Annotated in this window: 64 protein-coding genes, 1 tRNA gene and 1 pseudogene; 43 read left to right on the forward strand and 23 right to left on the reverse strand. The window is 45.0% G+C overall.

What is annotated here, in order from left to right; translation table 11 throughout:
* Positions 1-154 precede the first annotated feature (154 nt).
* Positions 155-616, reverse strand: coding sequence for a hypothetical protein (locus RIB93_RS31940; protein WP_446379240.1), 462 nt, complete (start codon positions 614-616; stop codon positions 155-157).
* A 21-nt stretch (positions 617-637) separates the two neighbouring features.
* Between RIB93_RS31940 and RIB93_RS31945 the strand changes: the two genes are divergently transcribed.
* From RIB93_RS31945 to RIB93_RS31955, 3 genes are all read left to right on the forward strand, one after another.
* Positions 638-1579, forward strand: coding sequence for a GNAT family N-acetyltransferase (locus RIB93_RS31945; RefSeq protein WP_446379242.1), 942 nt, complete (start codon positions 638-640; stop codon positions 1577-1579).
* 2 nt (positions 1580-1581) lie between these two features.
* On the forward strand, positions 1582-2151 hold the full coding sequence (locus tag RIB93_RS31950; protein WP_446379244.1) for a hypothetical protein: 570 nt from the start codon (positions 1582-1584) through the stop codon (positions 2149-2151).
* A gap of 748 nt (positions 2152-2899) precedes the next feature.
* A complete protein-coding gene (locus RIB93_RS31955; protein WP_446379246.1) occupies positions 2900-3100 on the forward strand; it encodes a hypothetical protein in 201 nt (66 codons plus the stop codon).
* A 222-nt stretch (positions 3101-3322) separates the two neighbouring features.
* Here the strand turns inward: RIB93_RS31955 and RIB93_RS31960 are convergent, their stop codons facing one another.
* Positions 3323-3511 carry a hypothetical protein gene (locus tag RIB93_RS31960; protein ID WP_446379248.1) on the reverse strand — a complete coding sequence of 63 codons (189 nt, stop codon included), beginning with the start codon at positions 3509-3511 and terminating at the stop codon, positions 3323-3325.
* A 209-nt stretch (positions 3512-3720) separates the two neighbouring features.
* On the opposite strand from RIB93_RS31960, the gene RIB93_RS31965 reads away from it, so the two are divergent.
* From RIB93_RS31965 to ctpC, 6 genes and pseudogenes are all read left to right on the forward strand, one after another.
* Positions 3721-3794, forward strand: a tRNA-Ser gene (locus RIB93_RS31965).
* A gap of 426 nt (positions 3795-4220) precedes the next feature.
* Positions 4221-5702 carry a vWA domain-containing protein gene (locus tag RIB93_RS31970; RefSeq protein ID WP_446379250.1) on the forward strand — a complete coding sequence of 494 codons (1482 nt, stop codon included), beginning with the start codon at positions 4221-4223 and terminating at the stop codon, positions 5700-5702.
* A gap of 127 nt (positions 5703-5829) precedes the next feature.
* Positions 5830-5997 (forward strand): annotated as a pseudogene (locus RIB93_RS31975) (restriction endonuclease); the annotation flags it as partial.
* Positions 5998-6263: 266 nt separating this feature from the next.
* Positions 6264-7208, forward strand: coding sequence for an ABC transporter ATP-binding protein (locus RIB93_RS31980; RefSeq protein ID WP_446379252.1), 945 nt, complete (start codon positions 6264-6266; stop codon positions 7206-7208).
* A 185-nt stretch (positions 7209-7393) separates the two neighbouring features.
* The gene (locus tag RIB93_RS31985) at positions 7394-8173 is read left to right on the forward strand and encodes an ABC transporter permease (RefSeq protein WP_446379254.1); all 780 of its coding nucleotides are present in this window, start codon (positions 7394-7396) and stop codon (positions 8171-8173) included.
* A gap of 295 nt (positions 8174-8468) precedes the next feature.
* Positions 8469-9761 (forward strand): carboxyl-terminal processing protease CtpC, encoded by a 1293-nt coding sequence (ctpC, locus tag RIB93_RS31990; RefSeq protein WP_446379256.1) that lies wholly within the window; start codon positions 8469-8471, stop codon positions 9759-9761.
* Positions 9762-9939: 178 nt separating this feature from the next.
* On the opposite strand, the gene RIB93_RS31995 is transcribed toward ctpC, so the two are convergent.
* Complete coding sequence (locus tag RIB93_RS31995; RefSeq protein ID WP_446379258.1) at positions 9940-10119, reverse strand: hypothetical protein; 180 nt, start codon at positions 10117-10119, stop codon at positions 9940-9942.
* Positions 10120-10265: 146 nt separating this feature from the next.
* On the opposite strand from RIB93_RS31995, the gene RIB93_RS32000 reads away from it, so the two are divergent.
* On the forward strand, positions 10266-10526 hold the full coding sequence (locus tag RIB93_RS32000) for a helix-turn-helix domain-containing protein (RefSeq protein ID WP_446379260.1): 261 nt from the start codon (positions 10266-10268) through the stop codon (positions 10524-10526).
* 11 nt (positions 10527-10537) lie between these two features.
* Positions 10538-11866: a site-specific DNA-methyltransferase gene (locus tag RIB93_RS32005; RefSeq protein WP_446379262.1), complete on the forward strand. Its 1329-nt coding sequence runs from the start codon at positions 10538-10540 to the stop codon at positions 11864-11866.
* Here RIB93_RS32005 and RIB93_RS32010 read toward each other — a convergent pair.
* From RIB93_RS32010 to RIB93_RS32020, 3 genes are all read right to left on the reverse strand, one after another.
* Positions 11844-12182 (reverse strand): hypothetical protein, encoded by a 339-nt coding sequence (locus tag RIB93_RS32010; protein WP_446379264.1) that lies wholly within the window; start codon positions 12180-12182, stop codon positions 11844-11846. The genes RIB93_RS32005 and RIB93_RS32010 overlap by 23 nt on opposite strands.
* A gap of 46 nt (positions 12183-12228) precedes the next feature.
* Positions 12229-12699, reverse strand: coding sequence for a hypothetical protein (locus RIB93_RS32015; RefSeq protein WP_446379266.1), 471 nt, complete (start codon positions 12697-12699; stop codon positions 12229-12231).
* Between the two features lie 105 nt (positions 12700-12804).
* A complete protein-coding gene (locus RIB93_RS32020) occupies positions 12805-14865 on the reverse strand; it encodes an elongation factor G (RefSeq protein ID WP_446379268.1) in 2061 nt (686 codons plus the stop codon).
* Between the two features lie 409 nt (positions 14866-15274).
* Here RIB93_RS32020 and RIB93_RS32025 point away from each other — a divergent pair, with 409 nt between their 5' ends.
* Complete coding sequence (locus RIB93_RS32025; protein WP_446379270.1) at positions 15275-16330, forward strand: tetratricopeptide repeat protein; 1056 nt, start codon at positions 15275-15277, stop codon at positions 16328-16330.
* Positions 16331-16456: 126 nt separating this feature from the next.
* Here the strand turns inward: RIB93_RS32025 and RIB93_RS32030 are convergent, their stop codons facing one another.
* The gene (locus RIB93_RS32030; protein WP_446379272.1) at positions 16457-21838 is read right to left on the reverse strand and encodes a tetratricopeptide repeat protein; all 5382 of its coding nucleotides are present in this window, start codon (positions 21836-21838) and stop codon (positions 16457-16459) included.
* 863 nt (positions 21839-22701) lie between these two features.
* Here RIB93_RS32030 and RIB93_RS32035 point away from each other — a divergent pair.
* The 4 genes from RIB93_RS32035 (at position 22702) to RIB93_RS32050 (ending at position 26912) form a co-directional block, all read left to right on the forward strand.
* On the forward strand, positions 22702-23895 hold the full coding sequence (locus RIB93_RS32035; protein ID WP_446379274.1) for a phosphotransferase family protein: 1194 nt from the start codon (positions 22702-22704) through the stop codon (positions 23893-23895).
* 98 nt (positions 23896-23993) lie between these two features.
* Positions 23994-25109 (forward strand): T3SS effector HopA1 family protein, encoded by a 1116-nt coding sequence (locus RIB93_RS32040; RefSeq protein ID WP_446379276.1) that lies wholly within the window; start codon positions 23994-23996, stop codon positions 25107-25109.
* Positions 25106-26122 carry an aldo/keto reductase gene (locus RIB93_RS32045; RefSeq protein WP_446379278.1) on the forward strand — a complete coding sequence of 339 codons (1017 nt, stop codon included), beginning with the start codon at positions 25106-25108 and terminating at the stop codon, positions 26120-26122. The genes RIB93_RS32040 and RIB93_RS32045 overlap by 4 nt, the downstream gene beginning before the upstream one ends.
* A gap of 34 nt (positions 26123-26156) precedes the next feature.
* The gene (locus tag RIB93_RS32050; RefSeq protein ID WP_446379280.1) at positions 26157-26912 is read left to right on the forward strand and encodes a peptidylprolyl isomerase; all 756 of its coding nucleotides are present in this window, start codon (positions 26157-26159) and stop codon (positions 26910-26912) included.
* Between the two features lie 1395 nt (positions 26913-28307).
* Here RIB93_RS32050 and RIB93_RS32055 read toward each other — a convergent pair.
* From RIB93_RS32055 to RIB93_RS32075, 5 genes are all read right to left on the reverse strand, one after another.
* Complete coding sequence (locus RIB93_RS32055; protein ID WP_446379282.1) at positions 28308-29060, reverse strand: peptidylprolyl isomerase; 753 nt, start codon at positions 29058-29060, stop codon at positions 28308-28310.
* A gap of 70 nt (positions 29061-29130) precedes the next feature.
* Positions 29131-30699 carry an HlyD family efflux transporter periplasmic adaptor subunit gene (locus tag RIB93_RS32060; protein WP_446379284.1) on the reverse strand — a complete coding sequence of 523 codons (1569 nt, stop codon included), beginning with the start codon at positions 30697-30699 and terminating at the stop codon, positions 29131-29133.
* A 614-nt stretch (positions 30700-31313) separates the two neighbouring features.
* Complete coding sequence (locus RIB93_RS32065; RefSeq protein WP_446379286.1) at positions 31314-34067, reverse strand: peptidase domain-containing ABC transporter; 2754 nt, start codon at positions 34065-34067, stop codon at positions 31314-31316.
* Positions 34068-34093: 26 nt separating this feature from the next.
* Positions 34094-34666: a helix-turn-helix domain-containing protein gene (locus RIB93_RS32070; protein WP_446379364.1), complete on the reverse strand. Its 573-nt coding sequence runs from the start codon at positions 34664-34666 to the stop codon at positions 34094-34096.
* A gap of 451 nt (positions 34667-35117) precedes the next feature.
* Positions 35118-35498, reverse strand: a complete 381-nt coding sequence (locus tag RIB93_RS32075) for a hypothetical protein (RefSeq protein WP_446379288.1) — start codon at positions 35496-35498, stop codon at positions 35118-35120.
* A gap of 519 nt (positions 35499-36017) precedes the next feature.
* Here RIB93_RS32075 and RIB93_RS32080 point away from each other — a divergent pair.
* The 7 genes from RIB93_RS32080 (at position 36018) to RIB93_RS32110 (ending at position 45683) form a co-directional block, all read left to right on the forward strand.
* Entirely contained in the window at positions 36018-37847 is a 1830-nt protein-coding gene (locus RIB93_RS32080; protein WP_446379290.1) for an XRE family transcriptional regulator, read from the forward strand.
* 7 nt (positions 37848-37854) lie between these two features.
* Positions 37855-39123, forward strand: a complete 1269-nt coding sequence (locus RIB93_RS32085) for a DUF1822 family protein (RefSeq protein ID WP_446379292.1) — start codon at positions 37855-37857, stop codon at positions 39121-39123.
* Entirely contained in the window at positions 39068-41494 is a 2427-nt protein-coding gene (locus RIB93_RS32090) for a CHASE2 domain-containing protein (protein ID WP_446379294.1), read from the forward strand. Before RIB93_RS32085 ends, RIB93_RS32090 begins: the two co-directional genes overlap by 56 nt.
* Positions 41422-42273, forward strand: a complete 852-nt coding sequence (locus tag RIB93_RS32095) for a DUF928 domain-containing protein (protein ID WP_446379296.1) — start codon at positions 41422-41424, stop codon at positions 42271-42273. The genes RIB93_RS32090 and RIB93_RS32095 overlap by 73 nt, the downstream gene beginning before the upstream one ends.
* Before the next feature lie 49 nt (positions 42274-42322).
* A complete protein-coding gene (locus RIB93_RS32100; RefSeq protein WP_446379298.1) occupies positions 42323-43405 on the forward strand; it encodes a mechanosensitive ion channel family protein in 1083 nt (360 codons plus the stop codon).
* 441 nt (positions 43406-43846) lie between these two features.
* Positions 43847-44959 (forward strand): mechanosensitive ion channel family protein, encoded by a 1113-nt coding sequence (locus RIB93_RS32105; RefSeq protein WP_446379300.1) that lies wholly within the window; start codon positions 43847-43849, stop codon positions 44957-44959.
* Positions 44960-45065: 106 nt separating this feature from the next.
* A complete protein-coding gene (locus RIB93_RS32110) occupies positions 45066-45683 on the forward strand; it encodes a DUF2062 domain-containing protein (protein WP_446379302.1) in 618 nt (205 codons plus the stop codon).
* A gap of 217 nt (positions 45684-45900) precedes the next feature.
* Here RIB93_RS32110 and RIB93_RS32115 read toward each other — a convergent pair whose 3' ends face one another.
* On the reverse strand, positions 45901-46764 hold the full coding sequence (locus tag RIB93_RS32115) for a DUF4388 domain-containing protein (RefSeq protein ID WP_446379304.1): 864 nt from the start codon (positions 46762-46764) through the stop codon (positions 45901-45903).
* A gap of 155 nt (positions 46765-46919) precedes the next feature.
* Positions 46920-47279, reverse strand: a complete 360-nt coding sequence (locus tag RIB93_RS32120; RefSeq protein WP_446379306.1) for a response regulator transcription factor — start codon at positions 47277-47279, stop codon at positions 46920-46922.
* A 727-nt stretch (positions 47280-48006) separates the two neighbouring features.
* Here RIB93_RS32120 and RIB93_RS32125 point away from each other — a divergent pair.
* The 6 genes from RIB93_RS32125 to RIB93_RS32150 all read left to right on the forward strand — a co-directional run bounded on the left by RIB93_RS32125 (position 48007) and on the right by RIB93_RS32150 (position 55165).
* Positions 48007-49359: an AAA-like domain-containing protein gene (locus RIB93_RS32125; RefSeq protein ID WP_446379308.1), complete on the forward strand. Its 1353-nt coding sequence runs from the start codon at positions 48007-48009 to the stop codon at positions 49357-49359.
* Positions 49360-49653: 294 nt separating this feature from the next.
* Entirely contained in the window at positions 49654-50373 is a 720-nt protein-coding gene (locus RIB93_RS32130; protein WP_446379310.1) for a PEP-CTERM sorting domain-containing protein, read from the forward strand.
* Between the two features lie 408 nt (positions 50374-50781).
* Complete coding sequence (locus RIB93_RS32135; protein WP_446379312.1) at positions 50782-51432, forward strand: PEP-CTERM sorting domain-containing protein; 651 nt, start codon at positions 50782-50784, stop codon at positions 51430-51432.
* Positions 51433-52072: 640 nt separating this feature from the next.
* The gene (locus RIB93_RS32140) at positions 52073-52774 is read left to right on the forward strand and encodes a PEP-CTERM sorting domain-containing protein (RefSeq protein ID WP_446379314.1); all 702 of its coding nucleotides are present in this window, start codon (positions 52073-52075) and stop codon (positions 52772-52774) included.
* 95 nt (positions 52775-52869) lie between these two features.
* Positions 52870-54108 (forward strand): RNA-guided endonuclease InsQ/TnpB family protein, encoded by a 1239-nt coding sequence (locus tag RIB93_RS32145; protein WP_446379316.1) that lies wholly within the window; start codon positions 52870-52872, stop codon positions 54106-54108.
* A 64-nt stretch (positions 54109-54172) separates the two neighbouring features.
* Positions 54173-55165 (forward strand): GGDEF domain-containing protein, encoded by a 993-nt coding sequence (locus RIB93_RS32150; protein WP_446379318.1) that lies wholly within the window; start codon positions 54173-54175, stop codon positions 55163-55165.
* A gap of 20 nt (positions 55166-55185) precedes the next feature.
* Here RIB93_RS32150 and RIB93_RS32155 read toward each other — a convergent pair whose 3' ends face one another.
* Both RIB93_RS32155 and RIB93_RS32160 read right to left on the reverse strand, forming a co-directional pair.
* Positions 55186-55878 carry an ATP-dependent Zn protease gene (locus tag RIB93_RS32155; RefSeq protein WP_446379320.1) on the reverse strand — a complete coding sequence of 231 codons (693 nt, stop codon included), beginning with the start codon at positions 55876-55878 and terminating at the stop codon, positions 55186-55188.
* A 621-nt stretch (positions 55879-56499) separates the two neighbouring features.
* Positions 56500-58689: a recombinase family protein gene (locus RIB93_RS32160; RefSeq protein ID WP_446379322.1), complete on the reverse strand. Its 2190-nt coding sequence runs from the start codon at positions 58687-58689 to the stop codon at positions 56500-56502.
* A gap of 208 nt (positions 58690-58897) precedes the next feature.
* On the opposite strand from RIB93_RS32160, the gene RIB93_RS32165 reads away from it, so the two are divergent.
* Positions 58898-60247 (forward strand): proton extrusion protein PcxA, encoded by a 1350-nt coding sequence (locus RIB93_RS32165; protein WP_446379324.1) that lies wholly within the window; start codon positions 58898-58900, stop codon positions 60245-60247.
* A 69-nt stretch (positions 60248-60316) separates the two neighbouring features.
* Here the strand turns inward: RIB93_RS32165 and RIB93_RS32170 are convergent, their stop codons facing one another.
* The 4 genes from RIB93_RS32170 to RIB93_RS32185 all read right to left on the reverse strand — a co-directional run bounded on the left by RIB93_RS32170 (position 60317) and on the right by RIB93_RS32185 (position 64831).
* Complete coding sequence (locus RIB93_RS32170; RefSeq protein WP_446379326.1) at positions 60317-61006, reverse strand: DUF4276 family protein; 690 nt, start codon at positions 61004-61006, stop codon at positions 60317-60319.
* A complete protein-coding gene (locus RIB93_RS32175; RefSeq protein ID WP_446379328.1) occupies positions 61006-62103 on the reverse strand; it encodes an AAA family ATPase in 1098 nt (365 codons plus the stop codon). Before RIB93_RS32175 ends, RIB93_RS32170 begins: the two co-directional genes overlap by 1 nt.
* 2 nt (positions 62104-62105) lie before the next feature.
* Positions 62106-62441 carry an antibiotic biosynthesis monooxygenase gene (locus RIB93_RS32180; protein WP_446379330.1) on the reverse strand — a complete coding sequence of 112 codons (336 nt, stop codon included), beginning with the start codon at positions 62439-62441 and terminating at the stop codon, positions 62106-62108.
* A 65-nt stretch (positions 62442-62506) separates the two neighbouring features.
* Positions 62507-64831, reverse strand: coding sequence for a hybrid sensor histidine kinase/response regulator (locus tag RIB93_RS32185; RefSeq protein ID WP_446379332.1), 2325 nt, complete (start codon positions 64829-64831; stop codon positions 62507-62509).
* Between the two features lie 511 nt (positions 64832-65342).
* Between RIB93_RS32185 and cobN the strand changes: the two genes are divergently transcribed.
* The 4 genes from cobN to RIB93_RS32205 all read left to right on the forward strand — a co-directional run bounded on the left by cobN (position 65343) and on the right by RIB93_RS32205 (position 71863).
* Positions 65343-69365, forward strand: a complete 4023-nt coding sequence (cobN, locus tag RIB93_RS32190; RefSeq protein WP_446379334.1) for a cobaltochelatase subunit CobN — start codon at positions 65343-65345, stop codon at positions 69363-69365.
* Between the two features lie 801 nt (positions 69366-70166).
* The gene (locus RIB93_RS32195; protein ID WP_446379336.1) at positions 70167-71126 is read left to right on the forward strand and encodes a GAF domain-containing protein; all 960 of its coding nucleotides are present in this window, start codon (positions 70167-70169) and stop codon (positions 71124-71126) included.
* The gene (locus RIB93_RS32200) at positions 71126-71326 is read left to right on the forward strand and encodes a hypothetical protein (RefSeq protein ID WP_446379338.1); all 201 of its coding nucleotides are present in this window, start codon (positions 71126-71128) and stop codon (positions 71324-71326) included. Before RIB93_RS32195 ends, RIB93_RS32200 begins: the two co-directional genes overlap by 1 nt.
* 249 nt (positions 71327-71575) lie before the next feature.
* Positions 71576-71863 carry a hypothetical protein gene (locus tag RIB93_RS32205; RefSeq protein WP_446379340.1) on the forward strand — a complete coding sequence of 96 codons (288 nt, stop codon included), beginning with the start codon at positions 71576-71578 and terminating at the stop codon, positions 71861-71863.
* A gap of 78 nt (positions 71864-71941) precedes the next feature.
* Here the strand turns inward: RIB93_RS32205 and RIB93_RS32210 are convergent, their stop codons facing one another.
* Complete coding sequence (locus RIB93_RS32210; protein ID WP_446379342.1) at positions 71942-73573, reverse strand: histidine kinase dimerization/phosphoacceptor domain -containing protein; 1632 nt, start codon at positions 73571-73573, stop codon at positions 71942-71944.
* A 540-nt stretch (positions 73574-74113) separates the two neighbouring features.
* On the opposite strand from RIB93_RS32210, the gene mgtE reads away from it, so the two are divergent.
* The 9 genes from mgtE (at position 74114) to RIB93_RS32255 (ending at position 81066) form a co-directional block, all read left to right on the forward strand.
* Positions 74114-75514: a magnesium transporter gene (gene mgtE, locus RIB93_RS32215; RefSeq protein WP_446379344.1), complete on the forward strand. Its 1401-nt coding sequence runs from the start codon at positions 74114-74116 to the stop codon at positions 75512-75514.
* Between the two features lie 86 nt (positions 75515-75600).
* The gene (locus RIB93_RS32220; protein WP_446379346.1) at positions 75601-77211 is read left to right on the forward strand and encodes a WD40 domain-containing protein; all 1611 of its coding nucleotides are present in this window, start codon (positions 75601-75603) and stop codon (positions 77209-77211) included.
* 18 nt (positions 77212-77229) lie between these two features.
* On the forward strand, positions 77230-77382 hold the full coding sequence (locus RIB93_RS32225; RefSeq protein WP_446379348.1) for a hypothetical protein: 153 nt from the start codon (positions 77230-77232) through the stop codon (positions 77380-77382).
* A gap of 10 nt (positions 77383-77392) precedes the next feature.
* Positions 77393-77974, forward strand: a complete 582-nt coding sequence (locus RIB93_RS32230) for a hypothetical protein (RefSeq protein ID WP_446379350.1) — start codon at positions 77393-77395, stop codon at positions 77972-77974.
* A gap of 420 nt (positions 77975-78394) precedes the next feature.
* Entirely contained in the window at positions 78395-78952 is a 558-nt protein-coding gene (locus RIB93_RS32235) for a hypothetical protein (RefSeq protein WP_446379352.1), read from the forward strand.
* A 260-nt stretch (positions 78953-79212) separates the two neighbouring features.
* Positions 79213-79650 (forward strand): hypothetical protein, encoded by a 438-nt coding sequence (locus RIB93_RS32240; RefSeq protein WP_446379365.1) that lies wholly within the window; start codon positions 79213-79215, stop codon positions 79648-79650.
* 105 nt (positions 79651-79755) lie between these two features.
* Positions 79756-80004: an element excision factor XisH family protein gene (locus RIB93_RS32245; RefSeq protein WP_446379354.1), complete on the forward strand. Its 249-nt coding sequence runs from the start codon at positions 79756-79758 to the stop codon at positions 80002-80004.
* A complete protein-coding gene (locus RIB93_RS32250; RefSeq protein WP_446379356.1) occupies positions 79992-80333 on the forward strand; it encodes a XisI protein in 342 nt (113 codons plus the stop codon). Before RIB93_RS32245 ends, RIB93_RS32250 begins: the two co-directional genes overlap by 13 nt.
* A 451-nt stretch (positions 80334-80784) precedes the next feature.
* Positions 80785-81066, forward strand: coding sequence for a UPF0175 family protein (locus RIB93_RS32255; protein ID WP_446379358.1), 282 nt, complete (start codon positions 80785-80787; stop codon positions 81064-81066).
* Between the two features lie 509 nt (positions 81067-81575).
* Here the strand turns inward: RIB93_RS32255 and RIB93_RS32260 are convergent.
* Entirely contained in the window at positions 81576-82076 is a 501-nt protein-coding gene (locus RIB93_RS32260) for a hypothetical protein (protein ID WP_446379360.1), read from the reverse strand.
* Positions 82077-82478: 402 nt separating this feature from the next.
* Positions 82479-83588 (reverse strand): tetratricopeptide repeat protein (locus RIB93_RS32265; protein WP_446379362.1); only part of this gene is annotated, 1110 nt, incomplete at its 5' end.

Consider the following 83588-nt stretch of genomic DNA (forward strand, 5'->3'; position numbering starts at 1 on the left):
AATCTTTATCGAACTTGTGGTTTTTTGTCAATTAGTCAAGGGCAGGCGTGGTTAGGAAAACATTGGCAAAAAATGTTGCTAATTTAACGATTGATAGATTCAAGGCAACTAATTTCAATAAAAAAGAAAACTCAAAAAAAAAGACAACTTTTATCTACTTTACTTTATTACAGCGCTTTGCGCTGTAACTGTTGGGTAAAACTTCGCAATGTTCGCTCGACACATTTCCCGACCAAAGGACGCGATCGCACAGGTCGGACAGCTTGGCATTAAAATCCGTAATGTGACCAATCCGTTCTGCTTCCCCCTGTACCCAACATTGCTGGTCATTCCCAGTCATCTCAAACGCTTGCGCCTTCCGCTGAGCAGGAGAACTCCAAAACGTCTCTGATCCTCGCAGCAATCCCCGCACAATTGTATGACTAATCGGTTCTCTTGCTGCTGTGGCTACAGCTCGAAACAAACCCTTTTCCGGAAGTTTAGTTAACGCTTGATGCTTCAAATTGGGCGACGAGTTCACCCGGTTGGGTGAATCGACAGGATGAAGTGCTATTTCTGCTCCAACTTGTAGTATAAATGTAGTAAATTTCCTATCGAGTTGCTCAAATTGCAGCAACTGACCTATTTGCTTAATTCTATGACAATTCTAACCATGCGCCCCCATAGGGGTGAAGCCGACTTAGACGCGATCGCACGCTTCCTGAAAACCTGTGAAGCCGTTGATTTGCCTAACGAGTACCCCTCAGTATCTGATATATTAATGCAATTTGATGCACCCTCAGTGGATCAGCAACGGGATATTCGCTTGTGGGAAGATGCGGCGGATCAATTAATCGCATTGGCGGGGTTAATGATTCCCCCAGTTGGGGAAACGGTTGATGGTTTTCTCTGGTTTCGTGTCCATCCCACGCAACGGGTTGATTCTCTATACAGGAACATTATCGCTTGGGCAGAAGCACAAATGCAGGAAGTTTGTCAAGAACGTCATCTGGCGGTAAAACTGCTGGCTGGTGCTGGCGCTGAACAAGCTAAACGCATGACTCTTCTGGAAAACTGTGGTTTCCGGATTGAGCGCTACTTTCTCACAATGGTGCGTTCACTGTCTGAACCGATTCCAGAACCCCAGTTACCCGATGGTTTTACCTTGCGCCCGATTCAAGGAGAACAGGATGCTCAAACGTGGGTGGAATTGTTCAACGATACATTTATTGATCACTGGAATTATCACCCAGAAACCGTTGCAGCCTTTAACCATAAGCTGAAAAATCCCGAATTTCGACCCGACTTGTCTGGGGTTGCGATCGCGCCTGATGGGACTTTGGCGGGGTTTTGCGATTGCTATATCCCTAAAGACGGAAATCAGGGCTGGATTAATCCGGTTGGTACTCGGCGCGGTTACCGCAAGCAGGGTGTAGCACGAAGCATGTTACAAGCAGTGATGCAAAAGTTAAAAGTAGAAGGTATGGAAACCGCTATGCTGTATGTCGATGCAGAAAACCCTTCTGGGGCGCGGCGGTTATACGAATCGGTGGGTTTCCAGACAACACACACACAAATCGCTTATATCAAGGATGTTTAAGGATGAGTATTATTACCCGGCGTCCCTACCGTGGGGAAACGGACTTAGACGCGATCGCGAATTTGATTAATACCTGTGAATCCGTTGATCAGCTTGAGGAAGGTACATCTGTCACGGAACTCAAGCAATCTTTTGATGACCCCTTTATCGATAAAGAACGAGATCTCTTTCTTTGGCAAGATGCCGATGATCAGCTTATCGGCTTTAGTCGGCTGTGGATTGTTCCGACTGATACAGTGATTGATGGATTTTTGGGGTTTCGGGTTCATCCGACAGCACGAAGCGGTGATTTGCAGGAACAGATTATCGCTTGGGCGGAGGAACGCTTGCGCCAGGTGAGTCAAGAACGCGGTTTATCAGTAAACGTGCGTTGTGGTTCTCGCGCTGATCAAACTGACCGGATTACTATTTTAGAACGTTGTGGTTTTAAGCGCGATCGCTATTTCTTCACCATGGCGCTGGGCGTTGATGCGAAAAACTTGTCGGGGGCGCTGCGGCTTTATGAATCTGTTGGCTTTAGTACTGTAAAGACTCATATTAGCTTGGTTAAAGAGTCGTCAGCAGTCGGCTGAAAGTTAAGGGTAAGGATTGTCTGTTGATTGGGACAGACTCTTCGCTTCGCTAGTCAGGCGTAGTACGTGTGTAGGGGCGGGTTTTACTATTATCGTTTCTAGCTTTACCCATAAGTAACTAAACCCGCCCCGATCAATGTGTTCCAGATGTTCCACTCACTGCCCGACCAATATGTTCCAGAGGTTCCACCGGAACGTCTCTACAGGCTTCCTCCGCCCCCCTGCACCTCCACAAATGGAACTCCCCGAAAAAAAATTTTGCCCAGTCTGTTGACAAGTCTGTAGCATTTATGTAGTATAAATATATGACAGAGAGATGAGAGGCAAAACTCTCAACCTCAAATGTCCAGTTTTAACCTTGAAAATTGAATAAAACGTCGGGAATTTTCACGAAGGTCAATCAGGATTTTTGTAATCGGAATCGGTTCATTATGTTATTCCTGTATACCCCTCTGGTTCGTCATGTTCTCACGCCTATCGAGTGGGATACTAAGCCGAATCAGCGAAATTCAACCCCATCTATAACGGAGAAAGAACGTTTAGAGTCAAATGATAACAGTCTAAATCAAATGACTGCTCAAATCCGTTATAGCCAAACGGTCTATTCTTTAGAGCGGCGCTTTTTACTCTAAGAACTATCAGTGTTTGTGAACCCAACTCAATGCTGGTCGTTTTAGAAAAATGAGGATGTTCTCTCCAGAGATAGATTGATTAACACCAATCGAATCAAGTTTTAGGAGGTGCCAGCATGGTTCACATTCGCTTTGAAGGTCGTTCCTATGATATTCCAGAAAATCAGCTTGGTATTCAAGTTGGGATGAAGGATTCGGTTGTCAAGGAACGCATTGCTCAGTATTTTGAGGTCGGACGCGATCGCTTAACCGCTTATGTTGTGGATCGGCGTCCCAGCGGCGACCTAATTATCCGTCCTGAAGCCGTTTACGGTTAAAGCATTTGCATCAGAAATAAGTGGAATTCGCGCCCTGACTAGAAAAGCATACAAACGGATAGAGCATTCGATTGAAAATCGAACTGTCAAAGGTTCAAATCCTTTCTCCCCCGCTGTTTGGGGGAGTAGCTCAGAAACACAAACCGCTTTTTAAACTTGTGCGAATTCCCACTCAATACATAGCGATATTTACGGGTGCGATCGCGCCCCAACTGAAGAAGCTTACAAACTGGTAACATCTGACTTCAACTCAGATTGTAGGTTCGATTCCTGCCCTCTCCGCCTCTTGGAGAGGTGTAAAAAAACAAGCTGCTTTGACTTGCGCGATCGCACCAATCCACTCAGATTTTGGATCAGTACAGATAACGGTAAATTTACCGAATTCCCTTCAATCCAAAATCTAAAATTCAAAATTCAATATCCCGCGCCCTTACTTGTGAAGCTTACATACTGTTCCGCCTACGAAGCGGGAGGTTGTAGGTTCGAGTCCTACTAGCTGCACTCAATGCAGCTATAGCTCAAATGGATAGAGCGCCAAGTCATAAGGCTTTGCTAACTTGCGCGGGATACCTCTTATTTCCAACTGTTGAAATTCACTTCGCGCCCCAACCGAAAAAGCTTACATACTAGCTCACTGGTAGAGCAATCGACTTGAAATCGATGTGTCGCGGGTTCGATTCCCGTGTATGAACCAACAGCTTTTTTGACTTGCGCGTTAGCTTGAACATTACGGGGGAAACGTCGATGTCAGTTAAAACGTTTTAAATTTTGGCACAGGTTAAATCATTAACCCTCATTTGAGGATGTCACCTTTGGTTCGGATGTAGGGGTGACCCGCTTGCACTCACTAAAAACTCTGGAAACAGGGCGGGTTTACAAAAGTTACCAGTTTTTGCTTGTATGTTATCGGTAAAACCCGCCCCTACAGATGATCGGGTCGCCCTTTACTCAACCCAATTTTTACTCACAAAAAATGGCAGTTGTCGCCGCGCCCTAACAAAGAAAGCATACATCCTTACCCTGCCACGGTAAACCCAACAGCTTTCTGAACTTGTGCGGCACTATTTTTAGTCAAAGCGTGCGACATTTGCCTCCATTCTTTTCATTAAAGGAGGTTGTCATGAATACCGCAGAACGCGACTTGCGTTTGGAAATGCTCAACAGTCTGTTAACCACCCCTCACCGAGAATTAAATAAGGTTGCAGACTTGCACAAAATGATGGTGGAACTTGACCCCATTTTCTATGGACATCTTGGTATATGGTATCAGAAAGAAGGGGATGTTCGTGACCACAAAGAAGTGTTTGTCGGGAATCTGTTGACCAGTCAGTTAACGGAACACCGAGAAGCCGGATTCATGTTGCTACAAACTTTTCCACCTTACCAAGTGGCGCGAATTGTAGACTTCATGAAGCAGCATCAACAGAAGGTTCCTCGTTGCGCCCGAACCGCAGTACGGCGCTATTTGCAAAAGCGGGAAAAACAGCCCCAATTCTTTGACCGTGCGGCGTTGCGGGGACGCAAGTCCATGAAGCACCTCTACGCTACCTTGCACATTAAGCCGAGTGAGCGGGCGAATGCCATCTTGTTTAAGGATGCGCCTCCGGAGGATAGTCTGGCGTTTGCGCTGAAGCAGTTAGCAAAAGCAGCAACTCCCACGGAACAAGCGCGGCAGATTGTGGCGCATAAGATTCCTTACACGATTGCCATTGGTGCAGTCAAGCAAATTACACCCACGGTATTAGTCGCCCTGATTAATTCCATGACACCCCAAGAGGTAATTAATAACCTTAAGTCTCTCAAGGTGCGGGGAGCCATGGAACACCCCCAGGTGAAGGCGTTGATTGATGAAAAGCTGACTGCGGCTCAATCGGATAGCCGTGTATCCGCCCTCAAGGGACGAGTTGCGGCTGAAGCGGCGGGGTTAGATCTCGCCACTACCGCTCAGTTAGAGCGCGTCATGGATGAGCAGGTGAAGAAGCGCGGCAAAATCGCCAAACCCACGGCGCTGTTGGTGGATAAGTCTGGCTCTATGCATCAAGCCTTGGATGTGGGTAAGCGTCTGGCGGCTTTGATTTCCGGGATTACGGAAGCGGAGTTGTTTGTCTATGCCTTTGACACAATGCCCTACCCCGTCCAAGCCAACCTGAGTCGCGATACCCGATTGGGCGATATCTTGGCGAATAATCTGCCGCAGGAGCATCTCTACAGCCACTGGGAGCGTGCGTTTGAACACATCCGGGCTGGGGGTGGAACCAGTATCGGCTGTAGCGTTGAGGCGATGCGTCGGCGTAAGCAGTTGGTGGAGCAAATTATCTTGGTAACGGATCAAGGGGAAAACACTGCGCCCTATTTTGGTAACGCTTTTGATGCCTATTGTCAGGAGTTGAATGTGCAACCAAATGTGATCATCGTCAAGGTGGGTAGTTACTACGACTGGATTGAACAAAAGTTGCGGGAACGGCAAGTACAAGTGGATACGTTTACCTTTGCAGGTGACTACTACTCACTGCCAAACCTGATTCCACTTTTGTCTCGCCCTTCGCGGCTGGAGTTGTTGATGGAAATTCTGGAGACTCCTTTGCCTGTAAGAGATGATTAATAGTAGGGTGGGCAATGCCCACCTTACTGGCATGACATAGCTACAATAGTGCGGTATATTTGATCGGGTTTCTGGGCGCAAGCCTTGCGCCCCTACAAGGAATCATGGATCAAATAGGAAAGGGTTTGTGAAGCCGGAATTAACAATCGACATCCTTATAGATGAAGCCGCCAAATTCTCGGAAATTGAAAGTATCTACGATGAACCATCGCTGTATGGCGTTACAGATGGAAAAGCAGTTGGCACTTACCTCGAACACAAATTTATGGCATATTTAAGCCAAACCTACAGTTATGATGTACTCAAGCATCTTAATATTCAGGCGCTTGCTCGTGAGCTGAATCGAGAGGATGAGTATATTTTTTATGCTAAGCAAAGAATCAAGAATCAATGACCAATAACCTGATTGGGTGAGGTCAAGTCTTAACCGCCTATGATAGCTTGATGCAAACTCGTATTACGATATAATACAAGTCAAGGAAGCTGACCTTTGGACTGTTTAATCTAACTGTAATTTATTGGCGGCAAAGTAAACAATCGGCGGTGTAATCATCATTACCTATGACTATAACAACGGCTCAACCTCAAACCCGATCCGTGGTACTCACGGCTTATGACTTGTGGAAATCTTATGGTTCAAATCATGTTGTTCAAGGTGTCAATTTTACCCTGAATTCTGGAGAAATTTTGGGTCTTCTCGGTCCCAATGGTGCTGGGAAAACTACTACAGTAGGAATGCTTTATGGTGCAGTGATTCCCAGTCGGGGTTTTGTTCAACTTGGACAGCATCAAATCCAATCTCAAGGACGTTTGGCGCGTTCTTCGATGGGAATTGTAACTCAAGACGATAATCTTGACCCCGATTTTAGTGTCTTCGATAACTTGATTTTCTTTGCCCATCATTATCGGATTGTTGGCAAAACTGCCCGAAAACGGGCAGGGGAGTTACTGGCACAAGTAGGGTTGCAAGACTATGCTAAATATCGGGTTGATCAACTGTCTGGCGGGATGAAGCGGCGTCTGGTGTTGGCACGGGCGTTGATTAATCAGCCGCAAGTGGTGTTTCTGGATGAACCAACAACTGGGCTTGATCCCCATGCGCGGCAAGATTTTTGGAAGTTAGTCAGTCAGCTTAAGCAAAAAGGCTGTGGAGTGCTGTTGACAACCCACTATATGGATGAAGCGCAACGATTGTGCGATCGCCTTATTTTACTCCAACAGGGTAAAATGATTGACCAAGGTACTCCTGAGGAATTAATTGAGCGTACTGTTGGCACAGAGGTGGTAGAAATTGAGGGCATTTCCGCAGAAATTCTCCAACAACTCGCCCATCAGTATCAAACATGGTATCGCTCTTTTGGCAATGGTTACCTAATTGGCTTACCAGCCGACAATCCCCACCCTGTTTGGGACTATTTGAGTGATACGCATCCTGTTAGCTTAACCCGTCGCCATACCAATTTAGACGATGTATTTTTGCGCCTGACAGGTACGTCACTTGAATAATTTGTCATTTGTCCTTCGTCATTTGTCATTTGTCAAAGAATTATCGCATTGAGCCTGGGCGGGTTTATTAGCATCTGGGTGGCAACAAACGATTAGAGTTAAACCCGCTCCTACAGTTATCCGTTAGCTAATCTGCTATCACAAAGGATTCATTCAAAATCTAATTTATCAAATAGCAAATTAAAATGAAAGGCATTTCTGTTACCCTTTGGGGAGTCTACTCAGTTTGGCATCGTCATGCTAGGGTTTATCAGAGAACCTGGTTAGTAAATAGCTTGCCTCCGCTTTCTGAACCAATCATTTATCTTGTCGCTTTTGGCTATGGGCTTAGCCCCTTAGTCGGTGATGTCACCTACCACGGTGAAACGGTTGCCTACTTAAAATTTATTGCCCCCGGTATGATTGCCATTGGCGTACTCTTCCAATCCTTTTTCGAGGGCGCTTTTGGCAGTTTTATTCGCCTCAAGTTCCAAAAAACCTGGCAAGCTTTACTCACAGCACCGTTAAGCTTCACGGAAGTGTTTTTGGGGGACTGGCTATGGGCAACGACTAAAGGAACCATCGCGGGCAGCTTAACGGGGTTAGTGGCTGTGGCGTGGGGACTCTACTCAGGCTGGCATTTACTGATATCATTGCCCCTGATTATTTTGGGCAGTATGCTATTTGGCGTTATGGGACTGTTTACAGCGGGAATCATGCGAACGATTGACCAAATTAACGTGCCACTTTTCTTATTCATCGTCCCCATGTTTACCTTCTGTGGGACGTATTTTCCCCGCGAAACGTTACCGCCTATACTGGGGACTATTGCCAATCTATTGCCCCTTGCTGCTCTGGTTGACCTCTTGCGCTGGCCCCTCGGATTACCCAATTTCTGGTTTTTGCAGTTAATCGGCTTACTCTTGGGAATTGGTCTTTTTTCTGGGTTGGCTTGGCGACAGATTTATCCCCAGTTGTTTCGGTAACACCTCCGGACACTTCCCTAGTTCGGATTTATTTGTTTGGCGGCGGGGAGGGGAGCCGTAACCGATTAAATGCCTGAAAAGCATGATAGGTATACACTGTAGGGATTGGATCAGAGCAAATACAGCCGCATTCCCCTTTACCGATCCTGATTTAAAACTCAACAACCTTATCATCCGGACTGCAAGCAAGTTAGGATGGATAACAAAGATGTGCAACAGGAGCGTGCTGGCATAGCCTGTGTTAGAGTGAGCGTAATTCCTTTGCAGTCGTTTTCCTCCAGCTTGTGAAAGGATTATGGTAATTACAAAACGTAGCCTCGTAGTCGGGGCGACCGCAGTAGTCTTAACAACGGTTGCAGTTACAGGGGCTGGTCTGCATTTATCTCAAAGTCAGGCTTTCTTCCAGGAAAGCCCCAAAGAGCTAGTCGATGAAGTCTGGCAAATTATCGATCGCCAATATGTAGATGCTACCTTCAACCAGGTGGATTGGCGAGGCATTCGGAATGAGTATTTAAACCGTGAGTATTCTGACAAGGAAGAAGCTTACGAAGCCATTCGGGAAATGCTCGAGACACTGGACGATCCCTATACCCGATTCATGGACCCCGAAGAGTTCAAAAACATGCAAATTGATACCTCTGGGGAATTAACGGGTGTGGGGATTCAAATCGCCCAGGACGAGGACACGAAAAAGTTGGTGGTGATTTCGCCAATTGAGGATACACCAGCATTTAAAGCAGGTATTCTCGCCAAGGATCTAATCGTCAAGATTGACGGTCAGAGTACCGAAGGCATGGAGGTGAATGACGCCGTGCAACTGATTCGCGGGAAACCGGGTACTGATGTGATCCTTACCATTCAACGCGACGAGGAGGAAATCGACTATACAATCACACGGGCGCGGATTGAAATTCATCCAGTACGCTACAGTTATCGGAGTACACCCACGGGTGAGATTGGTTATATTCGCTTGAATCAGTTTAGCGCGATCGCGGCACAGGAAATGCGAGAGGCGATTAAGGAGTTAGAGACGCAGGATGTTAATGGCTATATCTTAGATTTGCGCTCTAATCCGGGCGGATTACTCTACTCTAGTATTGAGATTGCCCGTATGTGGCTCGATAAAGGCAAGATTGTGTCTACGGTGAATCGTCAGGGTAGTTCAAATGAAGAGGTCGCCAGGAATAGAGCCTTGACCGATAAACCGTTAGTTGTCCTAGTCGATGGCGGTTCAGCTAGTGCGAGTGAAATTCTGTCGGGTGCCTTGCAGGATAACGAACGAGCCACGTTAGTCGGAACTCAGACCTTTGGCAAGGGCCTGGTACAATCGGTACGTGGACTCGGAGATGGTTCGGGTTTGGCGGTAACTATTGCCAAGTATTTGACGCCCAGTGGTCGTGATATTAATAAGGAAGGGATTCCACCGGATATTGTCATCGAACTGACTGAGGAACAACGCAAGGAATTACAGAAGGATCGGACTAAAATTGGTACGCCAGACGATCCCCAATATGTAAAAGCCCTAGACGTTCTCAACCAGGCAATTGCCGAAGACCCCAATGATCGGGCATCAGTTAAAACTCCATAGGTAGTAGGGGATGTAGACGATGCATGTTCCAGACGCGCCATGATACATCTGGCGAAAAAGAAAGTCATGTCAATCTGATCATCCTCTACCCATGGACGACTAACCTCTCAGTGTAATCAGTGCAATCAAAATCTGTCACCCCCACCTTAATCTCTCTCTAATCCGTGAAATTAGTGGTTTAGGCAGGTTTACATTTTCCTGCCCTAATCAGTCCAATTCGACGTGCGATCGCCTCTTGTTGAGAGGCAAAAGGTCCCCAGCATTCTAAGTCTTCCCCACCTTCTACTTGAGGGCTGGGAATAATTTTACATTGTCCATTTTTTTGCTTGACAATATACCAGTTTTGTGAATCAGACATAGAGACAATGACCCTCATGGACTTTGAGCCGAATCAAGCTGAAACATAACTGGTGTTCCCCCTGATCCACCGCCCATAATCCAAAATTACGCAAGTTCCTAACCATATTAACTTACTTGGGTGTATAATAGCGACATAAGCGACTTATGCGACAAAATAACCACAAAGATTCATCAGCAAATAAGGCAGAGGCAGGTAATGAGTTGGAAGACAACAGGCAGTTACTCACCACAGCGGAAGTGGCTCAACGACTACGAGTTCATCAAAGAACAGTTCAGCGTTGGATTTCATCCGGGCGGCTTCCAGCTACTAAGGTAGGACCGAGGATATGGCGAATTAGTCCAGAAGACTTAAAAAAATTTCTAGGAAATAAGCCAAGTGATAGTCAAGAGAGTAACGAACTATAGAGAATAGTGAAATGGCAACAGGCATTCCCCGTAAAAATCGCAAAAAAGAGAGGAACAAAAAGCTAGCAAAAGACAGCAATAACAATTCTATAAGCCTGGAGTATGAAGGCAAATCACCGATGGCAGATATTCTGGCTACAACCCCAGCTAAACTAAACTGTGTAGTTGAGATTCCGGGTCAGCCAATAAATCGACTCATTTATGGAGATAATTTGCGAGTTCTATACACTCTACTCAATGATCAAAGTCTTGCTGGCAAGGTTTGCCTTATATACATAGATCCACCCTACGCCACAGGTTCACATTTTGCCTCTCGAAAACAGGATCATGCTTACAAGGATTTGCTAGAAGGGGCAGAATATCTAGAATTTCTCCGATGTCGTCTAATCTTAATGCGCGAGCTTTTAGCCGAACATGGCTCTATCTACGTGCATTTAGATGAAAATATGGCTTTCCATGTAAAAGTCCTCATGGATGAGATTTTTGGCAGGAAAAGCTTTCGTAATTTGATTACTCGAAAAAAATGCAATCCAAAAAATTACACGAAAAAACAATACGGTAACATTTCTGACTATATTCTTTTCTACACAAAAACAAATAACTATGTTTGGAACCAACCTTTTGAAACTTGGACAGAGGAAACTTCAAGAAAGGAATATACTTATATCGAAAAAGAAACCGGAAGACGTTATAAGAAAGTCCCCATTCATGCACCTGGGGTTAGGAATGGAGAGACAGGCAAATCCTGGCGGGGTATGATGCCACCACCTGGAAAGCATTGGCAGTACACTCCCAAGACTTTGGAGCAGATGGATGCACGGGGGGAAATCTACTGGTCACCCAATGGAAATCCGCGCCGAAAAGTTTATCTAGATGAAAGCAAAGGTATACCAATACAAGATATATGGTTTGACTTCAAAGATGCTCATAACCAAAATATCAAGATTACAGGTTATCCAACAGAAAAGAACCCAGATCTTCTCAAGCGTATTATTATGGCATCGTCAAACCCAGGAGACTTGATTCTAGATGCTTTCGCAGGCAGTGGTACAACACCAGCAGTTGCCGAGGATCTCAATAGAGAATGGATTGCTATAGACAATGCTCCTCTGGCGATGGAGACAATTGTTTGGAGATTGGCAAAAGGTACAGAAGTAATGGGTGACTTTTTGAATGGGAAAGGTAATAAACATTCAAATCAAATACCTCTGCTGGATCTGAACAGAGTCTTACATAGTGGACTAAAGATTTATATTGAGGAAGCACCGGATCTAGAAATGATCCCAACTGTAAGCTTTGGAAAGTGGTATAGTCTACTTAACTCTCTAACCATGGCTTAAATCTTGTGTCAAGCATCTTGAGAGTACAAACCATGACATCTCCCTCTCCATAATTTTCTAGGTTGGCATAATCATCCCACATTGAGCCAAGTGTTAATCCGGGTCCATCATTCAAAAAAAGAATTTTAAGTGGTACATTATTGGTTGAGGCATATTGGCGAATTTCCGTTACTTTGTCACGATTGCCGCTTGTACGGTCATCCTCCTGAGCGCCGCCCCGATCAGAATCATAACGAGCAAATCCGACAACTAAAGGTGTTTGATCTAAAGATATAAGAAAATCGGCAGGAATTGGATGTGGAAAATTATGTAACACTTTGTCTAGTCTTACGTCCTGTCCAGCTCTTTGAGGTCCTTTTATTTCATAATCGTCTCCAAACGTTTCGTTGAACCATAAAAAAAAATGCTTCTGTTAGTTCATAGCCTTTTTGTCCTCGACCTTTATATTCAAAAAGGATAGCCATGAGAGCTTCATCAGGATCAGGACGACTGGCTAACTTTTGACGAACTTCCTCCAATGAACGGAAGCGTATTCCATAGTCTGTAATAATTTTGGTGATTTGGGTCTTCCTTTTCAACATCTCAACTGAAGTGTCTGGGGATACATACTTACGAAATATCCGAAGAAGTTGAATTCGTGATGGATTCGGTTCTTCTGATATTTTTAAGAGCAGGTCGTTAGAATTTTGGGCTCTTTTAACTAAGTTAATAAATTGTTTAAGAACAGTTCCATAAATTGTTTTGGCTTCATCTAAGTAGTCTGGATAGAACTCCGAATCTACGAAAGTAATCCAATTGGATGCACTCTCCTTATAGCTACTAAACGGATTCACCTGTACTTCTCCTATTGAGAGTCAATGTCACAGACTGAAAAGTTTGTAGTCGGCGCGAAGCGTGCTTATGGCGCTAAAGCGCAACTACAAACTTAGTTTCAGTGTTTACCCGTTGCTATTGCCATTTCCTGTGGTTGCCAAGACATTATCAGCCAGTTTACCGGGAACTTCTTGGAGATGGTCATACTCCCAGTTAAAGAAGCCAATCCCTAAGGTGAGCGATCGCAACTCTATGATAAAGTCATGCATTTCGGACTGAGGCAAATACCCAGAAATACAGTCCCATCCGTTCCAACCCGACACCGGTTCATAGTTGAGAATTTGTCCCCGACGCCCGGAGATCAGTTGCAGTGCTTTCGAGGTAAACTCCGTTGGCGCAGACACCTGAATTGCCATAATCGGTTCCAATAGTACCGGATTACACTTGGGCATCCCTTCCGTCATTGCTACTCGTGCGGCTTGTTTAAACGCCTGTTCGGAACTATCCACAGAATGATACGACCCATTAGTTAACGTAACCGCCACATCGACAACCGGGAATCCCAAAGGACCTTGAGACAAATATTCCCGCACCCCCGTCTCAACGCCTGGAATATATTGTTTCGGGACAGCACCACCGACAATCGTTTCCGAGAAGCTAAAGCCTTCACCGCGTTCCCTGGGCTTAATATCTAGGTAAACATCCCCAAATTGCCCATGACCACCACTTTGGTGCTTATAGCGCCCGTGGGAGGATGTAGATTTACGAATCGTTTCTTTATAAGGAATCCGGGGAAGGTGAGTATCCATCGGCAAATTATATTTGCGCCGCAGTCGGTCTAACGCCACTTTTAGGTGTATTTCACCTTGTCCCCAGAGGATAATTTCATGAGTGTCCTCATGTTGCTCCCAGGATAATGATGGATCTTCTTCTAAAAGCTTCGTCAGCGCCCCACTGAGTTTAACTTCATCCTTGCGCTTTTCGGCAGTAATCGCTAAGCCATAGACGGGTTTCATGGCTGGGGCTTTCGGTAATTCTTTTGCCCCCTTCTCGTCTGTACTCAAAGTGTCACCCGTTTGAATCCCCTCTAATCGTCCGATCGCGACTATATCACCTGCCTTGGCTTCTGGGGTAGACTGCTGTTGCTGACCAAAGATATGGTACAGTCCTCCAGCCCGAATTCCATTCAGAACCGCACCATCGGTGAGTTGACCCGTCCAAACTCGCGCCAAAGAAAGTTTACCTCCTTGGGGAGTGTAATAGGTTTTCAGCACCTGTGCCACGGTTGCGCTACCTTTCCCCGTCAATCCCCGACGTTCAGCCGTGGCTTGTGGGGCTGGGGCTTCCCGTAATAGGGCATCAATTAGGTGGCGTACCCCATAATCTTGTTCCGCCACCCCGATAAATACCGGCACAATTAAATCTGCACCCAATTCCATTTTTAGGTCTTTGACAATTTCCTCTTGGGGCGGTTCAATTTCCTCTAGGAGTTCTTCGAGTAAGTGGTCATCAAAATCTGCTAAAGCTTCCAGCATTTCTTCCCGTGCGGCATGTTCGGCATCTTTGAGGGACTCAGGTAGGGGTACAGGGTCAGCCGGAGCGCCCGAATGGTAATGAAACGCTTGTTCGGTGACTAAATCAATAAACCCGATTAGCTGTTCTGCTTTGCCAATCGGGTACTGATGGGGAATGATGGGGCGAGAGGATATGCCTTTCAAGGCGTCTAAAATCTGGCGATAGGATTGACCGCAGGCTCCCCCGTCACAGGAAAGTTGATCGATTTTGTTGACAAAGACGAGGTGAGGGATTTTCCAGTCATCCAGAAACTTGAATAAGGGGGCGAGCATCAGCACGCGATCGCTCGTGGGTTCGCAGACCACAACAGCCGCATCAACACCCATGAGCGCATTATAGGTTTCTTGGGCAAACTCAATCGAACCCGGACAGTCAATCCAGTTGAAGCGAATGCCCTGATATTCGGTATCGGCGACATTGATCTCCACTGTCATCGTGCGATCGCGAGCTTCGGCTATGGCGTCGCCTACGGTGTTTCCATCTTTGATGTTCCCTTTGCGAGATGTCGCCCCGGTAACGAACAACAAACTTTCTAACAGGCTGGTTTTACCACTCAAATAGGGACCAACAATTGCCACATTACGGATGGCTGTTACAGCGTTTTGGTTCATGGTTTTACCCCAGACTAATGTTAATCAAGTAATCGATTAAGGGAGTGAGGTCTTGTCTGCTCTCTAAATTAAGCGATTGGCTCACCTCTTAATCTGCCCATCTGTGGCATTTATCGCATTTGCATTTATGGATATGGAGCAGATGAGCAACTCTCTGTTTATCAAATTAGCGCGTTCTGTCCTCAATTTGATAATCTCAGCCCAGTTGGGTCAGGAAAATTACTGTTAAGTTAAGTAAGGTTGCTCCTGATTAATGACTTCTAATTTTTATGTATATTCTCTGGTTTAACAGTTAAAGTTGTATAAAAATGGTATAATTTTAGCGCCACATAAACTTAATATTTTTTTAACAATGATAGCTGGCTGAGTAGGCAAGCCAGGGAAGATATATGAGATCTGGTTCAGTTGAATGATGAAACACCCACGTACCCGTAAAAAACCGTCTGCCTTGTACTATCAATTAAGCTTACTATTGCTGAGTATTAGCGTCGGTGCAGTTGCTGCTAATCATTCTCTGGCGTCGGATAGGGTGGGAAACGTTCCCATGAACCCAGACGCGCCATGGCAGGTTTCTACATGCACTCCTGTACCCCTACACCCCTGCACCCCTGTACTGCTATTCCAGACAGAACCAACTGACTATCTTGCCCAATCTATCCCTCCTCTGAAGCCAACCCAACCCGCCGCACTCGAACAGCTAAACCAGGGATTGAGGTTAATTCAGCAAGGGAATGTCGCCCAAGCGATCGCGGCATTTCGTCAAGCGGCACAACTCAACCCTCAGCTTGCCCCAGCGCACTATAATCTAGGATTAGCCTTGCGTCAAGCGGGACAGTTACAAGCTGCCGCTGATGCGTTTTACCAAGCGGCTCAGATCGATCCCAAGTTTGCTCTAGCTTACGCGAATTTAGGGGCAGCGTTGTTGGAAGGGAATAATTTGCCCCAAGCACGGGAGGCGTTGAGACAGGCGATCGACCTTGATCCGGAATTGGGGGTTGCCCATTATAATTATGGGTTGGTGCTGTCTGAATTGGGAGAGTATGACGTTGCGATCGCGGCGTTCCAGAACGCGATGCAGTTGAGCAGCAATGCGCCAGAACCTGCTTATCATTTGGGACTGGTTTATCTGCGACAGGGGCAGCTTGAGCAGGCGAAAGCAGCATTTGAGCAAGCCATCAAAATTAGTCCCCAATATCCTGAAGCTTACTATAATCTAGGGTCAATTTTATTTGAACAGGGAGATTTAGACGGAGCGCTAGAAGCCTTTCGCCAATCTGCTGAAAACAACTCGAATTATGCCAATGCTTATTATGGGGCAGGTTTAGTCTTTCTGCGCCAAAATCGATTACGTGATGCCCAGCAAGTTCTACAATATGCTAGAGACCTTTATCAGGCTCAAGGTAATGCTCAGTGGGCAGCCTCTGCCGAACAACTGTTGGAGCAAACTCGCTATCCTAATCGTTAGCCAATACCAAGTAGCAAAAAACGGGAGCATCCCGTTTTGGAAACACCATTCCCAAAAGCAACGATATATATCGTGGAAAGGTGAGGCTGTGGGAGAGTTTTTGGCTGGGGGAAACTTCAGGCTAAATCACAACCCATTGCCAATTAAAATAAACGGTGCCCAATAATAAGGATGACTAAGATGATTCATGACTTCAGGTTTTAGCCCATTCCGCACCCGCACGGCTACCCTAGCACCTCGTTGTTCTCCCAAAGCCGTATAATCACCCGTAATCAGAGCAATTTGGGCTTGTCGCAGGGCTTCAGCTTTCGTGATAGCCTCACCTTGCCATGCCGCATAAAAGGCATTCATCAACGCTTGAGTGCCGCCATCATCCACCGTCCATAATGAAGCAAGAGAAGCCCTAGCACCAGCCCTCTGCATTTGATAACCGAGACCGAGAATTTCTGCACCTGTACCCAGATTACCACCGAGCCCAGTTTCACAGGCAGAAAGCACGACTAAATCTACATTGTTCAGGTTCCAGTTGCGGACATCAGCAATGGTAACAGGAGTCCCATCACCAAACAGAATAAAAGAATCTTCGGGTGTCCCTACCACAATTGCTCCATGGGTGGCAAAATGCAAGACGTTATAGTCACCCATTTTCGGTTTCGTGTCTTCAAGATTGAAGGCGTTATCAAAGAGTTGAGTGGTATTGGGAACCGTTTCGGCTAAGGTTTCCACTTCCACTCCAGCATAGGGCAAACCGCCAAATTCAAACTGTTCTTGACCCATAGTAAAGCTGTAGTGTCCTTGAGTAAATGCCCCCGCCAGAATCTTGAGTTGGGATTGGGGTTTTGTGTTGAGTTCAGTCAGAGAAGCCGCCGTAATATTATTGATGCGGTAGCGTTGGACTAACCATTGTTCACCATCGTGCAAAGCCGCAAGCGGAATATAGCGGAGTTGTCCGTCGGGGGCGTAGATCAGGGTTTTTGCATCTGCTGCGGCAAGGTCATTTTCTAAGGGTTTAATCAGCCAGTTGTAGAGCTTTTGGGCTGGAGCTTTAGCATTATAGGTAGGGTTTCGTAAGGCTTGATGTAACGTTAAAATTTCCTGATTAAGTTGTTCTTTAGTAACGGTGACAGTACGACGGATAGGGGGAGATTCAGGAGTGGTAAGGATAAGTTCGATGCGATCCTCTAGAATTAGGGGATAGAGAAGGACGGCATTTTGGTGCAGATTTTTGAGGTTATCTTGTAAGCCGATAAAGTCTTCTAAGTCGTCTACTAAATCAGGTTTACGTGTCTTGGGAGTGAGTTGAGCAATGAGGGCTTCTACTTCGTCACTTTCGATAAAGGTGTTGAAATCGGCAAGAATTGTTTCTTGAATTTCCACGAGTTGAGCGATACGCTGTTCCTCTGCGGGAGTACGATTACTTTTCTGTCGCAATTGGGTCAGTTCTTTCCCCAGCGTAATGGCTTGATCAAGAATGGCTTGGTAGTTGTCTGTAACTTGTTGTTCTGGGGGTAAATTGGGTACACCTTTAGCTGTATTTCCTGTACCGCGCACGTTGTTAAAATAATCGTCGAGTTCTTGGACTTTGAGTAAATCGAGAACTCGTTGGGCTTCGAGGATACGGTTTTGTTGTAATAATAAGTCAGCTAAATGGCGATAATCTTCAGCAATGGTTTGGGTATAGGAGTCTTGTTGGTCTTGGGGCAGTCCCTGAAGATCTCGCCGAATTTCTTCTCGGAATTGAACCGATTGCTTATAAAAAATAATCGCTAATTCCAGTTGATTTTGTGCTTCTAATGCAGCACCCATGTTGTAAAGCGTTACTCCTTTACCAGCGCGATCGCCAACCTCTTCCCGAATCGCCAAGGCTTGCTGGTAATACTCTAGAGCGGTTTGATGCTGTCCCAGATTATAGTAAGCTTCTCCAATATTATTGAGCGCCCATCCTTCGCCAGCCCGATTATCTACCTCACGCACAATGGCTAGGGCTTGCTGATAGGCATCCAAAGCTGCTTGCGGTTGTCCCACACGGTCATAAACTTGACCAATGTTAATTAGAATTACCCCTTCCGCAGGACGAGAGTTTATGCCACGAGCAACCGCTAACGCTTGCTGAAAAGACGCCAAGGCAGCTTGATGCTGTCCCATTTTTTCATAAACTGAACCAATATTAATTAGAGTCGTGCCCCGCCCATTCAAACTGCGGACAATTGTTAAGGCTTGTTGATAAGATTCTAGGGCGGCTTGATACTGTCCTAATTCCTCGTAAACTGCGCCAACGTTATTTAAGATTATTCCTTCTTGGTTATCAGGAGTAAAGTTTGGCAATCGCTGCTTCTGTTTGCGGATAATTGCTAAGGCTTGTTCGTAGGATTCGAGGGCAGCTTGGTATTGCCCTAAGTTTTTGTAAACGGTGCCAATTTTGTTAAGAAGCAAAGAATTTTCACGGTTTCGTGGATTGGCAAGAAGTTCCTGGTATGATTCTAATGCAGCTTGGTATTGTGAGTTATTATAAACTGAAACAATTTTACTGCGAACTTCTTCTTCCGTTAATAATTTTAATTTTTCATTCTTGAGGACAAGTTCCAAGGCTTGCTCATAAGACTTTAATGCCGCTTGGTTTTGCCCTATGGATTTATAAGCATCCCCGATCTTAATTAAGAGTTCTTCTGTTTCCGGTGTCCATAAAATCACTCCACCTGCCCGATTAAACGTTGTGACTTTACCAGACTCCGAGCGAATATCGATGATATCACCAGCACCCCCTCCAAACAGCATGAGGAGAGTTGCCTGTTCTCCAGGATGGTTATCTATTTCCTGAATAAATACTAGGGCTTGTTGATAAGACTCTAGTGCTGCTTGATTTTGTCCTAATTTCTCATAAACTGAACCGATTAGATGGAGGATTATTCCCTGCCAAGGGAGGTTGCTTTGTTGGCGGACGATTGCCAAGGCTTGCTGGTAAGACTCCAAAGCCGCTTGATTATTTGCAGTATTTCCAGCCGCAACAAGGGTGGCACTTTCTCCTTCAAGCCTGTGTACTTGGACAAGGGTTTCTTCGTTCTCATTTTTATCAATTTCAGTCAGTAGAACTGCCTTCCCAATCGTTATCTCCTCAGGAGGGTTGCCCATATTCCGTTTGAATGTCAAGGCTTGTTCCCGATAGTCCTGGGCAAGTTGAGGTTGTCCTAGCTTTTCGTAAACTGTCCCAATACTATTCAGAATTACCTCTTCATCAGGCTTTTCGTAAGCGATACCAGCCCGACGGAACCCTATTTCTTTACTGCGATATTGTATTCTACGTTCCTGTGCAATTTTTAAAGCTTGCTGGTAGGATTCTAGTGCCGCTTGGTACTGTTCTAAGGTTTCGTAAGCTTTGCCAATCTGAGTGAGCAGGATAGGTATTTGGTCAGAATTGCCCCAGTAACCTTGGGCAATTTCTAAAGCTTGCTGATAGGACTCTAGTGCCGCTTGGTGCTGTCCTAACTTTTCGTAAACTTTCCCCATCTGCTTAAAGATTATTTGTCCCTGCCTGTGATAATCCCCCTCTGTCTCTTCCCGGACAATTGCCAAGGCTTCTTCATAAGGCTTTAATGCCGCTTGGTACTGTCCTAGAGATTGGTAAATATCCCCCATATTAGTTAGGGTTTCTTCTTCTTCGTTTTGTGAATAGAACTCTGGACTATCTCGCATACCAGCCGTAACTTTTAATCCTTCAGTAATCGAAATAGGAGTAGTAATCGGCTCTCCTTCTCCTACCGGAATCACTCCATTGCTAATTGCCTCCTCCAGTTTAATGCCTTCTGAGACATTAATATTAACTCGATCAGCTACCCGAATCGTATAGGGAATGGGTTCTTGTTGAGCCTGTTTATACACCTCCCGCCTGATTACTACGCTTTGCTGATATGCTTCTAAGGCAGGTTGGATTTGTTCCAATCCTTGGTAAGTTTTCCCTATCTGGTTGAGAATTACCCATTCCCAAGAACGGTTTCCTTGTTGGCGCACAATTGTCAAAGCTTGCTGGTAAGACTCCAAAGCCGCTTGGTATCGTTGGCGATTGGCGTGAGCATCTCCCTGTTCATAGTGGATTACGGCTTCTCCTTCCAGCCTCGTCACCAATGTAAATTTATCGTTTACTTTTCTATAAGTAACCAGGGTAGCTCCTTGCCAAAGACTTGGCTCTTCCTTAATACCCAGCTCCCGTCTGATTGCCAACGCTTGTTCGCGATACTCCTGAGCGGTTTGAAGGTATCCCAGCGCATTGTAGCTTCGGGCAATATTCCGCAGGATGATGTCCGTTAAAGGACGATTTCCCACCTCCTGCACAACGGTTAAAGCCTGCTGGTAAAATTCCAGTTCCGTTTCCGAATTTTCCTCCCGATCCCCAAGCTTTTTAAGGATTTCTGCTTCTAAAGGACGATAACCAATCTCCCGTGCAATCGCTAGAGCTTGCTCATAGAAGTCCAACGAAATCTGTCGATATTCTCGGATAGGGTCAAATAGGGGGTCAAATTGGCTTTCTCCGAAGCGGTCAAATTGACCCTTAAAGCGCTGAGCTCTGCCAATATTAAACAAAACCGTAGCTTCCCCAGCCCGATTTCCGACCTCACGCATAATGACTAAGGCTTGCTCATAGAACTTCAAAACATCTTCGGCATCTGTTGTGTTTAGGGAGGCGTAAGCCATACCCAACCCATTGAGACTCCAGCCTTCACCAAGCCGTGCAGCGTAGCTGTCACCCTGAGGCGAATCACCTAGTTCACGCATAATAACTAAGGCTTGTTCGTAAGCCTGGAGAGCATCTTGATAGAGCTTTAAGTCTTTGTCTGCATTCTGCAAAGAATTTTGATACCGTTTCCAGTGGATGTAAGTATTCCCTAGTCCAATCAGGCTTCTTCCTTCCCCCAACCGATCCTTCTCCTGGCGCTGAATAACTAAGGCTTGCTCGTAGAACTGGATGGCGTTTTCGTACTGTCCTTGAATTTCGTAAACTGAGGCGATGTTATGGAGAGTTGCAGCTTCTTGGGTATGATTACCCAACTCTCGCAGGATTGCCAAGGCTTGTTCATGATGCTTGAGGGCAGTTTGCAATTGTCCCAAATTGCGGTAACTTTCTCCCAGATGATTCAGAGCTAACCCTTCCCCAAGGCGATGCTTCTGTTGACGAAAAATGGCTAAGGCTTGCTGCAAAACCTCCTGTGCTTGAGTATATTGACTCAATCCGTTGTAAACTTCTCCAAGCTGGTTAAGGGTTTTGGCTTCCTGAAGGGAATTACCCTGTTCTCGATGAATGGTGAGGGCTTGCTGATAGGTTTGTAAGGCTTGTTTTAACTGACCTTGGCGAAATTGCTCAGTGCCGGTTTGGAATAAGCGATCGGCTTGAGTTTCATCGGGGATCGTTTGTGCCTGGGCGACTACAGGTGAGAGACTAAGGGTTAGTGGTAAAGAGACACCGATTTCCCAAAGCAGTAGTGTGGCAAAGCTGAGGCGGGTGAGATGTATACGCATCGTTTCGTCTTCCATCGAGGGAAAGTATAAATGACTTTTAGCTTATCTATCTCTGATCGAGAGTAAGGATATGCAGTATCTCTTTAGCTAGGTATTAATACCGGATATTTGCCAGATGGGTGTTTTACCTAAGTGGTAAAACAATTATGGCTAGGTAGTATAGCATTTTCATTTGAGGTGTGGTACAAAGTTTGTCTCCAGCTACTTAAGAGAAACAGATACAGCAGATTTCAGGTTGATGAGGTACAGTCTCTAAGCAAGATCTCCGACTTCTTGAAGAAGTCGGAGATCTGTCTGTGTACCTCACTGACTTGAAAAGCGCTGTAGAAAGCCATTTATGGTTTTGTTTCGGAAAAAACTGTCACACTAATTATCCATAGTTTTGAAAAAAATTGGTTCAGCTTGAGTAGCTTGTACTGTTCTCACCCGTAACAAGCAGTCTAGGCTTAAATGGGCTGTCCTAGACAGGGGCTGAGTTGGAGGAGTTAGAGAAAGGGTGGATTCTGCGTTTTTCCCTAGGCGGTTCAATCCCACCAATCTGACAGATTACCCCAATTCAATCGGTTTTTCTGTTGTCAGGCAAGAAGATGAGATCCAATTCATTTATTTTTTTCTAAACAAGTTCCAGAATAAGCTTGCCGCCTGTAGTTTTAGTAAATTATAGTAACGTTAGATTGTTAAAAGTCAGATAAAACTGAATTTAAGCGCTGACCCATGGTCACTCAAATCAGTTTTAGCGACTTCAATAATTTACCCATTCAGGTTTAGATAACTCTAGAGAGTCCGGTTCTTTTTTCCGGTTACTGGAGCGACATTAGTCTTGTATCCGTGCCATTTGATTTAAGTTGATAGCTTCATTGGTTATGACATTCCTGTTAAATTCACATAATGTTTTCGAGTATTTAGTCAAGCATGGTTTCTGCAATTCCTCAGAACCAGATCTCAGTCAGGTTGAGCCAGTTGCTGCCAAAAACTTTAACTTATTAGTAAAGTTGACCGACACTCATAAGCTTTTGGTTAAGCAGGAACGGCACAATCAGGATGGGAAAGCGGCTGGTGAGTTTTGGGGTGAGTGGCAAATGCAACTGTTTTTACAGCAATTTCCAGAGGTTGAAAATCTACGCCCATTTCTACCAGACGTGTTGCATTTTGATCGGGATCATTCAATTCTTGTCTGCCGTTACCTGGATGATTACCAGGATTTAATGGAATTCTACAGTAAGGAAAATAGTTTTCCCACAGAAATTGCGGTGGCAATTAGTACGTTCTTGGCGACTCTCCATCGTGATACGTTTAACTGTCAAGATTATCAGGGTTTCTTTGTTCAACAGTCGGATACTCTTACAAGTGAGCAAGTCCCTAAGTTGATTCAGGGGTTGGAACGAATTGGACCCGAAATTTTCGGTCAAGTGCCTGCTGATGGGTTGAAGTTTTTTGCCCTGTATCAGCGGTATGATAGTTTGGGGTGTGCGATCGCGGAATTAGGCAGTGCGTTTTCTGCCTGTTGTCTGACGCACAATGACCTGAAATTGAATAATATCCTGGTTCACAGCGATTGGCAGCAAACCAGTGATAGCATTGTCCGTGTTATTGACTGGGAACGCTCGACGTGGGGAGATCCAGCGTTTGATTTGGGAACATTGATTGCTAGCTATGTGCAAATTTGGCTCAGTAGCTTGGTGATCAGTAATTCACTCAGTATCGAAGAGTCTCTGGGTTTAGCTACGACACCCCTAGAACAGCTTCAGCCTTCCATTGCGGCTCTGACTCAAGCTTATTTTGACACATTCCCGGAAATCTTAGACCATCGCCCTGATTTCTTGCGTCGGGTGGTGCAATTTGCGGGTTTGGCGTTGATTCAACAGATTCAGGCGATGATTCAGTATCAAAAGTCTTTTGGCAATATGGGGATTGCCATGCTTCAAGTTGCCAAGACGTTGTTATGTCGTCCGGAACAATCTATGGCGACGATTTTTGGTGCGGCGGCGGTTCAATTGACTCAGCGTAGCACAAATGCCACATTAGGGGATCTTCTGTGTCGATCCGTGTCAACTTAAGCCACAACCCCCTCACCCCCAACCCCTCTCCCACGCGGGGGAGAGGGGAGTAAGAAAGAAGCGTAAGTTCCAAGATATTTAGTTACAATCAAACGATTATGCAATTACTCGATTCTCCTCAAACTCAGCGAACGACTGAGGCAACTGGGCGATTACTGGATGTTCTGGATGATATTGTTAATAAGGTTGAGATTCAGTCTAAATTCTCGATACGTCATCCAGACTACAAACCATGGGAATTACCGGCTGAGGCAGTTGCCCGTTTTCAGACAATGCCTGAACAGATACAGCAGAAGTATCTGAGTCTGCAACTATGTAATTTTCTCTACGGTATTTATTACAACGGTTCGATGCGAACTGCCCTAGCACTCGATGGGAAGGGGAATAATTTGCCCTTGGATCTGGAAAATAAGACTGTTTTGGGGGTAGATGTTGGATTTTACGAACAATTGCACCAAAGCAATCAGGGAAAGGGATATTTTGATCCGGGTTGGTATGTCGTCAGGCAAGAGAGTGATGGCACTCTTGCTGTAATGAAGAACGGTTTGACGTTACATATCCAGCGATCGCAACATCTCCAACCTGTTGAAATGCAGACGGATGTAGGGAACTGGGTAGCGATTCGGATGCCCCAAAATGTTGTACAAAACGGGTTTTACATGGCAGTTGGCGATGCAGGGTTCCAGAGTCATCATCATCCAGGCTACTCTCCAGAGCTGGTGCGCGTCTACTTCAGCCTAACCCCTGAAGGCGCGATCGCACTCATGAATAGTCTGACACAGCAGTTGAACGACATTTCCATTCCATTTACCTTTAAGGCACTATACAACCCCACTGACTATGAACGTTATGACTCAGGAGTTCTCTATTTTGAGAAGTCTAACTATGAGGCTGTTCGTCAGGTTCTTGAGAGTATTTATGCCCAAACACGAGGGCATTTTCACCCAGAGGTGCCTCTATTCACTAAATTACTTGCACCTGGGCTAGGTTTAGCAGAGGAACCTGATCATAAATTTGCAGCCCAAGAAAGTTTTGGGATGAATCGCTGCCAAATTGTTGCCAATGGTTTACTGGATGCTTGGCAGAAGGGGGATGACTCGCCAAATCGTCGGATGAACGCTATCCTCCAGCAATTCTCCCGCTTGGGGATTGACTGGCAGCGTTCCTACCTCAACGCCAACTCGGAAGACATTTACACACCGTTGAATCGATGAAACTAACTGATCTCACGCCGTCGCCAGTCGTCTCATCACGGGAAATCCGCCCTATTGTGAATAAAAGTTCGGAGTCTGATTTGCCTTTTTACCGTAAACTAGGGCGGACTGATTTAACCGTTAGTTGTCTGGGATTAGGGGGTGGTGGTGGCATTTCCAGTGAAGACACTCTCTACGCTTTCGAGCAAGGAATTAACTACTTTTTTTATTCGAGTGATTTGCACCACTATATCTATAGTTCCATGTCTGATGCCCTGCGTAAATTATGCGGGCGGAAATCATCGGTACGCGAGAAAGTGGTGCTGGCGACGGTAACTTACATCAAAAGTCCTGAGATGGCAATCTCGGCGTTATTAGATCAGTTTCTGGAACTAAAAATTGACTACATTGATATATTGTTTTGGGGCTGGGTGGGTACGAATGATGGATCAGTTTTAAAGGATTGCTTGCAGCTTTCTCCCGATTTAAGAGGCGCTAATTCTGTTTATCAGCGCACGGTCGAAAGAATGATTGGCACATCAGAGCGACTCAAGCAAATGGGAGCTGTTCGTTATATTGGTGCTTCTTTTCACGATGTCAATCTAGCAAGGATGTGGTCTAATAGTCCACTATTGGATGTGGTGATGGTTCGTCATAATGTTGCTCATCGGTCTGCCCAGAGTCACTTGTTCAATCCGTTAGATGTGCAGAACCCACAACGACCCGGTATTGTTACGTTTAAGTCTACGGGTTCTCATTCAGGAGCGCTCTGGGAAGCTCCCCCCGGTCTGCCAAAGGGGTGTTGGCGACCTTCAGTGCCTGATTTCTACCGCTACTCTTTAAGCCAAAATTGTGTGGATGTCTGCTTAATGGGTTTACAAGAGCGATGGGAAATTGATGCCGCGATCGCAGCTATCCGAAAGGGCAAATCAACGGCTACAGAAATTGATTATCTCAATCTCTATGGCGATTTACATCTCAGGAAAATCCAAGTTGAAGATATTTTCAATGAAAAATTACTTTGCCCTATCTAATCGTTAACCAATATCCATTAATTCCTTCAAAAGTATGTCAGAAGATTTGATCTCTAAATTATCACGACCAGACATTCCACCAGCAACCGACGAGGAAATACTTGCATATCTACGACGTTCTCGCCAAATAGCTAAAATAGCTGCTGCGATTGAACGAGAAGCCGTGATTATGAATGCCTGTAAGCAGCTAGGAATTGTTATTTCTGAGGAAGAGTTACAAGCCGCAGGGGATAGCTTCCGTCAAGAACATAAGCTGTTAAGTGCGCCTGAAACCTCGGCATGGTTGGCACAGCAGCGTATGACTGTAGAGGATTGGTCACGAGAAATTCAGGTATCACTACTGACACAACGGTTAAAGGAAATTCTTTTCGGTGAAACTGTTGATACTCATTATATGAGTAACCGCAATGATTATCGGCGCGTCGCTCTATCTCAGATTTTAGTGTATGAACGGGTGGAGGCTGAGAGAATCATCCAACTTATCCGAGTAAAGCCCGCTTCGTTTTGCGCTTTAGCTCTGGACTATTCTCAAGGGAAGCAGTCAAAAGAAAATGGTGGTTTTTTGGGTATTCACTTTCTCGCAGAGTTACAACCAGAAATTGCCCAAGCTGTGACCAATCGCTCTGAAGGAGAAGTGATTGATCCTATTCAAACACAACTAGGCTACCACATTCTAAAACTTGAGAAGTGGTTGCCGATTGAATTGAGGGAAGTAAGGGAGCAAATGTTGGAGTATCTATTTCAGGCTTGGCTAGAGAAGAAAAACCACTCTACACATCTTGCTCAATAGTTTTAATGAAATAATCCTAAGTATCAATATATTGAGTTGAGCCTAAACTTACAGCTATTGATAAATTAAAACTAATCTTCCTGCTTGTCTCTCACCTGAGGGGCATTTTTTTAGACTAAAATCCAATGTTTTAGGGGAAAAAATGTATTAATTATTTCCCTGTTTTTTCATTTATCATTACGGTTTTATGCTGTGTATAGACTACAATAAAAACAAGGTAGTAGAAGAAATCTACTACCTTGTACATCTTTGAATAGGGATAAAATATTCCATGCCTACAATCAAAGTTTCCGATTTGAAGCCTGAAGGATACAACTTGTTCTCTGACTCAGAAAGTTACATGAAAGAACTATCTGAGGACGAATTAGGAACAGGAATATATGGAGGTGCTATATCAACACCTGCCTGTGCTGTTGTTGTTCTAGTAGCCTATACAGTCTCAATCATCGCTTCGGCTGCTCAATCAAAACCTAAAAGCCCTCACAGACCTGGATAATGCGTCTTTGATCTACATAATTGTAGAATGAATAAGATGCTGTAAACAGCGCCAGGATAAGCTTCTATTTAATAAGTAGAAGTAATCCTTAATTATAAGCCCTCTGAATTATATCAGAGGGTTTTAAAGTGAATCCCAGGACTGCTCATCGCCAAGTGCAGAAACTACCATAGTAACCATGAAATAGCAAAAATTGGGGCGGGTTTAGTCCTATCTGGGTGCAATCAAAAGATAGTAGTGAAACCCGCCCCTACAGATCTTCAATGCCTTTTCCAATACTAAAAACGTAAGCCAATGAATTCTACAAAAAACTGTGCTTTTTATTTCTTGTCAATGCTGATTTTAAGCTTTACACATATAATTTTAAATTCTACTATAGTAGTAGGGTTAAACAAGCAAACGCTTAAGTTTACCCCAAACAACTAACGTGATAGAAGGATATTTTTCAATGGCTAACATTGCAATTTCAAACTTGTCTCCATCGGGTTTTGATCTGTTTAATGATTCTGAAAGCTATTTGCAAGAATTGTCTGAACAGGAATTGAGTGTTCAGGGTGGGGTAATGATCACCCCTACAATCACTATAACTATAACTACCACGATCACTTTCACCCTGCGCCGACGATAGATTAACTGATACTAAAGACAAAAGTAAATACCCCTTCTAAGGAACTACTTAGCTTGGGCTTTTGTCCGTCAATTAGTCTGTCTTAGTAATCCTAATATCTGTCTCTAACGGTAGTTATGAGGCAGATGTTTTTTTAGGGAGATAGTCAAGACGAGTAACGAAACATTACGGTATAGCAAGTTTCGGGCAGAATAAACAAAGCCATCTGATGCTCATCAGATGGCTTTCAAGGTTTAAATGGCTGATTATCTACACAAATGAAACGCTCAATTTAATCCATGTTGTTTGATTCGAGCCGACTAACAATTTCAACTTGCTCAATTTTTCGCTTCAGCCATGCAGTAAATAAATCTGAAACAATTTCAAGGCGAACTTTCTCATCCAATTCCGGTTGAATCATCTCCTCAACAAAAATCAAGTGTACCCCTTGAGACGTCATAATCGGCTTAAGCATCTGCGGCGGCGTAGCAGCAAAAACAGCAGCCGAAATCTCCGGCTTCATATCCTGACGTTGAACCATCCCTCGATATCCTCCTTTTCGCCGCAACTCCACAGTTTGAATGTATTGTTGAGCAATATCATAAAAACTCATTTCCTCTGCAGTAATTGCATAGAATAGTTCCATCGCTAAGTCTTCATCATCCAGCACCACCTCATAAATCACTGCACTCGCATAATCTAACTGATGCTCATAAAAGTAGGGTTCAACCTTATCGACAAATAAATGAGCAGCTAACTTCCCAGAGATAGCCGTGTAATAAACAATTTCTTCAAAATCATCTAAAGATAGACTCTGTTTTTTCAACCACGTCCACGTATCATCAGCACTGAGAAGTTTATTCATTAATCGAAGCTTATTTGCAGCTTCTTGGAGTTCCTCAGTATCCATCGTTATTCCAGCTTCACTAGCCGCAGTCGTAATAATCTTACGAGTCACAATCTGCTCAATTAAATCAGGAATTTGGCAAGATAGCTTGACCTGATTCAAAATGTCTTCATTGGTAATCGTAATGACTTGGGACATCCTATTCCTCCGATTTTGTCAAAATTAAATTTGTTAAACAACCTACTCTAATGCAGATTATTTTAGATATCTACAGTTCTAAACCTCCCTTTTGCAACTTTTTAAACGGGTTAAGAATAAAATCAATAATGCGTCGCTGCTGAACAATTACCTCAGCCGTTGCTGTCTGTCCCGGCGTTAAGGTAGTACACCCTTGTGAAGTTTGTATACAAGTCTGTTTCAACTTAATTTCTAGGTCAAAGGTAGCAATCGCTCCCTGAGCTGTTTCCGTTATCTTAGACGTGGGCGAAATCTGGCTTACCGTTCCTTCAACTACCCCGTAGTCTTGAAACGGATAGGCATCAAACTTCATTTTGACAGGCATTCCTTCACGCAGCGTACCACTTTCTGATGTCGCCATTTGTGCCCGGAGAATAAGGGAAGCATTCTTGGGTGCAATCTCAGCAATTAATGTAGTCGGTTGTACTACCGCCCCCGTTCGTTGAATCGGTAACTGAAAAATCGTGCCACTCACTGGAGCGCGTAATACTCGTTGTTCTAACTGAAATTCCCAAGCTTGAATCTGACTTTTGCTTTGGGAAATTTCTGCTTTCAGAGCTGTAACTTGTGCATCAAGTTCTTTGAGTTGTTCTTCACTTTTCAGTATAGCCAATTCTCCAGAATGAATCAAACTTTGATAGCTCTTTTCCTGCTCTTGTAAACGTAGTTTGGCTTGTTCGATATCAGACTGAGCTTGATAAATAATCCTCTGATAGCTGCTTTGTTGCTCTTTCTTCCTCAACTTAGCTTGCTGCACATCCGACTCCGCTTGTTCCTGCAATCGTTGCCGTTCTTGAGCCAAATCTTCCTGCTCAATCACTTTAATTTCGGGAACCACACCTTGCTCCTGAATTTTGCGGTAACGTTGGACTTCTCGTTGTGCCTTAGCTAAACGAATTTCGGCTAAATTCAAGGCAGTTTGGCTATAGTCAAGGTTTTTCTCTGCCTGATTGACTTGAGCCAGTTTTTCTTCCTTTTGTAAATTGTAAGAATTCCTGAGAGACTCCAAATTTTGCCGTGCTTGCTCCACTTGAGCCTGTTTTTCCAAGGCTTGAGCCTGATTCTGTTGCTGTTGAGCGCGAACTCCCAGAAGCAATTGGTTTTTCATTAATTCCAACTGCGTCAGCCGATTTTGTTGCCCTTCTAATCTCGTCTGAGCTTGCTGAAGTTCGCTCTTAATCTCCTCGGATTCTAGTTCCAGTAACGGCTGTTTGTTGGTGACCAATTGACCTTCCTTGACTAAAACATTAGCCACTGTCCCCGCCACGGGTGCATCGACTTTAAACACATTTCCCTGCGGCTCTAGTCGTCCTCTAGCACTCCCGGTTTCATCGACTTTAGATAACATTGCCCAGGGTAAGACAATCCCGGCAAACACGACTAAGAAATACAGTAACCCCCGCGTCCAAACTCGCGGTAAGGTATCAATCAGTTCCTTGGTCAACGATGACCAATCGTCACTCATCTGTTCAGATAAATTTGCCGGATTCGGGAGTGCTATCTGATCAGAATTGGTAGAGTTTATCGCTTCAGGTAGTTGATTGTCATTACGATAGTAACGATTCGGACTATCCGATTCCTGTCTAGATGGATTTGGCATGGGTTAGTATTGAGTGTTGATTGTGAATGGGGTATTGGAGTTTATCAGGGAATGTCTCATGAATTTTTATGCTGAACCATTGACAGTCTTTGAGGTTAAACGCTGGGATGAGATTCTTCGCTTCTGTTCCTTCGCTTCGCTCAGGACAGCGCTCAGAATGACAAAGTACACTAAATCGGTGGACACAATTAAAGTTAGAGGTAGAGAGCGTCATTTGTTATTAGTCATTGGTCATCTGTAAGGATTTGAAGTTTGTTAAGCTGTTATGCATTTAATTTGGGTATTAGTAGCGAGCAAGATGGGTATTAGTAGCGAGCAAGATGGGTATTAGTAGCGAGCAAGACGGGTATTAGTAGCGAGCAAGATGGGTATTAGTAGCGAGCAAGATGGGTATTAGTAGCGAGCAAGATGGGTATTAGTAGCGAGCAAGATGGGTATTAGTAGCGAGCAAGATGGGTATTAGTAGCGAGCAAGATGCTCGCAATACAATGCTTTTGCCATTATTGAAGTTAAGGTTTAAATGCCGAACAACTTAACTTTTTTAGTCCAGCAAATAGAAGTGATGTCCAACTCCTTAGACATTTTCTAATTCTCATTAGCGATTAACCTTTCATTCAACCTGTCACAGTAAGTTGCTGCTGATTGAGGTAGAAATACTGACCCCGCTTTGCCATTAATTCATCGTGAGTTCCAATTTCTACCACAACACCTCTATCCAACACCAAAATTCGGTCAGCATTTCGTACTGTTGACAGGCGATGAGCAATCACCAATGTTGTCCGATTCGTCAGAATCGTATTCAGATTAGTCTGAATAATCCGTTCTGATTCAGCATCCAAATTGCTGGTGGCTTCATCTAAAATTAATAATCGCGGATTTCCTAATAAAGCACGGGCAATTGCAAGGCGCTGTCGTTGTCCACCCGATAACATCCCTCCCCCTTCTCCAATTTGGGTTTCATAACCCATGGGCAATTCCTTAATAAATTGATGCGCTCCCGCCTGTTTAGCGGCGTCAATCACATCATCCAACGTAGCTTCGGGATGACCCACTGTAATATTCTCCCGAATTGTACCCCCAAATAGAAACGTATCCTGGTCAACCACACCAATTTGTTGTCTAAGCGATCGCAGGGATAAACTGGTAACATCGTAGCCATCAATGAGAATCTTCCCTTCAGTCGCAGGATAGAGTCCCAAAACCAGCTTAGAAATCGTCGTTTTCCCCGAACCACTACGCCCAACTAACGCCACCATTTGCCCGGGCTGCACATCAAAACTGACATTTTCTAGCGTATTCAGATCACTTTCGGGATGGTAACGAAACGTGACTTGCTCAAACCGAATATGTCCGCGAATTGGGGGTAAGAATTGACGAGAGGACGAGTGTAAATCTTCCTCCGGTTTCGTGTCAATCACATCATTAATTCGCTCCACCGCAATCACGACTTCCTGCAACTCATTCCACAACACAATCAGCCGTTGGAAGGGACGAATCACATTCCCCATCAACATATTAAACGCGACTAATTGTCCAATTGTGAGTTCATTTTGAATCACCAGCCACGCGCCAAACCAGAGTAAGACTGTTGTGATTACGGCTTCAATGGTTAAGCTAAATGTCTGGAGTGTATTGCCAATCACCTGCCCAGAAAAGGAGGTTTTAATCGACTTGCCCAACAGATCCTCCCAATGCCAACGCACCGTCTGCTCAACCGCCATGGATTTCACAGTACGAATACCTGTCAAGGATTGGATTAAGTAGGCTGTCTCCTCATTAGACGCTGCAAAAATCTCACGGGAAACCCGCTGCAAAAAGGGTGTCGCAATTAATGCCAATACCACAAACGGTGGGACAATGACCAATGTTAACAGCGCCATCTTCCAACTGTACCAAAACATTAATCCCACATAGACAAATACAGTTAATAAATCCAGAAGAATGGACAGGGCTTCCCCTGTGAGAAAACGCTGTATTTTGCGATTTTCTTGGACACGAGAAATAATGTCTCCCACATAACGGGACTCAAAGAAACTCAATGGAAGCCGGAAGGTATGGCTGATAAACCCGACAATTAGTGCTAAATCGACTCGGTTGGCAGTATGATCCAAAAGGTACTGCCGTAGTCCAGTCATGGCGACTCGAAATAAGCTAAAGAGAAGTAAGCCTAACCCGACGGCAGTTAACGTCAACGTGCTGCGCTGTACAACTACCCGATCTAACAGTAACTGAGTAAATAGTGGCGTAATCAGTCCAAAAACCTGAATCAGAACTGACGCAATCAATACTTCCAGCAACACGAGTTGGTGGGGCTTCACCAGTTCAAAGAATTGCCAAAAGGGAGTGCTGGCTGCTTGAGCCTGCTTGAGTAGGGCTGTGGGTTGGAGTAATAAGGTATAACCCGTCCAATCCGCTTTAAATTGGGCATGAGTTAGGCTACGCTGACCAATAGCCGGATCAGCAACAATCACGCGATCGCGAGTTACTTCATAAACGACAATATAGTGCTTCCCTTGCCAATGAATAATCGCCGGTAACCGTTGTTCAGCCAGTTTATTCAGACTGGCTTTTACCGGACGAGTGGTAAACCCAATACTCTCAGCAGCGGCGGCTAACCCCCGCAGTGACGCCCCATTACGGTCAACATTGGCAATATCCCGCAGGCGATTAACACTAAACCGCTTCCCCCAGTAACGCCCCACCATCACCAAGCAAGCTGCACCGCAATCTGAGGCACTTTGCTGAGCAAAGAAGGGATAGCGTCGGGTGATTCGCCCCCACCACTGACCCACTTTTACGGTAGGGTTAGGGAAGTACGCTCGACTTATCTGGGACTGGGGTTTTTGTTCCTCAGACAGTTGAGACAAGACAACCGCCTCAGACTGACTGGGAAATGCTGTAACCGATGAGTTATCAGTGGATTGGCTAGTGTTTGCCCCCCTCACCTGTGAATCTCGGCGTACTGCACTGGCGTACAGATGCTCTTTTATCGCAGGATACTGGCGAATGAGCGATCGCAAAACATCACCAGGAATATAGCCAAGCCTCAACTTGACGGAAGCTCTAGCCGCATAGGGGTGAAATGTCTCCTCTGGAAACAGCGTGAGTTCCCCAAATGACGCCCCTGTCTCTAGTGATGTAATTAAATCATCTGTCGTATTGAGCAGTCTGACTTTACCCGCCAAAACGATATAGAGTCCCGCCGTTGCATCTTCTGTTTGCCAAAATCGTTTACCTGCTTTTGGCTCTAGAATTTCCATCTGTTGGCAGCAGTTGGAGAGTTCCCCATCGGAAAGCGTTTGTCCCAAGGTTTGGGCAAGGTGTTGACCCAACTGTTGTTGAGAAAAGGGTAATGAATGCTGAACCATGAGTGAGTTTTCGCTGATTAGCAGAGCTAGTTACGGATTTTGATCCCATTGAATGACTTTGGGAGTTCGGAGGAAGAGGACGATGGTAAGTCACCAATTTTGATCCGAGATTTTTTCGGGGTTTCTAAATCCGTTTGTTCAGGTGCTGAATCGGATTTAGGTCGAGTGGAGAGTCCCATTTTCTTCAGCAAAAGGTTAACGTTGCGATCGCTAATTTCAATCCCCAATTCTTTCGCCAGATGTTTACTTAACCATTGCCCAGTCCAGCGTCTAAATGAATAGCCATACTCCCGAGGACTATGGCTCACCAGTTCTTTCAACCGCTCTAAATACTGGTCATTTACCGTCTTTGGGCGACCAATCCGACTTTCTTGCCATTGGTGTGCCATTCCAGAACGGGCGATGTGTATCCAATGCCGTGCGGTTGCTGGAGAACAGCCTAAGGTTTGACAAATTTTGGCTTGAGATATCCCTTCATCTGCCAGCAACATGATTTCAATGCGCTGGCGGTACTTTTCCGGTAAATCCTCTTGCAGGCTTTTTTGCAGTAGTTTGCGCTGAAACGGTGTTAAATGCTGACCCGATTGTTTCACAGTCATCTCTCCTTCTGGAACGTCAGGTATGGCGAATAACTGACTGAACTGGATAACGGTAGATTGGTTCGTTGTCATCGTCGCCAATGTGTCCTTCCTCTAACGCCTCAAACTCTTTCACTGGCTTAGTCGGGTGGAGTTTGGCGATTTATGCAGTTAAGGGGAAAAATTTCTGCGATCGCACGTATACCGTAGGGTGGGCATTACCCACCCGCCTTACAGAGCATGGGATTCCTGCTACTAACTGACTTCACAGGCGATCGCACTTGACTTTTCACAGTATGTGGCGCAACGTGAGTATTCAGTGTGTAGGGGCGGGTTTCACCACTATCTTTTTGGTTGTACCCAGATGGAACTAAACCCGCCCCGATTCAGGTTTCTAGACTTCCCATGAAAAGTGAGGATCGCACAGAACCCTGGCGTGTGAAAGCACAAGGTGTTCCCCAGAGATTGGGTCTTATGAATGATTGGAAAATCCTGTAATTATTTTTTTTAGCACCAGTCTGATAATTAGGGCGAGTAACTCATACGATCCAAATAGAATACTGAAGGAAACGGTCATGAGGGGAATAGCATAAGCAGGCTTCACAGCCAGCTTATTGGAGTTATCCGATAAGCTCTCTTTATAGGCTAAAACCTCTTCAATACATATTTCCTTAGAACATTTTTCAATTGAAATTGCCTCCGCTTGTTCCAAGTCTCTGACCGCCTCTTTTGAGAAAACGTATCCGAATACACCTCCCCAAAGTATCAATACAATAATTTTAGAAATTACCGCAAGTCTAGTTGTCTCAAACTTGAGACTGATGACGCTCTCCGAAGAATTATTTTGATCCATTTTTTCTCCTTTAATGACCTAACAGGACAAGTTGAACATCTGTCGCCAATTTAGCTGTTGATCCCGTTCAAGTCGTCAACGGGATTTCTCAGGATAATAGTCAGGTTAACTAATCCTGGGCTTAGTCCAATTGATTCGGATAAGCTGTTCGGCATTTAAACCTTAATGTCAATAATTGCGAAACCCTTGTAGTGCGTTTAGCGAAGCCATGCCGCAGGCTTTAGCGAAGCCATGCCGCAGGCTTTGCATCTTGCTCGCTACTAATACCAAATTTAAATGCATGACAACTTACCTGGGATTGACTTATTGAGGTTGGTTTTTGAGTTTATGCATTTAGGTAGGCTAACGATGCACCTTCCTTATCAGGGTTGAGTTTTTCGATTTATGCAGTTAACGGGAAAACACGACACTCTCTAGCCTTGAGTCGCTGCGGAAGTTCTCTCGGAGCAATTTCTGATACAGTTAAATTAGTGCAACACTAGCTTATCAGAATTATACGTTCTACACGAGCCAGTAACCATGTCAAATGGACAATCTCAGGAGATTATTGATCAATTCTGTATTTTATACGAGAAAACCAGCCACCATGGTTATCCTCGCTTCAAGCCATCGGTGCAACAGCGCCTGAAACGCCGCATGGAAAAACTGGTTCAGTTACATCCAGACTGGTACACGGACGATTATGTTGACTATTTCTGGAGTATCATCAACCAAGACTCACTACCTGAATCGGAACAACAATTTGCCCATCTCCATCTGGTTGCTTATTTGGATACCTCTCGCTGTCATTTTATCCGCCAGTTTTCCCGCAAATTCCCCTTCCCTCTAGCCACCTGTCTCCATTTCTTTGACCTGACAACGGATGTTCTCTACAATCGCGACTCTTTAAAAAAAATTATTGATAACTATAAAGCGACTACGAGTCATGCCGCTAATTTGAAAACTTATGTAGAAGGTGCCCTTAAGAATATCATCCTCGACCAAATGAATTGGGAATCTGACTGGCATCTTTTATGTAATGTGGATCTCACCAGTCGCCGAAAATTCAATAATGCCCAGCAACGATTGAAAGAGGCTTTATTGCGCCAAGGACTCAGGGAACCGATGATTTCTCAATATTGCTTTGCTTGGCAGTATTTTGTTCCTATCTATAAAAACAATCGGCGTTATAACCCGATCCAAAGGAAAGGTAGGGCATGGGTGCAACCTGAACGAAGTGATTTTGAAGAAACAGCTAGAGCCTATAATCTGAATCGCTTTGTTGCGAATACACCCCTACAGGTTTCCTCTGGCTCAAATGTAACGGCACAAATGATTCAGCAATGGATGACGAGTTGTATTGATGCGTTACGCAATTATCAGAAACTTGTAGAAACCTCAAGAGATGCCGATAGCTATGAAAAACACTATGATTTATCAGTTAATCCTTGGGAAATAGTGGAGTATGACCAAGGTTATGACGATTTTATCAATCATATAACGTCTAATTTACAGGCAAAACTCCAGACTATTGATCAAAATTTAGAAAAAATTAGGAGTAAAATTCCCCAGCAATTTCGTCAGGCGGTTATGCCTTTGTGCTATCCTCACGAACTTTCGCTGCTGGTTCAAGAACAGTTTGCCAAGAAAGTGGGAGTCAATCAAGGGACAATCGCTCGTTTTATCGCCAATACCTACAAATCTCCTCTGTTAACTCAACTAGATAGTTTGATGCGGACGCAGTTATCCCCTGATTTGGATAGTTGGAGTCAAACCTACGTGAACGAGTTTTTGTCAAAGCGATTTACTAATCCTAATCAAACTCATGAGATTGATCGGGCGTTAATGGTTACTATTAATTCTCTCAATCACCAGTCCCAATTACTCCTTAGATTGTACTATGGGCAAAACAGGAGTATTGATACCTTGGTTGAGGATTTAGACCATGAGTCTACCTATACCATCGACCAAAATTTAATTTCAATTCGATCTGATTTGCAACGAGTCGCTAGGGAAACAATCCATAAACTACAGCTTAGTTATGTTGAGCAAGTCACTAGAGTCTACTATAAGCAAGTCGTATCTTGCCAATTGTTGACGGCTTTATCCAGCATGAAATTGAGGAAAATCCTGAAAATGCGATATGCCCAGAGAATGCCTGAAGACAAGATCGATCGGCTGCTGCCCAACGAAAACATAAGCCAAGCGATTAACCACGCTAAACAGCAATTACAGAAGGTTTTACTTCAGTGGAGTTATGGAAATTATGGAATTTCTTTAGAAGCCGAAAAAGAACAAGTTAGTAAGGTTATTGAAATTTGGCTCAATCAGTTGTATTGCTTAGATTTAAACAAAAAAAATCGTATATAAACAAATTATGTTTAAGTTACTAGAATTATCAACAACATATCCTGATCAAGTTTGGTTGAATTTATCCGAGAAAGAACAACAACAAGCTTGGCAGCGATCGCAAAATCATGCTAATGCGATGACTCGCTGTAATGCCTACCTGAATGAACTCTGTTTAACGGCATTTATCCCTTGGCTGGAGGGATGGTGTCAAGAAGAACAAGAGGGTGACAAATCGACTCAAATTCGTACTTTTACAGAATCATTCTTACCCAGTATATGGGAATTCATCAATGGTAGCCTAATTAACTTCGGTGATGTTCGACTAGCGCTGATTCCCACAGATAGCACGGATTTAGATGAGGTTTGTGTTCCTCAAGAGTGGGTCGATATTGTCAGTTGGAGAGCCGATTATTATCTGGCTGTACAAATAAACCTGGATAGTCTCGATACATCTTGGATGAGACTGTGGGGATATATTAGCTATCAGAATTTGCAGCAAAACGGGATATATGAAGAAAGCGATCGCGCGTATTATATTTCTGGACAATATTTAACTCCAGATCTTACTCTGATGTTACTTCAACCTGAACCCGTTTTCCCAAATATTTTACAAATTGAATCAATACCGTCTTTAACCCAGGAAACCGCTGAACGGTTATTGGCACAACTGAGTCAAACCTCGGTTTCTACCCCGCGTCTTGCGGTTTCTTATGACCAATGGGCTGCATTTGTCACAAATGAAAAATGGCGTCAAGACTTATATGAAAGACGGTTAAGACAAGTTCAAAGAGTGGCAGAACCTGCTCCACCTCGGATTAACCTAGGACAATGGTGGCAAAATATCTTTGAGTTGGGTTGGCAATCTCTAGACGCATTTTTAAGCCGAGATTCAGTTCAGGTTGCTGTTAGTTTTAGACATAAACGCTCTCAACTCAACGAAGAGAGACAGGTTTATGTTGAAGGGATTAAGGTAATCGATTTGGGCATAGAACTCAACAATCAAGCCGTGGCGTTGCTGGTGGGTTTAGCACGAGAGACAGACGAACGAGTCGGTGTTCGGGTACAACTGTATCCGGTGGGAGAAACCCCTATCTTACCCCCTAATATTCGCGTTGCCTTACTCTCTCAATCAGGTGCTATACTTCAGGAATACCAAGCCCGAATACAGGATAATTTAATTCAACTGAAACGATTCACCTGTCCCGTCGGGAAACAGTTCAGCATCCGGGTGGCGCTGGGTGAATTTAGTATTACTGAAAACTTCGCGATCGCGCCCTTTGCGACTAATGAGTAATTTAGTGATCTTGAACCTAGGACGAGGAGACTTGTACAATGGCTTTGCCTGGGTTACAGCTCAGTTACAGGTACAAGATCAACCCCAAAATCGGCAGGTAATCGGCAGTTTACCCGCCGCCCCTCATTTGGTGGAACTTTACCGCCACTGGCAATTACTCTACGATTTACTCTATCAGGCTCGTTCATTTATTATTAGTCGCTCTCATCCTCAACCCATCGACATTGATGACGATATCCAAATTGATCACACTGACGTAACTCACGTTGGCGAAACGGATTTTGCTGAGGTTTGTCAGGAATTACAACAGCAGATTGATACCTGGCTCGATTCCCCAAACTTTAGTCCGATATGCCGTCAACTTTATCAGCAATTTCACCCGAATCAAGACATTCGCGTCATTCTTCAAACCGAAGACAGTAACCTGAGAAAATTACCCTGGTATACCTGGCGATTTTTTCGAGATTATCCCCACGCCGAAGTGTCGTTGAGTTCTCTCAACATTGAACCGATAAAAACAACTCAACCGCCAACTCAAACCGTGAGAGTATTGGCAATTCTCGGCGATGCAACGGGAATTGATATTGATGTGGATCGGCAATACCTCGCCAGTCTGGATGGTGCCGAAACCGTCTTTTTAGTCGAACCCCGCCGACAGGAGTTAAATGAGCAGCTTTGGCATAATCAGGGATGGACAATTCTCTTTTTTGCCGGACATAGTTCTAGCCAAGGGGATAGCGATTTCGGTGAGATTTATATCAACCCCCATGAGCGTTTAACCATTCCTCAATTAAAACACGCCCTCAACGAAGCGATCGCGGGAGGGTTAAAATTAGCCATTTTTAACTCCTGCGATGGCTTAGGATTAGCGCGACAACTGTCGGATCTGCATATTCCCCACATTATTGTCATGCGCGAACCGGTACCGGATAATGTGGCTCAAGCCTTCCTTAAATACTTTCTGATTGAGTTGGCTGGGGGGCGATGCTTCGATTTAGCGGTACGGAAAGCGCGGGAACGATTGCAAGGATTAGAGGGGGAGTTTCCCGGTGCAAGCTGGTTACCGATCATTGTACAAACACCGACACCGATCGCACCCTCTTGGCAAGATTGGCGGCAACAGCCAAAACCTGCCCCTAAACCTTCTATCATGGGAGCCAGACGCCCCCGTTGGCAAACTCTCCTGTTAAGTAGTGCGATCGCGACAGGGTTGGTGATGGGAGTGCGGTGGTTGGGGTTCCTGCAATCTACAGAACTTTGGGCGTTTGATGCTCTGATGCGAATGCGCCCGACAGAACTACCCGATGATCGCCTAGTGATTATTACCATAGATGCTGCCGATATTCAATATCAAGATCAGCAGGGAATGAAACGCCAAGGATCACTGGCGGATCAGGCGTTAGTCAACCTCTTGGACAAAATTAAACCCCACCAACCCGCCGTCATTGGGTTAGACATTTATCGTGATCCAGTGGCGTTTACACTAGATCCCGACGCCGCCAAACAAGCAATTCGTGAGCGAGATCAGCGATTTATCGACATTTGCCAAATCGGGGGCGGTGCTAGAGAATCCCCGGAAATTCCCCCACCATCAGGCGTTCCGGTGCAGCAGGTAGGATTTAGTGATCTCCCCAATGATCCAGATTTAGTCATCCGACGCCAGATTTTTGGCATGGCGGCGGGAACCCAATGTCAGACTCAGCAATCCTTTAGTTTTCAGATTGCCCGTCACTATTTAACCTTACAGGATATAGAATTTAAACGGCTTTCCCGCACCCAGTTTCAAATCGGCACCCGTATCTTCCCCAAATCGGAACGCCACAGGGGAGGCTATCATAATCTCGATTCCGGTGGCTTTGAAGTGTTGCTGAATTATCGTGCAACACAGAGAATTGCTCAAAAAGTACCTTTAAAGCAAATTTTAGACGGATCAAAAGATGAGGAATTGGCAACCTTAATCCGCGATCGCATTGTACTGATTGGTACAATCGACAACAGCTATGGAGACTATCATCTCACTCCCTACAGTGCCGCGTTTGAGCCGATTCAAGAACTCTCAGGGGTGGAAATCCAGGCGCAGATGGTGAGTCACATCATCAGTGCCGTATTAAATCAGCGACCTGTGGTATGGTGGTTCCCACAGTGGGGTGATGTGCTTTGGGTTTGGGCTTGGTCTGGAGTCGCAGGTGTATGCATGGGAGGATGGCATCATCGGCGACTCTATCTGATCGTAGCTGGGGGTACAGCGTTAGCCGCACTGGGGGGATGCAGCTTTGTTTCCCTGTGGCGAACCGGACTTTGGTTACCTCTGATGCCGTCGATAGTCGCGTTTACGATTGTCGGGATATTTTATTTCTGCCGAGCGCTATGAATATTCAATACTGGTTAATTCCATTAGCCTACAGTATTAGTTGGAGCTATTTTCCCTCAGGTTTAAGCACAGAATCTCCTAGCATTCCGGGACAACTCATGCCTTATGTGTTCGCCCAGGAAAATGATGATAATGTTGACTTTCAATCTGATGGTAGAAGTGGGAACCGCACCGGAGGTGGAAGTCGTAGCAAGTGTCCCCCAATGAATTTTCCCCTAACCGCGTTAGTTCCTGAATCAAACTGGGGGAGAACCTTTGCGGCACACCCAACATTGTGGTTTTATGTTCCTTATTCTCCAGAACAAGCCCCTGTGGGAGAGTTTGTGTTGCAAGATGAAGCGGGTAATGATATCTATCGGCTTCCGTTTGAGTTATCGCAAACACCAGGTTTAGTTCGTCTCACCATTCCGGATACTCAAGAATCACTGAAAAGGGGTAACTGGTATCGCTGGTACTTCACACTGTATTGCGATCGCGACAAATCTGCTAGTCCAGTTTTTGCCCAAGGATGGATACAGCGAATTCCTTTAACTCCCACTCTAGAACGTCAACTTAATGCGGCAAAACCCCGCGAAGATCAGGTTTATGTCGCCAACCGAATTTGGTTCGATGCATTAACGCATTTAGCGAATCTTCGTTTGGCTAACTCTAACCAGGTTACCGATGCAGACTGGCGCAAGCTCTTGCAAGGGAAAGGGGTTAACTTAGAACTGCCAAGCCAAGAATTAAACATGGGTTATGTTATCTTTAACGAACCGAGGAGTTTGGGGGAGCTGTAAACCCCACACCATAATAGTTCATAGCTAATTGCTTAAATTGGAGATTCCTATGCTGGATGCCTTACCAGGACTCCTGGATTTCGATACCCTAAAAACATTCATCTTACTCACACTAGCCGGGATTTTCGCGATCGCGGGCGGTTTGTTTGCCTCTCGCTGGCTAGGTTCGTTATGGGAGCGGTTCAGGGATATCTATCCTAAGGTAATTCAACCGGAAAAAGAATTACTGGGGTTAGTCCTCAGTCTAACCTTAACCGATATTATTTTTCTCGCTTATGCCAGACGAGAGTTTATCAAGCTGATGGAACTTCCCATCAGTCTCGCTTTAGCGATTACAGCGAGTTTATTAGGCTCTCGGTTATTCAAGCGGTTTTTTGATGCCTATCTGTTAAACGCCACCCTGCAAAGTGGACGGAAGGTGAATAGTGAATTATTACTCCTTTCCAAACTGGTTGTCAATTTACTGATTATTGTCACCATCATCATTATCTTTGCCCAAACCCATCAAATCAATATTTTTGGCTTGTTGGCAAGTTTGGGAATTGGTGGACTGGCGGTGGCGTTTGCGGCACAAAAAACCCTGGAACAGCTACTTGGTGGTATTGTGATTTATATTGACCGTCCTTTCGTGGTTGATGATTATATCGGTTTACCCGATGGCACATTTGGCAGAGTCGAATCCATTGGACTACGGTCTACCAAAATCCGCTCCTCTGGTAAAGGGACGTTAATGGTGATTCCCAATAGTTCCCTGACTCAGGTCAGTATTGAAAACTTCACGGGTGCTAAGAAAGTTATTTCGATTATCTCATTAATTTTCTATCGTCCGATACCCGACCAAGAAAAATCACTGATCCGCCAAGTTATCTTAGAAAGCACGATTGATATTTTTGGGATTGACTCTCGCAGTACAGATGTCACGTTTAAAGATATTATCCAAGATGGAAATCCGGGAATGACTCAAGCCCAAATTAACTTTTTCATCCTGGGTTCTGGTGAGTTCTCGATGGAGTTGCGGCGTCAAGTCCTGGATATTGCTAAACAAAATATCACCAATCAACTCAAGGAATATGGTATTGCCTTTGACATCGAAGAACAAACCATTAATGTCGATTCACCCATTACGATCTAAGTAAGTAGATGGGCACAATAAAAGTTAACGGCTGAGATTGTCATTTGTCATTTGTCATTGGTCATTTGTAAGGGTTTGATGTGTATTTACATAACTTAATATAGGCAGGTTTATTGCCGTGGACTTCCTTAGGGCATTCTGAATAAGTGTTGTGGTGGAGGGAAGAGGCTCCAAAGCATGAGGCAACAGTAGTGCGAGCGTCTCGCTCGCTATTGGCGTCTCGCTCGCTATTGGCGTCTCGCTCGCTATTGGCGTCTCGCTCGCTATTGGCGTCTCGCTCGCTATTGGCGTCTCGCTCGCTATTGGCGTCTCGCTCGCTATTCTGTATGGAGAACGTTTAAATTTTCAAATGAAAGGCATTACAGTTTATTATATAAAATACAGATGCAATAAGTTGTGTCCCTCTAGCCATTCTGATTTCTAAAGTAGCCGTACTCGCTGATGAACTTAACCGATATACCTAACACGATTAGTGATGTTTCTCTGTTTGTGTACTCCTTAAATTTACCTAATTATGTTATTTTCCTGATATTTGCTCTCCTCTCTGTTTTGGCAGGTCGATACACGCCGATTCTGGTAAGCTGGATTATTCATCGATTTTCACTTCAGCTAGGAACGGAAATTTATGATAATTTAATTGCTCCACTCCAACAAGCGTTTAAATTTGCTGGCACGTTAATTTTACTGTCATTCTCACTGGCTTGGCTGGGGGTGTATCAGGGACTGCATGACTTCCTTCGTCCCTTTATGGATTTAGCTGTGACTGTGAGTGTGGCTTGGTTAGCCTCTCGCTTATTTCGCCAGTTTGTGCGCGTGTATGGAATAGGATTAGTGCGGAAACTTGGTCGAGAAGTTGATGAGTTGCTTCTGGTTTTTGAAACCTTAGCTAATGTGATTATCGGATTTATTGCTGTGGTTGCATTTGCTCAAAGTCAACAGGTCAATTTAGTCGGATTACTCGCCAGTTTTGGGATTGGCGGTATTGCGATCGCGTTTGCAGCACAAAAGACATTAGAACAGCTTTTGGGGACAATTGTCCTTTATTTAGACCGCCCATTTATTCCCGGAGAATATATTCGTTTACCGGATGGAGTATTTGGTCGAGTTGAATCGATTGGCTTGCGGTCTACAAAAATCCGCACAGCGGCTAAAAGCACACTTTTGATTGTTCCGAATTCAACGATGGCAAATTGGGAAATCGAAAATGTGACCCGAGGCAAGAAAGTGATGGTGTTACTCTATTTGGATTTTTCTCAACTTCTGGAAGAACGCGAAAAAGCTTTAGTTCAGCAAATTATTGCTGAAAGTACAAATGCCTTATTCGGTATCGATCCGGGAAGTACAAATATCACCTTAATTCCCTCACTAGAGGACAAAACAACCCGTGCTAGAGTAACCTTTTTTATCCTCGGATCAAGTGAAAATTCCATTCAATTGCGGAAGCGTCTCTTGGAACTCGCCAATGAAAAAATTTCCAAGAAGTTACTCGCTTATGGAATTAACTTTAAGATGAATGAACCGACGATCTATGTAGATTCGCCGATTACCATCTGATCGGAATGATGATGAATTATGCATGAAGAATTAATCACAAAGGACTAATGACAAAGAACAAAGGACAAAGAATGGAACTCGATCGCGATCGCACGAGTCAGTTAGGATGAGTGTATTATCTTGTGCCGCCCTTGCTGTAACTGTCTCTTCTCTAGCCTGTATGTCGTCTAGAAATTCCCTGCAAACTCGTCCCCACTGTTCATCATCAGAGGTTAAACCTGCACCCATTCGTCCTTCCCCTGATCGCAATCGCAAAGTCAGACCCAGTTTCCGACGGCGCTTACAATACTGTTACTGGCGCTTACTTCGTCTTTCTGGACCCCCAGAAGCGATCGCACGCGGATTAGCTTGTGGTGTGTTTGCAGGGCTGTTTCCTCTCTTTGGACTACAAACGATTTTAGGGATATGTCTAGCGCTGATCTTTCGCGGCAATAAAATTATCGCGGCGGCTGGTACTTGGGTGAGTAATCCCTTGACTTATGTGCCGATTTATGCATTTAACTTCCATCTGGGGAAGTGGCTACTCCAGAAAAATAGCTTAACCGATATTAGCCTCGGATCTTGGCAGGAGTTCAAGGCGTTAGGATCTGAAATTATCTGGACACTATTTGTTGGCTGCTTTACGGTGGGGATGGTTGGTGGAATTTGTAGTTATTTCCTAGGATTGACACTGATTCGGCGGGTTCGCGCCTCTTATCGATCGCGTCGTCGGCATCAGCGTTAAAGTGGGGGTGAGGGTAGGGAACGGGGAACAGTTTCACGTCCCCGTCTCAGAAAGGAAAACCCGCCCCTGATAGACACTCTAAGACAAATGGCATTATTTTAGAGCGCCAAAACTCTTGATATACTGAGGTACACAGACAGATCCCCGACTTCTTGAAGAAGTCGGGGATCTTGCTTAGAGACTGTACCTCATCAACCACCAAATCTGCTGTAAGTTACTAAGACGCTTTAGGAACTAAAAATCCTAGTAAATGTTGCAGAAACGAATAACTAACGACTTCCCTATAGGAATCTTGGCGTAACCCTGATGATTGAGACTCAATGGCTGGGGTATAGTCATCCTCTATCGCTAGAGACATCTCTTCGGCTAAACCGATCGCAATTAAGCGAAAAGCAATCTGCTGTACCGTTTTCAGGGGAAGTTGTAGGTATTGGGCGATGGATTTGAGAGACACCATGCAATCCGTGTACGTCCACACTTGCCACTCTAGGTCATTTAACGGAAACTCAGACTGATCTGTCCCTAAACTGGCTAAACCCATATCCGGATCAGGTAAGTGATCCGCCAAAGCATCCCAGCTTGGCAAATTTCTCAGTCCCATCAACGTGGCGAGTGTCGCCGATATACTCAAACCTGTCATTTCTATTGTCGGTAACGGTACATTATGATCAAACCTAAAGTGACCTGCTTTAAGTTGAAATGCATTGCATAAGGGCTGGAGAACTTGAGATTGAAATAGCCACTTGAGTTGTTGGTTGGTTAAAATACCCTGTTTTTTCAGATAAGAACCCAAAGGTTGATGCTTAGGACATAATCGGTTCAGTTTAGCAAAGAGACTGGATGGACAGATATGCTTGAGCCAGCGCTGTTGGGCAATTAAGGAGACTAACCCTTGATGATCCAACAAATTTGCCATTGCCACAAGCTGTCCCCGATACACCCAGATATAATACGCTTGATTCGAGGACGTTTGATCCGTACCTTCAGGATGCAGAGTGAGTAAACCGCTTTGATGTCCGGTTTCTAGTAAGCAAAAAACTTGGGGTAGAGAAAAATCAGCAAGAGAACCTGTGATGCACATGATAATTGAAAGGGTTTTTAAGGGTTGACTTTAAATTCTTTAAAGTAGGGAGGTAAGCAAAAGCCCTGATCTATACAGAAGTTTTGATTTTTTTCAGTGGTTATTCGGGACAAGTTTTACAGAACGCCAGCCATTCCTCCCCGAAGACGTTTGACTTAGCAACAGAGACAGTGGGATTGAATCCGCTCTAATAACTTTTGGAAACTAAACGGTTTGAAAAAATAACCATTAGCTTTGGCTTCATTCGTCAAGATTATTGGCAAATCTCGTTCTAAACCTGTCATTAGGAATATAGGCAGACGATAGCCATGATAACGCAATTTTTTACACAGACTTATCCCATCTAGTTTGGGAAGCTCGATATCAGAAAGTACCAAGTCATAGTCAGTGATTACTGCCCTTTCCCAAGCTGCTGCACCGTTTGTGACTACATCGACGATATAGCCTTCAAAGGTGAGACATTCAAATAAGGCTTCGGCAAAGTCTAAGTTATCTTCAACGATAAGGATTTTCATGATATTTAAATCCGTTTTCTAAACAAGGATAATACTTCCGGGAACTCTCCCCGACAAATTGAGCTTTTCAGACCAGTGTTTATCGGTTAAGTTTTTCAGAGAAAATCCCTAGGGTTCCGGTTAAATCCATTGAAGTTTTAGACGCCCGTTTGTCACAGCGATCGCTCCAGCTACGACGCCTTAACAATCACTCAAATCCAAAGCGATTTTTCGTTAATAGCTTTAGCCAAGAATGCGGATCAATACCAGCGACCTCTCTTCCAGCCTATCCCCGTTACACTGAGGAATAAATTTTATGGTGTTTCACAACCTACCATCTATACTTTTTATGATGCCAAATTTAATCTCTATCAACAATATATAAATTTGATATAAAATTGGTGCGGCTGAACGGCGAAGCTTTATCTAATCTTTAATTGCTGTCCCCAAAAATTTACAGACTCTTTAAATAAGAGGGTTGACAAACTCAATAGGATGTTACAAAGTTACCAATTTACTCAAATTTTTAGATTTGTCAATATATAAAGTTGATATCTTGGTCAAAGACAGGTCACTATTTATTCGCGTCTATTTTGGCTTGATGCATAAAATTATATAATTGTCAATATATTAAACTGATAAGTTGAGGGAGTCATCTTTGTCTAAATTTTATGAACTTATATGAATTGACAAGGCGTGACATGTTCTAAACGGTAATGGCGCTACAGGGTGAGAAGGCATAGATAGGATGATTAAACAGGGGCATCGTCCGATTGACCAGGTATTGGAATGCATTGATACGTTCCTGGTTGCCAAGACCGATCATTCGCTGAGTTATATTCAAAAAGCGATTCTGTGGGCATCATGGCAGGATGAACCTAAGACGTATGACCAAATTGCTCAAGAGAATGGTTATTCTGCCAACTATATTAAGCAAGGTGTCGCGCCGAAGTTATGGCACTTACTCTCAAACGCCTGCGGGGAAAAAGTTAATAAGACGAATTTTCGCTCGGTACTCGAACGAAGACTGTTTAGTGAGAAGGGTTTGGCAACGGCTAACTTCCTAAAACCTAGGCAGTTTGTTCCCTTAGAAGTACCAGAGGGACAAGTTCCGTTGAATTCTATCTATTATATTGAGCGATCGCCTATAGAATCAGACGGCTGTCAGCAAATCCGCCAACCTGCCACTATCCTGCGTTTGCAGGGTTCCCAGCAGATGGGGAAAACGTCGTTAATGGCAAGAATTCTGGCGGATGCCCAAAAGCAGAACTATCGGACGGTACGATTAAGTTTGAATCAGGCGGAGAGTTCAGTGTTTAGTGCGATCGCAACATTTCTGCGCTGGTTTTGTGTCAATGTGGCACGACAGCTTAGGCTAGAACCGAAGCTGGATGAGTATTGGGATGAAGATATGGGTAGTTTGGTTAGCTGCACGCTTTATTTCCAGGAGTATTTGCTAGCAAGCAGCGATCGCCCGTTGGTATTAGCCATTGATGAAGTGAATCAAGTCTTCGAGTATCCTGCGATCGCGGGAGACTTTTTGGCATTATTACACTCATGGCAAGAGGACACCAAAGATATCCCTGTCTTTTCCAACCTGCGCTTGGTGTTAGTTCATTCCTCTGGGGGTTATTGTTGGTTTCATACCTATCAATCGCTGTTGACGCTGGGGTTAGGGATTCAGTTATCCCCGTTTACTCGTGAACAAGTCTACGAGTTGGCAAAGCGTTATGGACTCTATTTATCATCCCAGGAACTGGATCAGCTTATGCGGTTAGTAGGAGGGTTTCCCTATTTGGTGCGTTTGATGTTCTATGAAATGGTCAAACATCAGGTGAGTTTAAAATCGGTCGTAGAAACTGTAGCGACGAATACAGGAATCTATGGGAATCACCTGCATCACCATTTATGGAGGCTGCGCCAGTATCCAGATTTAGCGGTTGCGTATCAGCAGGTGCTTAAGGCAAATGATGCTGTAGAATTTGATCCAATTCAGATGGTGAAGCTACACAGTTTCGGGTTAGTGCGTTGGGTTCGCGATCGCGTGGTGGTAAGCTGCCAGTTGTATGAGGAGTATTTTCGCGATCGCTTGGCTAACTGATAGGAGAGATGTTGGCGGCAACGTCTCTACAGGCTAATTGTCCAAAACTAAAGCATTTAAATATATCATATTTTTTTTATTCTGTCCATTGATTCAACGTTTTCGACGATAAAAACATCAGTTTATCAAAACTTGATAGAAAGTTATTAATAGCTTTACATTAAGGTATTGCCAGCACAATGAATATTCTGTTAGCTTTAATTCAAGGAGATAAAAGCATGAAGATGCATCCAAACACCCCCTCTTCTTGCACAAAAAAATAAAATGTTTTCTAAAATTAAGGAACTCTCTCTCATGAATAAAACAATCGTTGCCTCCCTCGCCATGCTTCCTGTGGTTACAGCTAGTGTTTTGAGCATCGCTAGTGAAGCAAACGCCGCCCCTTTGGTTGGAGAATTCAGTATTTCTCCGGGAATAAACGTAACGGATACGGAGCCTTTCATGCAAGTAACCAACGCGACGCTGTTTGCCGATGAAATAAGATTTACACCTGATCCCGGCGCACTTCTTTTAAGCAATCAATCGGAAACGTTCTCTAGCTTCAATGCCGGAAGCATCAAGTCAATTCCTGCCTCCCTGATTCCCAGCAATGGAGCAACGAAAGATAACCCCTTAGTCAAAAACTTTTTAGATTTGGGCAATTTCCCCCTAGGCGATCCCAGCATCACCGATGAAACAAATACATTTTCTCTGTTAAGCATCGGCGACTTTATGATTGAGGAAATGTTTGACCATAACCAGAGCTTCACCGGTACATCTATATCCTTAGGAGTTTCCGGATTCTTCACCAGTGCAGATGGGCAACTGTCCGATGGTACAGGCACGATAACCTTCCAAAGTACACTGAGAAAGTCGGGTGTTGAAGTCGCACTTGACTCCGATGAAGGTTTAGATGCTAGCTTCTCCGGTGTCTTTAGGAGTGCTTCTGTTCCCGAACCGACAACTTTAGCCGGGTTAGGTTTAGTCGCTGGTTCTGTAATCCTGTCTCGCTCTCGTAAAAAGAAGCAGGGGTAATCATGCCAAACGGTAGGGGTACGATATATTGTGCCTCTACTGAATCGGGCAAAAGATAGCGCTTCTCAACTTGCGCTTAATGATCTTCAATTGATCTTGACAAAACTTTATTTTATTTGTTATGCATCCCTTTTTGTCAGTTACTTTAATGATTCAATGACGGAAATCACACTTTTTTTGTAATCTAAATCCCGAAAAATCACCTAAAAGTAAGATGTTTGCCTACTTTAAGGCAACTTCATGAAAACTTTACAGAAAGTTCATCATAGCTTTATGGATACTTCTGGACATGTCTAGTAGTATGAAGTTAGCTTAAGGAAAGAAAAATAATCTTAGGTCAGAGCTTCACAGGCTCAAGACCCCTTAAGTTACCCGAAATCAATCTGTCTGTCATTAGGAGTATATTTCATGAAAAAAGCAATTTTAGGTTCACTCGCTGTACTGCCCCTAGCAGCTGCTGGTATGTTGGCTAGCGCTGGTGCAGCCAATGCTTTGAGCGGTGACTTTCAGCTCACTTCATTCGACACTCTAGCGAATATTAAACAGGATTCGATCGATTTCTTCGATGACGACAGTCAGGTATTTGTATCAGCGGCAACTGATGATTTTGCTGCCTTCAGTGCTGCAACCATCAACGACGTTGTCAGTATTAGTGGTGATATGGTAGACAATCCCTTATTGGACTTGGGTGTGTTTAGCTTTCCCACCCTCGATCCATCCGTAACGGACGGAGATAATGTTTTCAACGTTACGAGTGTCGATGGACCATTCAAATTTGCTGATGCGGCTGATGGCTCGACCCTATCTATAGGATTTTTTGGTGAGTTTGTTGGTGGTGGTAAAACAACCAAAGGTTCAGGTAACCTAACTTTCCAAGTTGCAAACCTGACAGCAGCGGAGGCTGAAGTAGCCCTGTCCGATGGTGGGCTGAATAATGTTGCCTTCTCTGGCGCTTTCATTAGCGTTGAATCTGTTCCTGAACCTGCCACAATGCTAGGTCTAGGAGTAGTCGCTGGTTCATTAGCCCTGTCCCGCGCTGGCAAAAAGAACAAAGCTTAACACGAAAAGCTAGAGCCTTTCGGCTCAAATACAAAAACATTGGGGACAACAAGACAAAGACCCCCAATTTTTTGTATATCCAGCTACCGTCAAACCTTGAGATGTATGATGCGATCGCCCCTTTGGAGAAGAAGAAGGCGCGATCGCTTTATCGTTGGTGGCTCTCAAGGTGGAGAATCGTCAAATTGAACTTAAGAGTGATGACAGTCACACTGGCTGTAATACAATTAAGGTAGGATACTTACATTACTCAATATATATCATCTCCGACCTGCTGGATTGGGGTTGTAGCAACAGCAACTCCATTACAAACGAAATCGTATAGTCTCTTGACATACCCCAAAGGATAGTCACGGTATCAGACTCAGCAAGTGTTGGTTAGAAGTTGACATAGCGGTTGTAGTAAACACCCTATACCCTATAAGCTGTCCCGCTTGACTTTTATTATCCTGTTGCTCAAACTTAAGCGAAGCTTCATGAAATCTTTGTAAAAAGTTCATCAAATCCTTACAGGTAACTATAGACAGATTAAGTAACAAGACGTTAATTTGAGGAAAGGAAAATCGAAATATATCCCTGCCTCCCTTAGCAATCCCTCAGTCCCCTAAATTTTGCAGTAACAACAGGAGTACCCCATAGTATGAAAAAAGCAATTCTTGGCTCGTTGGCTACAATACCCCTAGTCGCGGCTGGTGTGTTGACTAATGCTGGTGAAGCAAACGCCATCGCATTGACAGGTAAGTTTCAGCTCGCCTCTGGTGCGTTTGGTAGTGACCAAAGTATAGTCAAATTCAGCAAGAACTCCCTCACATTCAGTCCCCAACCCGTCACTCCAGTTTCGATTACGAGTAGTGATCCCAGTTTTGAAGTATTCAATTCGGCAAACATAGGTAGTATTCTCTCCTTTACTCCCCTGTTAGCAGAGACTCCTTTTCTTGACTTGGGTAACACTCCAATTCCTGGTGTTGTTGGTTTTTTCCCAGGTGATGTAGACCCCATCACAGACGACGAAAGTATTTTCACTCTGGAAACGGCTACCTACGATCTAAAAGATAGTGGTGCTAACGTAGCCGTAGACGTAGCAATTTCTGGATTCTTTACCAGTGCCTCTAACGATATCTCTCAAGGTAAGGGCAACATCACCTTCCAAATTAACAATACTACCATTGATCAAGTTCAGGCAAAACTCGATGCAGGTGACACAATAGACGAGGATCTGAAATTCTCTGGTGCTGTGTTTACGGCAACCGAGGTTCCTGAACCCGGTACAATTGGCGGTTTGATCGCTATTGGTTCCTTGGGTATTGGTTCAATCTTGAAGCAGCTCAAACAAAAGAAGTAATCTACTAACTTACTGGAAAAAATGGGTTCAGGCTCCTCGCCCTTTAAGGGCGACTTTTTCTGTTACAATTGTGAGGTAGAGTTGTTTCACGTCAAATGCTGGTCTTTGAGTTCAAGGCTAAAGGGAAGACAACTCAATATTTAGCGATTGATGAGGCGATCAGGACGGCTCAATTTGTCCGCAACAAATGCATCCGTTACTGGATGGATAACCAAGGGGTTGGACAAAAAGACTTGTATCGCCATAACACAGCGCTAAGAGCTGAATTTCCTTTTGTCAAAAACTTAAATTCCCATGCTTGTCAAACGGCTGTAGAAAGGGCTTATTCGTCAATTGCTCGATTTTACAGCAATTGTAAAAAGCAGATTCCTGGCAAAAAAGGTTATCCACGGTTCAAGAAAAACTATCGCTCAGTCGAGTACAAAACATCAGGATGGAAACTTTCTGAAACTCGAAAGCAGATAACCTTTACTGATAAAAAGGGGATTGGCAAGCTCAAGCTTAAAGGGACGTGGGACTTAAACTTCTATCAACTTGCTCAAATCAAACGGGTACGGTTAGTCCGTCGCGCTGATGGCTACTATGTTCAATTCTTGGTCAATGCCGAGAATAAAGTAGAGAGTCAGCCGACAGGGAAAGCCATTGGGTTAGACGTGGGACTCAAAGAGTTCTATACCGATAGCAACGGCTATCAAGAACCCAATCCCCGATTTTACCGGGAAGGTGAAAAACGCTTAAGATTCCTTCAAAGACGAGTTTCACGCACTGAGATTGGCTCTACCAACCGCAAGAAAGCCATTAATCGATTAGGGCGATTTCACCTCAAAATAAGTAGGCAGCGTGAAGAACACGCCAAGAGAGTGGCGCGTTGCGTAATCCAATCTAACGATTTGGTCGCTTATGTAGACGCGCCAGCGGCTTGCCGAAGGCTAGATTTGAGGATTAGAAATCTGGTTAAAAATCATTGTTTAGCCAAATCGATCAATGATGCAGGTTGGTATCAGTTCAGAAAATGGCTGGAGTATTTTGGGGTTAAGTGTGGCAAAATAACCATCGCGGTTAATCCTGCCTATAGTTCCCAGGAATGCTCCAGCTGCGGTACGGTAGTTAAAAAATCCTTGTCTACCAGAACTCATATCTGTCGATGTGGATGTATTTTGGATCGGGATTGGAACGCCGCCATCAATATTCTGAAAATAGCCTTAAGTACGGCGGGTCACGTCGGAACTTGGATTTTGAATCCGAACGCTTCTGGAGACTTAGCCTCTACTGTTTTAGGCGCAAGCCTATTTCAGCAAGCCGGGTCTATGAAAGAAGAATCTCTTTCCTTATAGGGCGGAGAGTGTCAAATCAGGTGCACAGGGTCAATGTCTCAGCTCTTCAGAGCTACATCCCAAAATGGACGCTTCTGTATTAATCGTGGGAAATCCGCAATTCCTTAAGACGTTCCTTGACCAGATTCGCACGATCACGTCTGGCAAGGTGGAGGAGTCTGCCAATCCAGAAGAGGCTCTGAGTAAGGTTCAAGCTAAACAATACGCCATTTTAATTGTGCAGGCAACCCAAAACGGGAGTTTGGAACTGTGTAAGCAGGTTAAAGAACAACTACAGTTAAGCTGGACCTATTGCATTTTAATTAATGACCCGTCTTATTCCTTAAGTGAAGGCAAAGCCGCTGATCCGCGTCGGGAACAAATTATTTGTGCTGAAGCCCTAGAAGGCGGTGCAGATGCTTACCTACCCTTGACTTGCACCCCAACAGGAGATCCAGGAAGTACATTGGCAGAATATCGGCTCCTGAAAGCCCATATCCTAGCCGGATGGCGCAGTGTACAGTTCTACCAAAAACTGCTGCAAACCAATGATGTTCTCTCCACCCTGGCTCTGGCTGATCCCTTAACCGAACTGAATAATCGTCGGGCAATGGAATGGGAGATACCCCGGCAAATTCAAAATGCCCGCACCTACATCACGGATCTGAGTGTGATTATGATGGATGTGGATCATTTTAAATCCGTGAATGATACCTATGGACATCAGGTTGGCGATCGCGTTTTGCAGTTGCTCTCAACCCGACTCCAGCATAATCTGCGCCTACAGGATACGTTGTTTCGGTATGGCGGCGAAGAGTTTTTAGTGGTTCTTAATCAAACCAATGGCGAGGAAGCTAAAATCGTTGCCAAACGCCTGCGATATCAGATCAACGAGCAACCGTTTAATGTAGATGGTACGATCGCGATCGAGATTACGATTAGCGTTGGTATCGCTTCTCTCAAGGCTTCAGATGACCACAAAGGCGAAAGCCTAGTCAAACGGGCGGATCATAATCTTTTGCGTGCTAAAGCCAAAGGAACGAACCAGGTGATTTACAGTGATGACACACTTTATTAATCATGTAGAGACGTAGCATGCTACGTCTCTACACTGTGGTAATGATTTTGAATCAAACGGTAGCAGTCGCCTACGGATGTCCGTTCTGCCATCGCTTTGATCAGGGCTTCATAAGCCTGCCAATTGTCCTGTAACATTGTTTGGGCTTGCAGCATCGCCCAGCGCTGTTTGGTGGTAAATTCGCCAGCAGGACGTTCAAATAATCTCAAAGCCTCTTTTAATTTTTGGCAATCGTCGATTCCTCCCTCCGCTTCACCGTAAACCAGGGTTTCCGCCGCAATTCCCGCCATCCAAACGGTACAGAATCGATCCAGAGTCAATCGCATTTCGCCAATGGCAAGTGGATTCGGTGAAAGTTGCTGAGTATCAAATTGCACGCCCCCTAAACCGGGTTGTCCCTGCTTCAGGGCTTCCCAAGCTGTCAGCGTATAACCCGCGATCGGAATCCCCAACAGGTAAGCCACCAGGAAATGACCCGCTTCATGGTGCAGAATGCGATCGCGATAGTCGCTGCGCCTCTGGGCTAACCAATCTAATAGTACCGTTGTGCCTTTACCTTGAAAGCTGAGACTGTCTACCGTAGCCAATCCTAAAATTCCAAATGTTGCCAAGGCGGGAATCGCTGGTGGAATATTAAAAATTGGAGTCAGTAGGGCGGAAAGGGTCATGCCAAAGATACCAATGGCAATTACATTGAGAGTAGTTTGCTGCATAATTTGATATAAAAGAGCGTTTTGTCACTTTTTGCCTCACAATCTTGCGACACAACACCCTAAACAAACCTTTTAGGTAGTATAGCAGCTACCTAAAAGGTTAAGCTGTTCGGCAACTGAAGTTCCCCCCATCCCGATTGGTGATAGAAGTCGAAACCCCGACTATGTAAGCATTTGAGCCAATTAATTCTCTCAATTCTTCTGTAAGCTCTACTCGAAGAGTGATCGATTAAAACATCTTTCTGTGTCAATATGTGTCATTTAAGCGTGAGTCTCTGGCAGAATGTGATTGAATCTGTGTCCTCTGTGTTATCACAAAGAGTCTAGATCAACACCTAGCGATCGCATAGGCTTCAGTACAATTCAATTAAGACCTCAACTCAAGTTGGGGCTAAAAGCTTAAACCCGTTAAAACGGGTTGAACGGTTAAGTGTGTAGGGGCGGGTTTAGGGACAAACACGAATTGTTTTACCCAACTTGGTTGCAAAACCCGCCCTGAGTGTTCAGTTATAGCAGTAGACACATCGATTAGGTCGGCATCTTAATAAATGATGTGTCGTAACCGTCTTGGCGGTTGCTATAATTCCTCTATCTCTTCACTAGGACGAATAACGAATTTTGTCAATGACTCACAACTGACTCAGCCATTAACTCTATTGAGGAATGAACTAAGTTTAACAACGCACCCGTTTGTTCTGTCCCATTGACAGCTAAATCACTATGGCACAAATACACTCGCTCACCCACTCGCCCTAACAAATCCTGTAAAATTCGCTGTAGGCGTTCCTCATCTGCTTGGATTTTATCGGCTTCTGTCCAAGGCTGTCCAAACCAATCCTTGAGAAATAAGGGGGCTGCAAATAACGTCGCTGCACCTCCCTGACTCCAAAGATGAGATCCCGCATCTAACCAAAAATGCCAACGATGATAGCCACGGGCGGCTCGATATTGGAAAATGGTGGCTAGGGTAACGGCTGAATTAGCCGTAGCCGGGAGACGACGAAGGGGAAAGGAATTGGCGGTGACGGTTCCCCGACGCAATAACTGAATAAATTGGGAAATCGTCGCCTGCGGTGGTGTTCCCCCTCTGGCTATTTCCTCATCAGTCGTATTGGCGGGGAGTTTCCGCAATCGTCCATCCACTTCCCAATAATGTTGGGCGGTTTCCATGAGTTCCCGCAAGGCGGCAATTTGGTCGTAAGGTAGATTAGAGCCATTCCATAGGAATTTCTGGATAGCGCGATCGAGAATCACCACACAGGACGGAATTAGGCGCTGTTGCTGCTGTTCTCGTTGCACCTCTAACCATTGCTGAATCTGGGTGTAAGCGGTTGTCGCTCGATGTCCTAAACGATCCCAACGGGCAAAGGCTTCAACAGGTAATAAGTGAGGGGAGTCAGGATCAGGAGAATAACAGTAATCGGCGAGTAAACCCGCCCGTACTGGGTCAATATTGGGACTGGGGAGGGGAGAGTCTGCTTCAGGGGTAGCAATGGGTTCGGGTGTACGACTAAGAACCACGAGCATTTCGGCGATCGCCTCTCGATCTACTAATCGCCCTAACCCTGGATATATAAGGGTTAGCAGGGTTAATAAGGCTCGAATTAAAGGGGAACTAATCAGGGGGCGCTGTTCGTTCAACGGTTGGATGGGAATCCCCTGTTTGGTGAGAATATCGGTCAAAGTATACCGGGCGATCGCATCTAATCCGGGTGCAATGATGGCAATATCCCCCGGTTCCACTTGTCCCGACTTCACGGCGTCTACAATTACCTCGGCGGTGCGGCGCAACAACTGAGCGCGGGATGTGGTTTGTAGCGATCGCAAAAACTCCGGCAAGTCTGACAATATCATGGGGTCATTGAGCAGGTCTACCGCCATTGGGGATAACGTATCGGCTAAGGAATCATTCGGCTGTGACGGTAAGGATTCCACTTGACACCGAGAGGCTAATCCTGACAAATAATCTGGATCAGCGTTTAAGCCTAAGCGCACTTGACCCTGGGGATTATAGGTAAACGCCCCCACGATACCCTGATCTAAGAGTAAATCAAACAAATCCCGTGCGATCGCGGGATACTCATCTACATCATCTGCCAGTATCGCCCGATAACGCTGGGTTAAATACTGCTGATACGTCGCATCAGGTAACATTTCCCGCCAATAGAGTTCACCCACCAGACTGTAGGTTAACAGTCCCTTATCCAGACACCACCCCCGCCAATCCCACAGCAGTTTACCGATTAATTCCCATTGATCTGGGGTGGCTTCGAGTTCCACCACTCCCTGTTCTAGCATCCTGGGAATTTCTTCAATCGGCGTCCCACTCAGGGCGGCTAACTGTAACAAATCTAACAGACGCCGCACCCGAACTGACTCATTATTTCCCGGTATCGGAATTAATCCGGATTCGAGTTGGGGACGCCACAACTGCATGGCTAAATCCTGTTCGGTTTCCGGGCGCAGGCGCAGGGGAAATTGCGCTCTCAGATTTAACCGTTGGATTAAAAGGGGCCAAAATAGAATTACTTCGTCTTGAAAGAAGCCCAAGGGCGTCTGACAACGTACTGGATAACGCCCCTGTAACGTCGTGGTGAGGCGATCCGTCAACTCCCGACGATTATCAGCATTGGCTGCCAAAATTAACAGGGCTGGCGTCTGATAGCGATCGCGCCGCTTTTTGTGGACAATGGGAGAAGATAACGGACGCGATCGACCCCATCCCGCTTCTACCCATTGGCGAAACAGAGTCACCAGCCGACTTGTTTTGCCCGTGCGAGTACCACCACTAATCCAAATCGAATTCGTCATTGGTCATTGGTCATTTGTCATTTGTCATTCGTCATACTCGCGCTCAACGATCAAGCAAGCTACGTTTATGTAAGGGTTTGAGGGTTATTGACAAAACTGACTTGGGCTTAGTCTGTTAATATACCACGTAAAGTAGACTATATTAATTCTGGCGATTGAGAGCCAGGAACGCTCCGGACTATTTTTTATTCAGATATTAGCCGTTTCGATGAAGCTACCCTCTATTTTACGTCTGGCTAACCAATGGTTCGCGGATACCCCCGAAAGAGCCTTAGATCAAGCTTACAAAGCTGCGTTAACGATTAAATCCATTGAAGATGAGCATTTCAATGGGCAGAAAATTTCGGCTCGCTCCAGTCAACATAGTGATAGTGTTATTTCCTATTTCGAGGCTGACTTAAAGAAATATTTAAATACGATTCGAGTTCGCTTACGGGAATTTAGAACCAGTCGGTCAGTTTTCCGGATTTCTGAGCCAAAAACAACGAATGGCTTGCTCGGTTCCAGAGATAATTTAGCCCGCTATGATCCCATCGAATTAACCGATAAGCAAGGGATTATCATCGAAAAACTCAACTTTATTGACGAACTATTAAAACGATATTCAGAACCTGAGCCATCCTCCGTTTCCTTGATCCCGCTATCTGCCAATCAAGTGGCTCAAGCCAACGGTAATCCCAGAACGACAGCCAATGCCAAAACTTTATCCCAGTTGCAGCAGGCTAGCGTGAATCCCCAAAATGATGCCTTAGAAACTGTATCGGATAAAACCGGGGTTGTGCCTCGGTCAATTCTGCGAACCGTCAACCGCCTACAGCGAGAACTTGATCCCAAAGCTGAAGAGGAAGTTGTCAAAAAGTTTCGCACGTCTCGAGACAAAACCTTAATTTCGATCAAGTTTATTTTAACCCTGATCATTGTTCCCATTTTAGCTCATCAGGTGGCTAAAACCTTTGTGGTTGGACCCATTGTTGACTCGTTTCGCTCAGAAAATGAGCCGGGTATTTTTTTAAACATCGATATGAAGGAAGAAGCCTTCACCGAACTCCAGCGGTTTGAAGAGGAACTACATTTTAAAAGCTTATTGGGAATGGCACCAAAGTTATCCTCGGAAGAAATGGAAGAACGGCTGAGAACAAAAGCCACTGAGCTAGCTGAGGACTATCAGTATCGCAGTTCTGATGCGATTAAGAATATTTTTTCCGACTTAATTTCTCTCGCTTTTTTTGCGGGAGTGATTGTTACTAGCAAAGCGGATTTTGTGGTATTAAAGTCGTTTATTGATGATATTGTCTACGGACTCAGTGATAGTGCCAAAGCCTTTATCATTATTTTGTTTACCGACATGTTTGTCGGATTCCACTCTCCCCACGGTTGGGAAGTGATTCTAGCCGGAATTTCCCGGCATTTCGGTATTCCCGAAAATCATGATTTTATCTTTTTGTTTATTGCCACATTTCCAGTTATTCTTGATTCGGTGATTAAATATTGGATTTTCCGCTATCTGAACCGAATTTCACCATCAGCGGTAGCAACTTATCGCAATATGAATGAATGATTTGGTCATTGGTTATTGGTCATTCGTCCTCCTTTCTTGTACTAGCTCAAATAAAATAGCCCTAAATAGCTAGCGGCTCAATGATTCAAGTTTTGATAGCCATGCGTTGAAGTGAGAACAGCGATTCCGAATGCTTTGTAGTCCAATAAGTTCAGCTACCTGAGATCCCTCAGTAACCTTGGCTTTTTTGTAAGCAGGAAACTGATCAATAATGCGTTTACTAGGAGCTGTATCTTGTCCATCATTAATCAGCTCAGGGTTTTCATATTGATCCGCGATCGCCTTGAGCTCTGCAATCTTATTTTTGTTTCTATGACCTTCGTAAAAGTACTCAAACAAACTTGGATCAGTGAAAAGATATGCCTCATATTCGTGTAATTGGATGTACGGGATGAATCGACTATCATCAATATCTTGAGCGAAGCTATTCTCTAGAAATTGAACCCTCTCCAGGGGATTTTGGCGCAGCTTTTCGGCTTCAGTCAATCCGGGAAATTCAGGAGAGATGGCATACAAATCAATCATCGTCGTAAAGAACAGATTGTCGCTTTTCTCCTGCTTGAGAAAACGCTGGATGTCATCCTTCATCGGTTGATACTGCCTACCACCACCGCGATGTACTTTACCCTTTTTCCGAGCGTGGGCAATAAGCACAATTTTGTCCAGAAAAACACCATAGTTAGCCAGGTGTTGTTTGAGGATGTTATCGGCAAATGTCTGCTCAGTTTGCCCCTCAGCAAATAAGTAGAGACGTACCATTAATGGGGTCCTCCACCAATGACATTTTTCTCCCAAACTTCTCCTAAACTATATTCATCAAGCCAATCTGCTAATGCTGTGGCATCTAACCGTTTAAAGTATGACTCTTTACCCTGTCGATCTACCGCAATGACATCTTCAGGATCAAAGTTATCCAAAAAAGAACTAGATTGGGTGCTGATGATAATTTGTGTGTTATACGAAGCCTTGCCAAACATCGCCGCTACAACATTGAGAGCATAGGGATGAAGACCGAGTTCCGGTTCATCAACAATAATCAGTTCCGGTAATTCATCTTCTGGTTGTAAGAGCAATGTGGTAAGGCATATTGCTCGCAACGTCCCATCAGAAAACTGATGGGGTCCAAATACCTGATCTGATTCCTTTTCTTTCCAGTTTAAAATGACGCGATTAGAGGCATCTGGTTCAAGCACAAAATCATCAAAAAATGGGGCAATTAAACGGATGGTTTTGACAATACGCTGATAAGCCGAACCACCATTTTCTTGGCGGAATCTGAGGAGTAATGCGGCTAAATTTCTGGCATCCGGCATCAGCCATCGGTTATCGCCAACATAACAGGATTGACGAACCCCCGCCGTAGACGATGTATCGTGAAAGTGATACACACGGCAGCGGTTGAGCAAGAATCTGAGTGTTTTGGCTGTCTGCGTACCTTCGTCTGCTGCTTCGCTGATTTTTGTTTCCTGATGTCCTGCACCTAATGAGTCGGTTCTTGGAGATGAGTAACCCGTTTGCAAGAAGTTCAAGGTTTCTTCAGCAAAAAAAAACGTATCCCCTGCGGCATGGAATAAACGCAGGGTATAGGTATCCATTCCATTCTCAACCTCAAACTCTAGTTGCGCCTCTATTTGCGGTGTGATCTTGGGTCCAAAGTGCAACAGAGATTGAGCGCGTCCCGACATAGCAATGTACTGTTGCAGTCGTCCAGCCATCATCTCATTCAGCAGCTTAAAAAACGAAACGAGGTTACTCTTACCTGCTCCGTTGGCTCCAATCAAGACATTTAAGGGGCGCAACTCCAGATCCATCTTTTTAATAGACTTGAAGCCGTTGAGAATGATTCGTTGCAGCATGATTATTCTGCTGTTTTCACAGAAGGCGGTATTTGACTAGACACTTCATAAAATGTGGTTGTGGGTGGCTTGACAAATAAATGAGACATCTTCTCCAAAATCTGTTGGTAAGCCTCATTTTGATTTTCATCCATGTCTTCGATATGATCCCAAAAGATAACGGCAATCCCTTTATCCGTTCCCGGTTCTCGCAGCATATATGCCCCTTGAAATCCGTGAGTGTAGGTCGAGATGGCTTCTTCGTAAAGCTGTTGGGCTTCTTCAAACTTACCGGGCTTAAATTCCCCGATCGCGACATACGCATACTTATGTTTGAGGAAATCTAGAAATTCGCTCATGCTTACACTCCTTATTGATTAAGTCAACAACCAAGTATAAATGACCAAGGACATAAGACCAAGTTTCATGTTGCCATCAATGTGGCAACTTTGTGCAGAAGTTGGGCAGGTTCTATGGGTTTGGGTAAGTAATCGTCAACGAGGGCGTTGAGATCGTGCTGTTCATCGGCTGAGAGTGAGGATGTGAGCAAAGCCAACACTTTAATGTGTGCTGTTGTCGTCTTATGGTGGAGATAATAGCTGATCTCATATCCGTCCCTTGCCGATAACTGCCAATCCACAATCACGGCATGGGGTTGCAGCAGTTCAATTTGCCTCACAGCGGTCGAACTTTCGATCAGCCAAACTAGATGATAACCCGCCGCCGTGAGAATTTCACAGATGGCTGTCGCACTCGCTTCATTATTTTCGATTAAAACGATACTCTCTGGCACCGAAGATCCCTTTCCCGATGGGGCGGGTGATTTGGTTCCTCCTGGAACAACTGATTGGATGGGTACGCAAACGGTAAAGATAGACCCTTTTCCCACAGTGGATTCAACGTCAATCGTACCGCCATGGAGTTCGACCAATTGTTGAGTCAGGGCTAGCCCTAAACCTGTACCTTCGTAGGTACGCTGATAGGTTTTCTCTAACTGCTGAAACTTTTGAAACATTAGGGGAATTTGTTCTTGGGGAATGCCAATCCCCGTGTCTTCGATTTGAAATACTGCTCGATTCTGTTCTCGCCAACCCCTTAAAGTGACCTGACCACCCGCCGGGGTAAATTTTATCGCATTTCCCAATAAGTTAAACAGAATTTGCCGGAGTCGGCGTGGATCAGCCTGAAAGCGATCCTTGGGGGTAGGGACTTGCCAATCGAGGATTAATTCGACTTGACCACTGCTGGCTTTTTCTTTTAAGGATCGTAAGGTTTGCTGGGCAAGATATCGCAGGGAAAATTCATTGATATTTAAAACGGCTTTTCCCGCTTCTAATTGGGAAAAATCAAGAATATCGTTAATTAGTGCCAGTAAGTGTTCCCCATTCTCTTGGATGGTTTGTAAGTAACGCCGTTGTTTCTCAATGGATACAGTTTTGCTACCGCCCTCCCCCAATGACCAACGTAATAATGTTGCCGATAATCCAATCACACAAGTCAGGGGCGTCCGCAACTCATGACTCATCGCCGCCAGAAATTCACTTTTGGCATGGTTAGCGGCTTGTGTCGCTTGCAGTGCATCCCGAAGTTCCTGGGTGCGCTCAATCACCCGCTGTTCTAGGCTACTTTTTTGCTGGTGCAGTTGGGCATACAATTGTGCCTGGTAAATGGCAACTGCCAGGTGTTCGGCAATTTGCTTGAGAAACAGTTTTTCACTTTCTTGCCAGTGTCGGGGTGCAAAACATTGGTGGGCAATTAGTAATCCCCAGAGGCGATTTTGAACGATAATCGGTGCGACTAACTTAGCTTTGACTTGGGTTTGTCGCAGCAGTTGGAGTAAACAGGGAGAATCGCTGTAGGCGACTTCAATATCATCAATCGCCCCCGTAAATCCTTGGTGATATTTGGTGCGACAGTTAGGAATATGGAGGGCGCAGTCCTTTTCCTCTCGCCAATTGAGAACTGAACGAATTTCATTAGAACGGCGGGCTTCATAAGTGACACAACCCTCATCCTGTTGTGAGGGAGGCGGTGAAGTTAGAAACTTGGCGTTCTTGAATTCATCGGTGACATCTGTGGAATTGTCAACCTCAATTTTATCGCCCTCATCCCCAAGCTTAGCCAAATCGCCGTCAAATTGATAGATTAGTAATCGATCAACGTTCAAAAAATGGCGCACCTCATCGACAGCCGTGGAGAGGATAACGGGTAATTCTAGACTTTGACGGATGTGAGTGGTAACCTGGTGAACCAGCCGTTCCTGTTCAACCTGTTGGCGTAGCGCTGCTTCAATGGGTTGACCAACCTCACAGTAAGGATGGATGGGTTCATTGCTGATGGGATTAGCGGTGAGTATGTCCATCAACAACAGCGTAAATTCACTCTGGATGCTTGCTTGGTTCGCTTGTGGATAGGTTTGGGCAAGCTTGAAAATATGTAGAATCTGGGAGTGGCTGGTAAACCGTTGAGTGAGTTGATCGTCGAGAAAATCTGCGATCGCGTCTGATTCAAAGGTTAACCCAACCTGATACAGGCTGGAATGGGAATTTGCCTCCGCTTCTCCCTGTGACTCAATCGGAGTCGCGATTAGCAAGGCGCGGAACCCTGGAGATACCAGCAGCGTAAATCGTTGCCCCTGTTGATCTAGACCCACAGATACACTGGGCAAGTCTTGCGATCGCAAGAGTACAGCTTCCCTACCAATTTTTATCTGCATCTGCTGCAATACCTCTTGCAGCCGCTCGAACATTGACAATGACAACGTTCGGCTAAACCTTGGATTTCCCAATATCACCATGAGTTTGGTCTTTTTTTAGCAAGTGACAATGCTTCACCCCTGATTCGGTGTAAGCTGAGCCTCTATTCGATGCTATCCAAGATATAGTGCTTTATTTATAAGATCTTTCTTAAAATTTTTAGGAGTTTATACTTTATCCATTATTGTATCCTTTTGTAAAGGGGATACGCTTTTGTTGGCAGGTATCATGTTTACATCTCTTTGCGATCGCTTACCTACTGTAGGGGGGAGGGAACAGGGAACAGGGAACAGGGAACAGGGAACAGTTTTCATAACTTCCCCCTCAACTAATCAAAAATTACATTTATCTTTACGGCTAAAGGCTTATTTAGGATACTTCATGAACCTTGAATATTCTTCAAGAAAACTGGGTTTTTGCAACAAAAAAATTAGGTGTTATTATACAATAAATAACTCAACCCAATGAATACGATTAAACTAGCAAAATATCTTTGAAAATATTATGCATCGGATTGCTGCAACACCGGGAGGATGGAATCCCCAAGCTGAAGGGGTCATTTTTATTGAACAGACACCTGCACCAATCGTTTTGATCACAGCCGCCGACACCGATATTCAAACCTTGGCGGCGTCAATGGCTCATTTACCCCAAGATTTCCCGGCGATTCGAGCCGTTAATCTCCTCCAATTGCAGCAGGAATTAACCATTGACACCTACACCGAACAGGTGTTAAATCAGGCAGACGTTATTATTATCCGGCTTTTGGGTGGATCTGCCTACTGGTCTTATGGATTGGAAGTGGTGCAGACAACTGTAGAACAAACAGGGGCAAATTTAATCCTATTGCCAGGAGATGATCGTCCTGATCCCAATTTAGTTAGTCATTCTACCATTCCCCTAACCGCCGTTCACCAGCTATGGCGCTATTTTATCGAAGGGGGTGTGGAGAATTGTGCCAACGCCCTGAAATTTGTAGCCGATTTGTGTTTGGGAGGAAGCTATGAGCCTCTACCTCCTAAACCGGTGCCGCGTGTGGGAATTTATGCTTGGGGAGACGGAAGCGCTAAAGCGCTGACTACGAACTCTAAAGTGGGGATTCTGTTTTATCGCGCTCATTATTTGGCGGGAAATACATCACCCATTGATGCACTTTGTCAAGGGTTAGTTGAACAACAGTTGCATCCTGTGCCAATCTTTGTCTCGTCGTTACGTGATCCGGAGGTACAAGCGGAGGTAGTATCCTATTTCCAACCAAAAGATGGTGCGGAAATTGAGGTTTTACTAAATACGACAAGTTTCTCTGTTGCTAAATTAACAGATAATGAACTACCTGGGTTGGAGTTATGGCAACGTTTGGATGTACCTGTACTGCAAGTCATTTTTAGTGGTGGGACAAAGGAACAATGGCAGGAACAGTTTCAGGGATTGACTCCTAGAGATACGGCAATGAATGTCGCCTTGCCAGAAGTGGATGGACGCATTATTACTCGTGCAGTTTCGTTCAAGGCGGTGCAAACCTGGAATCCGATGCTGGAAACAGATGTCGTGGTGTATGAATCGGTGCGCGATCGCATTAATTTTGTCACTCAGTTAGCGGCGAATTGGGTAAAATTACGCCAAACTTCGCCAGCAGAACGGCGTATTGCCCTAATCTTAGCTAATTATCCTAACCGAGATGGACGCCTCGCCAATGGTGTGGGGCTTGATACGCCTGCAAGCTGTGTGGAACTTCTCAAGGCGTTGCAAGCGGCGGGATACCAGATCAACAATATTCCAGAAACAGGGGATGAACTCATTCAGCGCTTAACCAGGGGGGTAACAAATGATCCCGAAGGATGGGAATTACGTCCTCTACAACAGTGGTTATCTGAGCAAGAGTATCGCGATTATTTTGATACATTACCTTTAGCGGTACAACAAGGCATCTGTAACCGTTGGGATAAAGAAAGTGAAGGGTCAATATTCAGTCAGGGCGGGTTTTGTACAAATGTTATTATTAATAGCGACAAGAAAGTTCCTAAACCCGCCTCTACACAATCAACAATCAACAATCAACAATCAACAATTCCCATTGCGGGAATCCAACTGGGTAATATTTTTGTCGGGATTCAACCGTCGCGGGGTTATGATAGTGACCCAGGATTAAATTATCACGCGCCGGATTTAGAACCAACGCCAGCTTATTTAGCCTTTTATTATTGGCTACGACAGAAATTTGGGGCGCAGGCTGTTGTACATCTGGGTAAACATGGAAATTTGGAATGGTTACCAGGGAAAAGTTTGGCACTCTCTGAAACGTGTTATCCCGAAGTCGCCTTAGGGACAATGCCCCATTTATACCCCTTCATTGTCAATGATCCAGGGGAAGGGTCTCAAGCGAAACGGCGATCGCAGGCTGTGATTATTGACCACCTGACGCCACCGATGACTCGCGCTGAACTCTATGGTTCCCTGCAACAGCTTGAAGGGTTAGTGGATGAATATTACGAAGCGCAAAGCTTAGATCCCTCTCGCTTACCGATGATCCGCGATCGCATTACTCAACTGGTTATCCAAGAAAACCTGCACCAAGATTTGGGATTTGAGGATGGGGAAACCTGTAGAGACGTGCCATGGCGCGTCTTGAACACAGAAACGGTAGGGGCGGGTTTTACCGATAACATTATGTCGATGTCGGATAGCTTGACTAAACCCGCCCTTCTAGGGGAAGCAGGAAAAGCGAATCTTTTAACTCAAATCGATAGCTACCTGTGTGAATTAAAAGAAGCTCAAATTCGAGATGGGTTGCATATTTTGGGACAGTGTCCCCAGGGACGACTATTGCGAGACTTAACTGTGGCAATTGCCCGTCATCCGGGGAGAGGGCGCTTGGGGTTAACTCGTGCGATCGCGCAAGATTGGGGATGGGATGTTGATCCCCTGACTCCAGAAGGTGACAATAAGAGAGACGCGATCGCGCAATTGGAAGCCCAGGCGTCTCAATTGGTGGAATCCCTGATATCAAAGGTAGAAGGAAAGTCAACACTTAGTCAGGGCGGGTTTTGTACAAACGTTACAACCAATAGCGACAAGAATGTTCCTAAACCCGCCCCTACATATTCAAAACTTAATTCCCGAATCGGACAACGAACGCAGCAGGAATTAGACTGGATTCGCGATCGCCTTTTACCCGCCTTAACCCAAACCTGCCAAGAAATCACTCATTTATTGCAGGGATTAGATGGGCGCTATGTCGAGAGTGGGGCGGCGGGTGCGCCGACGAGGGGACGCCCGGAGGTATTACCCACAGGTCGCAATTTTTACTCCGTTGATATCCGGGCGATTCCTACCGAAACGGCGTGGGATGTGGGACGAAAGGCGGCGGAAGCGGTGATTGAACGCTATACCCAGGATAATGGGGAGTATCCCAAAACACTGGCATTATCCGTATGGGGAACCTCAGCCATGAGAACCGGGGGCGATGATATGGCGCAAGCGCTGGCGTTGTTGGGGGTGCAACCAATTTGGGATCGCCCGTCACGTCGGGTGGTGGATTTTGAAATTCTTCCCCTGTCGGTGTTAGGGCGTCCGCGTGTGGATGTGACGCTGCGGATATCGGGCTTTTTTCGCGATGCGTTTCCCAATTTAATTGATCTATTTTACAGTGCCGTGGTTGCTGTTGCCGCCTTGAATGAATCCCCGGAAGACAATCCCTTGGCGGCGCAGGTAAAACAGGAGACAGAGTTCTGGTGTGAAGCGGGATTGAGTGAACAAGAAGCACAGATGCGATCGCACTATCGGATATTTGGCTCGAAACCGGGGGCGTATGGCGCGGGGTTACAGGGATTGATTGAGGCGCAAAACTGGCGTGATGAACAGGATTTGGCGCGGGCGTATATGAATTGGAGTAGTTATGCCTACTGTGGTACATCTTCCCCAAATCAGGAAGGGGTTGCTGCGCCGGAAGCCTTTGCACAACGGCTGAAACAATTGCAAGTTGTGTTACATAATCAGGATAATCGAGAGCATGATTTACTCGATTCTGATGATTATTATCAGTTTCAAGGGGGATTAACCGCTTCGGTGCGGGCGCTGACAGGTAAGAATCCGCAAACCTATTTTGGTGATAATTCGATTCCGGAAAATCCCAAGGTGCGACGGCTACAGGAGGAAATTGCCCGGGTTTACCGTTCCCGTGTGGTGAATCCCAAATGGATTGAAGGGGTAATGCGCCACGGATATAAAGGGGCGTTTGAAATGGCGGCGACGGTGGATTATTTGTTTGCCTATGATGCGACAGCCAATTGTGTGGCAGATTATATGTATCAAGGGGTGACGGAGGCTTATCTGTTGGATGAAAAGGTACAAGAGTTTATCCAGCAAAAGAATCCCTGGGCGATGCGGGATATGGCAGAACGGTTATTGGAGGCGCATCAGCGATCGCTGTGGCAATCGGCTAAACCTGAGATACTGGAGAAATTGAGAGCGATCGCTCTGCAAGCCGAAGGGGTAATTGAAGCGGGGAGTGATGGGACAATAAGCTAACTTTATAACCTATTTTCCGTTATCCAGAATTAGCTAATGTGACACTTCCAGGGGTGGAATGCGGATCGAAAACAGTTCGGCTTGATTTGGTTAGGATGTATCCAGGATTAGAAAACTCAATTACTAAGGCGTTGCTGGATGGACTGAATAACAGCAGCGTTTTTTGTTTAATAAGTTACAGAAACTGGCTCATACGTTATTTTTTCTGCCCAATCGGGTGTGACAGTTAAACGGGTGGAACACGAACTGCAAACCGTTTCTGCTCAGTTAGCTACCATTTGTATAGATAGGATTAGAAAACTCAATGCTGGGGCGTTGCTGAATGGACTGAATAAACAGCAGCGTCTTTTTTTGTATTGTTTTTTTGTATCCAATACTACAGAATTATAGCAAAAAATTTGTATGCGTAGCCATTATAGCAATCGCCATAGCGGTTAGGACGCATCTTATGGTAGAGACGTTGCATGCAACGTCTCTACCACAGTTCGGAAAGTCCTAATCGATGTGTCTACTGCGATAACTTCAGCGTTGCTGTTCAAGAGTGGGGCAAGTCATGGGCTTTCCTTGACATACTCCCTTGCTGGAAGCGTAAAGATTTTACACAAATCGTAGTAAAAAGAACAGACAGCGTTTTAACCTAGGATCAGACCAACCGTTCAGATGGGTACCAGTCAGCTTATCTGGTTAAATCGAAGTAACCGATAAACACAGTCGCTTACTTCGTTATGTCACCTATTTGTAAACCTACATGGAGGCGTGGCATTATTTTCCGATGATAATCTTGGATCGAACGGGAGAGGAATGCCACGAAGAACAATGATTCGGTCATTTAGTGTGCATCCCCAGTCTATTCTCAAAGTCAAACAAGCTTGGCGCAATAAGAGTCAGGGGCGCGATCGCGAATTAGCGGAAGCCCTGGGACTATCGTTAGACACCCTAAATCATTTTCTCAAGGGACAACCCGTTAAAGGGCTAAACTTTGTCGAACTTTGCCAGGTCTTAGAATTGGACTGGCAGGATGTGGCTGGTTTAGATAGCCAGCAGAATCTAGTTTTTGACTCACCGATTGAAGTGGGTGAGTTGTTGGCTTACTCCTACAGCCATGGGGTGAGTGCTGTTGACCAAGCATTACAAACACTGGTGAGAACACTCTGTCAACTATTGGGTCGCCTCACCCGCAAAGTCGGAAATTTGCTGCGTGCGGATCGCACCAGTATTTTTTTATTGGATCGAGAACGACAAGAATTGGGTTCACTGATTGCTGAGGATGGAGACGGTGGTAGTCTGTTAATCGATATTCCTGCTAACAAAGGAATTGCTAGTCTCGCCGCCTTTTCCTTAAAAGTGATTAACATTCCCTTTGATGTTTATGATGATCCGCGCTCCGAGATGGCGCAGAAGACGGATCGCCGTACCGGATACCGCACCTATACCATTTTGGCTTGGCCCCTACTAAACAACAAACAAGATCTTGTAGCGGTGGTGCAGTTAATCAATAAATTAAAGTCCAACTACCAACCGGAAGATGATCTAGTCAAGAAGATTGATCCTCGTGGTTTTACCCGAGATGATGAAGTCTTATTTGCCAAGTTTGCCCCTTCGATTCTCCAGATTTTAGAACGATGTCAATTTTGTTACCAACTTGCCCAAAAACTCCGGGAAACGACGGATATTAAACCCGGTAGTTTGCGAGAAATTGAATTGGTCGAGCAACTTCAGCGACAAGAACGACAGTTACAGAATAATCTTCAACGGCTCTAGTGGGAGATGAGGAAGCTGGGGAAGCTGGGGAAGCTGGGGAAGCTGGGGAAGCTGGGGGAGCTGGGGGAGCTGAGGAAGCTGAGGGAGATGAGGAAGCTGAGGGAGCTGAGGGAGCTGAGGGAGCTGGGGAAGATGGGAGACGAAATTTCTATAGCCTATCACCCTGTTCCCGATTCCCTAACATAAGACATAAGACATAAGACATAAGACATAAGACATAAGACATAAGACATAAGACATAAGACATAAGACATAAGACAAATCTCCATTAACTCCACACCCCTTGGATACAAAAGGTAATACCTGGATTCTGAATATTCAGGAACAACTTACTCCCATTATTTAACATTTTTCAATAATCGGAATACCAAAAACCGAGTAATAGTCCTGAAAGCTGGATAAATCTGAGTATTTAGTAATGTAGCTCTAGTGAATTTAATTCTCTGGGTATGGAATTTTATCCCCTGATTCCGGCAAAAAAAATTCAGTTCAGTGCTGGATTATTATTGCTAGTTTTTTTCGGCTCTGGATGTAATAATCAATTCGATGCATTAGCCACGCAGACTTGTAGTGAGGCAGAATTAGCTGTTGCGGAAGCCCAGCAGCAGTTTGAGCAAGTTGAGAATAAATTAGCTAGGTCAAGTCAGTCAGATATTCAGACGGTTGATACATCGGTATTGCAAGAGCTGCAAGAAACTCAAGAGTACGCTTTTGAGATTTGCAATCAAGGAGGATAGTTAAAAAGGAGGGTAGGGGTATAGGGCGTCTAAGTATTTGTGAATATTTTTTATGGTGCAACCCTAACTATTTTCTGATTAAAATTCAATTTCAAAGACTGTATTATTAGCTTTCTTTATTTCCAGCTTGCCATTAAGCTGTGCCACTAAAGCGCGGACTAATTGCAATCCCAAGGTTTTTGGTGAATTAAAGTCGATCAATTCAATTGGTGTTGGCTTGTTATTGCCCACGATCAATTTATTTTTTGGGTTCTCTTTTTTCTTTGAATAAATTTCAATCCATATATGACCTTTGTAATTGTTTGCTTTAAAGGCATGTTTTAAAGCATTAGAGATTAGTTCGTTAAGAATTAATCCACAATAAATTGCGGTTGAGAGATCCAAGCTTAAATCTTGGTCGATATTAAGGTGTAGACGAATAGATTCGGGATGAATAGCATAGGTTTGAATCAAATGATAGGTGAGATTTTCAATATAATTGAGAAAGTTAATCCGCTGCAAGTGATCAAATTGATAGAGTTCCTCATGGATAAGAGCCATTGATTTAATTCGGTTCTGGCTGGCTTGGAAGAGGGCAAAAATCTCAGGGTCATCAATTTGCTGTGATTGGAGATCAAGCAGGCTAGAGACAAGTTGTAGGTTATTTTTGACCCGATGGTGAATTTCTTGGAACAGTACTTCCTTTTGCTGTAAGGAAATCTTAAGCTGATTCTCGATGTATTTGCGATCGCTAATATCCATTGCCGCGCAGGTAATTCCCTCTACATCTCCGATTGAGTTGCGTAAGGGTTCGACGGTCAAATCGTAGTATCGAAGTTCACCATTAATGGTGAGAGAGACTTCCTCTCGCATTCCTATCCCACTGGTCAATACACGCTGCTTGATGGATATTAACGGTTGTGCTTCTTGGGGGGCTAGGAGTTCGCTGTCGCTTTTTCCCAATATAGCATCCACGTCATCATCAGGAACCACATTGTAAGCCCAAGTGTAGCGTAACTCCTGATCTTGATTAAACACCACCAAGGGTGCATGTTTCAGCACCGTGCGAAAGCGGGTTTCACTTTGCCTAAGTGCTTCTTCTACCTGGTGACGTTCTCTCAATTCACGTTGTAACTTAGCATATAATCGGGCTTGATGAATCGCGATCGCACAATGATCGGCAATGGCTTGGACAAACTCAATATCCTCTCGCTTCCATTCCCGTGCCTGATCACACTGGTGTAGACTAATTCCGCCAATATAGGAATTTTGGTCAAGCAACGGCACAATCAAAATAGCGCAAATTTCACAATCCTGCGCCGCCTCGATTAACACATCGGGAAAATTGGGAGTAATTTGCGGGACAACCACAGGCTCACCCTGGCTCAATTCCTGGTGGTGATACCGATAAAAATCACAGTAGACCCCCAAAATACTCTCCCGTTGGGCGGTCGCTTCCGAAACGTGATGTGCCGTCATTTGCGACTCACCATCCGGTCGAAAAATCAAACAGCGACTGACATTAAGTGTTTCATGGAGCTGATCGACCGTAGTTTGGAGAATATCTTCCAACACCAGTGTACCGCGCATCGCTTGCACAATTTGGTTGAGTAATGTCTGTCGGGAGACTTGGCGTCGCAGTTCAATGAGTTCCTGTTCTAATGCGGTAATATGGGTTGGGTGAGAAGAGTTTACCTGTAGGTGAGAGTTAGATGGCTGCTCGACGGACATGGTTCTCCTTAGGGGAAGGATATGACAGAAAAAATTTGATCCTAGTTCATCAAAGGAGGTTTTGGATAGGTATCAGCAGTTAGGTGTTTTCGTCTCTGTCTCACGGTATATTAGTTCTACCCAAAGGGGTAGGCTGAATAAATAGCTATCAAATTTGGCGAGAAGTCCTTCACGATAGCCAAGAGAGTTTAGTTGGGGAAGATGTTAAGAAAGAGAACTCTCGACCCATTCAAAACATCAGTGAGTTTCCACCACTAAAAAGGCGGACTAAGTATGTCCGACTACTTACTTCATCATAAACAGAAAGTTTGTTTTAATCTTCATATCTGATTTCGTCGCGATCGCGTTTAGTTTTAGAGGGCAGTTTGCCGCGCATTCTTCATCCCTCAGTAAACACCTAGAGACCACTTGAAGTTAAACTGAAGACTTAAGAATCCGTGATCGACATCTTCGTCGGACATCGGCAGTGAGCGCTAGCTGAGGTGATTCGTCAATCTTGCAATCCGGCTCTAGAACAGTATAGAACTATCCAGGCTGATTATGTCTGAATTAAGCGAAAACCAAATTCCCCTCCAGACGGGATCGCGCAGTGAATTGCGAGAGTTAGTTCGGACTCAACTGCAAATGCTGTTGGAACAAGAAAATTTTCAGGGTGCTAAACAGGTATTAGTTCCTGTACAACCGGTGGACATCGCCGACGCGATCGAAGGATTGCCCGACGCCCTACAGGTTATCGCCTTCCGCTTACTCTCGAAAGCTGAGGCGATCGAAGTTTACGAGTACCTTGACTCTAGCGTCCAACAATCGCTGATCGAGGAATTTAAACGCCAAGAGGTACTTGACATCGTGGACAAAATGTCTCCCGATGATCGAGTGCGATTATTTGATGAATTGCCCGCCAAAGTAGTCCGCCGTTTGCTGGCTCAACTGAGTCCCCAGGAACGCCAAGCCACTGCCCAACTCCTCGGTTATGAAGCCGATACCGCAGGGCGAATCATGACTCCGGAGTATATTTCCCTGAAAGAAAGCTTAACCTTGGGCGAAACCCTGGAACGGATTCGTAGTTTAGCCAGTACCACGGAGACGATTTATTACGTTTATGTCACCGATGCAGAGCGACATCTAAGTGGAATCGTCTCATTGCGGGATTTAGTCGTGTCTCCACCGGAGCAAACTCTAGGTGCAGTGATGACTCGCGATGCTGTTTGTGTTCACACGGATACAGATCAAGAAGACGTGGCGCGGTTAATCCAACGCTACGACTTTCTGGCTGTGCCTGTGGTTGATCGAGAACATCGTTTGGTGGGGATTGTCACCGTTGATGATGTGATCGATATTTTAGAGAAAGAAACCACTGAAGATATCTATGCCTTGGGGGGTGGGGTACAATCCGGGCGCGATAATTACTTTCAAACCAACTTAATTACTGTTGCCCGCAAACGAGTGGTTTGGTTATTTGTGTTGTTACTGACAAACAGTGTGACTGCCACCATCATTAACTCTCAAGCAGACATCTTACAGAGAGTTGTGGCGCTGGCGGCATTTATTCCTCTGTTAACGGGTACAGGGGGAAATGTGGGCGCTCAATCGTCAACGGTGGTGATTCGTGGTTTAAACACTGACGAAATTCGAGATATGGGTTCATTGCAAGTGATCGGGCGGGAAGCGATGGCAGGAGCGCTACTGGGAACCATTTTAGGATCAGTGGCAACGGTTTGGGCATATTTGCTCAGAGATGATATCTTTGTTGCCGTTGCTGTGGGTATCAGTTTAGTCGCGATCGCGATTCTGGCATCGGTGGCGGGTTCGGCGTTACCGTTTCTGTTCCGTTCCCTGGGATTAGATCCGGCTTTGATGTCAGCCCCGTTTATTACCACGGCGGTTGATGTGTTGGGTGTGTTGATTTATTTTAATATAGCCAGGATGGTTCTTGGTCTTTAATTATTAGTCATTCGTCTTACGTCTTATGTTTTTTCGTAATTCATAGTTCAAAAGATATAGATAAATCCTTATGACATGAACAGGGAATGCTAACTCACCGTCTGAAAATTGCCGAGTGTATCTTTGTTGTTGTCTCAATCATTGGCTGGGCTGTAGCGGCGGCGTCTGGTCAAATTATCTATGGGGCAGTTCCGTTGTCAATTGCCCTGTTGCTGAATCTGATCAATCGCCTCCGGTTCGAGCAACAAAGCCGATATCGGTTAACGGGAGCCATGGCGCAATTGCATCGACAACTGTCCCAAGAGAGTCAATCGTTATACCAACAGCAACTTAAGCAAGCACTAGCCTCTCTACAAGCAAAACTCCCTGACTATCTGGCTCAAATTGAGAATCCCGCTTCGGAATTAGGGGCGATCAAAATTGCCCAACTTCAAGCTCGAATTGTTAGCGTGGAACAATCACTGCGGAATGTTGTGGATTATCTCAATAGTGCCTCATTGCCTAACCACATCGAGCAATTAGAAGCCGCGATCGCACAAATTACTGCCGATCTTGATAAACTACACTACCAAATTCCGATTGCGGCTGATCCCGAACAACCAATCCATTGGCAGACAGAGGCGGGGGGTGAACCCTCCTTATTTCCTGTTGCTTCCGAATCAGTTTCCCCTGTTAGGAGAGCTGAGGAAGCTGGGGGAGCTGGGGAAGCTGGGGAAGCTGGGGATGTCTGTAGAGACGTAGCATGCTACGTCTGGGAAGAAGATAGGAGAGCGTATCCGAGTGATTTTGTCCCTGAACCAATCCTACCCAATTGGAACTTTAGATTAACCCTGAAAGGACATCAGGATTGGGTTAGCGCGTTGGCAATGAGCGCTGATGGTCAAATCCTGGTTAGTGGTAGTTTAGACAAAACCGTGAAGCTGTGGCACTTAGAGACGGGTGATCTGATTCATACATTTAGTGATCATCAACAGGGAGTCCTCTGTCTTAGCTTAAGCCCTGATGGTAAATGGCTGGCGAGTGGGGGATTTGATCAGACGATTAAGGTATGGAAACTAGAGACTGGAGAATTATGCCATACGTTGACAGGTCATAACGGTTCCGTGCGATCGCTGGTGATTATGCCAGATAACCAAACTCTGATCAGTGGTAGCTTTGATCAAACCATTAAGCTATGGCAATTGGATCAGGGAAAATTTGTGCAGGATTTAGTTCAAGACGCCGGACGATTATCTGCTCTCGCCTTAAGTCCAGATGGCAAAACTCTTGTCAGTGGCGGCGGAGATGGCATTATTGATTTATGGCATGTTCAGCCGTTTGATCTAGAATTCAGTCTCACCGACAATCTGAGTTCGATCAACTCTCTTGCCTTAAGTCCCGATGGGCGTCGGTTAGCTGCTGCCTGTACCGATGGTACTCTCAAGGTATGGCAACTCGATAGTGCTGAACAGATAGAACGTTGGCAATGTTCCTCTGCACCCGCCATGTCGATTATTTTTAGCGATAACGGGCAAAGTGCGATCGCGGCTCATGCAGACGGTACGATTAAGATCTGGTGGCTAGGCATCGATGAACCGTTGCTTGTCTTGGACAATAACGATGCTGGTTCTGTGGTATCAGTGGCTCTAAGCCCAGATGGTCAGTGGTTAGCTGGAGGGAATCGGGATGGTACAGTTAAGCTTTGGCAACAGTTATAAGATTTGTAGGGATGTGCCATGGCACGTCTTCAGGTTTGTGTAGGGGCGGGTTTCACTACTACCGTTTTTGAACTAATCATAAATTTAACTAAACCCGCCCTGACTATTACCGAATGGCTGTATTCATTCCCGTTCCCCGTTCCCTATAACACCCTGACAAATGACGAATGACCAATGACCAATGACAAATGACAAACGGAACTGGCTTTTTATCGCTGAATCTGTTGCTATTGCCGCCTCATTTGTGGGTGCAATAGTAGCAGTTATATCTGAACAGATAATTTATGGATTAGCGCCTTTAGCGATTTCCCTGTTACTGAATCTAATTAACCGCCGTCGTGTTGTCCAACAGCTTCGGCGCAAGATCAACGATCGCACTCAAATTGACAATTTAAGCCGAGATATCCAAGCTTTACGTACAGAAGTTGCTCAACTTAAGCAACCTGACTCTAATCTGATTTCTAGAGAGGAACTGTCTGCTATTGTCTCTACCGTTGAGGCAATTAATGAGAAGCAAAAGGCATTACGAGGTTCTCTAGCCCCCCTACAATCAAAACTTGATGAATTGAATCAAAAATTCAGGCAGCGTCCCGAATTAGAACAGATTGAGACGTTAGCCGGGATTATCGTAGCTCTCAAAAAGACCATCGATCAGCTTCCCCAGCCTGATAGCACCGCCGCTTCTGTCAACCCAGAGCGAGTTGAACAATTAGAACGTGCGATCGCGCAAATCCAACAGGAACTATCACAACTTCAGCCGTAAGCTGTCATCCCAAATTCGGGTTAACTACTCCCCTTATAACCCAGTCCTTACCTTGCGAACTACTCTTCAGGAAGGCTTCGCATACATTAGTGTAGCAGCGATTTCAATCGCCATGGCAAAAGGGGGTTCCTCTGGTATTTTACCCAAAAACGGCTCAGACAATTCGTAGACAGTCTAAATATAGGATAGCCGATTATTTATGTATTATAGCCATTTCCTGATAATTAATAGCGGAACACAATTCGCAACATTCGCGTCCATACTAACCAGATCGAGCTGTTAATATTCAATAAGAATACGCCTCTGATCATTTTGCCAACTGTACAACCTCGTGCCAAAGCCAAAAACACAATCCCAGAGATTCCCCAAAGATGGAATCGCTCAGTTATGAATAAAAGACACCCTTCTCGCCTAACCACTATGTCACCTTTCTCCTTACTCTCCGACTCCCCGATAAGTGTCTTGAGACTCTGGCGCTGGGGAACAGCACTTGCTACAGCCACATTTGCCAGTGGACTATTGATGACTCCCGCCGTTGACGCTCAATCCGCCACACCGCAACCCATATTTGAGAACGTAAAACTGGGGCGACGATTTTCACCTGATCCGTTGATTATTCGGGGGATCAGTGGCGGTTCCGTTTCAACGCCAGATGTTTCGGGTCGTAGAGAAACACCAACTGGTTCTTGTATCGGATTTATTGATGAACAGCCTGATCATATCCTAGAGTTAACGTCTTTTTTCAACTACCTCAGCTTACAAGTGGAAAGCCCGGAGGATACTACTCTATTGGTGAGGGGTCCTGGTGGAAGTTGGTGTAATGATGATGCTGACGGAAAAAATCCTGGAATTTCGGGTCAGTGGTTAGCTGGGGAATATAAAGTTTGGGTTGGCTCTTTTCAAGAAGATAAGTATCATCCCTACGTGATTCGGATTAGCGAAGTTCAACTTCTTAATCCGGGACCCTCTCGGCGTTGATGGGGTGAGGGGGAAGCGGGGGAAGCGGGGGGAGCAAGGGCGTGTTGAGATTAAGACGTACTCCCTAATTTCGCCCATTTCCCCTGACTGCGTTTGGCGAGAATCTTTTCTTCGTAGAGGGATGCGATCGCGTTTAATTTTACCGCTAACCCTAGGCGATCGCACTCATGAATGTCTCAGGCTACAATCGATACCAGATCATGATCTCCCTATAGTGACAGACTTCCGGTTGCGTTCCTGATTGAACCTGTGTGGATACGATGAATACTCAACTCACCCCCTCCCAACTGAATTCCTATCAAGCAATATTACCGAATGATGATCCCGCCCAAGACGCGATCGCACGTCTCAAAGACCATAATGGGGATATTGAGGCATCCTTTGAGGAACTGTATCACGAGAAATATGGTTCAATCCCGGATTTTGCTGACAAATCCCTGTGGGAAGTGACGCTGAACCAGTTGCGTCAGGAATTGTGTGGCGATGATAGCTTTCGCACTAAGGTACAGGAGTATAGCAAGAATCCGGGAAGTACACCTTTGCTGACGGGGTTAATCGTGTATTTGGTGGGATTAGCTGGCTTACCCCTTGATCCTGCGATCGCCACTGTGGTGGTATTGTATATTCTCAAGATTGGCTTAAATATTTTCTGTCAATATACAGAACCCTCCGATTCCAAGTCATTACCGGGTGAGTAGGGGCGCAAGGCTTGCGCCCTGCAACTGACATACTAAGCCAGCCCTCACCCCCAGCCCCTCTCCCAAGCTTGGGAGAGGGGAGCAAGAGGGGAAAAAATTCGTGAAGTGATTGAGGGTTCCTATCGGATTATTTACTACATTAAACCCGATCAAAATGCTCTGGGACAATACATCATATACAGAACCTTACTCTCGGTTACGAATCCGACTTATAAAGTCTATTTAGCAATTAGTCAGGAAATTTATGAAAACTTCTTTTGCCAAGTGGCGATTCAATTCATTATTCAACACAACCAAGTAGCCCTACTTGTGATCAACACAGACGCTGAGGAGGTTATTCAATGGATAAGCTGAACCACTATCGCGATTTAATTCAAAGAGTTTTAACCGAATACCATCACCTGGCGACTCAAACCCCGAGTACTGGAGAGGAAAGTCTACTCGCCTTTGATGAAACCAGAGATCAATACCTTTGGTTTCAAACCGGATGGAGACAGAAAAAAATAATTCGCGGGATTACCGTTCATATTCAAATTAAAAACGAGAAGATTTGGATTGAAGAAGATTGGACAGAAGTGGGGATGGCAAATGAATTATTAAAATTAGGCATAGCGGCGAGTGATATTGTTTTGGGGTTTCATCCCCCAGAGGCACGTCAATTTACAGAATTTGCCTTAGCCTAACGTTGTAGGGGTACGACATTGCCCATTGGTGTCAACTTAAGCGCCAAAAGCACGACTGGCAAGCTTTTCACCCTCATCCCCTAACCCCTTCTCCCATCAAGGGAGAAGGGGAATAAAGAAGCTTCTGGCATCACATTGAGAAATACCTTTCTTCTTACTCCCCTCTCCCGTGCAAAAAAAGCGAAGCATCCTCTGTCCTCCCCCCTCTTGTAGGGGGGAACGAGGGGGGTAGGGGGGAACGAGGGGGGTTGGGAGAGGGGCTGGGGGTGAGGGGTTTAGCTTAAGTTGACACCAATGGATATTATCGTGCCCCTACCCTATTATCTGGTATTGGTGCGTCAATCCTGTTTCCGAAGCATCGGTTGGGTTGAGCGAAGCCGAAACCCAACCTACCTTAACGACTATAATTAATATAAATTCTAATAAACCAGACAGACAAGTATTATTTAATATGCAAATTAGCATTGAAATACCTGATGATATCGGTAATCGTTTGACAGCAAAATGGCACAATTTGCCCCAGCGCTCATTAGAAATTATGGCGGCTCAAGCTTATAAATCGGGTATCCTTACTGCAGGTGAAGTCCGACGAATGCTTAATTTACCTTCTCGTTTAGCCGTTGATGAATTTTTGAAACGGGAAGGAGCGTATCTACACTATACTGAGGCAGACCTAGAACATGATCTTCAAGCTGTAGCCAAGGTTATCCAAACGAATGACCATTGTTTGTGATACGTCTCCACTTTGCTATTTGATTTTAATCGACCAAATCGATGTCCTGCCTCAACTTTTTTGTCCTCCCGCCAAGCTAGCGTAATGCACCTTTCTATTTGTAGGGTGTGTTAGCGAAGCGTAACGCACCTTTCTATTTGTATACACATCTATTCGGACTTTCCTTTCCTGTTGTTCTAGACATTCCGGCGGAACGTCTCTACTATGTGTCCTAACCGCTATTGTTCGGGTAACGTTTGTCGCCTTGAGACTCCACCACCACGCTCAGAGCGTCCCCTCACCACGCTCGGAGTGTCTCCCACGACGCTCAGAGCGTCCCCCCACCACGCTCGGAGTGTCTCCCACCACGCTTAGAGTGTCCTCCCACCACGCTCAGAGCGTCATCCGCCACGCTCAGAGTGTCCTCCCACCACGCTAGGAGCGTCATCCGCCACGCTTAGAGTGTCCTCCCACCACGCTTTGAGTGTCATCCGCCACGCTCGGAGTGTCCTCCCACCACGCTCAGAGCGTCACTCATCACTCTCAGGGCTTGATTCATCCGGTGAGGAACCCCCATTCCCTTTGGTTTTCACGCCTTTAAAGCGTTCCTTTAACTGCTCCGCCACGCTTTTTAAGCCCGGTGTGGTTTTCGATGCCATTTTCACGTAGTCATACACGGTTAAGCTGCTTTTCATCGCTTCACTTCCCACCGCTATCAGGGTATCATCCACCTTTTCTGACAGTTGCTGGAGTCGGATGAGTAACTCGGAAAGACGCAACGCCAGTTGATAGTCGCGCTCGAATTCCTCCGTGTTGAAATTGGCGGGGAGAATGCCAGAGTTCGTTTGGGCGGCGTTGAGGCTATTGTTGACAAAGGCTAAACTTTTATCGCCCATTTTATAGAGATCATGGCGTTCTTTGGGGCTGAGGTTAATCAGAAAGGGTAGCTTCTGTTCGATAGTTTGTAAGGCGGTGTTGATTTCTTCGATATCGGTGTCGGAGAGGCTGGCACTAATATTGTGATAGGACATGGTACTGTCTCCTGATGTGAAGATTGCCGTTGCCCTGGCTATTGTTGAAGAGGGCAAGGATTCTTTTATTTTAGCCGGATTTATGGGTTGATATTAACCCCTCTCCCCCAGCCCCTCTTTTTCTCAGACTTCTGGGTTGACATTAACCCCTCTCCCCCAGCCCCTCTTTTTCTCAGGGGAGAGGGGAGCAAGAGGGGAGCAAGAGCCTCCGATTCCCCTTCTCCCCACGGTGGGAGAAGGGGTTAGGGGATGAGGGGGAAATGTTGAGGAGTAGATCGACACGGTTTAAAACCTTGCCAGCATTGGTTTTCTACCTTAAGTTGACACGGATGCTATATGCCGTACCCCTACGACACCCAGGGATAATTGATCGGGTAGGGGCACGATACTATCGTGCCCGTCTCAATCTGGGAGGCGTTCTAAAATTTCTCGTGTCACACCAGCCCAATAGTCATCCTGATACTCTAGGAATATCTCTAAGGCTGTCTGTAAATTCACCCTCGCTTCGGCGTAGTTTTCCTGGGCTTCTGCCAGTAATCCTAATTGTCCATAAGTGCTAGCTTGTTCGTAGCGATCGCTAAATTCAATCTTAATATCCAGAGCCTGCTGATAGTAGTGCTTTGCCTGCTCATACTCCCGTAACTCTTCGGCAACCCTTCCAAACTGGTGATAGGTGCTAGCTTGAGAGAAGCGATCGCGAAATTCAATATAAATATCCAGAGCCTGCTGATAGTATAGCTTTGCCTGCTCATACTCCCGTAACTCTACAGCAACATTTCCTAACTGGTGATAGGTTGTAGCTATGTAAAGCTGTTTCTGTCTCTCCTCTACCCCGGTAAGCTGTTGGTAAAGTTCCAGCACCTGCTGATAAGCAGCTTTAGCTTGAGTATAATTCTGGGTGTTTAGGTAACAAGAGGCTAACCGCTCCTGTGCCATGACAATATGCAGCCCAATTCTACCTGTGTGTAATGATGCCGGATATGCCGCTTGTGCCTGACAGACGAATTCTGAGAGTTTGAGATTACTCTGGATATCATTAATTAGCTCAAAGTATTGAAACAAACAGAAAAAGATAGCCACCGTTTCCTGTTTCTCTAAACAGAGTTGTAGGGCATTATAGAGATTTTCATACTCCAGTTGACAGAAGAAAATCCCCAGTTGTCGTTCTTGCGCCTGCTTCGATTTCATCAACTGCTGATAACCACCCGCCAACCCCAAATAGTGACGTTTAAACCCCTCCCGCAACGCTTCCCGCATCGCTGCATCCTGTTGATTCAGCTTCATCCGCAAGAAATAAGGAAAAACTGGCTGAATCCGCAACAGTCTCTCATTAGCCCCCCTTTTTAAGGGGGGTTGGGGGGATCGAGAGGAGCTGGGGGAGAGGTTCGACAACAACCCCCAATTAATCGCCTCTTGAATCGCCGTCTCAAACTCTTCAAACGGATAATCCTGAAACGGGGCTAACTGCTGCAACTCATCAACATAATTCCCCATCCCACTCCGCAAAATAAA

Source organism: Coleofasciculus sp. D1-CHI-01, assembly GCF_040218875.1.
GTDB lineage: Bacteria > Cyanobacteriota > Cyanobacteriia > Cyanobacteriales > Coleofasciculaceae > Coleofasciculus.

Coding starts and splice junctions, on each gene's coding strand:
- RIB93_RS32045 (WP_446379278.1), top strand. CDS start 25,106: ATGAAACTAACTGATCTCACGCCGTCGCCAGTCGTCTCATCACGGGAA.
- RIB93_RS32025 (WP_446379270.1), top strand. CDS start 15,275: ATGATGAAACACCCACGTACCCGTAAAAAACCGTCTGCCTTGTACTAT.
- RIB93_RS32160 (WP_446379322.1), bottom strand. CDS start 58,689: ATGACGAATTCGATTTGGATTAGTGGTGGTACTCGCACGGGCAAAACA.
- RIB93_RS32195 (WP_446379336.1), top strand. CDS start 70,167: ATGCCACGAAGAACAATGATTCGGTCATTTAGTGTGCATCCCCAGTCT.
- RIB93_RS32260 (WP_446379360.1), bottom strand. CDS start 82,076: ATGTCCTATCACAATATTAGTGCCAGCCTCTCCGACACCGATATCGAA.
- RIB93_RS31950 (WP_446379244.1), top strand. CDS start 1,582: ATGAGTATTATTACCCGGCGTCCCTACCGTGGGGAAACGGACTTAGAC.
- RIB93_RS32255 (WP_446379358.1), top strand. CDS start 80,785: ATGCAAATTAGCATTGAAATACCTGATGATATCGGTAATCGTTTGACA.
- RIB93_RS32100 (WP_446379298.1), top strand. CDS start 42,323: ATGCTGGATGCCTTACCAGGACTCCTGGATTTCGATACCCTAAAAACA.
- RIB93_RS32135 (WP_446379312.1), top strand. CDS start 50,782: ATGAAAAAAGCAATTTTAGGTTCACTCGCTGTACTGCCCCTAGCAGCT.
- ctpC (WP_446379256.1), top strand. CDS start 8,469: ATGGTAATTACAAAACGTAGCCTCGTAGTCGGGGCGACCGCAGTAGTC.
- RIB93_RS32250 (WP_446379356.1), top strand. CDS start 79,992: ATGGATAAGCTGAACCACTATCGCGATTTAATTCAAAGAGTTTTAACC.
- RIB93_RS32020 (WP_446379268.1), bottom strand. CDS start 14,865: ATGAACCAAAACGCTGTAACAGCCATCCGTAATGTGGCAATTGTTGGT.
- RIB93_RS32220 (WP_446379346.1), top strand. CDS start 75,601: ATGCTAACTCACCGTCTGAAAATTGCCGAGTGTATCTTTGTTGTTGTC.
- RIB93_RS32240 (WP_446379365.1), top strand. CDS start 79,213: ATGAATACTCAACTCACCCCCTCCCAACTGAATTCCTATCAAGCAATA.
- RIB93_RS32055 (WP_446379282.1), bottom strand. CDS start 29,060: ATGTCCCAAGTCATTACGATTACCAATGAAGACATTTTGAATCAGGTC.
- RIB93_RS31980 (WP_446379252.1), top strand. CDS start 6,264: ATGACTATAACAACGGCTCAACCTCAAACCCGATCCGTGGTACTCACG.
- RIB93_RS31955 (WP_446379246.1), top strand. CDS start 2,900: ATGGTTCACATTCGCTTTGAAGGTCGTTCCTATGATATTCCAGAAAAT.
- RIB93_RS32165 (WP_446379324.1), top strand. CDS start 58,898: ATGAAGCTACCCTCTATTTTACGTCTGGCTAACCAATGGTTCGCGGAT.
- RIB93_RS32085 (WP_446379292.1), top strand. CDS start 37,855: ATGTTTAAGTTACTAGAATTATCAACAACATATCCTGATCAAGTTTGG.
- RIB93_RS32130 (WP_446379310.1), top strand. CDS start 49,654: ATGAATAAAACAATCGTTGCCTCCCTCGCCATGCTTCCTGTGGTTACA.
- RIB93_RS32170 (WP_446379326.1), bottom strand. CDS start 61,006: ATGGTACGTCTCTACTTATTTGCTGAGGGGCAAACTGAGCAGACATTT.
- RIB93_RS32105 (WP_446379300.1), top strand. CDS start 43,847: ATGAACTTAACCGATATACCTAACACGATTAGTGATGTTTCTCTGTTT.
- RIB93_RS32125 (WP_446379308.1), top strand. CDS start 48,007: ATGATTAAACAGGGGCATCGTCCGATTGACCAGGTATTGGAATGCATT.
- RIB93_RS32000 (WP_446379260.1), top strand. CDS start 10,266: ATGCGACAAAATAACCACAAAGATTCATCAGCAAATAAGGCAGAGGCA.
- RIB93_RS31970 (WP_446379250.1), top strand. CDS start 4,221: ATGAATACCGCAGAACGCGACTTGCGTTTGGAAATGCTCAACAGTCTG.
- mgtE (WP_446379344.1), top strand. CDS start 74,114: ATGTCTGAATTAAGCGAAAACCAAATTCCCCTCCAGACGGGATCGCGC.
- RIB93_RS32030 (WP_446379272.1), bottom strand. CDS start 21,838: ATGCGTATACATCTCACCCGCCTCAGCTTTGCCACACTACTGCTTTGG.
- RIB93_RS32155 (WP_446379320.1), bottom strand. CDS start 55,878: ATGCAGCAAACTACTCTCAATGTAATTGCCATTGGTATCTTTGGCATG.
- RIB93_RS32050 (WP_446379280.1), top strand. CDS start 26,157: ATGTCAGAAGATTTGATCTCTAAATTATCACGACCAGACATTCCACCA.
- RIB93_RS32210 (WP_446379342.1), bottom strand. CDS start 73,573: ATGTCCGTCGAGCAGCCATCTAACTCTCACCTACAGGTAAACTCTTCT.
- RIB93_RS32080 (WP_446379290.1), top strand. CDS start 36,018: ATGTCAAATGGACAATCTCAGGAGATTATTGATCAATTCTGTATTTTA.
- RIB93_RS32150 (WP_446379318.1), top strand. CDS start 54,173: ATGGACGCTTCTGTATTAATCGTGGGAAATCCGCAATTCCTTAAGACG.
- RIB93_RS32205 (WP_446379340.1), top strand. CDS start 71,576: ATGGAATTTTATCCCCTGATTCCGGCAAAAAAAATTCAGTTCAGTGCT.
- RIB93_RS32180 (WP_446379330.1), bottom strand. CDS start 62,441: ATGAGCGAATTTCTAGATTTCCTCAAACATAAGTATGCGTATGTCGCG.
- RIB93_RS32120 (WP_446379306.1), bottom strand. CDS start 47,279: ATGAAAATCCTTATCGTTGAAGATAACTTAGACTTTGCCGAAGCCTTA.
- RIB93_RS32060 (WP_446379284.1), bottom strand. CDS start 30,699: ATGCCAAATCCATCTAGACAGGAATCGGATAGTCCGAATCGTTACTAT.
- RIB93_RS32185 (WP_446379332.1), bottom strand. CDS start 64,831: ATGTTCGAGCGGCTGCAAGAGGTATTGCAGCAGATGCAGATAAAAATT.
- RIB93_RS32070 (WP_446379364.1), bottom strand. CDS start 34,666: ATGACTGTGAAACAATCGGGTCAGCATTTAACACCGTTTCAGCGCAAA.
- RIB93_RS32005 (WP_446379262.1), top strand. CDS start 10,538: ATGGCAACAGGCATTCCCCGTAAAAATCGCAAAAAAGAGAGGAACAAA.
- RIB93_RS32110 (WP_446379302.1), top strand. CDS start 45,066: ATGAGTGTATTATCTTGTGCCGCCCTTGCTGTAACTGTCTCTTCTCTA.
- RIB93_RS32145 (WP_446379316.1), top strand. CDS start 52,870: ATGCTGGTCTTTGAGTTCAAGGCTAAAGGGAAGACAACTCAATATTTA.
- RIB93_RS32040 (WP_446379276.1), top strand. CDS start 23,994: ATGCAATTACTCGATTCTCCTCAAACTCAGCGAACGACTGAGGCAACT.
- RIB93_RS32175 (WP_446379328.1), bottom strand. CDS start 62,103: ATGCTGCAACGAATCATTCTCAACGGCTTCAAGTCTATTAAAAAGATG.
- RIB93_RS31995 (WP_446379258.1), bottom strand. CDS start 10,119: ATGTCTGATTCACAAAACTGGTATATTGTCAAGCAAAAAAATGGACAA.
- RIB93_RS32230 (WP_446379350.1), top strand. CDS start 77,393: ATGACAAATGACAAACGGAACTGGCTTTTTATCGCTGAATCTGTTGCT.
- RIB93_RS32035 (WP_446379274.1), top strand. CDS start 22,702: ATGACATTCCTGTTAAATTCACATAATGTTTTCGAGTATTTAGTCAAG.
- RIB93_RS32115 (WP_446379304.1), bottom strand. CDS start 46,764: ATGTGCATCACAGGTTCTCTTGCTGATTTTTCTCTACCCCAAGTTTTT.
- RIB93_RS32140 (WP_446379314.1), top strand. CDS start 52,073: ATGAAAAAAGCAATTCTTGGCTCGTTGGCTACAATACCCCTAGTCGCG.
- RIB93_RS32235 (WP_446379352.1), top strand. CDS start 78,395: ATGTCACCTTTCTCCTTACTCTCCGACTCCCCGATAAGTGTCTTGAGA.
- cobN (WP_446379334.1), top strand. CDS start 65,343: ATGCATCGGATTGCTGCAACACCGGGAGGATGGAATCCCCAAGCTGAA.
- RIB93_RS32075 (WP_446379288.1), bottom strand. CDS start 35,498: ATGGATCAAAATAATTCTTCGGAGAGCGTCATCAGTCTCAAGTTTGAG.
- RIB93_RS31945 (WP_446379242.1), top strand. CDS start 638: ATGACAATTCTAACCATGCGCCCCCATAGGGGTGAAGCCGACTTAGAC.
- RIB93_RS32065 (WP_446379286.1), bottom strand. CDS start 34,067: ATGGTTCAGCATTCATTACCCTTTTCTCAACAACAGTTGGGTCAACAC.
- RIB93_RS32225 (WP_446379348.1), top strand. CDS start 77,230: ATGGCACGTCTTCAGGTTTGTGTAGGGGCGGGTTTCACTACTACCGTT.
- RIB93_RS31985 (WP_446379254.1), top strand. CDS start 7,394: ATGAAAGGCATTTCTGTTACCCTTTGGGGAGTCTACTCAGTTTGGCAT.